We start from the raw sequence: 115,343 nt of genomic DNA, 5'->3' as shown, positions 1-115,343 counted from the left end.
GTGGCGAAGACGCCGTCCCCGCCCTCGACGAGCTTGCCGCCGATCAGCAGGCGCGCACCGTCGGCGGGCAGAAGGCTGGTCATGCGATTCTCCGATGCTGTCTGGACAGGTGTACGGAATATAGTCTCTCGCGTCGATTTCGGGCAAGAACAGGTTCTAACTCTGTCATTCTGGATGACGAGCCGACGCGTTGTCGCGGAATCTCCCCGGTTCCCGGGCGGGTCTGGGGGTTCGTGCGCAATGGTGTTGATAAACCACCGGAAACATTGTCGGAGGTGGCGGCCGATGGTACCGTCCAGACACATGTCCAGTTATGTGTCTCCGTCCGGTTCGGTCTGCGTGATCGGACGAGAGAACTTGTTCTCGAATGGCGGGTGGTTCCGGTGACGGCCGCGTTGGAGCCTTTGACGTTCGACCCGTACGACTACCGGTTCCACGAGGACCCGTACCCGACCTATCACCGGCTGCGCACCGAGGCGCCGCTCTACTACAACGCGGAGCTGGATTTCTGGGCGCTGTCCCGGCATGCCGACGTGACCAACGGATTCCGGGACAGCGTCAGGTTGTCGAGCGCGAACGGCGTGTCCCTCGATCCGGCCGCCTGGGGTCCGCACGCGCACCGGGTGATGTCGTTCCTGGCCATGGACGATCCGCGGCACCTGCGCATGCGCAGGCTGGTCTTCAAGGGGTTCACGCCGAAGCGGGTGGCCGAAATGCGGGGCCGGATCGAGGAATTGACGCTGTCCTACCTCGAACCCGCCCTCGCCGGCGGAGCGTTCGACTGGATCGGCGAGATCGCGGGCAAGCTGCCGATGGACGTCATCTCCGAGCTGATGGGCGTGCCCGCGAGCGACCGGGCCGAGATCCGCAGGCTCGCCGACCTGGTCGTGCACCGCGACGACGGCGTGCTCGACATCCCGCCGGCGGCGGTCGAGGCCTCGATCAAACTGCTCACCTATTACACCGAGATGGTGGCCGAGCGGAAGCGCACGCCGAGCGCGGATCTGACCTCCGCGCTGCTGGAGGCCGACGTCGACGGCGACACCCTGTCCGACGAGGAGATCATCGGGTTCCTGTTCCTGATGGTGGTCGCGGGCAACGAGACCACCACCAAACTGCTCGGCAACGCGCTGTACTGGGGTGCGCGCAATCCGGGCGAGTACGCCAAGGTGGCGGCGGAACCCGCCCACGTGCCGGACTGGGTGGAGGAAACGCTGCGCTACGACACCTCCAGCCAGGTGATCGCGCGTTCTGCCACTACGGATCTCGACTATCACGGCGGCACCATCCCGGCCGGTGCGAAGGTGCTGCTGCTGATCGGCTCGGCCAACCGCGATCCCGCCGTGTTCGACGACGGCGACAGCTACCGGATCGATCGGGCCGACAAGAGCGGGCTGGCGAGTTTCGGTGCGGGCGTGCACTACTGCCTCGGCGCGCACCTGGCCCGGCTGGAGGCCACGGTCGCGTTGCGCGAGTTCGCGTCCAGGGTGCGGTCCTACGGCGTCGTCGATTCCGGTGTCGTGCGCGTACATTCGTCGAATGTGCGCGGCTTCGCCCAACTCCCGATCGTGGTGGAGGCGAGCTGATGCCCCGATTCGAACCCCATCCGGAGCGCCGCCCGGTGCTCGTGGCCGGAGCGTCGTCCGGCATCGGCGCCGGCACCGCCGTCGCGCTCGCCGAGCTCGGGTATCCGGTCGCGCTCGGCGCGCGCCGGGTCGAGCAGTGCGCGGACCTGGCGGAGAAGATCCGCGCCGACGGTGGCGAGGCCTTCGCGCACCGCCTGGACGTCACCGACGCCGCGTCGATCGACGAATTCGTGGTCGCGGCCGAGAATGCCCTGGGCCCGCTGGAGATTCTGGTCTCCAGCGCCGGGGACATCGAGTTCTCGCCGGTGCACGAGATGGACCCGGAACGGTTCCTCGCGCAGGTCGACGTGCATCTGATCGGTGCGCATCGGCTGGTGCACCGGGTGCTGCCCGGCATGCTCGAGCGGCGGCGCGGCGACATCGTGCTGATCAGTTCGGACTGCGCGCCCGAGCCGCGCCCGCGGACCGGCGCCTACAGCGCCGCCAAGGCAGGTCTGGAGGCGATGGCGCAGCAGATGCGAATGGAACTGGAGGGCACCGGAATTCGTGCCTCGCTGGTGCGCCCGGGGCCGACGCTCACCGGTATGGGCATGAATTCCACGCCGGAGGTCGTCGGGCCGCTGCTGGAGGCGTGGAAGGACTGGGGTTTCGCCCGGCATCCGAACATGTTGCGGCCGAGCGATCTGGCCGCCGCGGTGGTGGCCGTGGTGTCCACCCAGCGCGGTGCGCATCTGGTACTCGTCGAGGTTCAGCCGGAAGCAAAGGTGCGACAGTGAGAGTCATCGCCGATCTGGACCTGTGCCAGGGCCACGCCGTCTGTCAGGACGAGGCGCCGGACGCGTTCCGCGTGCCCAAGCATGGCCAGGTCGAAATCCTGTTGGACACAACGGAATCCGCCCACCGCGCCGACATCGAGCGCGCCATCAAGTATTGCCCGACGCAGGCGCTCTCGCTTGCTCCGACGGAAGGTGGCCGGTGATGGTCGCGCGGGACGAACTGGACGAGATGGTCCGGCGCTGGCGGATCGAGAACCAGCGCTGCGAGGAGAAGGGCGATTGGAAGCCGCTGGCGGAGATGTACACCGAGGACGCCACCTATGGCTGGAACTACGGTCCGGCCCAGGAATTCATGGCCGTCGGCCGGGACGAGATCCGCGACCTGGCCCTCGGTCAGGAGATGCAGGGGCTCGAAGGCTGGACCTATCCGTATCAGGAGTTCGTGATCGACGAACGCAGCGGCACCGTCATCGGCTTCTGGAAACAGGTCTCGGAGGTGAAACGCCCGGACGGGCGGCCGTTTTCGCCCGAGGGCATCGGCGGCAGCTGGTTCCGGTACGGCGGTGACTATCAATGGTCTTGGCAGCGTGACTTCTTCGATTTCGGCAACGTCTCGCACATGTTCCTGGAGATGATCACCGGCAAGGTGTTGCCTGCGGGCATGCAGAAGCGGATCGAACGGGCCAGCGCCGGACCCCTGCCCGGGTGGTACCCGGTCGGCGAAGGCCCGGCCTCGCTGTGGTGAATGCTTTGCCGCAGAGCAACTTCGAGCAGCTGTCCCGGGCACAGCTCGCTACTCTGCTGCCCGAGCTGCTGCTGTGCGGCCATCTGATCGACCGCTCCGGCATGGCGCACACCATCGCGGCGTTGGGCCCGGACGGGATGACCGCCGTCGCCATCGAGGAGTGGCAGCTGGCCAGTCCGATCTACACCCGCCGCATGCAGCGCGCGTTCGGGTTCACCGGCGACGACGTGGTGACCATCTTCAAAGGTTTGCAGCTGGATATCGGCGCGCCACCGCAATTCATGGACTTCCGGTTCCGGGTCGACGACCGCGACCACGGCGAATTCTGGCTCGATCACTGCGGTGCCCTGCTGGACGTGGAGCCGATGGGGGACGACTTCGTGCTCGCGATGTGCCACGACATCGAGGATCCGACCTTCGACGCCACTGCGCTGGCCACCAACCCGCACGCACAGGTCCGGCCGATCCACCGGCCGCCGCGCCGGCCTGCCGATCGAAAGCCGATGTGCGCGTGGACGGTAACCATCGACGCCGCGCACGTACCGCCGCAGGTCCCGCCGAACACCCCCTTGATCGCGGAATCCGCCGCCGCCCGGCTGGTGCTCGCCGACATCGATCCCGCCGACGAGGGGCGATCCGACTACGCGGGCCCGCTACTGAGCGAGCTTCGGTTCGCGGACTTCTCGAAGTCGGCGCTGGTGCGCATGGCCGACGAGGTGTGCCTGCAACACCATCTGCTGACCCTCGGTTTCCTGATCGCACTGGGCGCCCGGCTCGAGCCGGCGGCGGCGCTCGAGCTGTGCCGCAAGCAGTTCGCGGGCATCGCCGGGCTCACCGCCGAACGGCTGCGAAAGGCGCTGAACCTCGGCGACGACGCGGCCGCGCTGGCGACCGTGCTGCGTCTGCATCCGGCCTGGAATCCGCTGCCCTACACCGATGTTCGCGTCACCGATGGCGACCACGTCCGGCTGACCATCGCGCGCGAGTGCGCCGCCCGGTCCGACGGCGCCTGGCCCGCGCTGATCGAGGCAGACCGGCTCGCGCCCATCGATGCGATGGCCCGCGCGGTGAACCCCCGATTCGCCGCGCACACAGTCGATTCCACCGATCGGGCGCTGACCGTGGAGATCGCGCTCGGGGCGACACCGGCGCGCGAGTCGACCGAGGTCGCGCTGACCCGGTTCAGCACCGGCGCCGCCTTCGCCTTCGCCGACCGCGGCATCCCGCTGCCGCTGACGGTGCTGTGAGATCCGTATCGAGAGAGTGAATCGCCGTGGCACGTAACTTCGCCGACCTGTTCGAGCATTCCGTCGACGCGATGCCCGATCGGGTGGCGCTGCTGGCCGGCGACCGCCGCCTGACCTTCGCCGAGGTCGACGCGCGAGCGAATCGGCTGGCCGCGCATCTGACGGCCGCCGGGATCGATGCGGGCGCCCACGTCGGCTTCCAGATGCACAACGGCATCGAGACCATGGAGACGCTGCTCGCCTGCTTCAAAGTCCGCGCCGTGCCGATCAACATCAACTATCGGTACGGGGTCGAGGAACTGCGTTACGTCTACGACAACGCAGACCTGCGGGCGCTGGTCTACCACTCCACTTATGCCACCGCAGTGCACGCGGCCGCGGCGCGGGTCCGCTCGCTGCACCACCGGATCGTGGTGCCCGACGACACCCTCGACAGCGACCCGCCGGTCGACGCCGTGCATTACGAAGACGCGCTCGCGGGCGGCTCCGCCGAGCGCGACTTCCCCGAGCGCAGCGCCGACGATCTGTTCATGATGTACACCGGCGGCACCACCGGCCTGCCCAAAGGCGTGATGTGGCGGCAGGAAGACATGTGGCGGGTGCTCGGCGGCGGCATCGACTTCCACACCGGAGTCCCGGTCGCCGACGAATACGAACAGTCCCGGGCCGGCGCGGAGGGAGCACAGAGCACCTGGTTCGTACTGCCGCCGTTGATCCACGCGGCCGCCATGATGCCGACCTTCGCGGCGCTCTGGTCCGGCAACGCCGTGTTCCTGCAACCGCGGTTCGACCCGAATCTGGTGTGGCAGACGGTTGTCCGGCACCGGCCGCAGGTCATGGTCATCACCGGCGACGCCATGGCGCGGCCGCTGCTCGACGCCTATCGCGCCGCCCCCGTCGACGCGTCCGGACTGCTGGCCATCGGTTCCGGCGCCGCGCTGCTGTCCCAGCCGGTGAAGAACGAACTCCTGGAACTGTTTCCGGCGCTGGTCGTCACCGACTCCATCGGGTCGTCGGAAACCGGTTTCGGCGGAATGGGTTTCGTGCAGAAGGACGACGATCCCGGGCGCGGGCCGCGGGTGCGGATCGGCCGCGGGTCGATCGTGGTCGACGACGACGGACGTCCCGTGCACCCCGGCGAGGAGGGGTGGCTGGCGAAAAGCGGGTCGGTCCCGCTGGGCTACTACAAGGACCCGGTCAAGACCGACAAGCTGTTCAAGACGGTCGACGGCACCCGGATCGTGGTCACCGACGACCGCGCGCGGATCGAGGCGGACGGGTCGGTCACGCTGCTCGGCCGGGGCAACATGGTGGTGAACACCGGCGGCGAGAAGGTGTTCGTCGAAGAGGTCGAGGGCGTGGTCAAGGCGCACGACGGCATCTACGACGCGGTGGTCGTGGGCGTCCCGCACGAACGGTGGGGCTGGCAGGTCGCGGCGGTGGTCTCGGCGGCCGGACCCGTCGATTTCGCGGAGCTGACCGCGCACGTCCGCAAGCACCTGGCCGGCTACAAGGTGCCCAGGCGGATCTGGCAGGCCGAGGTCATCGCGCGCGCCCCCAGCGGCAAGCCGGACTACCGCTGGGCCAAGGACCACACCGCGCGGTACGCGCCGGACTATCAGGCGGACTGAGCGGTGAGACTGCGCGAACGCCCACGGCGGACAATAGGAACATGTTCTAATTCGGTGAGAGTACCGGCCCGATACCTGCGGCGATTCCGCACGTCATGGAGAAGTCCCGATGACCACTGAGACCACCAAGAGCCCGACGGCGACCTTGCCCGCCCGGATCACCGGGGCGCTGATCGACCGGTTGACCGGCCTGGTCGTCGCCGACGGCACCGTCGCACCGTACTCGATGACGGAGGTCTACACCGGCGCCGCGGTCGGTGAACTCCCGCAGTCCAGTCCGGACGACGTCCGCGCCGCGGCCGCGATCGCCCGTGCGGCACAACCGGAATGGGCCGCGCTGCCGGTGCGCCGCCGGCTCGAGGTGTTCGAGCGGATGCACGAGCTGATCCTCACCGAGGTCGAGACCATCGCCGATCTCATCCAGATCGGGTGCGGCAAGACCCGCCGGATGGCCGTCGAGGAGTCGTGCGACGTGCCGATGGTGATCAGTCACTACCTGAAAACCGCACGCCGCGTGCTGCGTTCGCGGCGGCGCGGCGGTGCGATGCCGATCATCAGCAGCTCGACCGAGGAACACCGGCCCAAGGGCCTGGTGGCGGTGATCGCCCCGTGGAACTTCCCGTTCGCCATCGCGCTGTCGGACGCGATGCCCGCGCTGATGGCGGGCAACGGGGTGATTCTCAAGCCGGACAACAAAACCGCGCTGTGCGTCCTGTTCGGCGTCGAACTGCTGCACCGGGCCGGACTGCCGCGCGGACTGGTCCAGGTGGTGTGCGGCGAGGGGCCCGATATCGGCCCGAGCCTGATCGATACCGTCGATTTCGTCATGTTCACCGGCTCGACCGCGACCGGACGGGTGGTCGGCGAGCGGGCCGGGCGCAACCTCATCGGTTGCAGCCTGGAGTTGGGCGGCAAGAATCCGATGCTGGTCCTCGCGGACGCGAACCTGGACGAGGCGGTCGCCGGTGCCGCCTTCGCGGTGTTCGCCAACTCGGGGCAGGCGTGCATGCACATCGAGCGGATCTACGTGCACCGCAGCCGGTTCGACGAGTTCGTGCGCGGCTTGGTGGCCGCCGCCGACGAATTGAACAACAGGATCGGGGCGGCCTACGACTACACCCCGGAGTTCGGTTCGCTGGTCTCGGTGCAGCACCGAGACCGGGTGGCCGAGCATGTCGAGGATGCCCGCGCCAAAGGGGCAACCGTGCTGACCGGCGGCAAGATTCGGCCTGACGTCGGTCCCGCGTTCTACGAGGCCACCGTGCTCACCGGCGTCACCCCGGAGATGACGCACGCGACGCTGGAGACCTTCGGTCCGGTGGTGAGCGTCTACCCGTTCGACGACGAGCCGGAGGCCATCCGGCTCGCCAACGACACCGACTATGGATTGAACGCGAGCGTGTGGAGCCGAGATCTGGCCCGCGCCAACCGCATCGCGGCGCAACTCCAGGCGGGCAATATCAACATCAACGACGGATTCGTGGCGACCTACGCGGCCAAGGCCACCCCGTCCGGCGGGGTGAAGCAGTCCGGCGTCGGCACCCGGCACGGCGATCAGGGGCTGCTCAAGTACACCGACACGGTGAACGTCGGCGTGCTCAAACGGCAAGTGCTGGCGGCGCGTTCGGGCCAGCCGTACGCGAAGCAGGTGAAGACGACGCTGATGTCGCTGCGGCTGATGCGCCGGACGAGGTTGCGCTGAGTTTATTCGCTGCGCCGAGGGGCGCGGTTCGCAGTACCACCTGAGGAGGTAGCCGTGGCGACACCGTCGTTGCCGGCCGGATTCGACTTCACCGATCCGGCGCTGTGGGAGACGCGAAGGCCCGTCGAGGAATTCGCCATGCTGCGCCGGACCGCCCCGGTCTGGTGGCAGCCCCAGGAGGACGATCACTCCGGTGGCTTCCGCGACGGCGGCTACTGGGTGGTGAGCACGCTCGACGACGTCAAGGAGATCTCGCGCAACCCGGAGCTGTTCTCCTCCGAACGCAAGGGCTCGATCATCCGGCCGTCCGACGCCACCACGCCGGAGCAATCGGCCGCGGCGAGCGTGCTGCTGGTGAACATGGACCCGCCGAAGCACTCCAAGTTCCGCAAGATCATCACGAAGGGTTTCACCCCGCGCGCGGTGGAGGGATTACGCGCGGCGTTGACCGAGCGAGCGCATGCCATTGTGCACGAGGCGAAAAAATCGGGCGGCGGCAATTTCGTCGAACAGGTCGCCTGCGAGTTGCCGTTGCAGGCGATCGCCGAGTTGATCGGTGTCCCACAGGAAGACCGGCGCAAGCTGTTCGACTGGTCGAACCAGATGCTGAGCTACGACGACCCGGATTACGGTGATCCCGCGCTCGCCTCGGCCGAAATCCTCGGCTATGCCTGGAACCTGGCCGAGCAGCGGCGCGGCGCCCCGGCGGGGGATATCGTGTCCGAACTCGTGCACGCCGACGTCGACGGCGAGTCGCTCGGCTCCGACGAATTCGGCTTCTTCGTGATCCTGCTTTCGGTGGCGGGCAACGAAACGACACGCAATGCCATCACGCACGGCATGAAAGCATTCGTGGACCACCCCGAACAATGGGAGCTGTACAAAGAACGGCGGCCGCGCACCGCCCCGGACGAGATCGTCCGGTGGGCCACGCCGGTGACCGCGTTCCAGCGCACCGCCACCGCCGACACCGAGATCGGCGGCACGCGGATCCAGCAGGGGGAACGGGTCGGACTGTTCTACGGTTCGGCCAACTTCGACGAGGACGCGTTCGGCGATCCGTTCACCTTCGATATCCTGCGCGATCCGAATCCGCATGTCGGATTCGGCGGCACCGGCGCGCACTACTGCGTCGGCGCGAACCTGGCCCGGCTGGAAATCGACCTCATGTTCAACGCCATCGCCGACGCCATGCCCAAGATCACCGAGGTCGCCGATCCGGTACGGTTGCGGTCGGGGTGGATCAACGGAATCAAGAATTGGCAGGTCCGATACGAATGACTCTTCGAAACGTACCGCTGCGGACGCTGAGCGGTGAACCGGCGACGCTGTCCGAGCTGGTCGGCGACAACGTGGTGCTGCTGGTCAACGTGGCCTCCAAATGTGGGCTGACCCCGCAGTACACCGGGCTGGTCGAATTGCAGAAGTCCTACGGCCCGCGCGGTTTCAGCGTGGTCGGCGTGCCCAGCAATCAGTTCATGGGGCAGGAACCGGGTACGGCCGAGGAAATCCAGGAGTTCTGCTCGACCACCTATGGCGTCGACTTCCCGCTGCTGGAGAAGACCGATGTCAACGGCGAAAACCAGCACCCGCTGTACGAAACCCTGGTCGAGACCGCCGACGCCGACGGCACGGCCGGCGACGTCCAGTGGAACTTCGAGAAGTTCCTGATCGACCGGGACGGAAAGGTGGCCGGGCGTTTCCGCCCCACGGTCACCCCCGACGCGCCCGCGCTCGTGGCAGCCATCGAATCCCTGCTCTGAGTGCACAATTCGAGGCCCGTCCGATCGGACGGGCCTCGAATCATGTCCGGGGCCGCCCATAATCCGTTGCGAGGGTGCACGATCGGCGTATGGGGCAAACGATATTGGAGACCGAGAGACTGACGCTCGTGCCGCTACGCGCCGAGCACACCGACGCCGTCGTCGCGGTGTTCGCGCACCAGAGCATGAGCACCTACATCGATATCGACTTCAGCGTGGCCGACAACGCGCGAAAGATGGTGCAGCGGAGGCTCGCCTACGACGGACCACCGCGGATGGGGCACTGGGCGATCCTGCACGAAGGCGTGGTCGTAGGTCTCGGCCATCTCCGCCCGTCCTGGGAACTTCCAGGCGACCTACCGGAGATCGGCTGGTACCTCAGTCCTGCCTACGGCGGTCGCGGGCTCGCCACCGAGGCCGCCACCGCCATTCTCCGGCACGGCCTCGACGACCTCCGCTTGAACTCCATCTGGGCCCTCGTCCACACCCACAACGAACCCAGCCTCAAACTCGCCGCACGCCTGGGCTTCCTGGCGGTCGGCACCGGCGTCCACTACGGCGCCGAGCACCGCGTCCACGTTGCCCTCCCACAGCCGCACCGCGGGTGAGGGCTCGCGGAGTCCGAGGTGGTCCCGGTTCTACTGGTCCACCGTGAAGATCACGGGGCGAGCGATCCGGGCGGCGCGGGTGAAGAAGGTTCTGATGTCGACGAGATTGGACCAGGTGTAATCGAAATCATCGGCATTGCGTGGGCCGTTGTAGTCATCGGTATCCAGGTCGAAAAAGCGTTCCCGCAAGAATTGTTCGTCGAGCAAGGACAGTGCGCGCGCTACATCGTCGACCTGTCCGGCGGTGAGGTAGCTGACGAAGTAATCGTCTCCCGCGTCGAGGCGGGCACCGCCGAGAACAGCGTGGGACAGGGGATAGGTGCCGCCCGCGGGATCGAGGGTGCCGTCGGACAGGCATCGGTGAATGGCATCCCACGCTTTGTCACAGCTCACCTGGTCGGCCTCGTCGTCCAGCCCTTCCTCGATCTCTTCGATGAGCGCCAGGACCGTGTCGGGACTGTCCGCGTCGAGAAGCGCGTCCGCCTGTTCCGATGTCAAAGCGAAGTGAACGCCTAGCTGTCCCATGCATCTGCCCCTCGAGTCGATTCTCGCAAAAGCATCTCCCGCACTGGGACGTTGCGCCACACATCAGTTCTGGGGGATGCGGCGCCGAGCACCGCGCCCATGTCGCCCTCTCACGGCCGCACGCCGCTGCCGGGGACTCAGCCGCGGTGGGTGAGGGGGTCGCGGAGGCCGAGGTGGTGGCGGAGGGTCGTGCCGGTGTATTCGGTGCGGTAGACGCCTCGCTCCTGGAGTTCGGGCACCAGCCAGTCGACGATCTCGTCCAAGCCGGTGGGGACCAGGTAGGGGGAGATGTTGAAGCCGTCGACCGCGCCTTGACGGACCCAGCGGGCGAGTTCGTCGGCCACCTGAGCGGGCGTGCCGGCGAAACCGGAGCGTTCGGTGGTGGCGATGACTGTCTCACGCAGGGAGAGGTTTCCGGCCTCCGCGCGGGCACGCCATTCGCGGGCGATGGCGTGCGGGTCCTGCCCGTGGCGCGGGGAGCCGCGGGTCTCGGAGATGGGCCGGTGTTCGGGGTCTTCCTTCGGCAGTGGACCGTCGGGGTCGAGGTGGGACAGGTCGCGACCCCACACCTGACCGGCCAGCGATAGCGCGGTCTGGCCGGTGTATTGGCCGTTCTTGACCCAGCGGACCTTCTCCTCGACCTCGGATTCCTTCTCCGCCAGCACGATCTGGGTGCCGGGAAGAATCTTGATGTCGTCCTCCGGGCGGCCCGCCGCGCGCAGGCGGGCGCGGATGTCGTCGGCGAAGGCGAGGGCGTCGTCGAAATGCGTTCCGTGCCTGGAGAAGATCACGTCGGCGTTGGCCGCGGCGAAATCGCGGCCGGTGGGCGAGTCGCCGGCCTGGAAGATGACGGGATGTCCCTGAGCGCTGCGGGGGAGCGTCGGGGTGATCGACACCTGGAAGTGGTCGGTGGATCGTTCGACCGGCGTGACCGCGTCCGTGCTCGCCCACGACGGACTCTGCTGCGAGGTGGCGATGGCGCCGTCGCGCCAGGCATCCCAGATCGCACGGGCGGTGGCGAGGAACTCCCCGGCCCGCTCGTAGCGCAGTGCGTGGTCCAGATACCCGCCGCGACGGAAGTTTTCCCCGGTCCACGCGTTGTCGGTGGTAACGGCGTTCCAGCCCGCCCGGCCGCCGGAGATGAGATCGAGACCGCTCAATCGGCGGGCCAGGTCGGCGGGCTCGTTGTAGGTGGTGTTCTGGGTGGCGACCAGGCCGATGTGCCGGGTGACGCCCGCCAGCGCGGCGAGCTGGGCGATCGCGTCCGGACGGCCCGCGATATCGAGTTCGAGGATCTTGCCGTCCTGCTCGCGCAGCCGCAGCCCCTCGCCGAGGAAGAACGCGTCGAACAGCCCGCGCTCGGCGGTCTGCGCGACCCGGCGGAAGGTTTCGAAGTCGATCTGCGAGCCGCTGGCCGAATCGGACCAGATGGTGGTGTGGTTGACGCCCTGGAAGAAGACGCCGAAATGGACCTGGGCGTCCGGACGGGGATGAGCGGTCATGTGGTTGGCTCCTGTCAGTTCGACGCGGCGTAGCGATTGGCGGGGCGGGCCAGACCGAGGTTGGCGCGCAGCGTGGAACCCGGCACCGGGCGGTGCGCGATGCCGGTGCGCAGCAGGGCGGGCAGGACCTCGCGGGCCAGCACCGGAAGGTCCTCGTCGATGACCGCCGGGTGCAGGCGCACGCCGTCGAGATGGGCGCTGAGGTGGGTCAGCAGGTCGACCAGCGCGGCGGCGGATCCGGAGAACGCCAGCCGGGCAGGGGAATTGGAGGGTGCGGCGCCGAGCCGTTCGACGGCGGACGCGCCGGGGGTGTCCAAAGTGACGTCGATCTCGGCGAACGCCAGACCGGGGCGGGCCTGCTCGGCCGATTCGATGGCGGCGGCGACCGAGTCTGCCGCGACGAGCCGGACGTCGACATCGCCGGCGGCGCCGAACACCACCGGTTGTCCCTGGGGCGGGCGGGGCACGATGGCCGGTCCCTTCACCGAGTAGCTCTCGCCGCGAAAGTCGATGTAGTGCAGCCTGTTCCGGTCCAGGAACCGTCCGTTGGGGTAGTCGCGGATCACCGCGTCGTCGTCCCACGAGTCCCACAGGCGCCGGGCGACCTCGATGGCATCGTCCTGCTCCTTGGCGAGTTCGTCGGCGGGGACCTGCGTGCGTCCCCAGGTGGCGGCGGCCCGCGGGTCGTCGATCGGTTCGGCGATCCACCCGGCCCGGCCGCGTGCGGCGTAGTCGAGCGTCGCGATCTGCGAGGACGTGTGGAACGGTTCGGCGTAGCTGGTGGCGACCGTGGGCACCAGGCCGATGGTGCTGGTGGTCGCGGCGACGAACGACGCGCGGGTCACCGCGTCGACGCGGCCGGCGACGGATTCCGGCGGCAGGATGGAGTCGGCGAAGGTGACCAGGGTGAAGCCCGCGTTCTCCGCCGTGGCGACCCGGGTGCGCAGGGTGTCGCCGGTGAGCAGGCGGTCCGGCGCGTGCGCGGCGCGCCGCCACGCCTCGGGGTGGAAGCCTTCGCCGTCGAGTTCTATGCCGAGCGCGAAAACGCCCATGCGACACCTTCTTCCGTGCGATCGAGGATTGCGGTGAGGACGCCGTTGTCGGCGAGCAGGACCGGCCGGGTGTCGCCGGCCAGTCGTTCGGCGGCGGCCCTGCGGGATTCGCGGACGCCGACGACGAGCAGTGGGGGATCGAGGTGTGCGGTGACCGGATCGCCGTGCGGTGCGGCGGTCAGCGTGGAATGCGCCGCGGAGCCGAGGATCTCGGCCACCACGACCTCGGCCGATCCGGGCCGATCCAGCACGACCGGCAGCGCCGTTGCCGCGCCGAGTATTTCGAGCGCCTCGGCGACCGACGCCGTCGACGGAACGAATTCGACCGGGCCGGACAAGCTCTGGCCCGCTCCGACGGGGTCCGCGGCGCCGACCTCGAACCCGAGCCGGCCGACCCATTCCTCGTCGAAATACTTACTCAGATAAGCCCGCCCGGAATCGGGCACGATCACCACTACTAGGTCCGTCGGTGACAGCCCGGCGGCCACCCGCAGGGCCGCCGCCACGGAGACACCGGCCGACCCGCCGACGAGCAGCCCTTCCTCGCGCGCCAACCGCGCGATCACCGCGAAAGCCTCTGCGTCACTTACCCGTTCGACCCGGGACACGACGTCCCGGTGATATGACCGCGGCCATTCGTCCACGACGGTCTCCGGATGCCGGAAGTGCCCGACCGCCTCGACGTAGTAGGCACGCCCGTCTCCGCCGCCGTACACCGAATGCTCCGGGTCCGCCCCGATGACCTGAACGCGGCCGTCCGACACCTCGCCGAGATAGCGTCCCGCGCCGCTGACTGTCCCGCCGGTCCCGATCCCCGCCACGAAATGCGTGACGCGCCCACCGGTCTGCGCCCAGACCTCCGGTCCGGTCGTGCGGTAGTGCGCCTCGGGATTCGCCGGATTGTCGTACTGACCGGCCAGCCACCCACCGGGTATCTCGGCGGCGAGCCGGGTCGCGAGATTGCGCACATGCTCGGGGTGATGCGTGGGCCGGCCGCCGGGTGTCACCCGGACATCCGCGCCGAGCGCGCGCAGAATCGCGATCTTCTCCCGGCTTGTCTTGTCCGGCACCACAACCACGGTCCGATAGCCGAGCGCGGCGCCGACCAGCGCCAGCCCGATCCCGGTATTGCCCGATGTCCCTTCGACAATCGTGCCGCCGGGCCGCAGCTCCCCGCCGGCCTCGGCCGCGCGCACCATCGCCAACGCGATCCGATCCTTCACGCTGCCACCGGGATTGGTGAATTCGAGCTTCGCGTACACCGCCGCGCCCCCGGCCGCGGGCACCCGATTCAACCGAACCAGCGGCGTCTGCCCGATCGCGTCGGCGACGGACTCGAAGATCTGCGGCGCACCGACGAGACCGGCTCGCCCCACTGGCATTTCGACACCTCTCTGTCCGGCGGGCGAAGCAGCCCTGCTCGAGCATGCGGTCCGCCGCGAGCGAGCGCGACGGTTTGCGTCGTGCTGATTCGAAGCCGGTTCGCACAGCACGAATCCCGGGCCCACCGCGGACCCGGGATTCGTGTGGTGCTACCGCGCGGCGCGAGCCGAGAGACCGGCCGCGACCAGCACCGTCACCCCCTCGGCAATGGCCGTGCCGCCGAGCGCGTGCGCCGCGGACAGTGCCGTGCTGCCGGCCAGACCGAGGAACAGCGTGCCGAACGACGCGATGCCGACCACGATGCCGAGCTGCACGTTGGTCACCAGGATCCCGCTGGCGTCCGCCGCCAGGCTCATCGGCACCTTGGCCAGCGTCCGCGTCATCAGGGGGCTGAACGCGAACCCGTTGCCCGCACCGCACAGCCCGAGCAGTACCAGGACCAGCGGGCCGACCTCGGCGCCGTTGCGCAGCAACAGGCCCACGGTCACCATGCTCGCCGCGGCCAGCACGAGGCCGAGCGGAATCATCGTGGCGTGGAAGCGATGTGGGACGCGCTCCCAGTTCAGGCCGGTGACGGCGAAGGCCAAACCCATCGGGATGAACAGCAGGCCCGCGTGCAGCGCGCTGTAACCGAGCGTGCTCTGCAGGTGGATGGCCATCACGAACATCCAGCCGCCGAAGGTCGCCATCACCACGAACAGGGTCGCCGCGGCGAGCAGCAGTCCCGGCGCGGCCAGCACCCGGTGCGAGAACAACGGCTCGCCGTCGCGGGCCGCGACGGCCCGCTCGATCCCGACGAACGCCGCGAACGCGATCACGCACGCGCCGAGCGAGATCCACGACCACAGCGGCCAATCCAGCTCGCGGCCGAGCACCAGCGGCAGTACCAGTGCCAGCACCGCCGCGGTGAGCACGGTCAGACCGGCCAGGTCGAGCTTGCGATCGAACCGCTGGGTCACCGTCGGCAGCACCCGCGGCGCGACCACCAGCAGCACCAGGCCGATCGGCACGTTGACCAGGAACACGCCGCGCCAGCCGCTGCCCCACACGTCGGCGCTGACGATGAGCCCGCCGAGCACCTGCCCGGCGACCATGCCGCCGGAGATGATCGCGGAATACACGCTCAGCGCCTTGGCCCGGGCATTGCCGGTGAAATTGCGCTGAATGAGGGTCATGATCTGCGGCACCATCGCCGCCGCGCCCACGCCCTGGGCGAAGCGGAACACGATGAGCGACGTTTCGTTCCACGCCAGCCCGCACACCAGCGAGGCGAGCGTGAACAGCGCCAGGCCGGCGATGAACATCCGCCGCTGACTGAATCGGTCGCCGAGCCGGGCCCCGGTGACCAGCAGGACGGCGTAGGCGATCACATATCCGGCCACGATCAGCTGCAAAGCGGCGCCGGAGGTGTGCAGGGAACTGCGAATCGAGGGAATCGCGACATTGACGATGGAGGCGTCGAGCACGGCCATGAATTGACCGGTGAGAATCACGGCGAGAATGGCCAGGGTGCGCCGCGCACCGTACGCGGCGGGTGGTGCGGCCGGGGGCGCGGCAACCGGCTCTGCGGCTGCCGAATCCGGCGACAAGATCTGCGTCATGCACTGATCTTGCGGGCTGCGCGACACCAGTAACAGGAGCCCAATAAAACGGGTATCGGCAACACCTGGATAAGCGCGCGCTTCGCGAGGAATGTCCGCTCTGCGGCATATTATTCCGGTGAGATGTGGCGGAGACCACCTGATTCGCCGCCGGGACGCCGCCTATCCCGAAATACTTAGTCAGGCTAACCTGTTTCGAAGAGATAAGGCGTTTCCAACTTTCTCAGCGAGGGAGATCTGCCATGGCGGTTGGTTCACGCGACGAGCGACTACAGCGCCGAATCGCGCAATTGTTCGCCGACGACGAGCAGGTGAAGGCCGCGCGGCCGATCGAGGCGGTGGCCGCGGCCATGCGGGAACCCGGCAGGCGGATGAGCGAGGTCGTCGCCACGGCGATGGCCGGCTACGCCGATCGTCCCGCGGTCGGTCAGCGGGCGTTCGAGGTGGTCGCCGACGATACGACCGGCGCCACGTCGGTGCGGTTACTGCCCAGGTTCGAGACCATCACCTACGGCGAGCTGTGGCGGCGGGCCGGCGCGGTCGCGACGGCCTGGCAGGGAGATCCCGAAAAGCCTTTGCGTTCGGGCGATTTCATCGCGCTGCTCGGCTTCACCAGCACCGACTATCTGACGCTCGACCTCGCCATCCTGCACATGGGCGCGGTCACCGTGCCGTTGCAGGCGAGCGCGGCGGTCTCCCAGCTGACCTCGATCCTCACCGAGACCGAGCCGCGGCTGCTCGCCTCGACGCCGGAACATCTCGACGCGGCCGTCGACTGCCTGCTCGCGGGCACCTCGCCGGAGTGGCTGGTGGTGTTCGACTACCACCCCGCGGACGATGCGCAGCGTGCGGCGGTCGAAGGGGCCCGTCGTCGCCTGGCCGACGCGGGCAGCTCGGTGACCGTCGAAACGCTCGACGACGTGCTCGAACGGGGCAGCGCGCTGCCGCAGGCGCCGCTGTTCGTCCCCGATCCCGACGACGACCCGATCGCCCTGCTCATCTACACCTCGGGCAGCACGGGCACGCCGAAGGGCGCGATCTACACCGAGCGGTTGGCGCGGGCGGGCTGGCAGGGGCTGGCCACCGGCGTGGGCATCAACCTGAACTACATGCCGATGAGCCACATCGCCGGCCGCCTGTCCTTGATCGGCGTGCTGGCCCGCGGCGGCACCGCGTACTTCGCGGCCAAGAGCGATATGTCGACGCTGTTCGAGGACTTCGCGCTGGTGCGGCCCACCGAGGCCTTCTTCGTTCCGCGGGTGTGCGACATGATCTTTCAGCGCTACCGCAGCGAGATGGACCGGCGCTCCGGGGCCGGCGTCGACCCGGACGTGCTCGACGAAGAGGTGAAAACCGAACTGCGGCAAGACTATCTGGGCGGACGGCTGCTCGGCGCGATCGTCGGCAGCGCGCCGCTGTCGGCGCAGATGCGGGCGTTCATGGAGTCCGTGCTCGACGTGCAACTGCACGACGGATACGGCTCCACCGAGGCGGGTGCGGGCATCCTGATGGACAACCGGATCCAGCGCGCGCTGGTCACCGATTACAAGCTGGTCGACGTGCCGGAACTCGGCTATTTCCGCACCGATCAGCCGTATCCGCGCGGTGAGTTCCTGGTGAAGGCCAAGACTCAGATCCCCGGGTATTACAAGCGCCCCGACATCACCGCCGAGATCTTCGACGAGGACGGCTTCTACCGGACCGGCGACATCGTGGCCGAACTCGGGCCGGACGAGCTGGTGTACGTCGATCGCCGCAACAATGTGCTCAAGCTGTCCCAGGGTGAGTTCGTGACCGTCGCCAATCTGGAGGCGGTCTACGCGACCAGCCCGCTCATCCGGCAGATCTACATCTACGGCAGCAGCGAACGGTCCTACCTGGTCGCGGTGATCGTGCCCACCGAGGCCGCGCTGCGCGACAACGACATCGACGCCTTGAAATCCGCACTGGCCGAATCGATTCAGCAGCTGGCCAAGGCCGCCGACCTCCAGTCCTACGAGATTCCGCGCGAATTCCTGATCGAGACCGAGCCGTTCACCATAGAGAACGGGCTGCTTTCCGGCATCTCGAAGTTGTTGCGCCCCAAGCTGAAGGAACGCTACGGGGAGCGTCTCGAGCAGATCTACGCCGATCACGCGGCGCGGCAGAGCGACGAAATGCTGGAGCTGCGACGCGAAGCCGCGTCCCGTCCGGTGCTCGACACGGTCGCCCACGCGGCGCGCGTCCTGCTCGGCATCGCGTCCGCCGATCAGGACGCGCACTTCACCGATCTCGGGGGCGATTCCCTGTCGGCCCTGTCGTTTTCGAACCTGCTCAACGAGACGTTCGGAGTGGAGGTGCCGGTCGGGGTCATCATCAGCCGGGCGAACAACCTCCGGGAGATCGCGAAATACATCGAGGACGAACGGGATTCGGGCGCGAAGCGGCCCACGGTCACCTCGGTGCACGGCAGCGGAACGGAGATCCGCGCCGCCGACCTCACCCTGGACAAGTTCATCGATGCGCGAACCCTGGCCGCCGCCACCACGATTCCGTCCGCGCCGGTGCCCGCGCGGACGGTTCTGCTGACCGGCGCGAACGGCTACCTCGGGCGTTTCCTCGGCCTGGAATGGCTGGAGCGGCTGGACCGGACCGGCGGCAAGCTGATCTGCCTCGTGCGGGGCAGCGACGTTGCCGCGGCCCGCGCACGCTTGGACGCGGCGTTCGACAGCGGTGACCCGGAACTCGTTGCGCACTACCAGGATTTGGCCGCCCGGAGGCTCGAGGTGCTGGCCGGCGACATCGGTGACCCGGATCTCGGCCTGGACGACGCGACCTGGCAGCGGCTCGCCGAGACGGTCGACCTGATCGTCCACCCGGCCGCGCTGGTCAATCACGTGCTCCCGTACGGCCAGCTGTTCGGCCCGAACGTGGTCGGGACCGCCGAGATCATTCGCCTGGCCATCACCGCGCGGCGCAAGCCGGTCACCTACCTGTCGACCGTCGGAGTGGCGGATCAGATCGATCCGGCGGTGTTCGAGGAGGACAGCGACATTCGCGAGATGAGCGCGGTCCGCGCCGCGCGGGACGGGTACGCCAACGGCTACGGCAACAGCAAGTGGGCCGGTGAGGTACTGCTGCGCGAGGCGCACGACCTGTGCGGGCTACCGGTCGCGGTCTTCCGTTCGGACATGATCCTGGCCGATCGGCGCTACGCCGGGCAACTCAACGTTCCCGACGTCTTCACCCGGCTGATCCTGAGCATCGCCGCCACCGGCATCGCGCCGTACTCGTTCTACACCACCGACGCCGACGGCAAACGTCAGCGGGCCCACTACGACGGGCTGCCCGCCGATTTCACCGCGGAGGCGATCACCACGCTCGGCGTCCAGGCCACCGCGGGTTTCCAGACCTACGACGCCTGGAATCCGCACGACGACGGCATCTCGCTGGACGAATTCGTCGACTGGATGATCGAGTCCGGCCGCCCCATCCAGCGGATCACCGACTACGCCGACTGGTTCGCGCGGTTCGAAACGGCCATCCGTGCCCTGCCGGAGAAGCAACGTCAGGCGTCGGTGCTGCCGCTGCTCGACGCGTACCGGCGCCAGCGCACGCCGATCCGCGGCTCGCTCCTGCCCGCCAAGAAGTTCCAGGCGGCGGTGCAGGCCGCGGGGATCGGGCCGGACAAGGACATTCCGCACCTGACGGAGGCACTGATCGACAAGTACCTCACCGATCTGCAATTGCTCCAACTGCTCTGAGCGGTTACGCCGTCGCGTGGACCTCGTCGGCGACTTCGAGGCCCGCGCGGCGGCGGAACAGGACGACGGTCGCGCCGATCAGGACGATGGCGTAGACGATGACGAAGCTGTTGATCAGCAGTTGCGCGCCCGGCCACCACGGCGGGAACAGGAACAGGCCGACGACTACATAGTTGGGGTCGTATTCCCAGGTCCATGCGCCGATCGAGACGAAAAGCGTTGCGGCGACCAGCCACCAGGCCCATCGGGATTGCGCTCGGTGCACCAGGTAGACGAACAGCGGGACGAACCAGACCCAGTGGTGGTCCCAGGAGAACGGGGATACCGCGCAGGCGGTGAGGCCGGCCAGGGTTACCGCGAGCAATCGTTCGCCGTGGCGGAAGAGGCCGACGGTGATCGCGAGGCTCACCAGGGTGACGGTGCCAGCGATGAGCAGCCACAGCCAGACCGGTGCCGGGTGGCGGGTGAGGTGGGCGATGACGCCGCGGATGGATTGGTTGGACGGGTGCATGTCGTCGGCGATCCGGTTGGACTGGAAGAAGGTCGAGGTCCAGTACTGCCGGGAGTCGGCAGGAAGCACGATCCAGGCCAAGACGATCGAGGCGACGAACGCGCCCACCGCGGTGAGGGCCGAGCGCCATTGGCGCAGAGCGAGGAATTGCACGACGAAGTAGGCCGGGACGAGTTTGATGCCCGCGGCGATGCCGACGCCGATGCCGCGCAGCGTGCTCCGATCGGTGCGGGAGAAGTCCCACAGCACCAGCAGCATCAGCATCAGGTTGATCTGACCGTAGAACAGCGTGGTGCGGACCGGTTCGATGAACGCGAGGGTGATCGCCAGCAGGGCACTGATGGCGGCGAGTTGGCGGTTGATCCGGTATCCGAGGATGCGCCAGCTCAGCAGCACACAGCCGAACAGCACCAGCAGGTTCAGGATCAGCCAGGTGTCGGCGACCCACCGCCACGGAATTGCGACGATGGGGATGAAGGCGATGGTCGAGAACGGCGTGTAGGTGTACAGGAGCCCAGCAATGGTCGGCTCGGTGTAGAGCGGCAGTCCGTGCAGGATGCGCCAGGCGCCGTCCCGATATACATGCACGTCCAGCCCGCCGTCCAGGATGCCTGCCCGGTCCAGCCACGGGTCGACCGTGGTGAACAGCAGGATCACCGCCAGAGCGGCACTCGCGGCCAGTATGAAAAGTGTTGGGCCCGTGCGTGGAAATTCCAGCATCCGGGACTTGGGCACAAGTGATCAACTTACCGAATAACTCGAGCAGGAGCACGCCCCGAACTCCCTGGGGGCGGGGCGGTGCTCGAATTGTTATCGCTACCAGGGGATTTGTCGGGTGTGCGACATGCCACGCCGACCTATACGCGGGCCGGCCCGGGGAAGAACCGGTTGGTGCGCACCCGGTAGTCGCGGTAGTCCGGGCGCTTCTGCACGCTGTAGTACTCGGCGGGGACGGCGCCGGTGTAGAAGACCAGGCACCAGTACATGGTGAGCGAGCATCCGAGCAATCCGATGACCAGCCAGGTCGCCGTGTACGCGTTCGTCCGGCCGAGATGGTCGACGAGTTCGGGTAGGCACATGATCGCCACCGCGTTCCACTGCATCCATTGGAAGAAGTAGTTCGGGTGCCGGCTGTACTTCCACAGCCCGGCATCGCAGCTGCGTTTGACGCCTTCGCGTTTCGCGGCCGCGCCGAATCGCAGCTTCTGCATGTCCGCGGTCGATTCCAGAATCCAGGAGCAGGCCCAGATCACCAGTCCGACGATGGTGAGCACGCCGAAGGCCGGGTTGTCGGTGGAGACGGCCAGCGCGGCGGGCACCGCGAGCACCGTGCAGTTCGCCCAGCCCTGCACCAGTACTTCGGCGACCAGGTCGACGCGTTCGCTGCCGAGCGAGGTACGCCGCCAGCGCAATCGCTGGAACCGATACCGGGGCAGTTCCTTGTCGAATTCGCCGGTGCGCCAGAGGGCTACCGCGGCGAGCCCCATCCGAGCCCCGACGACCAGGTAGAAGCAGGCGATCGCGCCGGTGAACAGCGAGAAGTCGCCGAAAGCCAGTACTTCCACGCCCAGTACGACCAGACCCCACGGCCAAGCGAGGTCGACGTAGCTCATACGGCGGGTGCGCCACGCCGGAACACACGCGACGGCGATGAACAACACCAGCTGCGCCACCGCGTTGACGATCGCGAAGACGCGGATGTTCTCGTCGACCAGCAGCGCGATGAACAACGGGATGCAGACCAGCGAGGAAAGGAACCGCCGGATGGTTTGTCGGGTCGGGATGTCGGCCACTGAGCCTCCTGGTTCGGGTGCAACAGAGGCTATTCCAAGTCGATCGACTTAACAAGTCGATCGACAGGTTTTGCTATGCTGGGCCGGTGAGCAGCGCAAAGCGGACCCAGGCCGAGCGGCGGACCGGAACGGTCGCCGCACTGCTCGACGCCACCGTCGCCAGCCTGATCGAGGTCGGCTACGCCGGCACCTCCACCCGCACCGTCGCCGAGCGGGCCGGCGTGAGCCAGGGCGCGCAGCAGTACTACTTTCCGTCGAAGGCGGCGCTGGTCGACGCGGCCATGGCCAGGCTCGGGGAACAGCTGTTCGGCGAGTTCGTCACGACGCCCGCGCCGGAGTCCAGCGAACGCGAGGTCGCCGCGGTGATGCTGGATCGCCTGTGGCGGTTGCACTGTCTGCCCATCGCCCCCGCGGTGCTCGAGCTGTTCAACGTCGCGCGCACGGACAGCGAGATCGCCCGCAGCGCAGTCGAACTGACCACCATCGGGATGGACAGCTTCCGCAGGCAGGCCAGGGCAGCGCTGCCCACCTACGCGGAATCCGCGGGCTTCGAGAGCCTGCTGGACATGGCCGTGGCCACCGTCCGCGGCGTCGCGCTGGTGGCCGCGATCCCCGGCGCGGCACCGGAATGGTCGGACTGGGCCGCGATTCGCGAGCACATCCTGAGCGGCCTCGACGCGCTCCTCGACCCGCGGAAGGGAGAGGCCGCGCACTAAAACGGGTACTAGCAGCACCTGGATACCGCTACCGATTTACGGCACGATCAGGGGATGACCGATGTGCTCGATGTGCGGGCGGTGCGCAAAGCGCGCCGCGCGGAACTGGGAACCTTCCTGAAGTCGCGACGAGCCAAGATCTCCCCGGACGACGTCGGGCTGCCACCCGGACCGCGCCGCCGCACACCGGGATTGCGCCGCGAAGAGGTCGCTCAGCTGTCCGGCATCGGCGTCACCTGGTACACCTGGCTCGAGCAGGGCCGCCAGATCAACGTCAGCGTCCAGGTTCTGGACGCGGTCGCCCGGACGCTGGCCTTGGACGACGCCGAACGCGGCCACCTCTACCGCCTCGCCGAGGTGCCGACCGTGCCGAGCCCGCACGCGAACAGCGCACTGCCCGAAGAGATGCAGACCATCCTCGACCACCTGGCGCCGCTGCCCGCCGCCGTGCTCAGCGCGCGATACGACGTGCTGGCCTTCAACGAGCCGTACGCCGCACTGTGCCCGGGGTTCCTGATGGGGGAGCGCAACGTCGCCCGCCGTGTCTTCCTCACCCCGCAGTGCTGCAACACCTACAAGCACTGCTGGGATGACCTGCGCCGCATGGTCGCCTACCTGCGCGGCGCCTACGCGAAGAACCTCGACGACCCGACCTGGCAGGAGTTCATCGAGGAATTGTGCGCCGCCAGCACCGATTTCGCCGCACTGTGGGCGCGCAACGACGTCGCGATCCCGGCCAACCGGATCAAGCAGATCCGCAATCTCGCCGTCGGCCAACTGGAAATGGTCGTCACCAGCATGTCGATCCCCGCAGTAGCCGGCGCCTGGGTCCAGATCTACACCCCGACCGACGAAACCCAATGGGCGCGACTGCGTTCGCTACTCGCGATGACCCCCGAGGAACAGCACGAACCCTGGGCCGAACACCGCAGGCAATACCACTCGGTGCCGACCGCGGTGTGAGCTCCGTACGCGGGACCCGCCCAGAGCGTGCCCGCACGCTACCGATCGGAATCTATTGCGGTGCCTGGAAGCCGCCGATCGCCTGCTCCAGCAATTCGGCCAAGCGCAGCGGGGTGCGGTCTTCGAACATCGGGCCGATGAGTTGCACACCCACCGGCAAGCCCGCGGGGGACAGGCCGGTGGGTATGGCGGTGGCGGGCAGGCCGGGCATGGTGGCCAGGCCGGCCCAGGCGAACTGGTTGAGGAACGGATGGTCGACGCCGTCGATGTCGATCTTCCGTTCACCGACCCCCTTCTCGTGGTCGTGCGGGAACGCCGGGGTCGCGGTGATCGGGCAGACCACGGCGTCGAACTCGGCGAAGACCTGCCGCCAGCCGTGGCGGTGCTGTTCGCGGCGGTTGTTCGCCTGGGCCCAGTCCCGATGGCTGGAAACCATGCCGCGCAACCACATCGTCGCAAGACCCTGATCGTCGGCACTGAGTTCGGCGGCCCGGGCTCGCAGCAGCTCGTAGCGGTCCGCGGGAAAATTCGAGGCGAGGTTCGCGCCCAGTAGCTGCACATACAGCTGCGCGGCCTCGGTCGGATCGGGCAGTAGCGAGGTGTGCCGTTCAACCTTCGCACCCGCGTCGGCGAGCGCGCCTGCCACCCGGTGCACGCCTGCCCGGACTGCGGACGAGGTCGGAATGAGGGGATGCTCGTCGAGGACCAACACCCGGAAATCGCCGAGTTTTTCGTGCCGCGCGGGTGGCAGCGCCAAGTCGTAGGCGACACCGCGGGTCAGCGGATCGGGTCCGGCCATCACGTCCAGCAGGAGCGTGAGGTCGCGGGCGGTGCGGGCCATCGGGCCGAGGACGGCGAGATCGTGTTCGGTCGGCAAGGCGGGCGCGGGCGGCGGAACCATGCCGCGAATCGCCACCAGCCCGAGGGTCGGCTTGTGCGCGTAGACGCCGCAGAAATGGGCAGGGGTGCGCAGCGATCCGGCGATGTCGGAGGCGATGGACAGCGCGCCGAACCCGGATGCCAACGCGGCCGCCGAGCCGCCGGAGGATCCGCCGGGCGTGCGGCTGTGATCCCACGGATTGTTGGTGGTGCCGTAGATCTCGTTGTAGCTCTGCAGGTCTTGCAGCATCAACGGCACGTTGGTCTTGCCGAGAATCACCGCGCCGGCGGCCTTGATCCGCGCGACCTGGACCGCGTCTTCGGCCGGCACGTAGTCCTTGAACTGCGGCATGCCCCAGGTCGTGGGTAAGCCGGCCATGTTGTAGGACTCCTTGACCGTTACCGGGATACCCAGCAACGGCCGATCCTCGCCGCGCGCACGAGCCTCGTCCGCTGCCCGTGCGGCGACCCGCGCATCGGCGAAGTCCGGCACGCAGATCGCGTTGATCACCTTGTCATCGCGCTCGATCCGCGCGATCGCCTCCTCGGTCAGCTCGACCGAGGTCACCTCACCGGCGCGCAAGGCGGCCGAAAGCTCTTCGGCCGCACGAAAACTCCACTCCATTGAATCGACCATACCGGCGAATTCCGGATGTCCGATTCCATGTCGCACGGAATTGCGCCGGTGCCGCGCGTCGTCGCGGAACACGTAGCCGAGCGAGTATTCCACCAGCGCACACGGCCGACAGCGGCACGCGCTCGTCCGGTCGTCGAAGGTGGCTCATCGTAGGTCAACGGCTGCGGTGGGCCGACCCCACCAACGGTGAGCGCGAATGGCCGCTACTCACCGGATGGAAGTCGTCCCGGCGATCAGCCCGCGGCGGGGGTCTCCGTGATCCGCACGATCGGAAGCACCAGCGCGGCAGGCGCGTTCGCGGGCACCACCGGCTTGGCCGGCGCGACCGGAGCGATCTGCTGGTAGCCACTGCCGAGCGCGGGCCGGGTATCCACCTCGCCCTTGTTCGGCCAGTACGCGGCGGCGCGCTCCGCCTGAGCGGTGATGGTGAGCGACGGGTTCACACCGAGATTGGCCGAGACCGCCGCGCCATCGACGACGCTGAGCGTCGGATAGCCGTACACCCGGTGGTAGCCATCGATCACGCCGTGTTCCGCGTCGGCGCCGATCACCGCGCCGCCGAGGAAGTGGGCGGTGAGCGGAATGTTGAAGATCTCGCCCCAACTGCCGCCCGCGATGCCGCCGATCTTGGCGGCCACCCGGCGGGTGACATCGTTGCCCACCGGAATCCAGGTCGGATTCGGTTCGCCGTGCCCCTGTTTGCTGGTCAGCTTGCGGCCGAACAGCCCGCGCTTGGTGTAGGTGGTGATCGAGTTGTCCAGGTGCTGCATGACCAGCGAGATGATGGTCCGCTCGCTCCAGTCCTTGGTGCTCAGGAAGCTCAGCAGGTCCATCGGACGGCGCAGCAGGATACCGAGGAAGCGCAACCAGCGCGGAATGCGGCCGCCGCCGTCCACCATCAGCGTCTGCAACAGGCCCATCGCGTTGGAACCCTTGCCGTACCGGACCGGCTCGATGTGCGTGTCCGGCGTCGGGTGGATCGACGAGGTGATCGCGACGCCCTTGGTGAAATCAACACCCGGCGTGACCTTTTTGGTCGCCGCGCCGACGATCGATTCGGAGTTGGTACGGGTCAGCTGGCCGAGCCGGTCGGAAAGCTCCGGCAGCGCGCCCTTGTCCCGCATGGCGAACAGCAGCTGCTGAGTGCCGCGGGTGCCCGCCGCGAGGACCACGTTCGCGGCGCTGAACGTCTTGGGCTGCTTGCGCACCCACGCGCCGGTGCGGGCGGTGGACACGTCCCAGGTGCCGTCCGGATGCGGGCGCAGGTCGGTCACGGTGGTCATCGGAATGACTTCCGCCCCGGCCTTTTCCGCCAGGTAGAGGTAGTTCTTCACGAGCGTGTTCTTGGCGCCGAACTTGCAGCCGACCATGCAGTCACCGCATTCGACGCAGCCGGTCCGTTCCGGCCCGACGCCGCCGAAGTAGGGGTCCGCCACCGTCTTTCCGGGTTCGCCGAAGAACACGCCGACCGGGGTCTGCACGAACGTGTCGCCGACGCCGAGGTCGTCGGCGACCTGTTTGAACACCTCGTCGGCCGGGGTCATGTGCGGGTTGCGCACCACGCCGAGCATCTTCTGCGCGCGCTCGTAGTACGGCGCGAGTTCGGTCTGCCAGTCGGTGATGTCGCGCCACTGCGCGTCTCGGAAGAACGGCTCCGGCGGCACGTACAGGGTGTTGGCGTAGTTCAGCGACCCGCCGCCGACCCCGGCGCCGCCGAGGATGAGCACATCGCGCAGCAGGTGGATGCGCTGGATGCCGTAGCAGCCGAGCTTCGGCGCCCAGAGGAACTTCTTCAGCTCCCAGCTGTTCTTCGGTAGTTCGTCGTCGGCGAACCGCTGGCCTGCCTCGAGCACGCCGACTTTGTAGCCCTTCTCGACCAGCCGGAGTGCGGTGACGCTGCCACCGAAGCCAGATCCGACGATGAGGACGTCGAAGTCCGTTGCTCGCTGGTCCATAGGAAGCTCCTCGATCGGGTCGCCAGTGACTCGGCTAACACTACTACTCAGTAGGTTGTGCGCCGAACCAGGGCGTGTGCCCCGGTTTTGGTCCGCCGACGCTCGCCTTCGCCGAGTTGCAAGAGCAGTGCTCACTGTTGTTGACAACGCTCTCCGGGTATTGCACCGTGAACGGATGCCGACGACTCCGCGCGCCCGAGCGAGGGCCCAGACCATGAACGACATAGTCCGGATCGGCCGGGAACATCTGGCCACCGAGGGGGCGGCGGCCCTCTCGCTCCGCGCGGTCGCCCGCGACCTCGGCGTCGTCTCGTCGGCCGTCTACCGCTACGTCAGCAGCCGCGACGAACTACTCACCCTGCTCGTCATCGACGGCTACAACGCGCTCGGCGACGCGGTCGACGCCGCGCTGGCCGACGCGCCCGACGACCCGATCGAGCGGATGCGCGTCCTCGCCCGCGCCGTGCGCCGCTGGGCGCACGCCGAACCCGCCCATTACGGACTGCTTTTCGGCACCCCGGTCCCCGGCTACGACGCCCCCGCCGACCAAACCATGGCACCCGGCACGCGGGTCATCATCACCCTGCAATCCCTCTTCGACCGCGCCTACCGCGCGGGCCAACTCCGGCCCCCCGCTCCCGAGGTCCGGGTAACCGCGCCGCTCGCAACGAGTTTCGCCCAGATCCGCGCCGAACTGAACGTCGACATCCCCGACTGGCTGATAGTCCGCGGCGTAACCTTCTGGGCCGCCCTCTTCGGCACCGTCAGCGCCGACCTCTTCGACATGTACGGCGCCGAAACCTTCGCCGACCGCGACGAACTCTTCGAACTCCAACTGGACGGCCTGTTGGACATGCTCGGCTACCGTCCAATCCCCTGACCGCGCATCGGCTCGCGCGGCACACGTACGCCTTCTGATCTCCCGCACCAGGACTTGCCGCGCAAACACGCGTGCGTATGTCAAAAGTGGTGCGGCTGTGTGGTTTTGCCGCGCGGAAGGTGGTCAGTCTTCGCTACTGCGCCGGTTGCCAACGAAGCGCAAAAGGGCGGGGTCGGCGGAGGTGAATCGGTCGACTTCTTGGCCGCCGGTGCAGTCGTAGAGGCCGATGGTCAGTCCGTCCGGGCGGCGGGAGAGGACGCGCCAGAGGGCTCCGGAATCCTGCCAGCGCTGGAGAACGGCGGTGGGGTCTGCGCTCATCGGGGGACGGTGACCGGGTCGAGGCAGCTGGCGGCGGCGTCGACGAAGGAGCAGGGTTGGGGGGCTCGGGTGGGGCGATAGCCCGGGGGTACGCCGCCGGCCTGGGTGATCGCGGTGTAGGCGGCGACGGCGTCGGTGGGCCTGCGGGTGAGGGCGGGGTCGGTGCGCACGTCGACCGTGTACAGGCCGAAACGTGGGGTGTAGGAACCCCATTCGTAGTTGTCGGTGAGGCTCCAATAGTTGTAGCCGATGACGTTCATGCCGTCGGCCACGGCGCGTTGCAGCCAGTAGATCGTGTCGCGGAGGTTGTCGGCGCGGGTGTAACCGTCGGCTCGAGGTGCGCCGTTCTCGGTCGGCATGCCGTTTTCGACGATGTAGAGCGGCTTTCCGGGGAACTGGCGGGCGTAGTGCTGGAGGGCGTAGTAGATGCCCTCGGGCTGAAGCGGCTGGGTCCAGAGCCGTTCGAAGTCGGGTGGGCCGGCCAGCAGGGATTCGGGGGAGAGGCCGTAGTAGTAGTCGATGCCGACGTAGTCGAGCCGGCCGCCGATCTTGTCGAGCAGCGGTTTGTTGATCAGGTCCTCTCCGGTGGGGATGTAGGCGACGTTGCTGGTGACCTGCGCGCCGGGCTGCACCGCGTGGATGTAGTCGTAGATTCCGTTGTGCGCCTGCGCGATTCGATCGTGCATCGCCGGGATGTCGAGCGGCGAGACGCCGCCCTTCTGGAGCTCGTTGACGATGTAGAAGGTCGGCTCGTTGAAGGTGACCCACAGCGGGTCGGCCGAGGCGTAGCGGTCGACGAGGGTGCGGGCGTTGGCGAGCCAGTCCTCGACGATGCCCGCGTTGCGCCAGCCGCCGCGGTCGACCTCCCAGCCTGGATAGACCCAGTGATCGATGGTAAGCATCGGCCGCATGCCCGCCGCGGTGATCGCGGCGATCACGTTGTCGTAGAAGCGGAGTCCGTTCTCGTCCCACTCGCCGGGCCGCGGTTGCACGCGGGCCCACTCGAGGCCGATCCGGTAGACCCGCACGCCCAGCTGCGCGGCCAGGGCGATGTCGGAGCGGTAGCGGGTGAAGAAGTCGATCGAATCACCGTAGGGGTCATGGGTTTTCCCGGCGGCGACGTAGCGCGACCAGTTGCTGTCGGGTGCGTGCCCTTCGGACTGGTATCCGGATGCGGCTACACCCCAGCGGAAGTCGGCGCCGAGCGGCGCGACCTGCGCGGGCGGTTCCGGTCGCGCGGCGCCGACGGCGGTGCTGCCGACGACGAGGGCCATCGTGGCGGCCGCGAGGGTGGCCAAGACGTGGCGACGACGTGGTGATCGCATCTGACTCCTGTTCAACGGGGTGACCGGGGCCATGGACCTGGGGGACAGCGTAACTGGTCGTATGTCCGTTTCGGGGGGAAGTGGGTTGTCGGGAGAGTAGGGGAGACGGCTGGTAGGGGAGATCTTTCGAAGAGGGAGGGGAGTAGCGGCAGTTCGCCATGACTTCGGCTGGGGGACGGTGGGTTCCGGAAACCTCCTCTCTGAGGGCTCAACTGGTAAGCGGTCCGTATAGATCAGAATAATACATCTGGTTACGTAGATATGCGCATCTACGCATGCTGTTTCCTCAATCAACAACAATCACCACTCACCACACATTCGAACACAAGACCCAGCCCTCTCACCGGCACAGACAAGAGGGGGCGGGCCAGGCGTAGCTACTCAGCTACGAGCGAGTGCTTCGAGCAGCTGGGCACCGGCCGTCCGGGCAGCGGCACGCATGACGAATCGATCGAACCCCCAACGCTTCTGATGCCCACGCAACTCGCTGACCAGCTCATCGATTGTCCCGATCAACACATACGGCGAGTCGAGCAACTCGGCCGCACTGGTCGTCGGAATGTCTTCGGCGAACCGCGCACAGGCACCCTCCGCGTCATCGGTGATCTCCACGTGCTGCACCAGCGCCTCGAACGCCGGCGCCCGCCCGGCCTGATCCGCGGCGTTCCGCGCGATCTCGACCTGCGCGTCGATCTGATCGCGACTCCACCGGGTCTCATGACTACGACCGTCGGGCAACGTCCGCCCGAGCCCGGAGAACCCGACGATGTCCGCGGTGGCCGCCGCGTATCGAAGCACGCGGGTTCCGTTGCCGCCGACCAGAACGGGCACCGGCTGCTGCACCGGCCGGGGCAGCGCCAGCACAGCGTCGTGCAGCTGAACATGCGCACCCGCGAACGTCACCGTCTCGCCGGCGAGCAACCGCCGCGTGGTGCCGGTGACCTCGATCATCCGCGCCACCCGGTCCGCCGCGGACGGATGCGCCCGCCCCTGCATGGTCCATTCCGCCGGATTGTGGCCGGCCCCGATGCCGAACAGCGCCCGTCCGCCGGACATCGCATCGAGCGTGCCGACCTCGCCGGCGAGCAGCAGTGGTTCCCACATCCCGGCATTGACCACGTTGGTCCCGAGCCGGATCGTCTCGGTGGCCGTCGCGGCCGCGGCGAGCGCGACGAACGGTGCGACGAACACCCCGGGATGGTCGGGCACCATCAGCGCGTCGAAGCCTTCCGCCTCGCACCCGCGGGCGAAGTCCGGCCAGGACCCGACCTCCATCACATTGGCGGTCATCGAGAATTTGATCGGAGCGTTCATGCTCGCCTCCCTTCGAGCCGCTCACGCTAATTCGGTTACTCCGATGCCGGAACCGATTCCGCTACGGGCGAATTCAGTGGTTGCCGTGCTCCGCGCCGACGATCGGGAGTTGCACGGTGACGGGGTCGGTGACGGGTGTGGTCTCGACGAGGTCGGTCATGCCGCGGGTGCCGGGGTGTTCGTCGTCGAGCACGGGTTCGCCGAGGCCGACGCGCTGCTGGAGTCGTTTCATCCAGGCCGGCGCCCACCAGCAGTCGTCGCCGAGCAGTTTCATGATGGCGGGGACCAGCAGCATGCGCAGGATGGTGGCGTCGATGAACAGCGCGGCGATCATGCCGTAGGCGATGTACTGCATCATCACCAGATCGGAGAAGGCGAACGCGCCGGTGACGACGAGCAGGATCAGCGCGGCGGCGGTGATGATGCCGCCGGTGTGCGCGGTGCCGATGCGGACGGCCTCGGTGGTGGTCGCGCCCTTGGCACGGGCTTCGACCATGCGCGACAGCAGGAATACCTCGTAGTCGGTGGAGAGCCCGTAGATGATGGCGATGATCAGGATGAGCACGTTGGCTTGGATCGGCTGGGGGGTGAAGTTGAGCAGTCCCGAGCCGTGGCCGTCGACGAAGATGAGGGTGAGGATGCCCAGGGTGGATCCGAGGCCGAGCACGCTCATGAGGGCGGCCTTGATCGGGAGTACGAGGGAGCCGAAGGTCAGGAACATGAGGATGGTGGTGAGCAGCAGGACCACGACGACCATGAACGGTACGCGGCCCAGCATGCCGTCGATGGAGTCCTTCTTGAACGCGGGTTGGCCGCCGACGAGCATGGTGACGTCGTCGGGCAGGTCCATGGCGCGCAGGTAGTCGATGGTCTCGTCGGCCGCGGCCGTGTCGGTGGAGTCGGCCAGTTGTGCTTCGGTGCGGTAGACGCCCGGTCGCAGGGTGGAGGCGGTCGGTGTGGCGAATTCGCCTGGTACGCCGGGTCTGAGGTCGGCGAGTCCGGGTGCTCGATTCGCCAGTTTGACCGCCGCGCCGATGGCGTTGCGGTGGGCTTGGCGGTTCTCGTCGGTGTCTTCGGTGACGAAGACCAGCTGCACGGGGTCGGACTTGCGCTTGGGGAAGGTGGCGTCGAATTCCTGCTGGGCGGTCCGGGTCGGATTGTCCGGTGGCAGATAGGTTTCGCTGAAGGTGCCGAAGGCGATGTTCTTGACCGGGATGATCAGCAGCAGCAGGCCGAGGATCAGCGGGATGGCGATCTTCTTCGGGTGCTGCATCACCCAGCGGGTGCTGCGTCCCCAGAGTCCGTTCTCGACTTCCTCGGCGGTTTTGGTGCGGCTGAAGCGTTTGATGCCGAGCAGGTCGACGCGCGGTCCGAGGATGCTGAGGATGGCGGGCAGGATGGTGATGGCCGAGAGCGCGGCGAGCGAGACGGTCGCGATGGAACCGTAGGCGAGCGAGCGCAGGAAGCCCTGCGGGAAGAACAGCATGCCGCCGAGGCTGATGACGATCATGGTGGCGGAGAAGACGACGGTGCGGCCTGCGGTCATCACGGTGCGGCGCACGGCGATCGGGGTTTCGTAGCCTTCGGCGATTTCTTCGCGGAAGCGGCTGACGATGAACAGGCCGTAGTCGATCGCGAGGCCGAGGCCGATCATCGTGACGACGCTGGAGACGAACGAGTTGACCTGGGTGAACTCGGTGATGATGCGGACGATGCCGTTGGCGCTGATGATGGTGAGGCCGCCGAGGATCAGCGGCAGGGCCGCGGCGACGAGGCCGCCGAAGACGAAGAAGAGCAGGATCGCGACGGCGGGCAGGGCGAGCAGTTCCATGCGGTGCAGGTCGTCGGCGAGGGTGTCGGTGAGGGCGCCGGCGATCGGTTGCAGTCCGGCGACCTGGACGTCGACGCCGGGGATGGCGAAGACGTCCTTGACCACCCGGAAGTTGTTGACGAGGTCGGTGTCGTTGTCGCCTTTGATGGCGACGGAGGCGAATGCGCGGTTCTCGTCGGGTTTGCCGAAGAAGGTGGGGTTGCCGAGGGCTGCTTCGGTCTGCCAGTAGGCGCCGTTGATCTTGTCGATCTGGGGGTATTTCTTGGGCAGGTTGTTCAGGCTGTCCACGATCGGGGCGCTGAATGCGGGATCGTCGAGTTTCACCCCGGGTGGGGCGGTGTAGACCAGGAGTACGTCGGCGCCGTGGTCGCGCAGGAACGCGTCGTCGGCGATTCGGGCGGCGTGCGCGGATTCGGAGGTCGGGTCGTCGAATCCGCTGGCGCCGAGGTGGTTTCCGAGGTCGTAGCCGTATCCGCCGAGTGCGAGCATGCTCGCGCCGACGATGCCGATGACGAGAAATCGGAACCGGTGGACGAAGTCTCCCCAGCGGGTGAACATCAGGCGGCTCTTCGGGGGTGCGGGCAGGTCGGTCGGGCGGGGAGCGGCCTGGGGGCACCGATCATCAAGAGATTGCATCCTTCCGGTGGTCGCGCCCGATGTGCGCGCTATCCAACGTACCGGTGTGGCAGAGCGCTCTTCCTGAGAGTTTTGCCAGGAAATGCCGGGGGCGGCTCGTCGATCGGGGAGCGTTGTCGGTCAACGGCTTTGCGTGATGTGGTGTGACATGCCCCTCGGTCGTGGCCTGCCGCTGCCGGTTCGTCAGGAGGACGTGTCAGGATTCTGGCATGGTGTCGAATCCGCTGCCTCGGGTTGCTCGCAGGTTGGCTCAACAGCGCTGGGTCATGCGCACGGCGCCCGTCGTCATCCCGGCCGAGCGTGCGGTTCGGCGCTGGACCGACGGCCGGAGGGGTGTGCTGGATCTGGTCGGACTGCCGTCGATCGAGGTGACCGTCGCGGGGCGTAAGACCGGTATCGCGCGGACCACGTCGCTGCTGTATGTCCCGCGCGGGGACGATTTCCTGGTCATGGGTTCGAACTGGGGTAGCCCGAAACATCCGGTGTGGTCGTCGAATCTGCGGGCCGCGAGTACCGCCACGGTCCGGCACAAGGGGGAGCAGTTCGCGGTGTCGGTCACCGAGCTGACCGGTGCCGAGCGCAAACTCGCCTGGGATCTGGCCGTCGAATTCTGGCCGGGGTACGAGATGGAGTACGAGCTCTCCGGTGGTCGTCAGTTCCGGATCTTCGAGCTGCGTCGCGTCTGAGGTCGAGCCGAAAGGTGTTCGCGGCGTCGATGTCTCGGGGTTGAGCCGAACGCCGCCGAGGTGGCCGCCCGATTGTCGGTGGGCCGGGTTACGGTGGGTCGGTGACCACGCATCTGACGCACTGGGGCGCCTTCGAGGCCGACAGCGATGGGGAGCGGCTGACCGCGGTCCGGCCGTGGCACGGTGATCCGGAGCCGATGCGGCTGATCGAGAATGTGGCCTCCGCGCAGCATCATCCGACCAGGGTCGATCAGCCCTATGTGCGGCAGGGCTGGTTGGCGCACGGGCCGGTAGCGCCTGGGCGCGGGGAAGATCCGTTCGTGCCGGTGTCGTGGGACGAGGCACTGGATCTGCTGGCCGGCGAGCTGGGGCGGGTGTATCGCGAGCACGGGGCCGAGGCCGTGTACGGCGGGTCCTACGGGTGGGCGAGCGCGGGGCGGTTCCATCACGCGCAGAGTCAGTTGCATCGGTTCCTGAACTGCCTCGGCGGGTATGTGCGCCATGTCAACAGTTACAGCCTCGGGGTGTCGCAGGTGCTGATGCCGCATGTGCTCGGGCATCTCGGATTGGTGCTCGAACAGGCGACGGCGAAGACGGTGCTGGCCGAGCACACGGAGCTGGTGGTGGCGTTCGGCGGGTTGTCGCCGAAGAACGCGGGGGTGGCGCCGGGCGGGGTGTCGCGGCACAACATGCGGGGGTGGATCGGCGACGCGCGGGCGCGTGGCTGCCGGTTCGTGTCGGTCGCGCCGTTGCGTGACGACATCGCGGCCGAGGCGGAAGCGGAGTGGCTCGCGCCGCGGCCGGGTAGCGATACCGCGCTGATGTTGGCGTTGGCGCAGGTGCTGGACGCGGAGGGGTTGGCGGACAAGGCGTTTCTGGACAAGTACACGGTGGGCTATGAGCGGTTCATCGGCTATGTGCGTGGTGCGGACGGGACGGTCAAGTCTCCGGAGTGGGCCGCGGCGCTCACCGGGTTGCCTGCCGAGCGCATCCGGGCGCTCGCGCGGGAGATGGCCGGTGCGCGGACGTTCGTGACGGTCAGCTGGTCGTTGCAGCGCGCGCAGTACGGTGAGCAGCCGCTGTGGCTGGGGGTGGTGCTCGCGGCGATGCTCGGCCAGATCGGGTTGCCCGGCGGCGGGTTCGGGCACGGCTACGGGTCGGCGGCCAGCGTCGGTGAGCCCGCGCGGGAGTTCTCGCCGCCGCGGCTGCCGCAGGGACTCAACCGCGTCGACAGTTTCATTCCGGTCGCGCGTATCGCCGATATGCTGCTCGAACCCGGACGGCCCTTCGACTACGACGGGCAGCACCTGACCTACCCCGATATCCGGCTGGTCTACTGGGCCGGCGGGAATCCCTTTCACCACCACCAGGATCTGGCCCGGCTGCGCACCGCGTTCGCCCGGCCCGAGACGGTGATCGTGCACGATCCGTTCTGGACCTCGACCGCCCGGCATGCCGATTTCGTCATCCCCTCGACCATGTCGATCGAACGTGACGACTACGGCGCCGGGGAGAACGACCGCGTCCTGTTTCCGATGAAGGCGATCACCCGCCCGCACGGCGATGCGCGCGACGACTACGCGACCTTCGGTGAGCTGGCCGAACGTCTCGGCGTGGGTAAGGAATTCACCGAGGGCCGCACCGCGGGCGAATGGCTGCGCCATCTCTACGAGGAATGGCGGCTCCGCCACACCGGACACGACCTGCCCGACTTCGACACGTTCTGGGCCAGCGAGCACATCGAACTTCCGGTGCCCGATCCGCGGCAGGTCCTGTGCGCAGACTTCCGCGCCGATCCCGAACGGTTTCCGCTCGGCACGCCGAGCGGGCGGATCGAGATCTTCTCCGAGACCATCGACAGCTTCGGCTACGCCGACTGCCCTGGTCACCCGACCTGGCTCGAACCGGAAGAATGGTTGGGCGGTCCGGCCGCCGCGGAGTTCCCGCTGCAGCTGGTCGCCAATCAGCCACGCACCAAGCTGCACAGCCAGCTCGATGTGGGCGAGTTCAGCCGATCCGCGAAAATCGCGGGCCGCGAACCGGTTCGGCTGCACCCCGACGACGCCGCGGCCCGCGGCCTGCGCGAGGGCGAGGTCGTCCGTATCCGCAGCCCGCGCGGCGCCTGTCTGGCCGGTCTGGTCATCGATGACGCCGTCGGTCAGGGTGTAGCTCAACTCTCCACCGGCGCCTGGTACGACCCCGATCCCGCCGACCCCACCTTCTGCCGCCACGGCAACCCCAACGTTCTCACCCCGGACCGCCCCTCCTCGACCCTGAGTCAGGGCTGCGCCGGCCAACTCTCACTGGTCGAAATCGAACGATACGAAGCCTCCGCTCCCGCCCTGGCCGTGGACCGACCTCCCACCACCGTCGCCGAACCTCCGCTGGTCGGCTGATCAGGAGGAACTGGCGCAGGCATCGGTCGGGAGGGCGGCAACCTCAGTTCCCTGTGATCGGGTGTCCAGTCAGGGAGCGCGGGACCGGATCAATTGGGCTGCATCGGGACTGGGGGCGCGGATAGGCTCGCCGGCATGATTCTTCGCCACGTCACGATCGACTGTGCCGATCCCTATAAGCTGGCGTCGTTCTGGAGTTCCGTCACCGGGTGGTCGATGTCGGACGAGGACGAAGTGGATGACGACGAGGTGCTGCTGGTCGCGCCGTCGCCGGTGCCGGGGCTTTTGTTCATCCGGGTGCCGGAGGGGAAGACGGTGAAGAACCGGATCCACTTCGATTGGATGCCGACCGAACGGACCCGCGACGAGGAAGTCGAGCGGCTGACCGGGATGGGCGCGACACTGTATGCGGATCACCGTACCGCCGACGGTCGCGGGTGGGTCACCCTCCTCGACCCCGAAGGGAACGAATTCTGTGTCGAGCGAAGCACATCCGAGCGGAAAGCCGAGGGCTGAACCGGGCCGTGCGCATGGGCACGACGGGGAATTCGGCTGCTGTCCGACCTGCGGGCACGACCTCGACCGCCACGACCGGCACATCCGGTTCCGGCTACCCGACCCGGTGCTCGAGCTGCCCGACCGGGAGTCGACCGCCGGCCTGTGGATGACCGGACCGACGCCGGACGCTTCGGTGATGATGCAGGTGCCGCGGCTGGGTGCGTTCGTCCGGGTGCTGCTGCCCATCGAGCTGACCGCGGGCTACACCCTGACCTACGGCCTCTGGCTGGCCATCGATCCGCGCGAGCTCACCCACATCTTCGAGATCTGGTACGCACCCGAATACCCCGGGCTGGTGGTCAACGGGTGGCTGGCGAACGCGATCGAGCCGTGGGGCCTGCTCGCGTCGCCGGTTGTCGCGACCGTCCGCGACGCCGACCAGACACCCTACTGCGCACGCTCCAGCGATCCACTGCTCGACCGTGTCCTGCACGAGCGGTGGCCGCACGAGCTGTTCCTCGACGAGCTCGGCAGAGCCTGAACCGGACGCGCGACACTCCGTAATGACCTGTGCGACCGGGTAATCGGCGCCGGCCTCTACGATGCCCCGGTGACCTACGACGACCTCGAGCATCTCGACACCTCCCGTCTGCCGGAGCGCCAGCAGCGCATCCTGGCCACCATCCGCGACTGGGTGGTGCGCGAGGGCTACGCGCCGAACTCCCGGCAGATCGGGGACGCGGTGGGGTTGCGGTCCTCGTCGTCGGTGTCCAAGCATCTGAACAGCCTCGAGGAGAAGGGTTTCCTGCGGCGCAGCGAGACGATGTCGCGGCCGATCGATGTACGGATGTTCCTGCAAGGGTCGGCGCCGCGGGAGACCGACGAGGATTCGGTGGCGGTGCCGGTGGTCGGTGACATCGCGGCGGGCACGCCGATCCTGGCCGAGGAGCACACCGACGACATGGTGACGATGTCGCGTCAGCTGGTCGGGCGCGGCACGGTGTTCGGTCTGCGGGTGCGCGGGGATTCGATGATCGACGCGGCGATCTGCGACGGCGACATCGTGGTGGTGCGCCAGCAGAACGAGGCGCATTCGGGGGAGATCGTGGCCGCGATGATCGACGGCGAGGCGACGGTGAAGGTGTACCGGCGGCGCAACGGCCACGTGTATCTCGAGCCGCGCAACCCCGCGTACGAGGTCATCGACGGGGACGAGGCCGCGGTGCTGGGCAAGGTCGTCTCGGTGATGCGGCGAGTCTGATCGGCGGCGTCGTACGCTGAGATGATGTCGGACATCACGGAACCGGACCTGCGGCGTGCGGTCGAGTTGCTGGCCGGTCGGCGGGTGGTCGTGCTGACCGGTGCCGGGGTGTCGACCGACAGCGGCATCCCGGACTATCGCGGTCCGTCCTCGCCGCCGCGCAACCCGATGACCTATCAGCAGTTCGTCGGCGACGCGGTGTTCCGGCAGCGGTACTGGGCGCGTAACCACATCGGGTGGCGGCGGATGGATGCGTCGCGGCCGAACCCGGGGCATCGCGCGCTGGCCCGGCTCGAGCGCAGCGGTGTGGTCAGCGGGTTGATCACCCAGAATGTCGATCTGCTGCACACGAAAGCCGGGCATCGCCGGGTGATCGATCTGCACGGCACCTATGCGCGGGTTCGCTGCCTGGGCTGTGCGGCTTTGATGTCGCGGATGGCGTTGGCCGAGTTGCTGGAGGCGGCGAATCCGGGGTTCGCCGAGGGGGCGACGACGAACGGGGTGGAGGTCGCGCCCGACGCCGACGCGGTTGTCGCGGACACCGGCAGTTTCCGGATGGTCGATTGCGCGCAGTGCGGGGGAATGCTGAAGCCCGACATCGTGTATTTCGGGGAGAACGTACCGAAGGATCGGGTCGCGGCGGCGTTCGAACTGGTCGACGAGGCGGATGCGTTGCTCGTCGCGGGCTCGTCGCTGACCGTCATGTCCGGATTGCGATTCGTGCGGCACGCGGCCAAACGCGGCCTGCCGGTGGTGATCGTCAACAGAGGGAACACTCGCGGAGACGAGTTGGCCTCGCTCACCGTCGACGCCGGATGTTCGACGGTACTTGTCGCGCTTGCCGACAGTCTCGGTGATGCGCGCGTACTCGCTGGATCAGCGTCGGCGTAGTCGGGTCTTGTTGCGGCACAGATGCTTCGTTGCAGTGACTGTGTGTTGGCAACTCGAGCCGTTATAGTCGCTGCTCGCTATCTGCCCCGGACCGAACACACGCCGGCTGGTTCGCCGAATCAGGCTGCGGCGAGGGCTTCGCGGTCGACCAGATCGCCGTCCTGGCGGGAGGCGGCATCGTTGGCTCCGATGATGTACCCGGGTTCGGGGATTGCGGAGGATTGCCCGGCGAATGATTGTGCGACGCCGGCGCGCTGGTCGTTGAACTGCAGCAACAGCACACTGTTCCGAGCGGCCGGCGAACCCCGCGATTCCTGTTGCCGCAGTGCGCAAACACCCGCGGGTGGATTGGTGCCGTGCGAGCGTGGGCCGCCGACTGTGCGCGATCACCGACAACGGCGTTTGCGGTCGATGCAAATAAGCAACCTGTGCCGACTGCCGCGAGCCGGAATTCTTTCCACCTCAACTTATATCGCGCGGGTGGGCTTGCGGCAAGGCCCCGTCGGTGCTGCATACTCGCAGGCCCGGGTCCGCGCAGTCGTCGGATAACGGTTGCCGGCCCCCGCTTTCACGCTGACGGCTGGGCGGTACCGCGGCGGAACGGGTTACGCGGAATGGAGGAGCAATGACCGAGGAAACGGCGCGGGATGTGGGTCCGTCACGGATCGAGATCGCCTTTGAGCGCTTAGGCGACGCCGCCTTGCCGCCGGTGCTGCTGATCATGGGCGGCGGTGCGCAGATGATCAATTGGCCGGACGGATTCTGCGCCGAGCTGGTCGACCGCGGACTGCACGTCGTGCGCTTCGACAGCCGGGACACCGGCCACTCCACGCACATGTCCGACGCGCCGGTCGTCGATATGCCCGCAGCAATGGCTGGCGATCTCGCCACGGCGTCCTACGACCTGTCGGACATGGCGGCAGACACTGTCGGGTTGCTCGACACACTCGGTTTCGGCAGCGCACACCTGGTCGGACTGTCGATGGGCGGAATGATCGCGCAGACCATGGCGATTCACTACCCCGAACGGGTTCGATCGCTGACCTCCATCAGTTCCCGGACCGGTGCACCCGGGGTAGGCGACGCCGATTTCGCCGCCATCGGACCGCTGGGCCCGCAACCGCACGATCGGCAGAGTTATATCGATTGGCAGGTCCGCGCGTCCCGGGCGATCTGGTCGCCCGGATTCGCGTTCGACGAGGCCGCCGTTGCCGAGACCGCCGCTCGCGTCTACGACCGAGGACGCGATCACGAGGCGATGATGCGCCACTTCGTGGCGGTCCTCGCCTCCGGCGATCGCACGGCACAACTGAAATCGCTGCACGTACCGACCTTGGTGCTGCACGGCGCGAACGACCTCATGTGCGATGTCAGCGGCGCCCGCGCCACCGCCGAAGCCGTCCCCGGCGCGAAACTGGTCATCTTCGACGGAATGGGCCACCACCTGCCGCGCGAACTATGGCCGGCCTGTGCCGATCACATCGCCGATGTCGTGCGGGTCGCGGAGTCAGAGCGAAGTCGTTCATAGGGCGGCGGATTCGAGCGCCTCGACCGGTTCCGGTGCGGGTTCGGCCGGGTTCTGGGTCGGCCGCAAGGCGATCACCAGCACGGCGGCTCCGGCGAGGGCGATGAACATCGTCCACACCGCACCGACGTGCATCGCGTGGATGAACGCCGCATCGGCGGCCCGCACCAGATCCTGCCGGTCGATCACCGACGCGATATGCCTGGCCTGTTCGGCCGAGACCCGCACCGGCTCCCGCACCTCATCGGGCAAGCCCTGCACCGAACCCTCGATCGCGCGCCGGTACACGATCGACATGATCGTGCCGCCCACTGCGATCCCGAGCACGCTGCCGGTCTGGCGCACGGTATTGGTGACCGCCGACCCGGCGCCGGCCCGCGCCAGCGGCAGCGTGCTCAGCAAAGCCGCGGTCACGCTGCCCATGACGATGCCGATCGACAGACCCTGCACCAGCAACACGATCTCGATCCAGACCAGCGAGGTGTGCAGGCCGAAGACGGCCGAGCAACCCATCGCCAACGCGGCGGCCGTCAGCGCCGTCGCGGTCACCGGACGTAGCGACCAGCGCCGCACCAGCCGAATGCCCAGCGGCCCACCGACAATCGCTCCCAGCGCGGCCGGCGAACTCGCGAACCCCGCCTGCAACGGTGAGAAACCACGCGCGCCTTGCAGATAGAAGGCGCTGTAGAAACCCGCGGCGGTCATCGCGAACAGCAACAGCCCGATCGCCACATTGCCGCCCCCGAACGTCCGCTCCGCGAGCAGTCGAGGATCGAAACTGGGCTCCCGCAGGCGTAGTTCGACGACCACGAACGCGCCCAGCAGGATCACCCCGGCGATGATCGGCGCCCAGACGTCCACCGGCGTCCAGGAAGCCACCTGCCCCGCGCGAATCAGCCCGTACGCCAACGCCGCGAGCCCGCTGATCGACAGCAGTAGCCCGGCCGGATCGAGCGGACGCGGGGTGGGACTGCGGAAGTCGGGGATCAGCGTCACGATCCCGACCAGCCCGACCAGCACGGCCGGGACATTGATGAGAAAGACCGAACCCCACCAGAAATGATCGAGCAACACACCGGCGAGCAACGGCCCCGCGGCGATTCCGACACCTGCCGAGGCCGACGAGATCCCGACCGCGGTCGCCCGCGCGGGCCCGGTGAACGTCCAGGTCAGGATCGCCATCGTGGCAGGCATGATCAGCGCGCTGCCCACACCCATCACGGCGCGGGCGGCGATCAGCTGGTCCGCGTCGCCGACGTAGGCGGCCCAGATCGACGCGGCCGCGAACGTCGCCATGCCGGTGGCGAGCACGGTCCGGTGACCGAACCGATCGCCGAGCGCGCCCGCGGTGAACATCAGCGCGGCGAAGACCAGCGTGTACGAGCCGGTGGCCCACTGCAATTGGGCCGGGGTGGCGCCGAGTCCGCGCACGGGATCGGCCAGGGTCTGGAACGCGAGGCCGAGGATGGTGTTGTCCATCCAGATCAGGAACGACGACAACAGCAGGACGGCGAGGATCAACCGCTGCCTGGACCGAGGCAACGTAGGAGACACGAGCATGGAAACCTTCGCTAAGATTGGCAAGAACCTGACGATCTAAACTCTGCATAATCGTCAGGAACCTGTCAATACCGAGGAGGTTTTTTCGTTGGGTTCCTACCGGGACGAGGCCGGCTCGCTGACCTTCATGGTCCGCAAGGTCTGGCTGAACATGCGGTCGGCAATCGGCGAGGAGCTCAAGGCTTTCGGCCTGTCCACCTCGCAGTACGCCACCCTGATGATGACCGCGAGCCATCCCGGAATGTCGGTCGCCGACATCGCCCGCGAGGTCGCCAGCTCCCGGCAGGCCGCCAACGAAATGCTCAACGGCCTCGAACACGAAGGTCTCATCGAACGCCACCCGCACCCCACCGACCGCCGCACCCACCGGATCGCCGTCACCGACGCCGGCCGCACCCGGCTGGCCGAGGCACGCGTCGCCGTCGCGCGCCGGGAAAAAGAACTGGAGGCGTCGTTCACCCCCGCCCAGCGCGCCGCCATCCGCGACTGGCTCGAAGGCATATCCGACGCCTGCCATCCAACGCCGTAATATGCTGCGCGGCAAATAGATTGGTCAACGCTGAGCCCGCCCCGCCTGCGGCCGGACACGTGCCGGAGCCCGGGGCCCGTGCCTCGGCCCTCCGCCGATAGCTCGCGGCGCGCCCCGGCAGCGGGCAGGCGAAGCGCCTTTGCCTACGCACGGCCCGCTTTCCGACTGGGCTACCCCTACTGGACGGTCGCTGCCTGTACGGATGTGTCAATTTCGGTGAGTCCGCTCAGCGCCGCCGGCAGCGGGCCCTCGTGCAGCACACCGAGGCGCTGAGTCGCGCGGGTGAGCGCGACATAGAGTTCGGCCGCACCGCGCGGACCGTCGGCGAGGATCCGCTCCGGCTCCACGACCAGGACGGAGTCGAACTCCAAGCCCTTGGTCTGCGCGGCCGTCACCGTGCCCGGCCTGCCCGGCGGGCCGATCACCACGCTGGTACCTTCGCGCCTCTCCTCGTCCCGAACGAATTCGTCTATGGCAGAGGCGAATTCGCTCGCCGACAGCTGCCTCGACCACGGCTGCACACCGCACGACCGGACCGACTCCGGCGGCTCCGCGTCGGGGGCGAACTCGGCGAGCACCGCCGCGGCGACGGCCATGATCTCGGCCGGGGTGCGGTAGTTCACGGTCAGCGAGCGATACACCCACCGGCCGGGCACGTACGGCGCCATCACCGTGTCCCACGAGGTCGCGCCCGCCACCGACCGGCGTTGGGCCAGATCGCCGACGACGGTGAAGGATTTGCCCGGGCAGCGACGCATCAGGACCCGCCAGTCCATCTCCGACAGCTCCTGGGCCTCGTCCACCACCACATGCCGGTAGGTCCAATCACGGTCCGCCGCCGCGCGTTCGGCGAGGTCCCTGGTGTCGCGTTCGAGGAAGCGATCGGCCAGGTCCTCGGCGTAGAGCAGGTCCTGAGCGAACAGGTGGTCCTCGTCGTCCATCATGTCCTCGCGGCCGACCATCACCTCCAGCACACCCGCGGCGTATTCGGCCTCGGCCTTGCGTTCACGCTCGGCGGTTCGATCGACCGGTTTGTCGCGGCCGAGCAGGTCGATCAGTTCATCGAGCAGCGGGACGTCCGATACCGTCCAGGCCTCGGCGTCCGCGCGCAGCAACGCCTCGTCCGCGCCCGCCGCGCGCAGCCGCTCCGGGGACGAATACAGATGGGCCAGAAGTGTTTCCGGGGTCAGGATCGGCCACAGGTCGTCGAGTGCCGCGGTGAAGGCGTCGTGCTCGGCGAGTTCCTCGACCAGGTCCGCGCGGAGTTCTTCCCAGGCTTCGCGGTCGTCGCGGGTCAGCCAGTCCTTGCCGATCCGGGCGATCGCGCGTTCGGTGAGCACGTAGGTGATGATCTCGCGGAACACCTCGCGGGCCTCGTTGTGCGGACGCCCGCTCCCGCGCGCCTCCTCCCGGGCCCACTCCGCGGTCGCGGCGTCGATCCGCACCGTGATGTCGGTCAATTCGATCGTCACCGGCTCCTCGGGCAGGCGCTGACGATCGGCGACGGCCGCGGCGAGCACGTCGAGGATCTGCAGCGAACCCTTGAGCCGGGCGGCCTGCGGAGTGTCCTCGGCGGTGGTGCGCAGCCCGGGCACCAGCTCGCCGGCGGTCGTGAACACCACATTGGTCTCGCCCAGCGACGGCAGCACGTGCGCGATGTGGTTCAGGAACGCCGGATTCGGTCCGACGACCAGCACACCCTGCCGTTCCATCCGCTCCCGCTGCGTGTACAGCAGGTAGGCGACGCGGTGCAGGGCCACCACGGTCTTGCCGGTGCCGGGCCCGCCCTCGATCACCAGCACCCCCGGATGATCGAGGCGAATGATCTCGTCCTGCTCGGCCTGGATCGTCGCGACGATATCGCGCATACCCTCGCCCCGTGGCGCGTTGACCGCCGCGAGCAGCGCCGCGTCGCCGCGCTCGCCGTCGTCGGGGCGGCCGAGCACCTCGTCGGTGAAATCGACGACCTGACGTCCACGCGTGTGGAACTGGCGGCGCCTGCGCATGTTCTCCGGCGTCGCCGCGGTGGCGACGTAGAACGCGCGCGCCGCCGGCGCCCGCCAATCGAGCAGCAGCGGCTCGAACTCGTTCGCCTCGTCGTACAGACCGATCCGGCCGATGTAGGAACGCTCGCCCGACACGGTGTCCAGGCGGCCGAAGCACAGGCCGTTGTCGGCGACGTCGAGGCGCTGCACCGCTTTGCTCAGCGCGCGCACCTGGTCCTCGCGTTCCATGGCGGACACGTCATGGCCGCGCAGGGCCTCGCGATAGCGGCCCTTCGCCTGCGCGCGTTCGGCGTCGAGACGGGTGTAGAGCCCGGCCACGTAGCCGCGCTCGGACTGGAGTTCCGCGTCGTACCCCTGAGTTGGCATGTGCCCCAATTCGTGACTCCCACTTTCCGCCGGTTCCGGCCTCGGCCAGCGAGTATGCGCCTCGACCCGGGCCTTGCCGCAAGCCCGGGGGTGCGGTATATATTTAATTACGGAAAGGGATTCGTCGCCCTTTCCTTTCTTTTTGCCCGCGATCGACGGGCAAACCTCCAGCGAAGTCACCCGGTCCCGGCGCGTCGTAGTGCGCGAACACCGATTTCTCTTGGCCCGGCATGCGAGACAACAGGATTCGCCTCCTACCGAAGCCGTGTGAGGTGGATCATGCGGAGGCCACGTTGACTATGCCGTGACGGCGAACGATGTCCTGGGTTCTGCCACGCCCCGACAACCAGGAGGATCGACATGGCATTGCCCGAATTCATCTCGGTGGAGGACTTTTTCGCCGCCCCGCTGAATGCGTCGCCGGAGATTTCACCCGACGGCACCAAGGTCGCCTACCTCGCGCCACGCAAGGACCGGCTCAACGTATGGATCCACGACCTCGACTCGGGCGCGGCCCGCTGCGTGACCGCGGACGAACACCGCAACGTCTACCACTTCCGCTGGACCGACGATCCGCGCTGGCTGCTCTACACCCAGGACAACGACGGCGACGAGCGATGGCACCTCTACCGCGTCGACCTCGACCACCCGGACACACCGGCGGTCGACCTGACACCGTTTCCCGCCGCGACGGTCATCCAGTTCGAACTGTCCCCGGGACGGCCGGGTAAGGCGCTGCTGCACCTGAACAACCGCAAGGTCGAACTGTTCGACCTGTGCGAACTCGACATCGCCACCGGCGAGCTCACCGTGCTCGCCGAGAATCCCGGTCACGTCGCCGCCTGGATGTGCGGTCCCGGCGGTGCGGTGTTCGCCCGCGGACTCACCGCGACCGGCGATATCGAGTTCTCGCGATGGGAGGCCGGGACCTTGCGTCCCGTCGCGCTGTTCAACGGCGCGGACTACCCGATGGGCGTGTGGCCGCTCCAGCCCACCCCGGACGGCACCGGCGCGTGGGTCGGTTCGAACCGCGGCACCGACCGAACCAGGCTGGTCCGGCTAGACCTGAGTACCGGGGCCGAAACCGAGGTCGACAGTCACCCCACCTTCGATCTCGACCCGCGCGGCGCCGGCGCCCCGGTACTCCCGCCGCCGCTGATCCTCGACCGGCGAACCGGCGACCTGATCGGCGCCCGCTACCTCGGCGAACGGCAGGTGATCCACGCACTCGACCCACGGTTCGCCGCCGTACTGGACAACCTCAGGAAACTCTCCGACGGAGATCCGGCCGCGCTGTCCGCCGATGACAGCGGGCAACGCTGGGTCGTCACCTTCACCCACGATCGCGATCCCGATGTCACGTACTTCTACGACCACGCCACGGGACAGAGCCGTCAATTGTTCCGGCCCTACCCGCATTTGGACCCCGCGTCGATGGCGCCGATGCGCCCGGTATCGATCCGCGCGCGCGACGGACTCACCCTGCCCGCCTATCTGACGGTGCCAGTCGGCATCGATCCGGTCGGCTTGCCCATGGTGCTCCTGGTGCACGGCGGTCCGTGGCACCGTGACAGCTGGGGATTCGATCCCGCCGTTCAGTTGCTGGCCAACCGCGGCTACGCGGTGCTGCAGGTCAACTTCCGCGGATCGACCGGCTACGGCAAGGCGCACACCAAAGCCGCGATCGGCGAATTCGCCGGCACGATGCACGACGACCTCATCGACGCCGTCCGCTGGGCCGTCGGCCAGGGCTACGCCGATCCACACCGCGTCGCCATCTTCGGCGGCTCCTACGGCGGCTACGCCGCCCTCGTCGGCGTCACCTTCACCCCCGACATCTTCGCCGCCGCCATCGACTACGTCGGCATCTCCAACCTGGCCAACTTCCTGCGCACCATCCCATCGTTCGCCAAACCGCACACCGCCAACAACTGGCACCTGTTCGTCGGCGACCCCGACGACCCGCGCCAGGAGGCCGACATGCTCGCGCGCTCACCGATCACCCTGGTCGACCGGATCCGCACACCGCTGCTGGTCGTGCAGGGCGCCAACGATGTCCGGGTGGTGCGCGCCGAATCCGACAATCTCGTCGAAGCGCTCCGGCAGCGTGGGGTCGAGGTCGAATACCTGCTGAAGGAGGATGAGGGGCACGGATTCGTGAACCCGGAGAACCAGATCGAACTGTTCCACACCGTCGAACGCTTTCTGGCGCGGCACCTGGGCGGACGAGAGTCCTTGCGGCAGAGCCCGATTCGCTAGCCCAGGGTGGGCACCTTCGCTTCATGAGGTGATTTGTCCTGGCGCAGGCCGCGCCAACTCGGGTGCCGCAACCCGTCGGCGCCGGCCTCGCGGAACTCGATATCGGCGACCAGGATCGGTTCGACCCAGCGGGCGACGGTAGCGACGGCGCGCGGGGGTGGGACGTCGAAAGGGCTTTCCGGGCTGGCGATCTCGTCCAAGCGAGCCTGGAGGGTCTTGCGGTCGCGCATGGACCAGCCGGTGCCGACATTGCCGATGTGTACCAGGCGGCCGCCCTCGTCGTAAGCGCCCATCACCACGGAGCCGAAACTGCCGGTGTAACGACCATTGCCGGGGAGCCAGCCCGCGACCACGACCTCGGTGGTTCGGCGCAGTGGGGTTTTGATCCAGGCGGGGGAGCGGCGCCCCGGCTGATAGGTGGAGTCGAGGCGTTTCGAGACGATGCCTTCCAAACCGTGATCGCGGGCGACCTCGAGCATGGTGCCGGGGTTGACGTTGGCGTAATACGGTGGGGTCCGGGCGAACGGAAGATCGATTGCCAGTTCATCCAGCCGGGCGCGTCGTTCGGTATACGGGAGGGTCATCAGCGACTCCCCGCTGTCATCGAGCAAATCGAAGACCAGGTACTGCACCGGCACCTCCCGGATGAGTTCGGCGGCGGGTTTCACCACATGCATCCGGCGCTGAAGCCGCCGGAACGAGGGCACACCCGTCCCCGGTTCCGGTGCCACGATCTCCCCGTCGACCAGCACCTCCCTACCCGCGAGCAGGTCGGCCAAAGCAGAGGTCAACTCAGGAAAAGACCCACTCAGATCCCGATTGTTCCGACTGTAGAACCGGCACTGCCCACCCGTCACCCGCCCGATCGCCCGAATCCCGTCCCACTTCATCTCCACCGCCCACAGCCCCGCATCCACCGGCGGCCGCCCGGAGACGGCCAGCATCGGCGCCGGCACTGACTGCACAAGATCAGCATATCCCCAGCAATCTGGGCCGCGGACAGAGGAATGGATGACACCCGGGCGTTGCGCACCCCATTGTGGTGAGCTTTCCCGCACGCCCCTGGCCTCGACTGAAATTGCGTCCCGCAAAGCGCATGCGGACAAACCCAGGTTCCAAAATGACCAGTTATATTCCTTCCTAGAGACTTTCGGCAAAAATGAGAAGGACCTGCTTCACAATTGTTTGTCGAAATCCACGCGAAAATGCCGGTCACGCAATGTAATCTCCCTCGCCGTGCCCCCTAAATACATCCATGAGGGTTTGGTGGAGCTGTTCCGCTGTCGGCCTGACCTGGCAGCGAGTTTTCTGCGCGAGGTGTTCGGGCTACTCATGCCCAACTCCGCGCTAACCCGTACTGAGCCATGCGATTTCACCGACATGGGCCCGAAGGAATTTCGGGGCGACGTCGCCTTCTCGATGACCGATGCGGACGGAAAGAACCTCGCTGGGATAGCCGTCGAGGTGCAGCTGGCTCGGGACGAGACACGCAAGTGGAGCTGGCCCGTATATCTGTCCACCCTCCGGGCGCGGCTGAAATGTCCAGCTTATCTGCTCGTGGTGACACCGGATTCCGGTGTCGCGGATTGGGCGCGGCGACCGATCGAACTCGGACACCCCGGCATGGTCCTGTGCCCGCTGGTTCTCGGTCCGGAGCTCATGCCCGCCGTGACCGACAAGGACGAAGCCATGGCATGGCCCGAACGTGCCGTGCTGTCGGCCATCGCCCACGCAGACGGTCCACTGGCCGACGAAGTGCTATCGGCCCTGCTTGCCGCCCTGGACAAGACCGATGACGAGCGGTCGAAAATGTACTATGACATCGTGCTCGCGACTATGTCGGAGTCCGCGAAACGCCACCTGGAGGAGCTGATGACGACGGGATACGAGTACCAGAGCGACTTCGCCCGGAAGTATATGGCGGAGGGCGAGTTGGCGGGAGTGGCACGAATGGTCCTCGACGTCCTCGATATCCGTGGCATCGCTGTCAGCAACGAGATTCGTGAGCGGATCACGGACTGCAATGATGTGGACCAGCTCGCGACCTGGCATCGTCGCGCAATGCTCGCTGACACTGCCGACGATCTGTTCGCCTGACGCCAATCGATGCACGGATGCGGCAGGTCGCCGGTAACGTGGCGGCTTTCCGGTCAGCTGACTATGTCTCCGTCTGCCGTAACCCACACCAGAAGGCAGATACGCCGTCAACGAACGCCTGATGTCTGTGCCACTGGTCGAGCGTTGAGCAATCGCTCAGATGGGTTGGCCGACAGCGGTTCCCAATGCTGGTGGGATCTGCGCGATGGGCACTCTGGTCACGCACACCTACCGAAGAGCGTGTGCATGGCGCCCGCCGGGACAGCCTGTCGGTACCGCCAGACACAATGGCGGACATGGAAAACGGCGATGCCAACGACGCTGTCCCGCCCTTCCCGGGTGTGAGCCGATGGAAGGTGGGTTTGACCTGCGTCGCGATCGTCGCGGCCGGCTACCTCGTCGCCTGGCTGGTGCACGAGCGGGAGACTTCGGAGCCCACGGCTCGGGCCGAGAATTCCTATGTCACTCCGCCGGTCGCGTTTCCGGTACAGATCCCGGGCTGCGATGTCGTAAAACCCCCGCGGGAAAGACAAACGTTCGGGATGGTCCACTCCGTCACCTACGAATACGACAATCCGTCTTATCCGTGGTTCTCCGGCCCCAAGGCGGATGCGATGACCCAGGCGCTGCAGGACAGGCTGCCCGGTGATGTCGAGATCGCCTTCGCCCCGGTCACGCGCTCGCTGGTGTTCCAGCCGATCCTCGGCGACGCCGCGCAGAACAAGGAGTTCGGCGGGTGGACCAGGGCGGACGCCACGCTGCTGCGCGGCGACCGGGAAGGCGCGCTGTCGGTCACCACGCGCCAGGCCACCAAGCCGATTCCGTCGTGCGTCGCCGGCGAACTCGACGAACGCCGCCACCTTCCCGACGGCACGATCGTCGACACCGATGACACCTGGTACGAGATGAAAGGAGTCCGCACCCTTACCCGCGAGGCCACCGCCTATCTGCCCGACGGCTCCGTCGTGCACGCGAACGCCACTGATCAACCCGCTGACGGCAGCGGCCGCCCGCGAGCCGTCCCCTTGACCATCGATGAACTCGTCGCACTCGTCACCGACCCCGAACTACGCATCAGCGCGCCGGTTCCGCCCGGAACGCCGAGCCCGCCCGAGGTCTGTCTGCCCTACTCGAAGCCCGGCGCCGTAATCGATCAGGCCCAGGCGCGTAGATGGAATGCGGTGCTGGCGCGGACTCCGCTCGACAGTGTGCCCCTGGACCGGCCCTTGGGAGCGCTGCGGCAAGGAGAGCGGGGCGGCGGCGTGTGCCAGACGGTTCGAGTAAACACGCTCGGCCGGCAATCGCGGTTGTCCATCGTGATCAGCACCGAGCAACCCCTGCCGACCGAAGGCGATACCTCCGCCTACGGCAGCGCGAGGCGGCGGCTGCCGGACGGGACCGTGGTCGAGACCCACGATGAGCGCAGTGCGGCGCTCGCGTCCCCGCCGCGCACCGACCGCACGGTCACCGTCACCCACCCCTCCGGAACCCAGATCGCACTCTCCTTCGCCGACGCCCCCGCCGACCTGCTGCCGTCAGCGCAGCTAGAGGAGATCGCCCTGAACCCAGGACTCGATGTGTCGTGAAGACGCCGAAGAACCATCAAGATCTTGCCGATCGAGTGCTCCTCGCAATCAACCCGTACGACCTGACCCAGGGCAGCATCCTGTTCCGGTATCGGAGGTAGTGCCGCTCGGCGGGGGCGACCGGCGTGCGATCCGTCCCTCGCTGACCGGTGAAGCGTTGCGGGCGTGCGTTATTCGCGCCCGCGGGTCACCGGGGTCCGCCCTCCTCCGGCACCCGGAACCCGCCGATCTTCTCCTCGAGCAGTTCCGCCAACCGCAGCGGCGTGCGGTCCTCGAACATCGGACCGATGAGCTGCACACCCACCGGCAAGCCCGCGTCGGACAGGCCCGTGGGAATGGCGGTGGCGGGCAGGCCGGGCATGGTCGCCACACCGGCCCAGACGAGTTGGTCGAAGTACGGGTACTCGACGCCGTCGATATCGATGGTCCGATCCTGGAGCTCTCCGTCGTGGTTGTGCGGGAACGCGGGGGTCGGCGTGATGGGACAGACCACGGCATCGAACTCGGCGAAGAGCTGCCGCCAGCCGCTCCGGTGGAGTTCGCGACGGTTGTTCGCGTCGACCCAGTCGCGCTGGCTGAGCACGATGGCGCGCAGCCGCGTCGCGTCGAGGCTCCGGTCGTCCGCGCGCAGTGCGGCGGCCTCGGTGCGCACCTGCTCGTACACTTCGACGGGCAGACTCGCCGCGGCGTTCGAGAGCATCAGCAGCATGTAGACCTCGGCGGCCTCGGCCAGATCCGGCAGCAACGCACTGTCCCGTTCGACGCGCACGCCCGCATCGACCAGCGCGTCGGCGACACGGTGCACGCCAGCCCGGACAGCGGACGAGGTCGCAACGAGCGGATGATCCTCGATGACCAGAACACGGAAGTCCGACAGCCGGTCGTGCCGCGCGGGTGGCAGCGTCAGATCGTAGGCGACACCGTGCGTCAACGGGTCCGGTCCGGCCATCACATCCAGCAGCAGCGTGAGGTCGCGGGCGGTGCGGGCCATCGGGCCGACGACGGCCAGATCGAGGTCCATCGGCAAGGCCGGCGCGGTCGGCGGGACCATGCCGCGGGTCGGTGCCAGACCGAGAGACGGCTTGTGTGCGTAGACACCGCAGAAATGTGCCGGGGTGCGCAGCGACCCGGCAATGTCGGAGGCGATGGACAGCGCGCCGAACCCGGATGCCAACGCGGCCGCCGAGCCGCCGGAGGATCCGCCCGGCGTGCGCTCGTGATCCCACGGATTGTTGGTGGTGCCGTAGATCTCGTTGAAACTCTGGATATCTCGCAGCGTCGCCGGCACGTTGGTTTTGCCGAGGATCACCGCGCCGGCCGCCTTCAGCCGCGACACCTGTATCGCGTCCTCGGCCGGCACATAGTTCGCGTGCTGCGGGAAGCCCCAGGTCGTGGGCAGACCGGCCATGTCGTAGGACTCCTTGACCGTCACCGGGAGGCCGAGCAACGGACCGTCCTCGCCGCGGGCGCGCGCCTGATCCGCGGCGTGTGCGGCGGCTCGCGCAGTGTCGAAGTCCCGCACGCAGATCGCGTTGATCGCCTTGTCTTCCCGTTCGATCCGCGCGATCGCCTCCTCGGTCAGTTCCACCGAGGTCACTTCACCTGCACGCAATGCGGCCATAAGCGTTTCGGCCGAAAGAAAGCTCCATTCCATGGATTCGAAGCTATCCACCTGCGGTAAAAGCCATAAAATGCGGATGCGCACAACCGTAAAGTCGAACACGGCGCTGCGATCGGTGCAGTCACGTACTCGTCGAACCATCACACCAGGTCACGGCGTATAAAGCAGGTCGGATCCGTTGGTGCGAGCCATGAAATGGCGGTTCCCGCAATGGGATGGATGTCTCATTACCGATCGGCTCTGTGTCGCATTTTCAGAGACTGCTCACGTCGCGGAGACCTTGAACCCGTCAGAGTCCGAGTTTGGTGACGGCATTGTCTTCCAACGGATTCGCGGTGCGGATATATCCGTGCACAGTGCGCGGATTGGACCAACGGCCTTGGCGCATGATCTCGCGGTCACTGGCCCCGCCGAGGGCGGCCTGGGTCGCGAACCCCGCGCGCAGCGAGTGCCCGGAGAACAGGTCCGGGTCGAGTCCGGCGCGAGCGGCGTAGCGCTTGACGAGTTCGGCGACCGCGCGACCGGACATCGGGGTGCCGCCGACCGTACCGTGACGATTTATGGTGGGGCACAGGGGAAGGTCCGGTTGCGCGGCCAGAGCCGTTCCGGTGAATCCGTGACACCGGTGGATATCCGGGTCCGCGGCATCCTCGGTCAGCCACTGTCGCAGGCCCGATGTTCCTGCGGCAGTGTGTATTTCGAGCAGCCGGACCCAGTTGGCGAACGCGCACACCGGGCAGGTGCGTGGACGTTGACCGCGCGGCAACGCGACCCGCTGCTCGGCGACACCCGTCGGGTCGGTCTTCGTCGACGGCAACCGCACCAGCAGCACCGGTTCACCCGTCGCGTGATCGAGTTGAACGTCCACATCCGCGATCCGCAACCCGGCGAGTTCACTGCGCCGCAGCGCACCCGCGAACCCGATCAACAACACGAGCGCATCGCGGCGCCGAGCAGGTTCGGTCGGCCAGCCGGGCTCGGGCAGCCCCGCCAGCAACTGATCGAGAGTGTGTAACAGCACCGGCCGCTTACGTTTCGGCTGTGTCCGCCGAGTGCGCCGGATGCCGCGCAGCGTCAGCCGGACAACGTCGGAACGCGTCGGCGACGGCAGCCCGTTCGCCGCATGCACCGCGGCGATCGCCGCCGACTTCCGCTCGAGCGTCGCCGCGCTGAACGCCCACTCGCCGGTCTCGCGTCGCGCATCGGCGGCAGCTGCCAGATAGACCGCGACATCCAGCGGATCAGCCGGCATCGCCTGCCGGCTCTCCGCCACACACCACGCCGACCACGCGATCCAATCGGTCCGATACGCCCGCAACGTATTCGCCGACTGCGAAGCCTCGAGATACCGGCGCAACGACCCCGCCTGATCATCGTCGAACCGCTCCCGCACCAACCGCAGCGCCGCCGCATCCACCAGCACGCTCCGCACCCCACGCCGCAACTCGGTCCGCACCGACTCCGGCACCGCGACCACAGCGGCGCGCTCGTCCATCGATCAACTCCCTCTCCCTAGACCACCCCCATTGTCCCGCCGCCCCAGCCCAATTCACCGCACCGCCCCTTCCCCCGCGCGTCGGATAACCTCCCCTGCGAGGGACCGTGCCGTGCTCAGCGGGTGGGGGTTCGGTTGGGGCGGAAGCGCATTGGGGGTTCGGTGTATTCCTCGAGGGTGTGGGCTGTCCAGCCGATGGTGCGGGCGAGGGCGAAGATGGCCTCGCCCGCGTCGGGACGCATCCGGTAGGCGTGCATGAGCACGGCCAGGGCCAGGTCGATGTTGGGGACGGCGGTGTGGGGTGCGCCCAGGTGGGTGGTGATGGTGTCGATGGCGGTGAGGGCGGGCCGGGCGGCGGGGATGGTGCGGAGTTCGGCGAGCAGGAGTTCGGCTCGGGGGTCGGTGGTGCGGTAGACGAGGTGGCCGAAGCCGGGGAGGCCGCCGCCGAGGCGCAGTCGGTCGGAGGCGGCGGCGAGGGGGTCGGTGATGGCTTCGGCGAGGAAGCGGTAGGCGACTGTGCTTGCGGCGCCGTGGTATTGGCTGTCGAGGGCGCCGAGGCCGGCGGAGATGATGCCGTAGGGGTGGACGCGGGCGCTGGCCGCGACTCGGGCGGCGACGGTGGAGATGGCGAGTCCGTGGTCGGCGAGCAGGGTCAGTGTCGAGTCGAGCAGGCCGGCGGGGATGGGGTGGTCGGTCAGGCTGGGGCCCAGCCGGTGGGCGAGGGTTCCGGAATCGCGAGGCGTACTGCCGAGGGAGTCGACCTCGACGGCGAGCAGGATTCGGGCGGTCCGCAGGACACCCTGCGGGGACAGGTCGAAGCGCAGTGGATCACCGGCGCTGGCGACGGTGACCGCGACGCGCAGGCGATCGGTCAGCCGAACGCCCTCGGGCAGGGCCGCGACCGCGGCGCGGCAGGTGCTCAGGATTTCCGCGGGAGCGGTGAATTGTTCTGTCGGCGAAGCCAGTTCGCCGGTCCACAGCAGGTTGGCCACCGCTTCGACCGGCTGTGCCGTCACCAGGTCCGCGACGTCGTGGCCGCGGTAGTACAGCCGGTCGTCCTCGATGCGGGAGATCGTGCTGGCGATGTCCTCCATCGTGGCCCGGCGATCACCGCCGTGCCGTCGGCCGTGCGCGAGCCGCGCGACCTCGTCCTCCCGGAACAGGCTGCCGCGCCGGCCCGGCGCCGGGATCTTGGTGAGCAGTCCGCGGCTGACATAGGCGTAGACGGTTTCGGGCTTGATCTCCAGCCGGCTCGCCACCTCGGCGGTGGTCAGGTGGCGTGCGTCACCTTTCGCGTCCATGACCTGCCCCTCCGGTTTCACATTGACGTGATCAATATTGACTCTAGTTGATGGTGCTCGCACAGTTCAGTCAAGGAGGTTGAACGATGACTATCAACGGTGCCGAACTCGACGAGCTGATCGACGTGCCCACCGGCCTGCGCAATGTGGTCGCGGCCGAGACCCGGCTGAGCGACGTGCGCGGGCAGGAAGGCTTCTATCACTACCGCCAGTACTCGGCGATCGAGCTGGCGACGGCGCGCACGTTCGAGGAGGTGTGGTTTCTGCTGTTCGAGGGGCATCTGCCCGACCGGACCGAGCTGAACGCGTTCACCGCCGAGGTGGCGCGTGCGCGAACGCTGCCCGCGGAACTACTTCCGGTGCTGCCCGCGCTGGCGAACGCAGGTCCCTTCCGGCCGATGGTCGGCCTGCGGACCGCCCTGTCGATGGTGGCCGGAGCGCGCGATCTGCGGCCGGTGTGGGATGAAGATCCCGCGGCGCGTAAAGCCGACGCGCTGCTGATCTGCGCGGTGACGCCGACGATTCTGGCCGCGCTGCACCGGCTCGATCGCGGTCTCGAGCCGATCGCACCGCGGGCAGAACTGTCGACGGCCGCGAACTGGCTGTACATGCTGACCGGGGAAACGCCGCGGCCACAGGCGGTCCGGGCGATCGAACAGTATTTGATCGCGACGATCGATCACGGTTTCAACGCGTCCACCTTCACCGCGCGAGTCGTGGCTTCGACCGGTGCCGACGTCGCCTCGGCGGTCATCGCGGCGATCGGCGCGTTCACCGGTCCGCTGCACGGCGGCGCCCCGGACCGTGCGCTGGACGGGCTGGACGAGATCGGCAGCGCCGACCGCATCGACGCCTGGGTCCGCCACAAGATCACCACCGGCGACCGGGTCATGGGTTTCGGCCACGCCGTGTACCGCACCGCGGATCCACGCTCGGTCCTGTTGCGCGCCATCGGTATCGAACTCGGCGGTGACCTGGTGGAGTTCGCGACGACCGTCGAACACCGAGTCACCGAGCTACTCGCCGAACTCAAACCCGGCCGGCATCTCTACGCCAACGTCGAGTTCTACGCCGGAGTCGTGATGCAACTCTGCGGGATCCCACGCTCAATGTTCACCCCCACCTTCTCCACCAGCCGAGTCGTCGGATGGACAGCCAACATCCTCGAACAAGCCGAAACCTCGAAGGTGATACGCCCGGCCGCCCGATACATCGGTCCGCGCGCTCCAGAACCCGTGCCGCCGCGCGTCTAGCGCAGGTCGAGGACGCCGAACCGATGGGTGGACCAGATCTGGCGCGAGCGTTCCTCGGGGTAGGGCCGGGTGGTCGGCTCGGCAGTGTAGACGCGGGTAAATCGGGTGCCCGGATCATAGGGCGGCCAGTCAGTATTCACTCGGACGCTCGCTTTCCGTCGATGGGGTGGCGCGAAGATCCGATCATGCTCGGACGGGTGAACGGCTCGCCACTCGTGCGGGCATTCCGGCCGCGCACAGCGGAATCAAGCTGTGCTCCTTCAGGAATCGAGGAAGTCGGCGAGCAATGGCAGCAGTGTGGCGGGGCGGTCGAGGGGGATGATGTGGCCGCAGTCTTCGATCAGGTGGGCGGTCAGGGTGTCGGTGATCGGGCGGAGCTGGTTTTCCAGGGCGGGCCCGACCGGGTGTGATCCGATGGTCATGGTCGGCACGGTGAGCCGGGTGGTCTCGGCCGCTTGCCGGATTTGCTCGGCGTTGGTGGGCATTGCTCGGTAGTAGGCGAGCGCGCACCGCAAGGAATCCGTGCCGGTGTAGGCGGCGACGAAGGTGTCGCGGATTTCCTCGGGTATGCCGCGGCCCTGGGTGCCGGTCGTGAGGAACCAGTCGAGGTAGTCGGATTCGTTTCCGGTAAGGACCTTTTCGGCGAGACCCGGCACGGCGTGAAAGCCGAACCACCAGGGTGGGCCCGCGGCGAGGAAGGTCTCGGCACCGGGCAGTGGGCCGATGAGCGATTCCATGAGCACCAGCCGGTCGACTCGCTCGGGTCGCCGCATGGCCAACAGGAACGCCGGGGGAGCACCGGCATCGATCGCGACGACGGAGGCGCTGGTTTCACCCAGGGCGTCGAGCAGGCCTTCCGCATCCGCGGAAAGAGTGGTCGCGTCGTAGCCGTCCGGTGCTCGTGTGCTGGCGCCGAGGCCGCGCAGGTCCGGCGCGATCACCCGGTGTTGTTGCGCGAGTGGGCCCATCACGTCGCGCCACAACTGCCAGGTGTGCGGAAACCCGTGCAGCAGCAGGACCGCCGGTCCGGTGCCGGCGGTCGCGACGTTCAGTTCGATGCCGTTGGTGGCCACCGTCCGCACGGTGAAGTCGGGCAGTTCGTTTTGCATGGATTCCTCTCGGAGGTTACCGATGGTTACTAGATGACCGTAGGTAATGTCCGGTAGCCTGCGAAGACAGCACTTTCGAGACAGGTGGTGAGCTGCAGGTGACTACCCAGCCCAGCACGGGTCGGCGCGGGGATCTCTTCGCTCCGGCCTGCCCGACCCGTCAGCTACTGGATCGGCTCGGCACCAAATGGGTGTCCATGGTGGTGAAACTGCTCGCCGAGGCCGCGCCCGGCGAGGTCCGCTTCGCCGAACTCCAGCGCCGAATGCCCGGCGTCTCGCAGAAGATGCTGTCGGTCACTCTGCAAAACCTGACCCGCGACGGACTGGTCGCCCGCCGCGTCGAACCCACCGTGCCACCGCGCGTGCACTATCGCCTCACCGATCTCGGTCTCTCCCTGGAGAACCCGCTGGCGGCACTGCGCGCGTGGGCAGAGGACCACATGGCCGAGATCGACGCCGCAAACCTCGCGGACCGTGCGTGAGTTCAGGTCGAACTAGCCGACACCCGGGTCAAGCCTGGCTGCGGGCATGAGAATCGAGACTCCGCGGAAAGTTCTGCACGCCACGTCCGTTGCTGATCGGGTGTGGAGCCCCTAGCTTTCGAGGTTCGCGTGCCGCCGGGAGGCATTTTGGCTCCCGGCACACAGGTCGCAAGATCTCTCCCCGGATCGAACAACCAGGAATCTGCTGCCATGAGTTGCTGTGCCGGGTCGCTGGAGTCCGTTCGACGGTCGCGGACCTCACGGGACCCGCTCGCGTGATGCTGCTCGGCGGGTGCACGGCATTTCCCGCGTGTCGGTGCGACGACTGGCGGGTATGGCCGGTTCGGGTCGTTGTCGCGGGTCGAGCTGGACCCGCTCGGGATCGTCGTTCCTTGTGACAGTTGTTCGGCTGCGCAGCCGGCGAATCAACTGTGCGAGCCGCCTTCGATCATCGCCGATCGGCTGCCGCATTCAGTCGGATCTGACACTTTCACCAAATTGGTACGGGCGTACAGGGGTGCACAGTTTTCGAGGGATTGCGTAGCGGTTTCGTTTCGTTTGATGAAACCAAACGTAAACGTAATAGATCCAACGGTTTCGGGGGAGTATGCGGAAGTCTGCTCTGACCTGACCGCCGATAATGTTCACTTATCGGTGGTCAGAGTCCGACCTCAGAAAACGAGTCCGTTTGCGACACGGAACATTTCGTTTCGTCTCAATACGTCACTATTGACGAAACCAACGCTACGATTTTCCGGTGTCCAACGTCTGCAACTACCCGGGCTGCTCCCGGCCGATCACGCGCGGCGGGGGACCCGGCCGCCCGTCCGAATACTGTGATCACCCGGATCACACGAGATGGCGCGCGTGGCGGGAACGTCAACGCCAACAACAGGAGTCGGAGGTACCACCCGCATCCGTCACTGTGACGCAGCAAGGACCGGTTACGGTGGCGCGACTCCGGGCCGATGAGCTGCTCACCCAATTTCGTGGACTCGCAGACCAACTGGGTAACACCCTCAACGCCGCCGTCGCCGAACTGTCCACCCTGGGCGATCCCTCCGTCGCCGAAGCGCAGGTCCAGGCCGTTCAAGCCGACGCGGCACGCCGGATCGCCGAAGCCGAAATGGCCACGGTCGCCGCCGAACAGGCACGCCGCGAGGCTGAAGAAGCCCGCGTGCTCGCGGAGGAAGCCGCGGACGACGCGGCCGGTGCGGCCGAACGAGCGGAGGTCGCCGTCGCCGACGCCCACCGCACCCGCGACGACGCACTGCGCGAAATGGAACGCGCCACCCGGCAAGCGGCCGACGACGTGTTCGCCGCCCGCAGCGAGGCCGAGGCCGATGTCCGTACCGCCCGCCGCGAGGCCGCCGAGGAAGTCGAGCGAATCCGCGCGGAAGCCGCCGAACAGGTGGAGCGCGCCGAACGTCGGGTCGCCACCGAAATCGCGCACGCCCAACGAGAATCCGCCGCCCAGGTCGCGGCCGCTCAGTCCGAACGCGACCTCGCCGTCCAACGCGCCGCCGACGCCGAACGCGCCACCGAACGGGCCGAGCAAGCCGCCATGGAACGCATCGAAGCCGCGAACGAAGCACGCGAGGAATGGCGCAGAGTCCGCGCCGAACTCGACACCACCCGCACCGAACTCGCCGACATCCGCCGTACCGCCGCAGCCGAAATCGCCGCCGTCCGAGCCGAATCCGCCGCCACCATCGACAAGGCCCGCACCGAAGCCGCCCACCGCATCGAGGCCCTCGACCAAGCCCGCGCCCAAACCCTCGCCCGAGCCGAACGAGCCGAAGCCCAACTCGACGAACTCCTCGCCGACGCCCGCCGCAAACCCGCCACGGGCACAGAAGCGAGCAATCGCGCAGGAGCATGAGCCGGTCGACAACTTGGTCGCCCGCTACTACTCAGCCAAATAGTCTCGGGCGCGCCGCCACAGCGGTTTCTTCGGCGGCGGCGCGATTCGAGCGGGCAGCGTAAGGACGACACGTCCGCCGCTGTATCGCGACATCGCCGCCGCCACTTTCACCCAGGTCGAACGATCCGATTCGGTGAAGCCGGCCAGCTTGTGCCCGCCTACCCGAGCCGACCAGAAATCTGTCGACGCATCCGCAGGCAGGCCCCACACGTACAGTGCGAGTTCGGTATCTTCGGCGGTCGAGGTGAACCTCACCTCGGTGACCTGGGACCATCGGCAATCGATCTTGCTGAGCCGGCCGGGCAGGGCGGTCATGTTGCCGAACCGCAAGGTGGTGCCACCACCCGAGTACATCTGAAAGATAAAGCCCATCGGATCGAACGAGAAGTCACCACCGGCTACTGAGATGGTGTGCGCGCCACTTCCGGTTGAGGTACCCATGCTCGCTCCAAGCGTCGCTGTAGGGGGACACGCTCCGTCACGAAACACTGGACCCAGAGTATCCCGGCAGAGCATCCGGGCGCCGGAGATCGCCGAGCCGGCGGCTTTCGAAATCGAGACGGCGGCAACGGAATCGGCACGGTGGACGCGTCCAGTTCCCATAAACTCGGGGGCACAGCGCCGCCGCGGCGCGGAAGCAGGAGGAGTTCGAGCATGGCCGTCATCCACGAGACGACGATGGTACCCACGAAAGTGGAGTTGCTGACTTCGTGGTTGCCGACCAGGTCGTGGTATCGCGGTGACGCCGTGCCGGTTCTGGATCGGGTCGGGGGGTTTCGGCTCGATGATCCGGACGGGGAGGTCGGGATCGAGTTCATGGCGGTGACCGACAGTTCCGGCGACGAGCCCGTCACCTATCAGGTGCCGTTCGCTTATCGCGGGGCGCCGCTCGACGGAGCCGAGCACGCGCTCATCGGCACCTCCATGCACGGTGTGCTCGGGCAGCGGTGGCTCTATGACGGGACGCGCGATCCGGTGGTGGTCGCGCAGATCCTGGCGTTGCTCGAGGGAACGGCGCAGCCGCAGGCGCAGCACGACAGCGGGAAGATCGACGAGTCGGTCGCGGTGGTGACGCCGGAGATCGCGGTTCCCGCACTCGGTTCGGAGCCGGTGTCGGCGGAGGACGGATCGGCGCGCACCGACATCATGGTCGGTGCGCGGGTGCCGGGCAGCACGGCGATCGTCCGCATCAATCGCATTCTGCGACCAGGTGACGCCCAGTCCGAACGGGCCGGCGCGGGTCACGTCAGCGCGCCGTGGCGGCTGCCGGACGGTTCGTCGGCGCGCGGGGTTTTCCTGACTTTCGCCGGGCACGCGGAGGATTAGCGGTCGGTCGAAATCTGCACGGCCGCAATAACGTTCGAGTGAGTTGGCGAGACACACGCCCGCTCTCCTGCGACCATGTCCTTATCGGAGTGAACGGATAGCACAGCGGGGACCGCCAGCTCCGACGGCGAAAGGATCTGAATCCTATGTCGAAACGGACCGATCGGTACGCACGGATCGCCCTCTGCGCGGCGGTGCTCGGCGCCGGCGGATGCGCGAGCAACCCGGCAGCAGACGACGCGCCGCCGAGCGTCGGCAGCAAGCAGATTTCCCCCTGCGCCCCCGGCCAACTCGTGCTCAGCGCCACCGAGGTCTCACCCGGCGCGACCCATCGCGGCGTGCAGATCACCATCGGCCTGATCAACGGCACCCCGGCGTGCGAGATCTCGGGCTACCCCGAGGTCGAGGCCGACGAGGGCGGGCCGGCCATCCGCGCCGATCACACACCCCGCGGCTACCTCGGCGGACTCCCACCCGACCGCGACGCACCCCCACCGGTCACCGTGACCGACAGCAACGTCCCCGCCTCCGGTGCCGCCTCGGCCATCGTCGAGGGACTGGCCGTCGACGCCGCCGGCAACCCGTGCCCCACCTACACCCGATTACTCGTCACCCCGCCGAATGTCCCCGCGCCCCACCCGATCGCAACCACCATCACCGCGTGCACCCTGGAAGTCCACCCGCTACTGGGCGCAGACATGCATCCTTGAGCCAGCGCGCCAAGAGGTCCAAGTGGTGACCGCCGCACAGCGAGTCCGGCCGGCCGCGCCACCGCCAGTAGTGGGGCGGCCTGCCGACCGAGCTCGGACTCGTGCACGGAGTGGCAGGCACCGCCCAGAATCTCGTCGGCTAAGTGACCGTCCGTCCCCGATCCTCCCGCTCGGCGCAGCCTGACCACACCACGATCAGTCGCCGCACCGAGTGAAAGCAAACACGCGGCTACCGGAACGATCCGGCCATATCATGTAGCTATGCCCGAAGGCGAGCTGGAAGGGCGTACGGAACCACTGTCCGGGAGTGCCCGGCAGGCGATAGTGGTGGCCGGTGCCTGCTCGATGATCGTGGGTGTGGTCTTAGCGGTGTGGCCACACAAGTCGATGCCGACCGCGGAGCTGCTGTTCGGTCTGTATCTGCTGCTCAACGGCGCGTTGCAGATGGTGATCGCGTTCGGTGCGAAGTTCGCGCCCGCTTTGCGGGTCCTCGTTTTCGCCAGTGGTCTGGTGTCGATGCTGCTGGCCGTGCTGTGTTTCGCGGGCGGGAATTCGGCGCTGCTGCTGTCGTTCTGGATCGGGCTGGCGTGGGCGGTGCGCGGGATCTGTCACGCCACGGTCGCGGTCTGGTCGAACGATCTGGCGGGTGCCGGTCGGCAGGAAGTGTTCGGGCTGGCGACGATGGTGCTCGGCGTCGTGGTCGGCGTGCTGCCCTTCGATTCGGTGGACGTGCTCGGGCTGGTGGTCGGTCTGTTCCTCATCGTGATCGGGACGATGGAGGTGCTGAGCGTCGCGGCGGTGCGGCACGGCGTGGTGGCTCTGCCCGGTGTGTCGCGCATGCGTGCGGTTCGCTGAGGCAGGTGATGCGGAGATGCGGCCGTCGCGTAACCCATTACGGCAGCTCCCGGTCCGTGCACGCGGTTGACTTGAACGATGGCACCGCAGCAATCCGCGCCCCGCTCGCCGGCGGAACTGATCGTGGTCACCCACGGCCCGGACTCCTCGCTCACGACGAGCGCGCTCAGCGACAGTCGCGGCGCCGAGGCGCGGCTGACCGAGTTGCTGCCGGCCGGTGGCCGGCTCGCGCGTATCTTCGGACCGCCGAATCGGCTGCATCAGCGCGTCGCGGGAACTCCACACGAGCCCGTCGCCGCGGAGTACCTGAAGTTCTTCTCCGTCCGTGGTGCCACCGATGGACTCGCGGAGCTCGCCGCCCGGCTGCGCGACGACGACCTGGTCGACGGCGCGTACCTCAAACCACCTTCCGAACCACCGATCGCCCCGGACAGCAAGGGCGACACCGCGGCCGCCGACGCGCCGCCGGTCACCCCCAATTTCGAAGCGCGCCAGGGCTACCTGGAAGCCGCGCCGCAAGGGGTCGACGCGCACTGGGCGTGGACCGTGCCCGGCGGACGCGGACAAGGCGTGCGGGTGATCGACATCGAGGGCGCGTGGCGATTCACCCATGAAGACCTGCTCGTCAACCAGGGCGGAGTGATCGGCGGCGATCCCTCCCCGGATCAAGGGTGGCGCGATCACGGCACCGCGGTCGCCGGCGAGATCAGCGGCGACGTGAACGCCTTCGGCATCACCGGCATCGCACCCGAGGCGCTGATCCGGGCGGTCTCGATCTTCGGACCGGGATCGGCCACCGCGATCCGAACCGCCGCCGACGCGCTTGGTGCAGGCGATGTCATCCTGCTCGAACTGCACCGTCCCGGACCACGATTCAACTACGCGGGCCGCCCGGACCAGGCGGGCTACATCGCGATCGAATGGTGGCCGGACGATCTCGCCGCGATCCGGTACGCGGTCGGGCGCGGAGTCATCGTGGTGGAGGCCGGCGGAAACGGTGCCGAAGATCTCGACGCCGCGCTCTACGACACGCGCCCCGCGGGCTTTCCCGCCGCGTGGCGCAATCCGTTCCGCGGTGGCGCGGCCGATTCCGGCGCGATCATCGTCGGCGCGGGTGCACCACCGGCCGGTTTCCACGGTCGCGACCACGGGCCCGGCCGGTCGCGACTGGCCTTCTCCAACTTCGGTTCCCGCGTCGACGCTCAGGCGTGGGGGCGCGAGGTCACCACCACCGGTTATGGCGATCTGCAAGGCGGCTCCGACGAAGACCTCTGGTACACCGACGTGTTCAGCGGAACGTCGAGTGCGTCTCCGATCGTCACCGGGGCCGTCGCCAGTTATCAGGGAATCAGCACGGCGGCCGGTCACCGCAGAACACCCGCCGAGGTGCGTGCTCGCTTGCGTGCCACAGGATCGCCGCAGACGAGCGCACCGGGCCGCCCGGCGAGCCAGCGCATCGGCAACCTTCCCGATCTGAAGGCGATGGCCGCGCCCCACTGAGTCTCGGGGGGAGATGAACCGTCGATGCCGCAGTTCCGTGTAGCAGACAGCGGCTGAATCTGCGTCACTACTCACCGGGCCCTGTCGGTGTTCGCGACAGCAACCACCGGTGTCGAGTAGCTGGTCACGGGGTATTCGAGTAGCCGGGCACTCGTGGCACAGCAGCCGGAAGTTGGCACTGTGAGGGTGGCAAGGAAGGAGCTCACAATGAGTGCAATCCATATTCGCGCCCCCGGACACCATCATCCCGGACTGGCAGGCGGTGCAGGTCTGCACAACATGATCGTTTTCGGCACCGGCGTCGACTGCTACGTCTCGTACCAGCCGACGTTCCAGGCGCCGCACAACTTCCAGATCCTGCTCGCCATCGAGTTGGACGAGCGCGGCAGCCGGGCCCTCGGCGCGGATCGGCGGATCGGCTACACCGACATCCACACCTTCGACCCCGAGGCTTTCCCCGTCGCCGACCTGGATCCGAATCGCCCGCGCCCGCGCCGGTCGTTCCACGGCACCCTGATCCGCGGCCGGCGCGAACGCGGCAGCATCGCGATCGCCACCGGGGTGCGGGCGACGGTGCGCGAGGTCGTCCACTTCGCCGAACTCGAACCGGAACGCGAACGCGGCCGCGGCCTGCTCACCCACATCTGCTTCGGCCGGCCCGACCGGATGTATCTGGCGCACCACATCACCCGCCAACCCAGTTTCGATCAGATCGTCACCGCGCGGCTCATCCCCGGCACCGTGACCGACCTGCTCGGCGAGCCACTCGCCGACGAGATCGCCGCCGCGGGCTTCGCGCAGGCACAACCGATCATCCTCGGGCAACGCGAGTTCACCGGTTCCCGGTTGCGCGCGGGGGAGTTGGCGGTCGCGGCGTTCCCGGCCACGGCCGGTGGGGCGCAAGGGTTTCTGGCCGAGATCGTGGTCGATCGGCAGATCTATCTGGAGGTCGCCGACCTCGCGTGAGCGATGTCAATACGCCGTAGGTCGCGGTCGCTACCGTCATACGTCGGTGCGCGGGTCAGCCCGCCGGCCGACGCGCGGGCCGGGCCCACGGCGTTAATTTCGACCCATGCCCGAATCGATTCTCCCCGTCACCGCGGCGGGTCGACGGATCGCGGAAGTCGATATTCTGCGCGGATTCGCGCTGTTCGGCATCCTCATCACCAATGTCATGGTCGCGACCACGCTGTGGTCGTTCGGCGGGACCGCCGACGATCCGAAGCCGCGTTTCGACGGGCCCGTCGACCACTTCGTCAGCGCCGCGGTCAACGGGCTGTTCGAGGGCCGGTTCTATCTGCTGTTCGCGTTCCTGTTCGGTTACTCGTTCACGTTGCAGATCGCGGCGGCGCAGCGTGCGGGCGCGTCGGCGAACGCGCGGTTGCTGCGGCGCTGCCTGGCATTGCTGGCGATCGGGCTCGCCCACGTTTTCCTGCTGTGGATCGGTGACATCCTCACCCTCTACGCGGTCCTGTGCCTGATCCTCATCCCGCTGAAGAAGCTGAAGCCGCGTACCGCCGTGATCACCGGTGCGATCCTGTACGTGGTGTGGTGCGGCTGGGCGTTCCTGCCCAGCGACACCCCCGACGACGGAACGAAGGCGCTGGCCAGTCTGTTCGACCTGCAACGGATCCACGACGGATACAACGGGACCTTCGGCGACACCTTCGCCGACCAGATGTGGCTGGCACCCCTGTTCATCGCGCTGATCTGGTTCACCCAGGGCGTGACCAGCTTCGCCATGTTCCTGCTCGGCATGGCGGCGGGCAAACGCGAGCTGCTGACCGATCGGGAGACGTTGCGGCGCTGGGCGCCTCGCATCTTCGCCGGCGGCCTGGCGATCGGCCTGCCGGTCTCGGCGGTGACCTTCGCCGCGACGATGCAATGGATCACCCCGCCCGGCATCTGGGCCGGCGTGCAACAACTCGTCAACCCGCTGATGACCTTCGCCTACATGGCGGGCATCATCTGCCTCACCCAGTCACCCCGCACCGCACCGTTCGTCAGCCGGCTCGCGCCCGCCGGTCGGATGGCGGCCTCCAACTACATCGGCCAATCGGTCGTCCTCATGGTGATCTACACCGGCTACGGATTCGCCCTCGCCGACCGGATCCCACCCGCCGGCGTTATCGCCATCGCCCTGCTCACCTACGCCGCCCAGCTCACCCTCAGCACCTGGTGGTTGCGCAACCACCGCTACGGTCCGGTCGAGTGGGCCCTGCGCTCGGCGACCTACCTTTCTATCCCGGAGTGGAAGCGTCGCCCGGAACAGGTTCCGGCGCAAGCGGATTGAGTCGTCGATCAGGCGCGCCGACGGAACAATCCTGTCGAGGATGGTTCCGCGCCTTCGCGGACTATCGTCCGCGTCGAGGTGACAGAAACACCGCGTAGACGGCCCCCTCTTCGGTAGTGCACTATGCCCGGGGCGACCAACGGTCAGAGAGTCGATAGATTCGAGTGGAACCATCGGTGTCCCGTACGCGTCCAATTCTGCAAGACTGCACCCGAGCCCGAGGAGCAACGAGTGACCGACAATGCCGCGAGTGCGGCACCAACCTTCAACGTTGTGCCGGAGCAGGTCAGCGAGACCGGTCGCTATGTGCAGGCCGCAGCGCAGAGTCTCATCGACGGTCTGCGTTCGGCCTCGGCTGACGTCAACGCGCTCGAGTCGAGCTGGCATGGCACCGCGGCGACGGCGTACGCCGCTGCGTGGGACGAGGTGCACCGCGGTGCCCTGGGTGTCTTCGAAGCCCTCGCCGACATGGCCGACCTGCTCGGCGTGGTCGTCGACCGCACCGCAGCCACCGACGCGGCCAATGCGGCAGCGGTCAGCTCCCTCGACCTGCCCTGACCTGTAGGACACTCGAGCCGCACCGAGACCCGTTGGGGGACAACACACCATGACCGAGCAATACCGCGTCGACCTCGCTCACTTGGACACCGTCACAGCCAAGGTGACCACGCTCAACGCACTCGTCGCCGACACACTGACCGAGCTGGACAAGCGCATCGCCACAGTCCAATCGAGCTGGACCGGTGCCGCCGCCGACGCGCACGCCAACGCGCACGCCGAATGGATCGCCTCCGCCACCGTGATGAGTGAGGGGATCGAGAAGATGCGCGCCGCCGCGGCCGCGGCACACGCGTCCTACGAGAACGGAACCGCGGCCAGTCTCGCAATGCTGGGCCGTGGTGGCGCCTGATGACCAGCACCGTTCTCGATGTAGACACCACCGTCTATTACGACACCGCAAACAAGATTGCAGCAGGTGCGGCGGCCTGGTGGGAAGCGATCGACGCGCGCTGGCCGGAGTTGGAAAAAGCCAACCACATGGCGGGCTCCTACGAGGACGCCGTGAACTGGGCCGCCTCCTACGACAAACGCGCGGCCGAAATCCTGAAAATGGTGGAAAAGGTGGCGACGGCCGCGCACACCTACGCCGTCGTGCTCAACGAACTGGGCTACACCCGCGCCCTGTCCGAGCACAACGCGACCATCGATGCCGGTCAACCTCCGACCAAGCCCGCGGCTCCGCGCTACCCGGTGCTGGCGTGCCGGGTGCCGCTGCCCAGTGCGGGCGGCCCCGGCCAAGGACTGGTAGACGGCGGGCTCGGCCTGGTCGCGAAGATCGGGCTCACTGTGCCCGACGGCAACGCCACGACGATCAGCAACGCGGCACTGACCTGGGATGCAGCGCGTAATTCCGAGGGAGCCGCCGGATTCCCCGCGGTGCTCGAGGCTGCCGCGGTCGCGTTCCAAGACGTCGTCGCCCCGGAAGCGGCATTCATCGATGAGGACCTGCGCGCGCTGAAAGCGTCGGCCGAATCGACGCTGACCGCCATGGGTGACCTGGCCCAGTCGTGCCGCGATCACCGCATCGCGCTCGATGAGCTGCGTGAACTGCTGAAGCAGCAGCTCGAAATGGTGCGCGATGCGCTGATCCAGGAATTGGCGATCACCGCGACCATGTCGGTCGCCTCGAGCTTCATCACCTTCGGCGCCGGTGCCGCGATCGGACTGGCCGCGACCGCGGCAATCTGCGCGCGCTACGCCCGGCCCATGCGCGTCATCATCGAAACCTGGCGCTCCAATCGCAAGATCAGCGCCGGAGTGAAACTCGACCAGGACCTACTACGGGCCAGACGTGAATGCGAACGACTCGAAGACCTGGCACCGGGCGGACGGCTCAAACCCAAACGCGACCCGACGCCCGCCGAATTGCTGGACGATGTCGATCGGGCCGCGCTCTGGGAATACACCGGTCCGGAGGCTGAGGTATTGAATTACATGCTCCGCCATGAACCCGGCAACCTGAACAGGGCACAGCAACTCCGGGTGGAAGAGATCACCAAGGCCCTCGACAAACTGCCCGACTATCAAGGGACTGTCACGCGTCGAGTGAATCTCGACGCTGATGACCTGGCCCGATACACCGACGGCAAATCGATCACGGAACCGGCGTTTACGTCGAGTTCCCGCCACCCGGACGCGGCATTCAACAGGCCGGTCGAATTCCAGATATATTCCGAGCACGGCAAATCCGTTGAGCAATTCGCACGGAAACCCGAAGAACTAGAAGTGCTATTTCGACCGGGCACGACATTCGATGTCCTGAAACAGCATCCACCCGACGCGAACGGCCGCATCATCATAGAAATGATCGAACGACCCTAAGGACATGTAATGGCCGAATACTACAAAGGGCGACGGGTTTCCTCCCGCGAAGAAGACGGATTACCACCGATCAGCGAAGAGAAGATCGCCCAAGCCCGCGCATCTTTCGCCGCGTTCAACGCACACCGCGACGCCGTTCCCGAAGACCAGCGCATCCACCTGTCCAGCCGATTCGGCGACGATGATTTCGGCGACGACGAAGTACCCCGCAACCCGGACGGCACCCGTAAGGACAGAAGCGAAGGCCACGGGTAGGGGGCGTCGCTGGCAGCTCGAGGCGGATGCTGCGTGCCCCGGCCAACCGTGCCGGGCACAAAGCAGTCGATCTTCGGCGGTTTCGGACGAGAGCTAGCCGGATCGACGTCACATTTTGTTAGTAGTTAGTAACTGGTAACTTAACGTTCATGGCGGAACGGATGAGCGGGGTCGAGCGGCGTGGTCAGGTGCTGGCCATTGCGGCGAAGGAGTTCGCGGAGCACGGATTGCACGGGGCGTCTACCGAGGCGATCGCGCGCGCGGCGGGGATCACACAGGCGTACATCTTTCGGATGTTCGGGACGAAGAAGGCGCTGTTCCTGGAGTTGGTTCAGGGGGCGTTTGCGCGGGTCAGCGACGGGATGCGGGCGGCGGGCGAAGGAAAGACCGGTCTGGACGCGCTGTCGATGATGGGTGCGCAGTACTTCGATCTGCTGGCCGACCGGACCGGATTGTTGTTGCAGCTGCAGGGTTTTGCCGCGTGCGGGGATCCGGAAGTGCGGGATGCGGTGCGGGCGTGTTTCGCCGCGATGTGGGAGACAGCCGAGGACGGCACCGGGCTCGAGCCGGTGACGGTGAAGACCTTTCTCGCCTTCGGAATGCTGTTGAATGCCGGTGCCGCGATGGATATCGACCAGGTTGGCGAGGTGTGGGCCGAGGGGGTTCGCACCCGGATCCAGCCAGGTCTGTTCGCGCACATCACCACCGAGGCGAACCGATGACCACCAGCAGCGATGTCCGGCAGACCGGACGGCTCGGCGTCGCACTGGTCTCCACGGCGTTGGCGGGAGCGGTGGTCGGCAGCGTCGGCGCACCCCTCATCACGCCGGTCGCCAGCGGAATGCAGGTGTCGCTGAATGCCGCGCAGTGGACCTTGACCATCACGCTGTTCAGCGGAGCGATCGCCGGCCCGGTGCTCGGCCGGCTCGGCAGCGGGCGGTATCGCCGGGTCACGATCCTGGTCACGCTCGCTCTGGTCTCGGTGGGCGGGCTGCTGACCGTGCTGCCACTTCCGTTCGCGGCGTTGCTGATCGGACGCGGACTTCAAGGGCTCGCGGTCGCGGTCGGGGCGCTGTTGATGAGCGTGGCCCGCACCCACCTGCCGCCGGAGCGGTCGGCGTCGACGATCGCCGCGATATCGGTGGCGTCGACGGTCGGCATCGGGGTCGGTTACCCGGCGATCAGTCTGCTCGACCAACTCGCCGGATTGCGTGCCGCGTATGGGCTCGGGCTCCTGCTGTCGGTGGCGGCGCTGGTCATCGCTTGGCGGACACTGCCTTTCGAGGTGCCCGGCGAGCTGCCTCGAATCGACGTCACCGGTGCACTGCTGCTGGCGGCGGGCACCCTCGCGATCCTGCTCGTCGTCGCCGAACCTTCGATATGGTCGACCGCGTGGCTGGCCGGCGGGATCCTCGCCGGTGCGGTGGCGGTCCTGGCCGTGTGGGCATTCGTCGAATTGCGCAGCACGGCACCGTTGGTGAACCTGCGGCTGCTCGCGCGTGCGCCCGTTCTGCGTGCGAACCTGGCGATACTCGTCGCCGGGATCGGTTTATATCTGCTGTTCAGCCTGTTCACCCGCTATGTGCAGACACCGGCCGGCGCGAACTACGGATTCGCGCTTCCCGGTGTCGCGGCGGGCGCGGCGCTGATCCCGTTCTCGTTGCTCGGATTCGTTGCCGGAAAGGCGGTGCCGCGGCTCGTCGCGCGCATCGCCGAACGCCGGACGTACGCGCTCGCGGTAGTCATCGCCGGCGCGAGCGTGATTCTGTTCACCGCCGCCAGCGGGTCACTGCTCGCTGTCCTCGCCGCGATCGCCCTGCTCGGCTTCGGCGTCGGCGGCGTCTTCGCGGTGATGCCGAAGCTCGTCCTCGTCGGCGTGCCGCCCGAAGAGACGGCCAGCGTGCTCTCGATCAATCAGATCGCCCGCAGCATCGGCATGAGCATCGGCAGCGCGGTCACCGGCTTCCTGCTCGCCGCCGGCACACCGATCGGCGCGGTCTTCCCCGACCGGAACGGATACCTCACCGCAGCACTCTGGGCCCTACCCCCACTCGCCGCCAGCACCCTGATCATCGCCGCCAACCGCCCAGCACGAGCATCCTGACCAGCGCTCGCAATAGCCCCCCAGCCCGCCTCCCGCCGAGCGGGACCTCATGGTGCGCCCACTCGCACTTTGCCTCCATAAAGTCCCACTCGGCGACAGGCAGGCCGGGGGCGGCCAGCCCGTCGGCATGTCCGAACTTTAGCGCCAGTTGATGCACTCGCGCCGCGACGCTACTGGACCCGAGTCGCCAGCAGCAGATTCAGGAGTTGGGTGGCGAATTCGGTGGGCGCATCGGTGAAACCGCTGTGGCCGCCGGGGAATTCGGTGAGGGGGAGATTCAGGTGTTCGGCGAGGGTGGCGGCGGGGCGGTGGGGGAGGTGGCCGCGGGTTTCCTTGCCGGCGGCGAGGATCAGGCGATCGGTGTGGGTGGCGAGGGTGGGTTCGTCGGGGAGGTAGGAGGTGATGGGGCGGAGTTCGTGGGCCATCATGAGGTCGGCGTTGTCGTGCAGGCGCTGGATCATTTCGGCGGCGCGGGGTGGTAGGTCGGCGGGGTTCGGCATGGGCTTCATGGTTCCGCCGATGCCTTGCAGGAAACGGGCGCCCGCTGCGGCGATTCCCTCGGTGCGGAACAGGAGGTAGACCTCGTCGATGAAAGCCTTCTGCTCGGCGGCGTCGGGAAGCACTGCGAAGCAAGGTGGTTCGTGGGCGACGACCAGGCGCAGACGCTCAGGGTGGTAGGTGAGTAGGTCGAGAGCGACGACGGCGCCACCGCTTCCACCGAATACGTAGGCATCTTCGCCTGCGGGAGTGAGGGTTTCGAGCAACCGGTAGGCGTCCTCCCGTTGCGCCGCTATCAGCCCATCGTCCTGCTGGGCTGACCCGGCGGTGGCGTCTCGCCGTCCCACGTTCAACTCATCGGCCGGCCGGTCGGTGGATTGGCCGGTGTCGTCTCGCCGCGGCGCGATCACCAGGTTGACCTGCTCGGCGGATCGGAAGCCGTTGTCTCGCCGCGTCGCTATCAGCCGACCGCCCCGCCCGGTGGATCGGTCGGTGTCGTCTCGCTGGGCCGTGATCAGCTCATCGTCCGGCTCGGTGGATCGGACTGTGTCGTGTCGCTGCGTCGCTATCAGCCCATCGACCTGCTCGTCGAACCGGACAGCGTTGTCTCGCTGCGCCGCCATCAGCCGATGTCCAGGCTCCTCGGAGTCGATGATGCTGCGCGAATACCCGCGGGGGTCGAGCGTGACGACGGTGAAATGCGCGGCGAGGGTGTCGGCGATCGGGTCGAAGACCGCCGCGTCACCGCCGCTGCCCGGCAGGAGCAGCAGGACGGGTCCGTTGCCGCGCACTTCGTAGTAGAGCGTCGCGCCGGGAACCTTCAGGGTGTCGGATCTCATTGTTGTTCCTTGTCGTTGACCGGCCACTGCTCGAGGGTGACGTGCAGGGCGTCGATGATGCGCGCCCACGAGGCGGCGGTGTCGCGCGAATGCCCGAAGCCGCCGGTCGCCTCGAGCGCGGCGTAGCCGTGAAAGGTGCTGCGCAGCAACCGGACCGCGTCGGTGAGGTCGGGTTCGGCCAGACCGTAGGCGCGCAGCATGCGGTAGGTGAGTTCGATGCCGCGCAGCGCAGCCGGGTCGACGTCGACGATGCCGGGTGCCGTCGGCGTCTGCGTCGCGGCGTAGCGGCCCGGGTACCGCAACGCATACTCACGCCAGGCGTCGGCGTACGCGGCGAGCGCGTCGCGGCCGGCCCGTCCGGCGACGGCACTCGCGATCAGGTCGGTCTTCTCGACCGCGGCGAGCATCGTGACGCGCGCGCGGAGTTCCTGAAGGTTCTTGACGTGGGAGTAGAGACTGGCGTCTTTGACCCCGAACTTCTTGGCCAAGGCCGACATCGTCACGTTGTCGAACCCGATCTCATCGGCGAGATCTGCTGCGGCGCGGGTGATCCGCTCGGCGGTCAGCCCGGCTCGTGCCATCATGTGCGCCTCCATAACCTAGTGCCCCTAGTTTATAAACTAGGGGCACTAGGTTTGGCAACTCAGGTGGCCGAGCCGAACCACTTCGCCAGCGCGGCGTCGAGCTCCTGCTGATCCGCACCGGCCCACGCCACGTACCCGTCCGGCCGCAACAGCACCGCGGGCGCGTCGACCTCCTCGCTCACGTCGACCACGTAATCGACCCGATCCGCCCAGCCCGCCGCCGAAAGCCGGCCCGTCTGATCGAGCAACAACCCCCGCCCGTCCCGCATCAGCTCATACAGCCGTCCCCGCTTCAACCCCACATCGCGCAGCCGCCGCCCGAGCAGCGCATGCCCCGCACCGAAGTCGTACCGGACTCCGACCGCGATGATCATCTCGGTCAGAAACCGGCTCACCTCCTCGAAGTCCATCAGCCGCGCCACCAGCCGCCGCACCGCCTGCGCGCCCGGCTCGAGGGACAGCAACTCCATCTGCGCCCGCGTGTTGTCGAGGACCTCGGCCGCCACCGGATGACGCTCGTTCTGATAGCTGTCGAGCAACCCGTCCGGCGCCCACCCGCCGATCTCCGCGGCCAGCTTCCAGCCGAGGTTGAACGCGTCCTGGATACCGAGATTGAGCCCCTGCCCACCCATCGGCGGATGCACATGCGCCGCGTCACCGGCCAGCAGCACCCGGCCGACCCGATAACGCTCGGCCTGCCGGGTGGCATCGCCGAACCGCGACAACCATCGCGGTGAATGCGCACCGAAATCGGTGCCCGCGGTCGCCACCAGCTGCTGCTTCATCTCCGCCAGCGTCGGCGGCACCCGGCGGTCCTCGGCCACCTCCGCGGCCGGCGCGACGACCCGGAACACCCCGTCGCCCAACGGCATCGCGCCGAACCGCAGCTGCGTCTTGCGGACTTCGGCGTTCACCTCGTTGATCGTGTCCAACGACGCGGTCAGCTCCATCTCGCCCAGCAGCGTGTCGACCCGGCTCGGCTCACCGGGAAACTCGACGCCGAGCAACTTGCGCACCGTGCTGCGCCCACCGTCGCACCCGACGAGATAGCGCGACCGCCACCGCGTGCCGTCGGCCACCTCGACACCCACTCCGTCCGCGTCCTGGCTCAGCCCGACCACTTCACTGCCGCGCCGGATCTCGACGCCGAGTTCGACGGCGTGCTCGGTCAGCAGTCGCTCGGTGATCGGTTGCGCGATGCTCAGCACATACGGATGCGCGGTGTCCAGCGGCCCGGTCGGCTTGCGAATGCCGGCGAAGAACCCGTTCAGCGGATGCTTGGTGCCGAGCTCGAGAAACCGCTCCAGCAGGCCGCGCTGATCCATGATCTCGATGCTGCGCGCATGCAGGCCCAGCGCGCGGACCACCGCGCTCGGCGCCGCCTCCTTCTCCAGCACGAGCACGTCCACCCCGCGCAGCCGCAACTCGGCGGCCAGCATCATCCCGGTCGGTCCGCCACCGGCAATGATCACGTCAAGCATGAAATCTCCCATTCGAGGTTGCGTCCGACCTACTCCGCACAGTTCGACGGCATCCGCGTTCGCGTCGAAGTGCGCGCCCCCCCCCCGCATTTACGCAGGTTGGGGCGTCGGCCGACCATTGTGCGGCACCACCCGGGTCTTGCCGCAAGCCCCCGTGTGCGATATATATTGAAAGGGACAGGGAGACATCTCCCTGTCTTTGTCGTTTTCCGGCGGCCGATGAATTCCGAACGCGCCCACCGTCGAAAGTCATGAGCACACAGCTCCAACGCAGAGGAGAACTCATGACCCAGACCTCGTCCGTCGCCACCCACACGCTCGATGTCCCCGGCGCCCGCCTGCACTACGAGCTGCGCGGCAGCGGACCGCTGATCGCCATGGTCGGCTCCCCGATGCGCGCCGCATCCTTCGCCCCGGCCGCCGAACTGCTCGCCACTGACCACACCGTGCTCACCATGGACCCGCGCGGGCACCACGGCAGCGTCCTCGACGACCCCGAGCAGGACTCGACCCCGGAACTGCGCGCCGACGACCTCGCCCGCATCCTGACCCACCTCGACGCGGGCCCGGCGGTGGTCCTGGGTTCCAGCGGCGGCGCGGTCACCACGCTGGCGCTGGTCCAGGCGCACCCGGAACTGCTCAGCACCGCCATCGCCCACGAGCCCCCGCTCCACCTCGTACTCGACAACCACGCCGAATTGCGCTCCGGGACAGATGATCTCGTCGCCACCTACGCCAGCGGTGACGTGCTCGGCGCGTGGCGCAAGTTCTTCGCGAACGCGAATATCGCGATGCCCGAGCCGATGCTCGAGCAGATGTTCGGCGGCGACCGCGCGCCGGCGGATGTCGCCAGCGAACGCTTCTGGTACCTGCACGAGATCGAGGGAACCAGTTGGTGGGCACCGGATCTCGCCGCGTTGCGCGCGACCCCGGTCCGGGTGATCGCCGGAATCGGCGAGGCTTCGGCGAACCAGTTCTGCGACCGCACGACCCGGGCGCTGGCCGCGCAGATCGGCATCGAGCCGACGCTGTTCCCGGGCGGGCACGCCGGATTCGTCGACGATCCCGCTGCTTTCGTGACCCGGCTGCGGGCCGTACTCGATTGATCCATCGGGACGTCCTGGACAGCGGCGCTGCCCTCACCGCCGTCCAGGACGCGGACCGGGCGACCTGATGAGGGCGAGGCCGTCCGGTGTCACCACCCGGGCTTAAGTGAGACCCCGGATGAATTCGGCCAGGTACTGCCCGCTGTAGTCCGGTTTGCCGTTGTTCTGCACCGCGGCCGCGCCGATCGTATCGATGTGGGTGTAGCCCGGCAGGGTCTCCACCTGCGCCGTCGGCGGGGTCGGCACCCAGGTGCCCACGCCGTACTGCACCACGCTGTCACCGGCGAAGGCGACGAAGTTCGGCTTGGTGCGACTCATGTTGTGGTAGCGCAGATTCACCATGTCCCCGCTGCGCGCGCCGGTGAGGCCGGCACCGAGATCGATGATCATGCGCAGCGGAAAGTAGGTCTCCCAGTAGGCCGTTGGCGCGCCGGTGCCCAATTGCCTTGCCACCTCGTGGATGTCGGCGGTCTCTCGGTTCGGCGCGGTCCACGGGACGCCGACCACGTCGTTGTAGTTGCGCCAGGTGTAGAGCGCGTTCCGGTCGGTCGGCGCGACGCGCGTCTGCGGGCCCGCGCTGATCCGCAAGTAGTTGCCCAGCGCCGGAATCTGCGTCGCCCCACCGCCGTTCGGGAAGGTCTTCTCCTGCACCGGCCCGCCGGACAGCGCGCCGACGCCTTGTTGCAGCAGCGCGAAATTGCCGGAGTTGTTGTCGATGAACGTGCCGAGCAACGCCGCGTTGGTGAACCGGTAGTCGCGGATGGTGCCCGAACCGTCCGCGCCGCCGGTCGCCACCGCAGCCCAGGTCTGGCCGAACATGGTGGTCAGCGTCGCCTCGATTTCGGGATCGTGCAGGTGCGCGAGCAGCTGGCTCTCCTCGTCGGGCGCGAGATGCGCCGCGAGACCGGCCAACCGGTAGAGCACCATCGCCTTCGTGCCGATCACCGGCACCGGGCCGAGGGTGCGCATCGGCAGCACGCCGCTGTCGAAACCGGCCTTCAGCACGTTGTTCGTCGGGCTCATGAGCGCGTCGGTGAGGTCGTGGAAGAACGGCGTGTTCTGGATCGCGGCCGGATCCGAGGACACCATCGTGTCCTGGGCGGCGAACGCGGCGCACTGGTTGTAGCCCGCGTCGGCCTGCGTGGCCGGGTTGCCGTCGAAGTCCCAGTCCGAGAAGAGCCCGGTGACCATCCCGCCCATCGAGATGCCGGTGCAGACGTATTTGCGCTGCCGCTCGGCCTGATCCGGCAGCTCGTGCAGCATGATCTCGTACTGGTCCCGGATCACCCGCTCCACGCCGATCGAATCGAGAATCGGCAGGTCCTGCGAGGCCTTGAAACCGGGGAAGATACGGCCGTCGATCGGCTTGCCGTTGAAGTAGTAGTCGACCGCGTCCAGGTAGTTCCCGGTCTGCAAGGCGAAGTCGAAGCCCGCTGTCTCATCCAAGCAGGACCCGCGCCGGGCCAGCGACCAGAACTCGATGTTTCGACCGAGAGATTTCGCCGAGCGCACCGTGTTGCCCGCCACGCCCTCGGAATTGACTGCGCCACCGGCCAATCCCTGCTGCTGCACGACCACCGCGTCCGCGTCCCGCGCATTCTCCGGCCCGCCGACCGGCCGATACCGCAGATACCCGGTGCGGTCGCAGGCCTCCGGATGCGCGGGCGCGTTGGCCGGTAACGGCAGCCGGAAACTCACGTAGGACACCGCGATTCCGTCGCGGGTCGCGATCGGCTGTTCCTGCCGATCCGTGGCCGCCGAGGCGGGCGGCGCATCCGCCGCCGCCGATCCCGGCGCGACCAGCCCGGCGGCCACCACCGACATCACCACCGTTGCCGCCCAACCATTTCGGCGCTCCCCACGCCCCTGTTGTACCGACCGTCCGAGACGCCACGCTGCAATTCTCACGCTGAGTGACGTTGCCATGCGCTGAGAGCCACGTCACTGGGAGATTTGTCAGGAGATACGCATGGAGTTCATGCAGTTCGCCAAGTTGGACGCGGGTGGTCGCCGGGGAAAGCCCCTCCGGCCCAGACGGCTTGCGCGGCAAGGCTTACCCGATGAGAGCCGGTATGTCGTCGAACTTTTCGGCGGGTAGCGCAGCGGCGGCGGCTCGCCGACGCCCTACCGAGCCCGCAACCCGTGGGGCGACCGTCCCGCGTAAGCCCGAGCGGTCAACCGAAGGGATCCCCGTGCCTACCAACCGGCGGCCACGTCCTGCCCGCCGGCACCGTAGTCGATCACGACGACCCCGCTCGCAACCTGACCAACCGCTGAGCCCGTCGGATCATCAAGGCGAATCGACTCCACTACGTCCCACGGCGGCCAACCCAATCCGCGAGCGGGACCTGGTCGCGGCAAAGTACGAGTAGACCCACCACTATGTCCCGCCCGGCGAAAGGCGGCCTGCCGAGCGGGACAGGCGGGCGTCGACAGCGCGCTTACGGAGCCCGCTCGGCGAGCTTCCACCAGCCAGCGCCCCAACCTCGTCCGCCGATCCACAGAACGGGACATAGTTGCGGCGAAAGGTGATCGGACCCGTCCTCATGTCCCGCCCGGTGCATAGATGGACCTCGAACGGGACGTGAGATTGCAGTTGCCGGCGTGTCAGCACAACCAGATCCCGCTCGACGGCAACCCGACCGATGACCGGGAGATAGTGGAGCGGTCAGATCGGCCATGACAGCAGCGAAACGCGAGTTGCATTGTGGCCATGTCCCGCTCGGCGAACATCTGCCGCCGGACTCGACAAAACGGCGGTGAAGAGCGGGGGTTTGTCGTCATGTCCCGCCCGGCGAGGCGGCGGAATCCGGACGGGACACTGCTGCGGCGAACAGCGAGTGGGGTTGCCGTCATGTCCCGTTCGGCGGATAGGTGGCTGCCGAGTGGGGCATGGCGGCGGCGAAGAGAGAGTGGGACTGTCCTCATGTCCCGCCGGGCGGATAGGTGTCGAGGGTGGGGCATGGCGGCGCAAGCGAGTCGGGTTGCTGTCATGGCCCAATCGGCGCGAGCGTGGTCGGTGGTGCCTCGTGTGTGGAAGGCGAGTGAGTGGCTCGGCGCTGGGTTGCCGGTTCGGCGCGTCGGGCTGGAGGGGAGGTCGGGGGAATCGGGTGCTCGGATACAGTCGGCGCATGTTCCGGGTATGCGTGTTCGCGCTGGTCACTGCGGTGACGACGACGTGGGTTCCGGGCGAGGTCGCCGCTGAGGAGGTGGCTGAGCAGGGAGTGATCGCGCAGATGTTCGGGTGGAACTGGCGGTCTATCGGGCGGGAGTGTCAGGCGACGCTGGGACCGCTGGGGTACAGCGCGGTGCAGACTTCGCCGCCGGAGGAGCATTCGGTGTGGCCGGAAAAGGGGTTTCCGTGGTGGCAGGGGTACTCCGCGGTGTCCTACAAGCTGGACAGTAGGTTCGGTACGCGGGATGAGCTGGCGTCGATGGTGCGCAGTTGCCATGCGGCGGGGGTGCAGGTCTACATCGACGCGGTGATCAACAACATGTCCGCGTTGGAAGGCTGTGGGGTCGGCAGCGGACTCACGCCGTACTGCCACGAGCTGTACCCGGCGGTGCCCTACACCGAGCGCGACTTTCATCATTGCGGCACACCGGGGAACACTGTCGCGAACCTCGCGGACCGCTACCAGGTCTTCAACTGCCAGTCGTTCAACGGGGCGGATCTCGCGACCGGCGACGACTCCGTCCGCGACCGCATCGCCGGCTACCTCAACGATCTGCTGTCCCTCGGCGTCGACGGCTTCCGTATCGACTCGGCCAAATATATTGCGCCAGAGGATCTTGCGGCGATCGAACAGCGTCTGACCCGACCGGCCTACGTCTACCAGGAGGTCATCTACGGCTGGCAGGAAGCCGTGCAACCCGAGGAGTACCTCGCCACCGGCGCCGTCATGGATCTCCGCTACGCAGGCACCCTGAGCGCCATCTTCCGACACGGCCGCCTCGCCGGCCTTCGGACCTTCGACTCCGCTCTGCCCTCCGACAAATCCGTGGTCTTCGTCGCCAACCACGACACCGAACACCAAGGCACCACCCTCACCTACGCCGACGGCGACCGCTACACCCTCGCCAACGCGTTCATGCTCGCCTGGCCCTACGGTCGTCCAAAAGTGTTGAGCGGCTACGCATTCAACTCCTATGACGAAGCACCCCCGTCCGACCCACTCGGCCGCGCCACCGACGCCCAGTGCGGCGACGGCCACTGGCAATGCGAACACGCCTGGCCCGGCATCGGCCCCATGGTCGCCTTCCGCCACCAGGTCCAAGGTCAACCGGTAACCCACTGGTCCGACAACGGCGCCAACCGCATCGCCTTCGGCCGAGGCGCCGAGGGCTACCTCATCCTCAACGGCGAAGACACCTCAGCCACCGACACCTACCGAACCTCCCTCCCCGCAGGCCGGTACTGCGACGTCATGCACGGCACCCTCCGAGCCGGAACCTGCACCGGCCCGACCTACCAGATCGACAACGCCGGCCTCCTCCACGCCGAAGTCGCCCCCCAGTCCGGACTGGCTCTTCACACCGGGGCAGCCGTCTCCGAATAGCGCGTCCCGCGAGGTAAGAGGTCTACATCGCCTCGCAGAACCCACGTTGTGGGTACGCCCAGATCGGCCGGCCGCAACCATCCCAGTCGATCGAACAGCGGATACCCGTCCGACATCATCGGTGTGAGGGTAGTTCTCTGCGCCGACCTGCCGTGACCGCGGCGATGTCGGCCGGAGACGAGGGAGACTCGATGAGAAACGCCGATCACGGCCGCAGTATTCGCCGAATGGCCGCCGGCGCAGCGGTCGTGCTCGCCGCGGGTATCGCGCCGTTCGTAGTGGCGGGGCCGGCCTCCGCCTCGGCGAGCGGCTCGGTCGATTGCGGTAACGGAAAGCGTGTCGAAGGCGTGTGGATGAACGCCGGCGACCGCAGCGGGTGGGCCTACATCTGGGAGATCGAGGGGCCCTACCGGGTCGGCTGGTACCGCGAGGAAGTCAACCAGAACTCCTGGTACTCCATTGACGTCGGCTGCGGCTCCTGGCAGCCGACCTACCACAGCGACTACACCAACGTGCACTCCGGAGACTTCGTGTGCGTCCCGAAGGTCTCGAAAACCAGCAGTTACACCAATAAATGCTGGGACTCCTGATCTGTTCGCTGTCAACGGATTACCGGCGCAGACGTGGAATGATCGAGAACATGGTGGTGCCTCGGCGGGTCGCGTTGGTGACGGGGAGTTCGCGAGGGTTGGGGAGTGCGATCGCGCGGCGGCTTGCCGCTGACGGGATGGCTGTCGTCGTCAATGGTTTGCACGACGACGAGAAGGCGGCCGCCGTCGTTCGCGCGATCCGGGACGACGGCGGTGCCGCCGAGGCGATTTCGGCGGACGTCACCGATGCGGACCAGGTTCGCGAGCTCGTCACCACGATCACCGACCGCCTCGGTCCGGTCGACGTGCTGGTGCTCAACGCGACCGGACCGCAGCCCGAAGCGCCGCTCACCGACGTCACCTGGCCGGATCACCTTGCGCAACTGGACTTCTTCGTCAAGAGCCCGATCCTGCTCGGCCATCGGATAATCCCCGGCATGCGGGAACGCCGCTACGGCCGGATCGTGCATATCGACTCCGAAGTAGCCGACCGCCCGCCGCCGGGCCGCTCCGCGTATGCCACCGCCAAGCAGGCGCAGATCGGCCTGACCCGCAGCTGGGCCCGCGAACTCGCTCCCTTCGGCATCACCGTCAACACGGTCGCCCCCGGCTTCATCCCGGTCGAACGCCACGCCGATGTCCCCGACACCGTCCGCGACGCCTACCTCGCCACGGTCCCCGCCGCCCGCATGGGCACCCCCGAAGACATCGCCGCCGCCGTGAGCTTCTTCGCCGCCCCCGCGACCTCGTTCATCACCGGCCAACGACTCGTCGTGGACGGCGGCCGCGCGCTAGGCCCCTGACCTGATGCGCTGAGCTGTCGGCGGACCCCGAAACAAATCTGCCGCACACCCGATTTCGGGTGTGCGGCAGATGTAGGGCGATGACTACCTCACCGGACGAACGTCGCCGCCCGATCCGCCAGGTCCAGCAGCAGCTGCGGGAAGATGCCGAGGATGAGGGTGGCGCCTGCGCCGAAGGCGACGACGGTGGTGGTCAGGAAGGGGGAGACCACGATCGGGGCGTCGGCGGGCGGGTCGGTGAAGAACATCAGGACGATGACCCGGATGTAGAAGAACGCGGCGATCGCACTGCAGATCACGCCGACGATCACCAGGAAGGTCGCGTCGCCCGAGGCCGCTGCCTCGAACACCGCGAACTTGCTGACGAATCCACTCGTCAGCGGAAGCCCGGCGAACGACAGCAGGAACAGGGCGAAAACGCTGGCGAGCCAGGGAGACCGGCGACCGAGCCCGGCCCACTGGGACAACGCCCCGGCCTCTTCACCGGAGGCGTCGCGCACGAGGCTGACGACGGCGAACGCACCCACCGTCCCCAGCCCGTAAGCCACCAGGTAGAACAGGATCGCCGAAACACCCTTGTCGTTCGCCGCGACCAAGCCGGTCAGAATGAAACCGGCATGCGCCACAGACGAATACGCGAGCATCCGCTTCACGTCGGTCTGCGTGATGGCCATGACCGCGCCCACCGCCATCGTGGCGATGGCGATCGCGGCGAGCACCGGCCGCCAGTCGTCCTTCAACCCCGGCACCGCGACTTGCAGCACGCGCAACAGCGCACCGACTGCCGCGATCTTCGTCGCCGCCGCCATGAACGCCGTAACCGGCGTCGGCGCACCCTGATACACGTCCGGCACCCAGGACTGGAACGGCACCGTACCGATCTTGAACAGCAACCCCACCGCCAGCAACGCCACCCCCAGCAACGCGAGCATCGCGTTGTCCGGATGCAGCGCGATGGCGTCGGCGATCCCGGTCAACCGGACCGTCCCGGCCTGCCCGTACAGCAGCGCCACACCGTAGAGGAAGAACGCCGACGAGAACGCCCCGAGCAGGAAGTACTTCAGCGCCGCTTCCTGCGACAGCAACCGCTTGCGCCGGGCCAGCCCGCACAGCAGATACAGCGGCAGCGACAACACCTCGAGCGCGACGAACATGGTGAGCAGATCATTCGACGCCGGGAACAGCAGCAACCCGCCGACCGCGATCAACGTCAACGGGAACACCTCGGTCGTGGCGATCCCCGCTTTCACCGCCGCCCGCTCCATCGCACTGCCCGGCACCGAGGAAGCCTGCGGCGTAAACGCATCCACCCCGCGCCCGAGCGTCGCCGCGGCCGCACTCCAGGTGCCCGGCCCGCTGCGCGCCTCGACCCGGGGCTCGGCCCCGCGCTCGCCCATGAACAGCACGCCGAGGATCGCGACCACCAGAATGGTGCCCTGCAGGAACAGCGTCACCCCGTCGACGGCGACCGCACCGCTCATCGCGGTGGCCTCGGTCCCCGCCAGCAGAATCACCGCGACCAGCGCGGCGATCAACCCGGCCAGGCTCAGCAGCAGCTGCGCGCCGAACCGGAACCGCCGCCCCATGAACGCCTCGACCAGCACGCTGACCACGCCGGCGCCGAGCACGATGAGCATCGGTGAAAGCTGCCCGTATTCGACGCCCGGCGCCGGAATCGCCGCGGCGAGAGTGTTTCCGTAGTCCAAGGAAGTCACTTAGCTCCTCCGGAATGTTCGGCTTTACCGGCCTCGGGCAGCGCGGGCGCCGCCGGTGCCGGGTCGTGCTTGCCGATGGTCGTCAACGTCTGGCTCACCGCGGGATTGATGAAGTCCAGGATCGGTTTCGGGTAGACGCCGAGGAACAGCAGCGCCGCGATCAACGGCACCACCACCGCGAGCTCGCGGGGCACCAGGTCGTAGATGCGTTCGTTGCCCTCCTTGACCGGCCCGGTCATCATCCGCTGATACATCCACAGCACGTACAGTGCCGCGAGCACCAGTGCCCCGGTCGCGATCACCGCGGCCACCTGGTAGCGGGCGAATGTGCCGACCAGCACCAGGAATTCGCTGATGAACGGCGCGAGGCCGGGCAGCGAGAGGGTGGCCAGACCGGAGATGAAGAACGTGCCGGCCAGGATCGGCGCCACCTTCTGCACGCCGCCGAAGTCGGCGATGAGCCGGGTCCCGCGCCGTGACACCAGGAATCCGGCGACCAGGAACAGCGCGGCGGTGGAGATGCCGTGGTTGACCATGTACAGCGTGGCGCCGGTCTGTCCCTGGCTGGTCATCGCGAAGATGCCCAGGATGATGAACCCGAAGTGCGAGATCGAGGTGTAGGCGATCAGCCGCATCACATCGGTCTGCCCGATGGCCAGCAGCGCACCGTAGATGATGCCGATCACGGCCAGCGTGATCACCAGCGGCGCATAGGTACTCGACGCGTCCGGGAACAGCATCAGGCAGTAGCGCAGCATGCCGAACGTGCCGACCTTGTCGACCACCGCCATCATCAGCACCGCGCTCGACGGCGTCGCGGCCACCGCAGCGTCGGGCAACCAGGTGTGCAACGGCCACAGCGGCGCCTTCACCGCGAACGCGAACATGAACCCGAGGAACAGCGCGTTGAGCACCGCGGGCGCCGCCGTCAGCTGTCCGGAGTTGGCCGCGGCGACCACCGCGCGGAAATCGAAGGTGCCCGCCGAGTCCGCGCCGAGTCCGTCGCGCGCGGTGACCACGTACAACCCGATCACCGCGGCCAGCATGATCAGCCCGCCGAACAGGTTGTACAGCAGGAACTTCACCGCGGCCCTGGACCGCTGCTGACGCATCTCCGGATTCGCCGACCGCGGCCCGAATCCGCCGATGAGGAAGTACATCGGGATCAGCATGGCTTCGAAGAACACGTAGAACAGCAGGATGTCGAGCGAGACGAAGGAGATCAGCACCATCGCCTCGACCAGCAGGGTCAGCGCGACGTAGGTGTGCGACACTCGCCGCCCGCTGCCGACCTCCCGCTCGTCGTGCCAGCCGGCCAGGATCAGCAACGGCACCAGCACCGTGGTGAGCAGCACCAGCACCAGCGCGATCCCGTCGACCCCGACGGTGTACCCGGCGCCGAACGCCGGGATCCACTCGTGGTCCTCGACGAATTGATATTGCGCCCCATCGGGTTCGAACTGCACCGCGAGCACGATGGCGACCGCGAGCACCGCCACCGACACCACCAGCGCGAGTATCCGCGCCAGGAGTCGCTGCCCCGCGGGCAGCAGCAGCACCACGATCGCGCCGATCACTGGTGCCAACCACACTGTGGTCAACCAGGGAAAGTCGGTCACCTGAACCTCACCGCCAGCAGGGCAGCGGCCACCAGGGTCGCGCCGGTGAACATGGACATGCGGGGCGCGCGCTGGAACGGCAAGGGGCGCGACCACGCGGGCAACCAGGGATACACGCTCACCACAGCCGCACCGCCAGCAGCGCGGCGGCGACCAGAGCGGCGCCGGTGAACATGGACAGGGCATAAGACCGCACGAATCCGGTTTGGACGCGCCGGATTCGGCCGGACAGGCCACCGATCAGCGCGGCCGTCCCGTTGACGATTCCGTCGATGCCGCGGTTGTCGAGGAATACCAGCGCGCGGGTCAGATAGCTGCCCGGCCGCATGAACGCCGCCTCGTTGAGCGCGTCACCGTAGAGGTCCCTGCGGGCCGCGAGGGTCAGCGCGGACGCCGATTCCGGTGCGGTCTCCGGGATTTCGCGCTGTGCGTACTGGTAGTAGGCGAAGCCGACGCCGATCGCGACGACCACCAGCGCGAGCGCGGTGACCACACCCGCCGGGACGGTTTCCTCGCCGTGATGCGCGCCGACCACCGGTTCCAGCCAGTTCTGCAACGAGGAACCGAAAGCGAACAGCGCACCCGCCGCGACCGATCCGATGGCCAGCAGGATCATCGGCCCGGTCATCACCGCGGGGGATTCGTGCGGATGGGTATCAGGCTTCCAGCGCTTCTCGCCGAAGAACGTCATCATCATGACCCGGGTCATGTAGAAGCCGGTGAGTCCGGCACCGAGCAGCGTCACCGTGCCGAGCGTCAAACCGCTTGCGCCGCCCTGGTTGAACGCCACCTCGATGATCTTGTCCTTGGAGAAGAACCCGGCGAACGGCGGCACCCCGATGATCGCCAGGTAACCGAGCCCGAAGGTGACGTAGGTGATGGGCAGCAGCTTGCGCAGTCCGCCGTAGCGGCGCATGTCGGTCTCGTCGTCCATCGCGTGCATCACCGAACCCGCGCCGAGGAACAGTCCGGCCTTGAAGAACCCGTGGGTGAGCAGATGCATGATGGCGAAGGCGTAGCCGGCCGGGCCGAGGCCCGCGGCCAGCACCATGTAACCGATCTGGCTCATGGTGGACGCCGCGAGGGCCTTCTTGATGTCGTCCTTCGCGCAACCGACGATCGCACCGAACAGCAGCGTCACCGCGCCGACCAGCACCACACCCAGTCGCGCGTCGGGCGCCAGGTCGAAGATCGGACCCGAGCGGGCGATCAGGTACACACCCGCGGTGACCATGGTGGCCGCGTGGATGAGCGCCGACACCGGTGTGGGGCCCTCCATCGCGTCCCCGAGCCAGGATTGCAGCGGCACCTGCGCGGACTTACCGCACGCGGCGAGCAACAGCAGCAACCCGATCGCGGTGAGCGTTCCCTCCCCGGCCTGCGGCGCGCCCGCGAACACATCGGTGAAGTTGATCGACCCGAAGGTGGAGAACATGACGAACATGGCGATCGCCAGTCCCATGTCGCCGACCCGGTTGACCACGAACGCCTTCTTGGCGGCGGTGGCCGCGGTCGGCTTGTGGTACCAAAACCCGATCAGCAGGTAGGACGCGAGGCCGACGCCCTCCCAGCCGAGATAGAGCACCAGGTAGTTGTTCGCCAGCACCAGCAGCAGCATGGCCGCGAGGAACAGGTTGAGGTAGGCGAAGAATCGACGACGACCCGGGTCGTGACTCATGTAGCCGATGGAGTAGATGTGAATCAGCGAGCCGACGCCGGTGATCAGCAGCGCGAAACACATGGACAGCTGGTCCAATTGGAGGCTGAAGTCGGCTTGCAGCCCGGCCACCGGAACCCAGCTGAACAGGTCGGTGTGGATGCCGCGCTGGGCGTCGGCGCGGCCGACCATGTCGAAGAAGCCGACGCCCGCGACGACGAAGGCGGCCAGCGCCATCACGGTGCCGAGCAGGTGTCCCCACTTGTCGCTGAACCGACCGGAGAGCAGCAGGATTATCGCGCCTGCGAGGGGCAGGGCGGGCAGCAGCCAGAGCGTTGCCGTCTCCATGTCAGAACTTCAGCAGGTTGGCGTCGTCGACCGAGGTCGAGCGGCGGGCGCGGAAGATGGTCATGATGATGGCCAGGCCGACCACGACCTCGGCCGCGGCGACCACCATGGTGAAGAACGCGAACACCTGGCCGTCCAGGTTCGAGTGCAGCCGGGCGAAGGTGACGAACGCGAGGTTCACCGCGTTGAGCATCAGCTCGATGCACATGAACACCACGATGGCGTTGCGCCGCAGCAGCACCCCGGCCGCGCCGATGGTGAACAGCAGGGCGGACAGGAACAGATAGTTCTGGGGATTCACCGCGTGCCTTCCTCGTCGCTCTGGTTCTGGTTCGCGGCCGCGCCGACGGGCTCCGGATCCGGTGCCGCTACCGAGATGACGGCCGCCTCCGTGAGCGCCCGGGTGCGGCGGTGCCGCAGGATGGTGCTGACCGAGAGTTCCTCGAAGGAGCCGTCGGGCAGCCTGGCCGGAATGTCGACCGCGTTGTGCCTGGCGTAGACGCCGGGGGTGGGCAGCGGGGTGGCCCGGTGGCCCGCCTCGCGGAACCGCCGCACCGACATCTCCCGCTGGCCCATCCGCGGACCGAACTGCTCGCGGTGCGCGAGCACCATCGCGCCGATGGTCGCGGTGATGAGCAGCGCGCCGGTGAGCTCGAACGCCCACACGTAGCGGACGAAGATCAGCTCGGCGAGCTCGCCGATCACGTCGCGCCCGGCGAAACCCTTGGCCGGGAATGTGATTCCGGATTCCCGGATGCCGCGGGCGATGCCGCTGATCAGCAGCAGGCCGAAGCCGAGACCGACCGCCGCCGCGGCGAGCCGTTGCCCGCGCAGGTTCTCCTTCAGCGATTCGGCCGAATCGACGCCGACCAGCATGAGTACGAACAGGAACAGCATCATGACCGCGCCGGTGTAGACGACGATCTGCACGACGCCGAGGAACAGCGCGTCCTGGGCCATGTAGAACACCGCGAGGATGATCATGGTGGCGGCCAGGCAGATCGCGGAATGCACCGCCTTGCGGGCGAATACCATGCCGAGCGCGCCCGCCGTGGCTACCGGCGCGAGCACCCAGAAGTTCACCGCTTCGCCGGTGCCGGTCCGGGTGAGCGGTTCGGCGGCGAGGATAAGTTCGTTCACCGCACGCCTCCTTCCACGCCCGCGACCGCGGGTTCTTTCGGACTGTCCGGCGCGCCGTTTCCGGTGCCGCCGTCGGGTTCCCGGATGCTGCCGAGCACGTTGCCGAGGTAGTAGTCGCTCTCGTCGGTGCCGGGCTGCATGGCGTGCGGCGGTGCGACCATGCCGGGCTGCAGCGGGGCGAGCAGCCGGTCCTTCTCGTAGATGAGACCGGCGCGGTTGTCGTCGGTCATCTCGTAGTCATTGGTCATGGTCAGCGCCCGGGTCGGGCACGCCTCGATGCACAGGCCGCAGCCGATGCAGCGCAGGTAGTTGATCTGATAGACCTGCCCGTACCGTTCACCCGGCGAAAAGCGTTGGGTCTCGGTGTTGTCCGCGCCTTCGACATAGATGGCGTCGGCGGGGCAGGCCCAGGCGCACAGCTCGCAGCCGATGCACTTCTCCAGGCCGTCGGGGTAGCGGTTGAGCTGATGCCGCCCGTGGTAGCGCGGGGCGGTCGGCACCTTCTGCTCCGGATAGAACTCGGTGTTCGGCTTCTTGAACATGGTCGCCGCGGTGACCGCGAAACCGGCCAGCGGATCGAACAGACCCGACTTGGCTACCGGGCGAGCGTGTTCGGGCAGTGGCGGGGTCGGGAAGCCCAGGAAGACCGCTCCGTCCGTACTCGGTGCCGCGGGTTCCGGCTCGGCCGGCGGTGCGGCGCCACCTCGGCGGCCCGCCCGCAGGAACACCCCGATCATCAGCGCGGAGATCACCAGCCCGCCGATGACCAGCAGCGGGGTCTGCACGTGATAGCCCTCGGCCTGCAGCACCCTGGCGCCGCCGACCAGCATGACCCACAGCAGCGAGGTCGGGATCAGCAGCTTCCAGCCCAGGTTCATGAACTGGTCGTAGCGCAGGCGCGGCAGCGTGCCGCGCAGCCAGATGAACACGAACAGGAACGTGCACACCTTGGCGGTGAACCACAGCACCGGCCACCAGTTCTGGTTGGCGCCCGCCCACAGGCTCAACGGCCACGGCGCGTGCCAGCCACCCAGGAACAGGGTGGTGGCCAGCGCGGAAACCGTTGCCATGTTGATGTATTCGGCCATCATGAACATGGCGAACTTGAGCGAGGAGTACTCGGTGTGGAAGCCGCCGACCAGCTCGCCCTCGGCCTCGGGGAGGTCGAACGGCGCGCGGTTGGTCTCCCCGACCATGGACACGCAGTAGATGAGGAACGAGGGCAGCAGCAGGAAGACGTACCAGGTGTCGTGCTGGGCGGACACGATGCCCGAGGTGGACATGGTGCCGCCGAGCAGGAACACGGTGGCGAAGCACAGCGCCATCGCGATCTCGTAGGAGATCACCTGCGCGGTCGAGCGCAGCCCGCCGAGCAGCGGGTAGGTCGAGCCGGACGACCAACCGGCCAGCACGATGCCGTACACGCCGATCGAGGTGATGGCGAGGATGTAGAGCACCGCGACCGGCATGTCGGTCAGTTGCAGCGCGGTGTGGTGGCCGAAGACCGAGACCTCGGGGCCGAACGGGATCACCGCGAACGCCATCACGGCCGGGATCAGCGAGATGATCGGCGCCATGATGAAGATCGGCTTGTCCACGATGGCCGGGACGATGTCTTCCTTGAGCGCCATCTTGACGCCGTCGGCGATGCTCTGCAGCATGCCGAACGGGCCGATCCGGTTCGGGCCGATCCGCATCTGCATGCGGGCCACGATCTTTCGTTCCGCGACCACCGCGATCATCGGGATGAGCAGCAGGAAGACGAAGATGGCGAGGGATTTCCCGATCACCAGCCACAGGGGATCGTGGCCGAACAAACTGAGGTCACTCATGCCTGTGCTCCTTCATCCGCTCGTCGGCGCGCCGCAGTTGCACGATGCCGCCGGGGTGGGTGGCCAACTGTTCGGCGATCGAGCTGCCCGGCGAGTGCTGCGGCAGCCAGACCACCCGGTCGGGCAGGTCGGTGATCATCAGCGGCAACGTGACGGTGCCGTGTTCGCTGGCGACGGTCACCAGATCGTCGGTGGCAGCGCCGATTTCGGCGGCGGTCGCGGGGGAGAGCCGGACGACCGGCGGGCGGGCGATGCCGGCCAGGTTGGGCTCGCCGTCCTGCAGGCGGCCCAGGTCGAGCAGCATCCGCCAGCTGGCCAGCACCGCGGTGCCGGGTCCGGGCTGGGTCGGCGGGTGCGGCCGGTGCGCGGGCGGGGCGACGGGCGCACCGTCCCAGGCGCCGAGCTCGGCCAGTTCGGCGCGCGCCGCGTCGGTGTCCGGCAGGCCGAGCCGGACCTTCATCTCGTCCGCGATCGCTTGCAGCACACGCTGATCCGACAGCGGGGCGGACTGCCGGCGCACCATGTCGTCGCCCAGCGCGGCCGCGAACTGGCGCGCCCGGCCCTCCCAGTTGCGGAAGGTGCCGGACTTCTCCATCGCGGTGGCGACCGGGAAGACGACGTCGGCGCGTTCGGTGACCGCGCTGTGCCGCTGTTCCAGGCTGACCACGAACCGGGCGGCGTCGATGGCGGCGAGCGCGCCCTTCGGGTCCGGCAGGTCGGCGACGTCGACGCCGCCGATCACCAGCGCACCGAGACCGGGCGCGGCATCCAGGATGGCCGCGGTGTCGCGGCCCGCGGTGACCGGCAGGTCCGGCACATTCCAGGCCTCCCGAACCTGCTGGCGCGCAGCGGGATCCGCGACCGGACGACCGCCGGGCAGCAGGCCCGGCAGCGCGCCGGCCTCGACCGCGCCCCGCTCACCGGCCCGCCGCGGCACCCACGCGAGCGCGGCCCCGGTCTCGTCGGCCAGCCGCACCGCGGCCGAGAGCGCGCCGGGAATTCCGGCCATCCGCTCGCCGACCATGATCACCGCGCCGGGTTCGCGCAGCAGCCGGCTCACATCGGAGATCTGCGTGGGATCGGCTCCCGGCGTTGCGGTTTCGCCGTTGCGCACCGCGTCGAGCAGGTGTGGTTCGGTGCCGGGCATCGTCTGCATCAGCTTGCCCGACATCCGGTCCAGTCCGCGCGAGGAGTACGGCGCGAGCGAGTAGATCGGCAGGCGGCGCTTGCGGGCGGCCTTGCGCAGCCGCAGGTAGACGATCGGCGACTCTTCCTCCGGCTCGAAGCCGACGAGCAGGACGATCGGCGCGGCCTCCAGGTTGTCGTAGCTGACCGCCATGCCCTGCCCGGCGACCCGCGCGGCGAGGAAGTCCGCCTCCTCCGCCGAGTGCACCCGCGCGCGGAAGTCGACGTCGTTGGTGCCCAACGCGATCCGGGCGAACTTGGCGTAGGTGTAGGCGTCCTCCTCGGTGACTCGGCCGCCGACGAGAACCCCCGCGCTGCCGAACGCGGCGGCCAGCCCTTCCGCGGCCGCGGCGAGTGCCTCCGACCAGGAGGCGGGCGCGAGGTTGCCGTCCCAGCCGCGCACCAGCGGCGTGCTGAGCCGGTCGCGTTCGGTGGCGTAGGCGAACGCCCAGCGCCCCTTGTCGCAGTTCCATTCCTCGTTGACCTGCGGGTCGTCACCGGCCAACCGGCGCAGCACCTTGCCGCGGCGGTGATCGGTGCGCTGCGCACAGCCGGACGCGCAGTGCTCACACACATTCGGGCTCGACACCAGGTCGAACGGCCGCGCGCGGAACCGGTAGCTGGTGCCGGTCAGCGCGCCCACCGGGCAGACCTGCACGGTGTTACCGGAGAAGTAGGAATCCAGCGGTTCGGCCTGCGCCGTACCGACCTGTTGCAGCGCACCGCGTTCCAGCAGCTCGATGAACGGGTCGCCGGCGACCTGCTGGGAGAACCGGGTGCAGCGCGCGCACAGCACGCAGCGTTCCCGGTCCAGCAGCACCGCGGTGGACAGCGGAATCGGCTTGGGATACGTGCGCTTCTCGCCCTCGAACCGGGACTCGGCGCGTCCGGTGGACATCGCCTGGTTCTGCAACGGGCATTCCCCGCCCTTGTCACAGACGGGGCAGTCGAGCGGGTGATTGATGAGCAGCAGCTCCATCACGCCCTCCTGCGCCTTGTCCGCCACCGGGGAGGTGAGCTGGGTGCGCACGACCATGCCGTCGGTGACGGTGATGGTGCAGGAGGCGACCGGCTTGCGCTGTCCCTCGACCTCGACGATGCACTGACGGCACGCGCCGACCGGGTCGAGCAGCGGGTGATCGCAGAAGCGCGGGATCTGGATGCCGATGAGCTCGGCGGCCCGGATGACCAGGGTGCCCGCGGGCACGCTGACCGTGGTGTCGTCGATCGTGACGGTCACCAGATCCGCGGGCACGACCCCGCTGGTGTCGGCGTTCACGGTGGCGGTCATCGCACTCCTTCCGTATCGCGCGAATGCGGCTCTGCCCCAACGCCGTTCGCCCACGCGGTGGACCGCGCCGGATCGAACGGGCACCGGCCGCCGGTGATGTGTTCGACGTACTCGTCGCGGAAGTACTTCAGCGAGGAGATGATCGGGCTGGCCGCGCCGTCGCCGAGCGCGCAGAACGACTTGCCGTTGATCGTGTCGCTGATATCGAGCAGCTTGTCCAGGTCGGACTCGGTGCCCCGGCCGGACTCGAGCCGTTGCAGCAACTGGACGAGCCAGTACGTGCCCTCGCGACACGGGGTGCATTTGCCGCAGGACTCGTGCATGTAGAACTCGGTCCAGCGCAGCACCGCGCGCACCACACACGTGGTGTCGTCGAAGATCTGCAAGGCCTTGGTGCCCAGCATGGATCCGGCCGTCGCGACGCCCTCGTAGTCCAGCGGCACGTCCAGGTGCTTGTCGGTGAACAGCGGGGTGGACGAACCACCGGGCGTCCAGAACTTCACCGTGTGCCCGGTGCGCACGCCGCCGGCGTAGCCGAGCAGTTCGCGCAGGGTGACCCCGAGCGGCGCCTCGTACTGGCCGGGCCGGTTCACGTGACCCGACAGCGAGTACAGGGTGAAGCCGGGGGACTTCTCGCTGCCCATCGAGCGGAACCAGGCGGTGCCGTTGAGGATGATCGGCGGCACGCTGGCAATGGATTCCACGTTGTTCACCACGGTCGGGCACGCGTAGAGACCCGCGACCGCCGGGAACGGCGGGCGCAACCGCGGCTGCCCGCGCCGGCCCTCAAGCGAATCGAGCAGTGCGGTTTCCTCGCCGCAGATGTAGGCGCCCGCACCGGCGTGCACGATGAGTTCGAGGTCGTATCCGGAGCCGAGGATGTCGCGGCCCAGGAACCGCGCCGCGTAGGCCTGCGCGACCGCCGCTTGCAGCCGGCGCAGCACCGGCACCACTTCGCCGCGCACGTAGATGAACGCGTGCGCGGCGCGGATGGCGTAGGAGCCGATGATGATGCCCTCGATCAACGCGTGCGGGCTCGACAGCATCAACGGAATGTCTTTGCAGGTACCGGGTTCGGACTCGTCGGCGTTGACCACCAGGTAATGCGGCTTGCTCACGCCGTCTGGTCCGGCGCCCTGCGGGATGAAGCTCCATTTCATGCCGGTCGGGAAGCCCGCGCCGCCGCGGCCGCGCAGGCCCGCGTCCTTGACGGCCTGGATGACCTGGTCCGGCTCCATCGCCAGCGCCTTGCGCAGCGCCTGGTAGCCGTCGTGGCGGCGGTAGGTGTCCATCGTCCACGACTGCGGGTCGTCCCAGTAGGTACTGAGCACGGGGGTCAGCGTCATTCGGCGGCCTCCGAATCCTGTTGCGGCCCGGGCGCGTTCATGTTCTGTTCGCGCGCGGCGTGCAGTCCGGCCAGGGTGGCCGGGCCCGCCGGGTGGTCGAGTACGCCGGGGCGCTCGTCGGGGAAACCGGCCAGGATGCGCGCGGTCTGCTTGAACGTGCACAGCGGCGCGCCCCGGGTCGGCGTCACCTGCTGACCTGCGCGCAGCGAATCCACCAGGGCCTGAGCCGATTCCGGGGTCTGGTTGTCGAAGAACTCCCAGTTGACCATCACCACCGGCGCGAAATCGCAGGCCGCGTTGCACTCGACGTGTTCCAGGGTGATCTTGCCGTCGGCGGTGGTGTCGCCGTGGCCGATGCCGAGGTGGCGTTCCAGCGTGGCGAGGATGGCGTCGCCGCCCATCACCGCGCACAGCGTGTTGGTGCACACGCCGACGTGGTAGTCGCCGGTCGGGGTGCGCCGGTACATGGAGTAGAACGTGGCCACCGCGGTGACCTCGGCACCGGTCAAACCCAGCTGATCGGCGCAGAAGTCGATGCCGGTGCCGGTGACGCAGCCCTCTTCGGCCTGCACCAGATGCAGTAGCGGCAGCAACGCCGACCGCGGTTCCGGGTAACGGCCGATGATCTCCTTGGCGTCCAGTTCGAGGCGCTCGCGCACGAACGGCTGGAACGGTTCGGGCCGGGTGCTGAGTTTCAGCATGATCTCGGTCATCGGCGCGCCTCCCAATCGGTATCCGTGCTCACCTGTCCACTCCGCCCATGACCGGGTCGATGCTGGCGACCGCGGCGATGACGTCGGCGACCATGCCGCCCTCGCAGGTCGCCGCCACCGCTTGCAGATTGGTGAACGAGGGGTCGCGGTAGTGCACCCGGTACGGGCGGGTGCCGCCGTCGCTGACCATGTGCACGCCCAGCTCGCCGCGCGGCGACTCGACCGCGGAGTACACCTGGCCCGCGGGCACCCGAATGCCCTCGGTGACCAGCTTGAAGTGGTGGATGAGGCCCTCCATGGACGTGCCCATGATCTTGCCGATGTGCTTGGGGGAGTTGCCGAGTCCGTCCGGGCCGATCTGCAGGTCGGCGGGCCAGGCGATCTTCTTGTCGTCGACCATCACCGGGCCGGGGCGCAGTTTGTCCAGGCACTGCTCGACGATCTTGAGCGATTCCTTCATCTCGTCCACCCGGATCACGTAGCGGCCGTAGCAGTCACAGCCCGTGGTGGTGGGGATGTCGAATTCGTAGGTCTCGTAACCGCAGTACGGCTGGGCCTTGCGCAGGTCGTGCGGCAGGCCGGTGGCGCGCAGCACCGGACCGGTGACCCCGAGGGCCATGCAGCCCTGCAGGTTCAGGTAGCCGATGTCCTGGGTGCGGGCCTTCCAGATCGGGTTCGAGGTGAGCAGCTGCTCCATGTCCCGCAGCCGCTTGGGCATCAGGGCAAGCAGCTCACGGACTTTCGCGACGCCGTCGTCGGGCAGGTCCTGGGCCAGGCCGCCCGGGCGGATGTAGGCGTGGTTCATCCGCAGGCCGGTGATCGTCTCGAACACGTCCAGGATCAGTTCGCGTTCGCGGAAACCGAACAGCATCGGGGTGAGCGCGCCGAGTTCCATGCCGCCGGTGGCCAGCGCCACCAGGTGCGAGGAGATCCGGTTCAGCTCCATGAGCATGACCCGGATGATGCTGGCCCGCTCCGGGATCGCCTCGGTGATGTCGAGCAGCTTCTCCACGCCGAGGCAGTACGCCGTCTCGTTGAAGAACGGCGACAGGTAGTCCATCCGGGTGACGAAGGTGACGCCCTGGGTCCAGTTGCGGAACTCCAGGTTCTTCTCGATGCCGGTGTGCAGGTAGCCGATTCCGCAGCGCGCCTCGGTGACCGTCTCGCCCTCGATCTCCAGGATCAGCCGCAGCACGCCGTGCGTGGACGGGTGCTGGGGACCCATGTTGACGACGATGCGTTCCTCGCCGGCGCCGCGCAGCGAATCGGAGACTTCTTCCCAGTCCTGGCCTGCGACGGTGACAACAGTGGGTTCCGGCCCAGCGTCGCCTTCGACGTCGGGCCGGGTATCGGTCTCGTTCAGCCCACCCGTCGCCCGACCGCCACCCCTCACGGAATCGCTTCGCGATGTAGTCATTAGTTGTAAGCCCTCCGCTCGTCAGGCGGCGGTATCCGCGCGCCCTTGTACTCGACCGGGATCCCGCCGAGCGGGTAGTCCTTGCGCTGGGGGTGGCCGCGCCAGTCGTCGGGCATCAGGATTCGAGTGAGCGAGGGGTGCCCGTCGAAGATGATGCCGAAGAAGTCGTAGGTTTCCCGCTCGTGCCAGTCGGTGGTCGGGTACACCTCGTACAGTGACGGAATGTGCGGGTCGGCGTCGGGCGCGGACACCTCGACACGCAGCCTGCGATTGTGCGTGATCGACATGAGCGGGTACACCGCGTGCAGTTCGCGACCCGCGTCCTCGGGGTAGTGCACGCCGCTCACGCCCAGGCACAGCTCGAAACGCAGTGCGGGATGGTCACGCAACACCTGCGCGAGCGCGACCAGGTGCTCGCGGTGCGCGTGCAGGGTGAGTTCGCCGCGGAACACGACGATCTTCTCCAGCACGGTCTCGAGCCGGCTGCCCGTCTCGGCGAGCGCGGTGCGCAGCGCGTCGACGAGCTCGTCGAAGTAGCCGCCGTAGGGTGCCGGCGTGCTGCCGGGCAGGCTGACCGGGCGGACCAGTCCGCCGTAGCCGGAGGTGTCGCCGGAGCCGGTGACGCCGAACATGCCGTGCCGCACGCCGATCACCTCGGCGCCGGCGGTCTGCGGCTCGTCCGCGCCGGGCAGGGTGCCTTCCGGTCCGGCCGTCGCGGCGGCGTCGATTTCGTCGTGCGCGGTGGCGGTGCTGTTGTCGGAGGAATCGAACGTCATCGCAGCAGACCCTCCATCCGGATGGTCGGGGTCGAGGCCAGCGCCGCCGCTTCCGCGGCCCGGATGGCCTCTTCCCGGTTGACGCCGAGTGGCATCTCCTGAATCTTGGCGTGCAGTGCCAGAATCGCGTTCAACAGCATCTCCGGCCGCGGCGGGCAGCCGGGCAGGTAGATGTCGACCGGCACGACGTGGTCGACGCCCTGCACGATGGCGTAGTTGTTGAACATGCCGCCCGAGGACGCGCACACGCCCATGGCGAGCACCCATTTCGGCTCGGTCATCTGGTCGTAGACCTGACGCAGCACCGGGGCCATCTTCTGGCTGACCCGGCCCGCGACGATCATCAGATCGGCCTGTCGCGGCGAGGCGCGGAACGCCTCCATGCCGAACCGGGCGATGTCGAAACGTCCACCGCCCGTTGCCATCATCTCGATGGCGCAGCAGGCGAGGCCGAAGGTGGCGGGCCACAACGAACCCTTGCGCATGAACCCGGCGAAGTCCTCGACGGTGCTCAGCAGGAAACCGCTGGGCAGTTTTTCCTCTAACCCCATATCCGACTAACCTTCACTTCCACTCGTCGCCCGAACACGTTGCGCGGCAATCAGTCCCAACTGAGCCCACCGCGTCGCCATTCGTAGGCGTAGGCCACGGAGACGTTGAAGATGAACAGCGCCATCGCGGCGAGACCGAAGAGACCGAGCGCATCGAAGTGGACTGCCCACGGGTAGAGGAACACGATCTCGATGTCGAAGATGATGAACAGCATCGCGGTGAGGTAGTACTTCACCGGAAAGCGTTGGCCGGTCACGTTTCCCGGGCCGCCGGCGATGGCGTGCGGTGTCGGTTCGATACCGCATTCGTATGCCTCGAGCTTGGCTCGGTTGTTGCGTTTCGGCCCGACCAGGGCCGCCATGATGACGGAGAACACCGCGAACGCCGCGGCGATCGCGCCTAAGACCAGAGTGGGCATCTCGATATTCACGACTGCGCTCTCCCTTTGATCTGCGCAAGCCCCTCCTTGCGAGCTGGAGCCTGCGGGTGGGTCGTCCGTTGCCGGACAGCAGCTTCCGAGGCGGGCTGACGTCGTTGTCCGCCTCGGCCAGACACGCCCCATGGCCTGCTCGACGCGAGTAGGGCTGCTACCCGCGCTGGTGTGAGCTAGGGCACAGCCTACAACTGATCGCTCTGAGTGCTACACGTTTGGCTGCTGCGTTTGATCGAATTCGCGACGCCGATTCATGACTGAAACGGGGGTAATCCGGGGTCTTGTCACGTGACGTTGGCTGACCGGTCAGTCTGTGCTGCGGAAATACCGGCCTTGCTGTGCTTTTCGGGTCGTCATCGTGGCGTTCGCCGGGCTCGGGTCGGGACTTCGAACGGCTAACTCACGGCTTCCGCCCGGATCGACCCCGGGTCGGTGCGGTGGGTTTGTCCGGATTCGCGGCAGTGCCGCACGTGCAGGTCAGGCGTACCAGATTGATGCGCACTCGGCATAACCGAGTGAGTGAAACCGGACTTTTCAGGCTGCCGAACGGTTGCGCAGCAGCCCGACGACTGCCTCGGTGAGCCGGATCGGATCGATCGGATGCGACACCGCCGCCTCCGCGCGCGACCAGTTGGCCAGCCAGGCGTCGTCGGGACGTCCGGTGAGCACGAGCACCGGTGGGCAGTGCGCGATTTCGTCCTTGAGTTGCTTGGCGATGCCGAGCCCGCCGGTCGGCGCCGACTCCCCGTCGAGGATGACCAGGTCGATGCCGCCCGCGTCCATCCGCTCGATCACCACGGGGCCGGTGGCCACCTCGAGGTAGTCGAGTTCGGGTAGTTCGGGGTGCGGGTGTTTGCCCAGGGCCAGGATCACCTGGCGCCGGGTATCGGCGTCGTTGCTGTACACGAGGACCCGCAGAGGGGTGGAACGAATCGAGTCGGCCACCAGCGCATGCTACTTCCGCGAGGGGCCGGCGCGTGGCAGGTTGGGCCAGATCGATCTCCGCGCGTCGCGCACCGCGCGTCACCGGGAGTGCTTGGCGCCGAAGGAAGATCGCAAGTTATCCGTAAGAATGGGCCGGTAGAGTCCCGGAAATGCGGGGCGATCTAACCCAGGCGCTCGTCGATACCGACGTGTGGACCGATGACATGCTGAACAGCACCGGGATTCCGGTGATCGATGTGCCGTTCGTGACGATCGGCAGCGGGATCGGGTCGTTCGTCACCTATGACACGCTACGGATCTTCGGGGTGCCCGCCCAGTCGATGGCGGTGCTCGGGCCCCAGGAACACCCGTGGTCGTCCTACGAGTACCTGACCCGAGTGTCGCAGATTCCGCGCGGCGAGCGGTTGCGCAGCGACTCGGCGTCCGAGCCGGACAACATGTGGGGCTTTCCCTCCTACGCGGTGCGCGAAGCGTTCGCGGACAAGTCGATCAAACCGCTGTGGAATGTGTTCGTGGAGCCGATCTTCGCCAACTACTACACGCCGCGGGCCGGGCAGGCGTTCGTCGGGATGGAACGCGAGTTCAAGCGGATCGACTACGCGAGTTCGTTGCATCGCGGGCAGGTACGCATGGTGCGCAAACGCCAAGGCGGCGGGTACTTCACCATCCTCACGCCGGCCGCCGGGTCGACGCCGACCAAGCGGGTCGCGTTCCGCAGCACGTATGTGCATGTGGCCGTGGGATATCCGGGGTTGAAGCTGCTGCCCGATCTGCAGGAGTATCGGGAGACCCATCGCGATCCGACGCGGGTGGTGAACGCGTACGAGCCGCACGAGCACGTCTATCAGGCGTTGCAGCGGCGGCCGGGGACGGTGCTGATCCGCGGGAGCGGGATCGTGGCGAGCCGGGTGTTGCAGCGGCTCATCGACGATCGGGACCGGTTGCGGTTGAACACGCAGATCCTGCATCTGTTCCGCACCTATGTCGCCAAGGCGCACGGCAAGAATGTGTTCAACCGGCGCAAGGGGGCCGACGGCTGGGCGTATCAAGGCTTCAACTATCCGAAGTCGGTGTGGGGCGGGCAGCTCAAGCAGAAGATGCGTTCGCTGCAAGGTGCGCAGCGGGCCGAGGCGTACAAGGAGATCTCCGGGACCAACACGCCGATCCGGTACTCCTGGCAGGAGCAGCTGCGGCGCGGGCGCAAGCAGGGGTGGTATCAAGTGATGGCCGGGACGATGCGGGCGCCGCGGCCCGCCGCGGGGCGACAAGGCGTGGTGGCCACCATCATTCCGGACACCAGTGCGGAACTGCCGACTCCGCCGCCCACCCAGCCGTTCGACACGACCGTGGATTACATCATCGACTGCACCGGTCTCGAGGCCGACATCCGGGAGCACCGGCTGCTCGCGGATCTGCTGGATCACGCTGGGGCCGGGCGTAATCCGGTCGGCCGGCTCGATGTCGACACCACCTTCGAACTGATCGGCACCCGGAGTGGCACCGGACGCATCTACGCATCCGGTAGCGCTACGCTCGGCGGGCCGTTCGTCGGCGTCGACACCTTCCTCGGGTTGCAGATCGCCGCGCAGGAGATCGCCGACGACCTTGCCGCGCTGGGTTTCTGCCGCCGGATGGGCCCGCTGCGCTCGACGAGCCAGTGGTGGTCCTGGATGACGAACAAGAAGATCTGAGCTGATGCTGCCAACATTGAACGGGCGAATCCAGACCCGTGTGCTCGCGCTGGGCGTGATCGGGTGCTTCGTCGCGCTGATCATCACCCCGCTGCTGCCCACCGGATCGCTGAGTCTCGGGCAGGCCTACCGGGTGACGCTGTCGGTCCTGCTCGGCACAGTTCTGGTCGGGGTGCTGTGGGAGTTGCTTTACCATTTCTTACAACAGTTCCGCTGGGAAAAGGATTGGCCGACTCTGTTCGGCTTCCTGACCATGGTCAACGAGGGGGCGCTCATGTGGGTGCTCGTCCGGTACACGACCGTCGTGTTGCCCGAGTCGTTGCATCCCTCGCTGACCGCGTTCCTGATCCAGTTCATCGTCACCTGGATCGTGTTCTGGCTCATCGTCAACGGTCCCATGCGGGTTGTGTTCCATAGGTGGCGTTTCCAAGGTGGCAGGTTCGTGTGAGTAGGCAGATCGAGGTTCTTCCCGGTGCGCACCTGGTGGCGAGCGCCGGCGGGGTGGTTGTGGTCGTCGCGCATCGGAGCGGCGGGGTGGTGACCGCGGATTCGGTGGCGGCGCGGGCGATGACGGCGTTGCTGGGGATCGTGCGGCAGGCCACGTCCAATGAGCCGCGGCGCAGCGGGCGGACGGTGGCGCGGCTGGCGACCAACTGGTTGATGGGGTTGGCCAACGGGGATGCGGACGAGGTCGAGTTCGGGGTGATCACGCCGGGGGACGGTGGGATCGCGGTGTTCTTGCATGGTGGGGTGACGGCTGTGCTGAGCGGGGAGCGGTCGGAGGTGCTGCGGGGGCGTGAGGCGGGGTTCACGGTTGATCGGGTGGTGACGCCCGCGCCGGCGGCGGGGGCCGGGTTGTTCGTGGACGAGGCGGGGGAATGGGGCGAGACGCTTCCTGCGCGTGGGGTTTTCGCGTTGGGTGAGGGGACCGCGCCGGGGGCCGGGGCGGTGTTGTGGTTCGGGGGTGGAGAGGGGCTTCGCGGGGTTGCGCCGCGAGCACCGGAGTCACCCTCGGTGTTCGAGTCGCGGCAGGCGTCCGAGTCGCAGCAGGTGCACGGATCGCAAGCGCCGCGAGCGTACGGAACACAACACTCATCCGAATCCCAGCCTGCGCTCGAGTCGCCGGGCAACGAGCCGCGGAACCCGTTCGCCGTGCCCCGTTCATCGGAGTCTTGGGCATTCGAAGCGCACCATGCGGAGCAGCCGCAGGCGTACGAATCGCAGCTAGCCGCAGAACTACAGCAGGGATACGGAACGGAACACCCGTCGGAATCCCAGTACGCGGAGCCGCACAGTCCGAGCGCAGCGCCGCGCTCCCCGGAGTCGCACCGGGCGGATGAAGCGAAACAGGCATCGGGCTCCCCGCAAATGTTCGAGTCGCCGGATACCGCGGAGCCGCACAAGCCGCTCGAATCACGGCGTACCGCTGAGCCGGCTGAGGCATACGAGTCGCCGTACGCACCGGAACCGCACCGGGGATACGACGCACGGCATGCGCCGGACCCACATCGGCCGCACGAGGTGCAACGCGCGCCGGAATCGCAGGAGCCCTACGAATCCCCTTACGCGTCAGGACCACAACGGGCATACGAGCCGCACGCTGCCGAGGAACCCCAGTGGGGCCCGGACCTGTGGAAGCGCGACGAGTCGATGGATCAGGCGACCGAGAACTACCGCACCTCCCCACTGTCCCGGGACGCCGAAGCATTCGACCCATTCGGGCCTGAGCCCTCGCGCTACCCGAGCGTCTCGACCCACCTCCCCGGCGGCCCCGCGAACGCGCCGCGCTTCCCGGACGCGGCCATACCTCCGACCGGCGAGCCACCGAACGAGGGGCCGGGACCGACGAGCGGCACCCCGCCGCGTCCCCACCACCCGGCGAAAGCCGAACAGTCTAACGAGGATTCACCACAGCGCCCCGGTGTGGTGGGCTCAATGCATTCCGCGTCGCCACGCTCGGCGGCCCTGCCGCACACCGAGGACCCGGCCGCGCAAGCGAATTCCGTGTTGTCGCAAGACGATTCGTCGCACATCAGCGGCCTGCCGCAGCGTTCACCCGGCTCAGGTACCAAGTCGTCGAGCGAGGAACCGTCATTCGGCGTGGCGTCGCATTCGTCCAGCGCGAGCGCCGGCTGGTCCGAGGACGCTTCGGGGCCAATGCGTGTCGCGCCATCACAGTCGCCGGACTCCGACGATCCCGCGAATGCCGACTGGCCGACCGAAGCTTCGACACCATTCCACCGGGACTCCGGTTTACCGGCGGACTCAGCGGCCGTCAGCGGGACGCCCCGGCGCTCCTACGGCGCGAGCGCCGAATTGTCCGACGAGGACTCGTCAGCCATCAGCGGGACGCCGCACCATTCCTATGGCCCTGCCGAGCAGTCGCACGATGATTCGTCCGCCATCGATGGGACGCCGCGGCGTCCCTACGGCGCAGATGCCTGGCAGAGCGGGGACTCGCAGCGCGCGGGCAGCGCACCGCATTCGTCCGGCGTCGATGGCGAGTGGCCGGAGGAAGCTTCGGGGCCGATGCGTGTGACGCCACCGCACGTGGCCTTGCCATCTAGGTCGCACGACTCGGCGACGCCGGCGAATGATGAACGGCTCGATGAGGATTCGGCGCTCGGCGGGTCGCAGCCGCGTTCTCATGGAGCGGGGTCCGGGCAGTCGAGTGCGGGGTCGGCATCGATCGGCGGCACGCCGCGTTCGCACGGCGCGAGCATGGGGTGGCAGAGCGCTGAGTCGCCTGCGGTGAGCTCACCGCAGGGCGTGAGCTCGCCGAACCTGCGTAAGGGGGGCGGTGCGGGGGAGTCGGAAGGCGTCGCGCACAGCGGCGAACAGCCGGGGGTCGCGCGACCTGATCAGGTGCCGGTCGAGGCTCCTGTCCGCAACGTCGATCTCGAAGAGACCCTGGTTCCCGATGAGACGATGGTGTCGCGCGTCCTCGAGCACATCGGTGTGCCCGAGTCGCCGGGGGTGGTGGTCAAGGGATTCAAGTGCGCCCGTGACCATCTCAACGACCCGCGGGTGTCCTTCTGCGCAGTCTGTGGCATCCGGATGGATCAGCTCACCTGCGTGCTGACCGACGGTGTGCGCCCGCCCCTGGGTCTGCTGCTCCTCGACGACGGCACCTCCTTCGTCCTCGACAACGACTGCGTCCTCGGCCGCGAACCCGAACACGCGGACGCCGTCTCCCGCGGCGCCCGCCCCGTCCGCCTGGAAGACGCGTCCGGCGGAATGTCGCGCGCCCACGCCGAGATTCGCCTCATCGACTGGGATGTCACCGTGGTCGACGGCGGCTCCACCAACGGCACCCACGTCCGCCAACCCGCCCACCAGGACTGGACCCGCGCCATCCCCGGCCACCCCGTCAAACTCACCCCCGGCGCCCAAGTCCAACTCGGCGGCCGAGTAGTCACCTTCGACTCCCAACACGGCCAGCTGTGAACGCGACTCCATCGTCAACGGACATCCCGGCATCGCCCACTTGGTGTCCAGAAACGCACTGACACAACGACGTACGGGGTTGGAGAACGAGATCTACGCACCGGTAACCGAGCGCGGGCCATTATCGCCGGTCGAGACCCTGGCTCGGGGCCCCATTGCCGCACCGGGGCACGACCGCAGGCGGTTGGACGCGGCGAGCACCACGACCTCGAACTCTGCCTCCAGGATCCGCGTCTGGAATCAGGCCGAGATCGGTCGTGGAACCCGCGAGTGGGTGCGGATTTCGACGCTTACTGGGCATCGCGTCGGAACAGTCGGCGTCTGGGCACGGCAATACACTCCGTGCGCTGCCGAATGGAACCGGGGCCTGCTCCGATACCATGATCAGGGGGAACTGGTGCAGGCATCGCCCGAGAGGACACCTGCACCAGTTCCCCCTGATCATGAAATTCCTCGAATCGGAGGCGGGCGTACCCATTTCGGGGGAGCTGCTCTTAATCGGCAAGCGCGGCGAATTCTCCCTTTGCGGGTATCTGAGTAGGTATTCAGCGCGCATTCGAGTTTCGGGGGAATTCCGCGGGGCGGTGGCTCCCCAGTTGTCGCCATTGGAGTTGATCATTCCGGGTGTGTTTCTACTTGGGTTATGAATTCCAGAAATGGCTCGCGTGGGGTCGGCCGCCGCTCGGCACTACTCCGATTCGCAATGGTTTTATCAGCGGCGATCGGCACGGCGGTGGTCGCGGTCGCTCCGGGCGTTTCCGCGGCACCGGCGGACGTCACCTGCCCCACCAAGCCGAAGCCGACCGGCAAAGTGCTGCAAGGGTATTGGGAGAACTGGAACGGCGCGTCCAACGGGGTACACCCGGGCATGGGCTGGATCCCGATCACCGACGCCCGCATCGCCGCGCACGGTCACAACGTGATCAACGCGGCGTTCCCGGTGATCGAGTCCAACGGAACCGCGCGCTGGGAAGACGGCATGGACGCCACAGTGAAGGTGGCGACGCCGGAGGAGATGTGCCAAGCCAAGGCCGCCGGGGCCACCATCCTGATGTCCATCGGCGGCGCCGCGGCGGGTATCGACCTCAATTCGAGCGCGGTCGCCGACCGGTTCATCGCGACGATCGTGCCGATTCTGAAGCGGTACAACTTCGACGGCATCGATATCGACCTGGAAACCGGCCTCACCGGTAGCGGCAACATCAAGACCTTGTCGGCCTCCCAGGCCAACCTGGTGCGCATCATCGACGGCGTGCTCGCCCAGATGCCCGCCGGCTTCGGCCTGACCATGGCGCCCGAAACCGCCTACGTCACCGGCGGCAGCGTCACCTACGGTTCGATCTGGGGCGCTTACCTGCCGATCATCAAGAAGTACGCCGACAACGGCCGCCTCTGGTGGCTGAACATGCAGTACTACAACGGCAGCATGTACGGCTGCGCCGGCGACTCGTACCAGGCCGGAACCGTTCAAGGTTTCATCGCCCAAACCGATTGCCTGGCAAAGGGACTCACCGTCCAGGGCACCACGATCACCGTTCCGTACGACAAGCAGGCTCCCGGCCTTCCCGCCCAGCCGGGCGCGGGCGGCGGCTACATGGCCCCGAACCTGGTCGCCCAGGCCTGGAACCATTACGGCACCGGCTCCGCCAACTCGCTCAAGGGCTTGATGACGTGGTCGATCAACTGGGACGGTTCGCGTAACTGGACCTTCGGCAACAACGTCAAGTCGCTCCAGGGGCGTTAGCCGGAATGGATACGGTCGGGAGCCGGAGTGTCGACGACCAGATCGAGGGCACACCGGTCTCCCTCGATGTCGCCACTCCGGCTTCCGAGCAGCTTCGTCGAATTGGTCAGCCTTCGAGGGGCACTCCGGTTCCCCTCGAAGTCGACCCGCCGGCTCGCAGACCGGCTCCCGAGCATCTTTGTCGAATTCGTCAGACCGCGAACGTCACCGGAACTACTACAATGCGTAGTGTGGCAACGGATATCGAGCCAATGCGCATGGGTTTGGGACGTCGTGGCGCGTGGGCCGCACTTCTCGCCGGAGTCGGCGCGCTGGGCGTGGTGGAATTCTCCGTCCTGCACCTGCTCGCCAACGGGCTCCTACCGTCCACCGTCGCCCTCGTCATCGACCTCGTTGTCGGAATCCCCACCGCCGCACTGATAGTCGCGGTCGCCTCCCCGCTGTGGAGCACCCACCGCCTCGACCGCACCGGCCTCCACCTCCGCTTCGGCTGGCTCGCAGCCATCGATATCCCGCTGAACCGAGTCGGCACGGCCGCCGCCTACCGCCCGCCCGTCCAGCACCCCGCTCAAACCGGCCTCGACTTCGACGAGAAGTCATCCACGTGGACCGCGATCCGCTCCCCATCCTCCGCCCTGGTCCGCATCGACCTCACCGACCCGATCCCCGCCCGCACCCAGGGCTGGCGCCGAGTGACCGCGCGATCAGTCGTGATCAGCGTCGACAAAGCCGAGGATTTCCGCACCGCCGTCGATTCCGCCCGCGCCGACTAGCGCGACACTCGCTGCCCTAGGCAGAAAACGGTGTAAGTCGACATCGAACGGGCCGCAGCGGGGGCGGTGGGGTCTGTCCAGATAACGGTGTAACTCGGGTTGATTGGGTTAACTCCGTTCGGCGGGCGTGAGGCTCCGACCGGGACATGGCGGTGGCGAAGTGCGAGTGGGCCTGCCTTCATGTCCCGTTCGGTGGATGAACGGGTGCCGACCGGGACTTGGCGGTGGCGAAGTGCGAGTGGGTCTGCCTTCATGTCCCGCTCGGTGGATGGATGTGTGCCGTACGGGACACGGCAGTGGCGAAGTGCGATTGGGCTGTCCGGATGTCCGTTCGGGGGATAGGTGGATGCCTAGCGGTGGCGAAGTACAGGTGGCGAGACTTCGTCTTCTATGCGATGCGATGCGAGGGCGGGCGGACAGTGTCGATGTTGGTGTGGGTGGAGTGGAGGCGAAAAGGAGCAACTGGCACGCGAGAGAAAAGCGTCCGCAGGATCTCCGCCACACGCAGCGGGTCGGCCAGCGGCCGATCGGCTTGCCACGCGACTATGGGCGACGTCCGAGACTTCGGAGGCCAAAACTCGTGATGCCTATATTCCCCTAAGATGGTGGGAGTCCGGTATATGACTCGGCTGCCAGGCTCGTGCCGATCGATGTATGCGATGGGTGGCGGCCGCCGCCCGGTGGTGCCCGCCTACTTCTGCTGGAAGCGGACCACTCCGGACCACGGCCGCCGCATGGGCTTGCGGAGATCTGGGGCGGGGAGGAGGCCGAGGGGGCGGAGGAACCACGGGGCGCGGCGGAGGGTGCGGGCGGCTTGGAGGAGTTCGTCGATTTCGGCGGGATGCCAGTCGAGGGATTCGAAGTAGGCGAGGCCGCCGGGCGGTTGGAATTTGAGCGGCGCGTTGTCGAGTAACGAATCGGAGCGCATCTTCAGCGGGCTCAGCAGAATGTCGGACACCCACCAGGCGACTTCCGGCCGGGCGAGGGCGTTCAGCAAGGCGGTGACGGTCTCCAGTTCCAGGTAGATCAGCAGCCCTTCGGTGAGGACCAGCGCTTTGGCGGCACGGGTGGTGACGGGCCCGATGGCGCCGAGGGCTTCGTCGAGGAACTTTTCCCGGGACTCGTGGTCGGAGAGGTCTACCGCGCGCCGGATGAGGGTGCAGTTCGGGGTTTCGCCGGCGAGCAAGGTTTCCTTCTCCGCCAAGAGTTCGGGGAGGTCGGCCTCGACCCAGACGAGATCGTCGGGGAGCGTCAGGCGGTAGGGGCGGGTGTCCAATCCGGCCGCCAGGTTGAGGATTCGGTCGCAGCCCGCGGCGATGGACCTGGTGATGAGGTCGTCGATGAGCGCGGTTCGGGCGATGACCGGCCAGCCGTTGCGGATGAGGCGGGGTGCGGCGTCGGCGATGGCGTAGCCCTGGGAACCGGCCAGGCGATCGGCGAGCGGGTCACGGAACAACGCGTCGGGGCGAGCGGTTTCGCGGGCACGGTAGGCGGCGACCCACCGTGCGGTATCGGACACGTTCGAGATGGGTGCTTGCCCGCCAGTCATGCGGCTCAGTGTGGCACAGCACCGACCGGTTGGGACTGTGGCCCACATCACGCCGTATTCGCTCAAATGTGTTGTACGGGTGCTGTTTCCGCTCGGGTCAGGCGGGATGGAATGCGTTGGGGCCGACCTCGCCGGGGTCCATGAGGTGGGCGAGGAACAGGCGGGTGGTGGGGGTGGGGGTGCGGGTGGTGATGGCGTGCCAGGGGCGGTCGAGCGGGGTGCCGGCGACCGGGAGTATCTGGAGGGCACCGGATTCCAGGTCGTTGGAGACGGCGTCGCTGTGGATCAGGGTGACACCCAGGCCTTCCCGGGCGGCGGCGAGGACCGCGCCGTGACTGCCGAGGGTGAGGGTGGGTGGGGCGATGTCGAGCTGGTCGAGCAGGGCGAGGGTGGCGTCGCGGGTGCCGGAGCCGCGCCCGCGCAGCAGCCAGGTGGTGTGCAGCGGGTCGGCGCGGTGGGCGGCGGCGCCGACGACGATGAGCCGGCTGGGGCGGCGGGCGCGGATGACCAGGCCGGTGTTGCGGGGCGGGCGGCCGGCGATGACGAGATCCGTTTCGTGGTGCTGCAATTCGAGGAACAGGACGTCGCGCGGGTGCACGGAGAGGCTGAGTTCGATGTCGGGGTAGCGGTTGCGGAACGAGGCGAGCGGGCGCAGCAGGACGAATTCGCCGGCGGTGGCGACCACGCCGATGCGTAGTCGCCCGGTTTCGGCCTGCTGGACGGCGGCGTGCGCCTCGTTCATCAGGCCGAGGATGCTGCGGCAGTATTCGGCGTAGACGCGGCCCGCCTCGGTGACCGCGATGCCGCGCCCGGATTTGGCGATGAGCTTGGCGCCGAGCTGTTTTTCGATGTGTGCGACGGCGGCGGAGACGGCGGCCTCGGTGATGTGCAGCTGGGTGGCGGCGCGGCGGATGCTGCCGAGGCGAGCGACCACCAGGAATGTTTCCATTCTGGCCGCACTGACCGCTCCCATGCGGTGACGGTAGCAAACCGTCGACGGTGACTCTGGTGCCAACGGAATTGACGGCTCCGCGGTTGCGGCGCACGGGCGGTGGGCTGTGGAAACATCGATGGTGTCGAGGTCAACCCGACAGCGGCGCGTGATCCCCCTTCCGCGCCGCGCACGAACACCCCGGGCCGGTGCGCGACCCGGGGTGTTCGCTGCGCTTCCGGAAGTTTTCCGTTGCCCGCGCAGTCTTTACCCTATTCGGGTCGACCGAAACCTGACTGTTTCGTTGAGTTTTCGCAGGAACAATCAAATTGTTTGTTGTCCGCGCTGCCGTCATCCTGGAATTCGTCAGGCGCACAACCGGTAACGGGTGTCCCCGCGGTACGACTGCCAGGAGGAACGATGGCCGAACAATCCGAGCGGGACCGGTGGGATCCGGGCGTTCAATCGTATGCGTCGATGGGATATTACGCGCCGGACTATCAGCCGTCGGACACCGACGTGCTCGCCGTTTTCCGGGTGACCCCGCAGCCGGGGGTGGATCCGATCGAGGCCGCCGCGGCGGTCGCGGGTGAATCATCAACGGCCACTTGGACAGTGGTGTGGACCGACCGGCTGACCGCGCACTCGAAGTATCAGGCCAAGTGTTATCGCGTCGACGAGGTGCCCGGCCGGCCGGGGGAGTACTTCGCCTATGTCGCTTACGATCTCGATCTTTTCGAGGAGGGTTCGATCACCAACCTGACCTCGTCGGTGATCGGCAATGTGTTCGGCTTCAAACCGCTGCTGGCGCTGCGCCTGGAGGACATGCGCATCCCGGTGGCGTATGTGAAGACCTTCCAGGGCCCGCCGCACGGCACGGTGATGGAACGCGAATATCTGAACAAATACGGCCGCCCGCTGCTCGGCGCGACGGTGAAGCCGAAACTCGGCCTGTCGGCGCGCAATTACGGCCGGGTGATCTACGAGGCCTGCAAGGGCGGTCTGGATTTCACCAAGGACGACGAGAACATCAACTCCCAGCCGTTCATGCGCTGGCGCGACCGGTATCTGTTCGCGATGGAGGGCGTGAACCGCGCCATGGCCGAAACCGGTGAGATCAAGGGCCACTATCTGAACGTCACCGCGGCCTCGATGGAGGACATGTACGAGCGGGCCGAGTTCGCCAAGGAACTGGGCAGCGTCGTGATCATGATCGACCTGACCGTCGGTTACACGGCGATGCAGTCGATGTCGCACTGGGCGCGCCGTAACGGACTGCTGCTGCACCTGCACCGCGCCGGGCATTCGACCTTCACCCGGCAGAAGACCCACGGGGTGAGCTTCCGGGTGCTGGCGAAGTGGTGCCGGTTGATCGGGGTCGATCATCTGCACGCGGGCACGGTGGTCGGCAAACTGGAGGGCGACCCGGCGACCACGCGCGGCTTCTATGACACGTTGCGGGAGAACCACATTCCGGCCAACGCGGGCAACGGGATCTTCTTCGATCAGGACTGGGCGAGCCTGCCCGGGGTGATGCCGGTGGCCTCCGGCGGCATCCACGCGGGCCAGATGCACCAGCTGCTCGACCTTTTCGCCGATGACGTGATCCTGCAGTTCGGCGGCGGCACCATCGGGCATCCGCTGGGCATCGCGGCCGGCGCCGAGGCGAACCGGGTGGCCCTGGAGGCGGTGGTCAAGGCGCGCAACGAGGGTCGCGATCTGATCAAGGAGGGCCCGGATGTGTTGCGCAAGGCGGCCGAGATCTGCCGTCCGCTCGAGGTCGCGCTGGCGACCTGGGGGGACGTCACCTTCGACTACACCTCCACCGACGCACCGGACGCGGTGCCGACGGCCACTCGCTGAAATATCGTGAAGGACAAGCCATGTACCTGCGTCACGGAACATTCTCGTATCTGCCGGAATTCACCGACGCGGAGATCGCCGCTCAGGTGCGCTACGCCCTGCTGAACAGCTGGCCGGTGTCGATCGAATACACCGACGACCCGCATCCGCGCAACGCCTACTGGGAGATGTGGGGCCTGCCGCTGTTCGATCTGGACGAGCCCGACGGCGTGCTCGCCGAGATCAACGCCTGCCGTGCGACTTTCCCGCGGCACTACGTGCGGGTGCTGGCCTATGACGCCCGCTTCGGCAGGCAGACCACGGCGCTGAGCTTTCTCGTGCAGCGTCCGGCCGACGAACCCGGTTTCGTGCTGACCCGTTCGGAAGGCCCGGATCGGCAGCAGAAGTACGGCCTGCACTCCTACGCCACCGACAACCGCAGAGGGCAGCGGTATGACGGCTGAGGCCAACGGCTTTCGGCTGCACCGGCCCGGGACCGGCGACGGCAGGCCGATCCAGGCCGGTGCCGCCGAGCCCGAGATCCTGGACGACGCTGCGGTGCTAGATCTTTCGACCGACATCGCGGGCAACGACGTCGAGGACACGTTGCGCAGGCTCGACGCCGAACTGGTCGGGCTGGCCAACGTCAAACGGCGGGTGCGGGAGATCGCGGCGCTGCTGCTGATCGACCGCGCCCGGCAGCGTTTCGGCCTCAGTTCTTCCCGGCCCACCATGCACATGAGCTTCACCGGCGGGCCGGGCACCGGAAAGACGACCGTCGCGCTGCGGATGGCGGAGATGCTGCACGCGCTGGGCTACATCCGGAAACCCAAGGTGCACACCGTCACCCGCGACGACCTGGTGGGCCAGTTCATCGGTCACACCGCGCCGAAGACCAAGGAGGCGCTGGCCAAGGCGGCCGGCGGGGTGCTGTTCATCGACGAGGCCTACTACCTGTTCCGTCCGGAGAACGAGCGCGACTACGGGCAGGAGGTCATCGAGATCCTGTTGCAGGAGATGGAAAGCGAACGCGCGAGCCTGGTGGTGATCTTCGCCGGCTATCCGGATCGGATGGAGCGGTTCTTCTCCGCGAACCCCGGTTTGTCCTCGCGGGTGGCCCATCATCTGGAGTTCGAGGACTACACCCGGGCCGAGCTGATGGGTATCGCCGAGCTCATGGTGGCGCGGGAGAACTTCCGCTTCGACGATCCCGCACACGCCGCGTTCGACGAGTACCTGGCCTTGCGGATGACAAAGCCCCGGTTCTCCAACGCGCGCAGTGTCCGTAATGCGCTGGACCGCTGCCGGTTACGGCAGGCCAAGCGGCTGGTCGAGCTGCACGAACCACTGACGAAGACCGATCTGATCACGCTGACCGACCGGGATGTCTACGGCAGCAGCGTGTTCACCGACAGCACCGAACCGCAGGACGGGCCGACCGCGCGGGCCCCAGCGTGACGAGATCGAGGCGCCCATGCCAGAGGGACTGAAGACGCTCACCCGGTACACGATCGAGCAGGAGCACCGCCATCCCGGCTCGTCCGGGGAGTTCTCCGCGCTGGTGAATGTCGTTGCCACCGCGACGAAGATCATTGCCAATCAGGTCACCAGGGGTGTGATCGCCGGGTCGCACCGGGGGATGGCCGAGGAAGTGGGCGGACACCGGGGGTTGGCCGGAGACGATGGGGTGGGTGGGCACGGCGCAGCCGAGCCAGACAATCTGCCGTCGACCGTGCATCGCAGGCTCGACGCCATCGCCAACGACGTCATGGTGTCGGAGACCCAGTGGACCGGGCATCTGGCCGCGCTATTGTCCGAGCAGATGCCGTCCATTCATCCGGTGCCCGATGCGCATCGGCGCGGCAAGTATCTGCTCGCCTTCGATCCGCTCGACGGTTCCTCCAATATCGACGTGAATCTGCCCGTCGGAACGATTTTCAGCGTGCTGCGGGCTGCGGAGCGGGAGAACGGCGCGCCCACTGCCGACGACTTCCTGCAACCTGGCGTGCGTCAGGTCTGCGCCGGGTTCACCCTGTACGGTCCGGCGACCATGCTGGTGATCACCACCGGCAGCGGCGTCGACGGGTTCACCCTCGACCGCGAGATCGGCGCGTTCGTGCTGACCCATCCGCGGATGCGGATCCCCGAGGACACCTCCGGGTTCGCCATCAACGCCGCCAACGAGCGGTTCTGGGAGCGGCCGGTGCGCCGCTACGTGCACGAGTGCCTCGACGGTGTGGAGGGGCCGCGCGGGCGCGATTTCAATATGCGCTGGGTGGCGTCGCTGGTCGCGGACACCTTCCACATTCTGACCAGGGGCGGGGTCTATCTGTATCCGCACGACAACCGGCCGCCGGTGCGCCCGGGGCGGGTGTCGCTGCTCTACGGGGCCAATCCGATCGCGTTCATCGTCGAGCAGGCCGGCGGGTGGGCCACCACCGGTGGCGAGCGGGTGCTGGAGGTGCCGCCGGAGCAGGTGCACCATCAGGTGCCGTTGATCTTCGGGTCGCGCAACGAGGTCGAGCGGATCGAGCGCTATCACAGCGAACCCGACGACGGGCATGTCTTCGACAGCTCGCTGTTCGGGTCGCGGTCGCTGTTCCGACCGGCGCCGCACTGAAATCTGTTGTCCGGCAATCGAGGAGGTGTCATGTCGGTCAAACATCCGGTCGTCGCGATCACCGGATCATCCGGTGCGGGAACGACCAGCGTCACCCGCACATTCCAGGAGATCTTCCGCCGGGAGGGTATCAATGCCGTTGTGGTGGAGGGCGATTCGTTTCATCGCTACGACCGCAACGAGATGAAGCTGGCGATGGCCGAGGCGGAGCAGAATCGCAACACGACCTTCTCGCATTTCGGCGAGGAGGCGAATCTGCTCAAGGAACTGGAGACGTTGTTCCGCGACTACGGCGAGACCGGGGTCGGTTCGGTGCGCAAGTATCTGCACGACGAGTTCGAGGCGAAGCCGCACGGGCAGCCCGCGGGGACGTTCACGCCGTGGGCGGATCTCGCGCCCGGCAGCGATCTGCTGTTCTACGAGGGATTGCACGGTGCCGCGATCACCGACAGCGTGAATGTCGCGCAATACGCCGATCTGCTGGTCGGTGTGGTGCCGATCGTGAATCTGGAATGGATTCAGAAGGTGATCCGGGACAAGACCGAGCGCGGGTATTCCAGCGAGGCGGTGATCGACACGATCCTGCGCCGGATGCCCGACTACGTGAAATACATCTGCCCGCAGTTCTCCCACACCTACGTCAACTTTCAGCGGGTGCCGACGGTGGACACGTCGAATCCGTTCATCGCGCGCAGCATCCCTACCGCCGACGAAAGCTTCGTCGTCATCCGCTTCGCCGATCCGAAGGTGATCGACTTTCCCTACCTGCTGTCCATGCTGCACGACTCGTTCATGTCGCGCCCGAACTGCATCGTGGTGCCCGGCGGCAAGATGGAGCTGGCCATGCAGCTGATCTTCACGCCGTTGATCCTGCGGCTCATGGACAAGCGCCCGAAACGTTCTCGCTGATCGCCGGTTCCTGGGTTACCCTCGAACCGACCCTATTCAACGAGTTGCATATGCGAGGTGCCCTCCATGACCACGTTCCGCCAGGCCGTCGAAGCCCGAGACACCGATGCGGTCGAGGCGCTGCTCGCCGACAATGTCGTGTTCACCAGCCCGGTCGCGTTCAAGCCCTACCCGGGCAAGGCGCTGACCGCCGCGATCCTGCGCGGTGTGCTGCGGGTGTTCGAGGACTTCCACTATGTGCGCGAGATCGCCAACCCGGACGGGCGCGATCACGCGCTGATCTTCGAGGCGACGGTGAACGGGAAGACGGTCAACGGGTGCGACTTCCTGCATTACGACGACGAGGGGAAGATCGACACCTTCACCGTGATGATCCGGCCGCTCTCGGCCGCGCAGGCGCTGGCCGAGGCGATGGCCGCGCAGTTCCCGCGGATTCAGGAGGAGGCGCTGGCCGCCGCGCAGGCGCAGTCCGCCTCTACGTAATCGCCGCTTCATCGAGATGCCTTGGCGGCCGGA

General features: G+C 67.6%; 98 protein-coding genes and 2 pseudogenes (1 of these 100 only partly in view). 55 read left to right on the top strand and 45 right to left on the bottom strand.

Annotated features, from left to right (window positions below; translation table 11 throughout):
- A protein-coding gene (locus ACFYO1_RS16120; RefSeq protein WP_387231155.1) for an aldehyde dehydrogenase crosses the window boundary here: on the bottom strand, nt 1-83 show its start. The gene continues 1,387 nt to the left of window position 1, outside the view; 83 of the gene's 1,470 nt are visible here — the first part of the coding sequence; its start codon is at nt 81-83; its stop codon lies beyond the left edge, outside the window.
- Nucleotides 84-383: 300 nt separating this feature from the next.
- On the opposite strand from ACFYO1_RS16120, the gene ACFYO1_RS16115 reads away from it, so the two are divergent.
- The 10 genes from ACFYO1_RS16115 to ACFYO1_RS16070 all read left to right on the top strand — a co-directional run bounded on the left by ACFYO1_RS16115 (nt 384) and on the right by ACFYO1_RS16070 (nt 10,058).
- Complete coding sequence (locus ACFYO1_RS16115; protein ID WP_387231153.1) at nt 384-1,586, top strand: cytochrome P450; 1,203 nt, start codon at nt 384-386, stop codon at nt 1,584-1,586.
- Complete coding sequence (locus ACFYO1_RS16110) at nt 1,586-2,362, top strand: SDR family oxidoreductase (protein WP_387231151.1); 777 nt, start codon at nt 1,586-1,588, stop codon at nt 2,360-2,362. The genes ACFYO1_RS16115 and ACFYO1_RS16110 overlap by 1 nt, the downstream gene beginning before the upstream one ends.
- Nucleotides 2,359-2,565, top strand: a complete 207-nt coding sequence (locus ACFYO1_RS16105) for a ferredoxin (RefSeq protein ID WP_387231149.1) — start codon at nt 2,359-2,361, stop codon at nt 2,563-2,565. Before ACFYO1_RS16110 ends, ACFYO1_RS16105 begins: the two co-directional genes overlap by 4 nt.
- Complete coding sequence (locus ACFYO1_RS16100; RefSeq protein ID WP_387231147.1) at nt 2,565-3,107, top strand: nuclear transport factor 2 family protein; 543 nt, start codon at nt 2,565-2,567, stop codon at nt 3,105-3,107. Before ACFYO1_RS16105 ends, ACFYO1_RS16100 begins: the two co-directional genes overlap by 1 nt.
- The gene (locus tag ACFYO1_RS16095) at nt 3,101-4,354 is read left to right on the top strand and encodes a hypothetical protein (RefSeq protein WP_387231145.1); all 1,254 of its coding nucleotides are present in this window, start codon (nt 3,101-3,103) and stop codon (nt 4,352-4,354) included. Before ACFYO1_RS16100 ends, ACFYO1_RS16095 begins: the two co-directional genes overlap by 7 nt.
- Nucleotides 4,355-4,380: 26 nt before the next feature.
- On the top strand, nt 4,381-5,985 hold the full coding sequence (locus ACFYO1_RS16090) for an acyl-CoA synthetase (RefSeq protein WP_387231143.1): 1,605 nt from the start codon (nt 4,381-4,383) through the stop codon (nt 5,983-5,985).
- 109 nt (nt 5,986-6,094) lie between these two features.
- Nucleotides 6,095-7,687 carry a succinic semialdehyde dehydrogenase gene (locus ACFYO1_RS16085; protein ID WP_387231142.1) on the top strand — a complete coding sequence of 531 codons (1,593 nt, stop codon included), beginning with the start codon at nt 6,095-6,097 and terminating at the stop codon, nt 7,685-7,687.
- 54 nt (nt 7,688-7,741) lie between these two features.
- Nucleotides 7,742-8,968, top strand: a complete 1,227-nt coding sequence (locus tag ACFYO1_RS16080; RefSeq protein WP_387231140.1) for a cytochrome P450 — start codon at nt 7,742-7,744, stop codon at nt 8,966-8,968.
- Nucleotides 8,965-9,450, top strand: a complete 486-nt coding sequence (locus ACFYO1_RS16075; RefSeq protein WP_387231138.1) for a glutathione peroxidase — start codon at nt 8,965-8,967, stop codon at nt 9,448-9,450. The genes ACFYO1_RS16080 and ACFYO1_RS16075 overlap by 4 nt, the downstream gene beginning before the upstream one ends.
- 89 nt (nt 9,451-9,539) lie before the next feature.
- A complete protein-coding gene (locus tag ACFYO1_RS16070; protein ID WP_387231136.1) occupies nt 9,540-10,058 on the top strand; it encodes a GNAT family N-acetyltransferase in 519 nt (172 codons plus the stop codon).
- Between the two features lie 30 nt (nt 10,059-10,088).
- Here ACFYO1_RS16070 and ACFYO1_RS16065 read toward each other — a convergent pair whose 3' ends face one another.
- The 5 genes from ACFYO1_RS16065 to ACFYO1_RS16045 all read right to left on the bottom strand — a co-directional run bounded on the left by ACFYO1_RS16065 (nt 10,089) and on the right by ACFYO1_RS16045 (nt 16,121).
- Nucleotides 10,089-10,583, bottom strand: coding sequence for a YfbM family protein (locus ACFYO1_RS16065; protein WP_387231134.1), 495 nt, complete (start codon nt 10,581-10,583; stop codon nt 10,089-10,091).
- Nucleotides 10,584-10,720: 137 nt separating this feature from the next.
- Nucleotides 10,721-12,085 (bottom strand): NtaA/DmoA family FMN-dependent monooxygenase, encoded by a 1,365-nt coding sequence (locus tag ACFYO1_RS16060; RefSeq protein ID WP_387231132.1) that lies wholly within the window; start codon nt 12,083-12,085, stop codon nt 10,721-10,723.
- A gap of 14 nt (nt 12,086-12,099) precedes the next feature.
- Nucleotides 12,100-13,137, bottom strand: coding sequence for an LLM class flavin-dependent oxidoreductase (locus ACFYO1_RS16055; RefSeq protein WP_387231130.1), 1,038 nt, complete (start codon nt 13,135-13,137; stop codon nt 12,100-12,102).
- Nucleotides 13,113-14,519: a PLP-dependent cysteine synthase family protein gene (locus tag ACFYO1_RS16050; RefSeq protein ID WP_387231129.1), complete on the bottom strand. Its 1,407-nt coding sequence runs from the start codon at nt 14,517-14,519 to the stop codon at nt 13,113-13,115. The genes ACFYO1_RS16055 and ACFYO1_RS16050 overlap by 25 nt, the downstream gene beginning before the upstream one ends.
- Nucleotides 14,520-14,669: 150 nt before the next feature.
- Nucleotides 14,670-16,121 (bottom strand): MFS transporter, encoded by a 1,452-nt coding sequence (locus ACFYO1_RS16045; RefSeq protein WP_387231127.1) that lies wholly within the window; start codon nt 16,119-16,121, stop codon nt 14,670-14,672.
- A gap of 242 nt (nt 16,122-16,363) precedes the next feature.
- Here ACFYO1_RS16045 and car point away from each other — a divergent pair, with 242 nt between their 5' ends.
- Nucleotides 16,364-19,864, top strand: coding sequence for a carboxylic acid reductase (gene car, locus ACFYO1_RS16040; RefSeq protein WP_387231125.1), 3,501 nt, complete (start codon nt 16,364-16,366; stop codon nt 19,862-19,864).
- Nucleotides 19,865-19,868: 4 nt separating this feature from the next.
- Here the strand turns inward: car and ACFYO1_RS16035 are convergent, their stop codons facing one another.
- Together ACFYO1_RS16035 and ACFYO1_RS16030 are read right to left on the bottom strand one after the other, a co-directional pair.
- On the bottom strand, nt 19,869-21,032 hold the full coding sequence (locus ACFYO1_RS16035; protein ID WP_387231123.1) for a glycosyltransferase 87 family protein: 1,164 nt from the start codon (nt 21,030-21,032) through the stop codon (nt 19,869-19,871).
- A gap of 200 nt (nt 21,033-21,232) precedes the next feature.
- Nucleotides 21,233-22,168, bottom strand: a complete 936-nt coding sequence (locus ACFYO1_RS16030) for a DUF1295 domain-containing protein (RefSeq protein WP_387231121.1) — start codon at nt 22,166-22,168, stop codon at nt 21,233-21,235.
- A gap of 86 nt (nt 22,169-22,254) precedes the next feature.
- Between ACFYO1_RS16030 and ACFYO1_RS16025 the strand changes: the two genes are divergently transcribed.
- A complete protein-coding gene (locus ACFYO1_RS16025) occupies nt 22,255-22,884 on the top strand; it encodes a TetR/AcrR family transcriptional regulator (RefSeq protein ID WP_387231119.1) in 630 nt (209 codons plus the stop codon).
- A 54-nt stretch (nt 22,885-22,938) separates the two neighbouring features.
- Nucleotides 22,939-23,847 (top strand): helix-turn-helix transcriptional regulator, encoded by a 909-nt coding sequence (locus ACFYO1_RS16020; RefSeq protein ID WP_387231117.1) that lies wholly within the window; start codon nt 22,939-22,941, stop codon nt 23,845-23,847.
- 52 nt (nt 23,848-23,899) lie between these two features.
- Here the strand turns inward: ACFYO1_RS16020 and ACFYO1_RS16015 are convergent, their stop codons facing one another.
- Together ACFYO1_RS16015 and ACFYO1_RS16010 are read right to left on the bottom strand one after the other, a co-directional pair.
- Complete coding sequence (locus ACFYO1_RS16015; RefSeq protein ID WP_387231115.1) at nt 23,900-25,351, bottom strand: amidase; 1,452 nt, start codon at nt 25,349-25,351, stop codon at nt 23,900-23,902.
- Between the two features lie 245 nt (nt 25,352-25,596).
- Entirely contained in the window at nt 25,597-27,318 is a 1,722-nt protein-coding gene (locus ACFYO1_RS16010; protein ID WP_387231113.1) for a GMC oxidoreductase, read from the bottom strand.
- 175 nt (nt 27,319-27,493) lie between these two features.
- On the opposite strand from ACFYO1_RS16010, the gene ACFYO1_RS16005 reads away from it, so the two are divergent.
- On the top strand, nt 27,494-28,198 hold the full coding sequence (locus ACFYO1_RS16005) for a TetR/AcrR family transcriptional regulator (RefSeq protein WP_387231111.1): 705 nt from the start codon (nt 27,494-27,496) through the stop codon (nt 28,196-28,198).
- Between the two features lie 123 nt (nt 28,199-28,321).
- On the opposite strand, the gene ACFYO1_RS16000 is transcribed toward ACFYO1_RS16005, so the two are convergent.
- The 4 genes and pseudogenes from ACFYO1_RS16000 to ACFYO1_RS15985 form a co-directional block, all read right to left on the bottom strand.
- Nucleotides 28,322-28,516 (bottom strand): hypothetical protein, encoded by a 195-nt coding sequence (locus ACFYO1_RS16000; protein ID WP_387231109.1) that lies wholly within the window; start codon nt 28,514-28,516, stop codon nt 28,322-28,324.
- Nucleotides 28,513-29,841, bottom strand: a complete 1,329-nt coding sequence (locus ACFYO1_RS15995; protein WP_387231107.1) for a family 1 glycosylhydrolase — start codon at nt 29,839-29,841, stop codon at nt 28,513-28,515. Before ACFYO1_RS15995 ends, ACFYO1_RS16000 begins: the two co-directional genes overlap by 4 nt.
- 381 nt (nt 29,842-30,222) lie before the next feature.
- Complete coding sequence (locus ACFYO1_RS15990; RefSeq protein ID WP_387231105.1) at nt 30,223-31,155, bottom strand: TIGR03621 family F420-dependent LLM class oxidoreductase; 933 nt, start codon at nt 31,153-31,155, stop codon at nt 30,223-30,225.
- Nucleotides 31,156-31,252: 97 nt separating this feature from the next.
- A pseudogene (locus tag ACFYO1_RS15985) lies at nt 31,253-33,544 on the bottom strand (MMPL family transporter); the annotation flags it as partial.
- 344 nt (nt 33,545-33,888) lie between these two features.
- On the opposite strand from ACFYO1_RS15985, the gene ACFYO1_RS15980 reads away from it, so the two are divergent.
- From ACFYO1_RS15980 to ACFYO1_RS15955, 6 genes are all read left to right on the top strand, one after another.
- Nucleotides 33,889-34,308, top strand: a complete 420-nt coding sequence (locus tag ACFYO1_RS15980) for a nitroreductase family deazaflavin-dependent oxidoreductase (RefSeq protein WP_387231103.1) — start codon at nt 33,889-33,891, stop codon at nt 34,306-34,308.
- A 101-nt stretch (nt 34,309-34,409) separates the two neighbouring features.
- Complete coding sequence (locus tag ACFYO1_RS15975; RefSeq protein ID WP_387231101.1) at nt 34,410-36,704, top strand: molybdopterin-dependent oxidoreductase; 2,295 nt, start codon at nt 34,410-34,412, stop codon at nt 36,702-36,704.
- A 93-nt stretch (nt 36,705-36,797) separates the two neighbouring features.
- Nucleotides 36,798-37,220: a VOC family protein gene (locus ACFYO1_RS15970; protein WP_387231099.1), complete on the top strand. Its 423-nt coding sequence runs from the start codon at nt 36,798-36,800 to the stop codon at nt 37,218-37,220.
- Nucleotides 37,180-37,743: a DUF2199 domain-containing protein gene (locus tag ACFYO1_RS15965; protein ID WP_387231097.1), complete on the top strand. Its 564-nt coding sequence runs from the start codon at nt 37,180-37,182 to the stop codon at nt 37,741-37,743. The genes ACFYO1_RS15970 and ACFYO1_RS15965 overlap by 41 nt, the downstream gene beginning before the upstream one ends.
- A 69-nt stretch (nt 37,744-37,812) precedes the next feature.
- Nucleotides 37,813-38,463, top strand: a complete 651-nt coding sequence (gene lexA / locus ACFYO1_RS15960; RefSeq protein ID WP_387231095.1) for a transcriptional repressor LexA — start codon at nt 37,813-37,815, stop codon at nt 38,461-38,463.
- Nucleotides 38,464-38,487: 24 nt separating this feature from the next.
- On the top strand, nt 38,488-39,354 hold the full coding sequence (locus ACFYO1_RS15955; protein ID WP_387231094.1) for an NAD-dependent protein deacetylase: 867 nt from the start codon (nt 38,488-38,490) through the stop codon (nt 39,352-39,354).
- A gap of 119 nt (nt 39,355-39,473) precedes the next feature.
- Here the strand turns inward: ACFYO1_RS15955 and ACFYO1_RS15950 are convergent, their stop codons facing one another.
- Nucleotides 39,474-39,629 (bottom strand): hypothetical protein, encoded by a 156-nt coding sequence (locus tag ACFYO1_RS15950; protein ID WP_387231092.1) that lies wholly within the window; start codon nt 39,627-39,629, stop codon nt 39,474-39,476.
- A gap of 350 nt (nt 39,630-39,979) precedes the next feature.
- On the opposite strand from ACFYO1_RS15950, the gene ACFYO1_RS15945 reads away from it, so the two are divergent.
- Entirely contained in the window at nt 39,980-40,882 is a 903-nt protein-coding gene (locus ACFYO1_RS15945; RefSeq protein ID WP_387231090.1) for an alpha/beta fold hydrolase, read from the top strand.
- On the opposite strand, the gene ACFYO1_RS15940 is transcribed toward ACFYO1_RS15945, so the two are convergent.
- The gene (locus ACFYO1_RS15940) at nt 40,877-42,433 is read right to left on the bottom strand and encodes an MFS transporter (RefSeq protein WP_387231088.1); all 1,557 of its coding nucleotides are present in this window, start codon (nt 42,431-42,433) and stop codon (nt 40,877-40,879) included. The genes ACFYO1_RS15945 and ACFYO1_RS15940 overlap by 6 nt on opposite strands.
- Nucleotides 42,434-42,527: 94 nt before the next feature.
- On the opposite strand from ACFYO1_RS15940, the gene ACFYO1_RS15935 reads away from it, so the two are divergent.
- Nucleotides 42,528-42,968: a MarR family winged helix-turn-helix transcriptional regulator gene (locus ACFYO1_RS15935; RefSeq protein ID WP_387231086.1), complete on the top strand. Its 441-nt coding sequence runs from the start codon at nt 42,528-42,530 to the stop codon at nt 42,966-42,968.
- 165 nt (nt 42,969-43,133) lie between these two features.
- Here the strand turns inward: ACFYO1_RS15935 and helR are convergent.
- A pseudogene (helR, locus tag ACFYO1_RS15930) lies at nt 43,134-45,349 on the bottom strand (RNA polymerase recycling motor ATPase HelR); the annotation flags it as partial.
- Nucleotides 45,350-45,700: 351 nt separating this feature from the next.
- On the opposite strand from helR, the gene ACFYO1_RS15925 reads away from it, so the two are divergent.
- Nucleotides 45,701-47,599, top strand: coding sequence for a S9 family peptidase (locus ACFYO1_RS15925; protein ID WP_387231084.1), 1,899 nt, complete (start codon nt 45,701-45,703; stop codon nt 47,597-47,599).
- Here ACFYO1_RS15925 and ligD read toward each other — a convergent pair.
- Entirely contained in the window at nt 47,596-48,543 is a 948-nt protein-coding gene (gene ligD, locus ACFYO1_RS15920) for a non-homologous end-joining DNA ligase (protein ID WP_387231889.1), read from the bottom strand. The genes ACFYO1_RS15925 and ligD overlap by 4 nt on opposite strands.
- A 322-nt stretch (nt 48,544-48,865) precedes the next feature.
- Here ligD and ACFYO1_RS15915 point away from each other — a divergent pair, with 322 nt between their 5' ends.
- Together ACFYO1_RS15915 and ACFYO1_RS15910 are read left to right on the top strand one after the other, a co-directional pair.
- Nucleotides 48,866-49,696 (top strand): hypothetical protein, encoded by an 831-nt coding sequence (locus ACFYO1_RS15915; protein WP_387231083.1) that lies wholly within the window; start codon nt 48,866-48,868, stop codon nt 49,694-49,696.
- Between the two features lie 296 nt (nt 49,697-49,992).
- On the top strand, nt 49,993-51,282 hold the full coding sequence (locus ACFYO1_RS15910) for a hypothetical protein (RefSeq protein ID WP_387231082.1): 1,290 nt from the start codon (nt 49,993-49,995) through the stop codon (nt 51,280-51,282).
- Nucleotides 51,283-51,469: 187 nt separating this feature from the next.
- Here ACFYO1_RS15910 and ACFYO1_RS15905 read toward each other — a convergent pair whose 3' ends face one another.
- From ACFYO1_RS15905 to ACFYO1_RS15895, 3 genes are all read right to left on the bottom strand, one after another.
- Entirely contained in the window at nt 51,470-52,936 is a 1,467-nt protein-coding gene (locus tag ACFYO1_RS15905) for an amidase (RefSeq protein ID WP_387231081.1), read from the bottom strand.
- A gap of 256 nt (nt 52,937-53,192) precedes the next feature.
- Entirely contained in the window at nt 53,193-54,398 is a 1,206-nt protein-coding gene (locus ACFYO1_RS15900) for a site-specific integrase (RefSeq protein ID WP_387231080.1), read from the bottom strand.
- A 116-nt stretch (nt 54,399-54,514) separates the two neighbouring features.
- Nucleotides 54,515-55,699 carry a citrate/2-methylcitrate synthase gene (locus ACFYO1_RS15895; protein WP_387231079.1) on the bottom strand — a complete coding sequence of 395 codons (1,185 nt, stop codon included), beginning with the start codon at nt 55,697-55,699 and terminating at the stop codon, nt 54,515-54,517.
- An 86-nt stretch (nt 55,700-55,785) separates the two neighbouring features.
- Between ACFYO1_RS15895 and ACFYO1_RS15890 the strand changes: the two genes are divergently transcribed.
- Nucleotides 55,786-56,952 (top strand): citrate/2-methylcitrate synthase, encoded by a 1,167-nt coding sequence (locus ACFYO1_RS15890; RefSeq protein WP_387231078.1) that lies wholly within the window; start codon nt 55,786-55,788, stop codon nt 56,950-56,952.
- Here ACFYO1_RS15890 and ACFYO1_RS15885 read toward each other — a convergent pair.
- Both ACFYO1_RS15885 and ACFYO1_RS15880 read right to left on the bottom strand, forming a co-directional pair.
- Nucleotides 56,949-57,092, bottom strand: a complete 144-nt coding sequence (locus tag ACFYO1_RS15885) for a hypothetical protein (RefSeq protein ID WP_387231077.1) — start codon at nt 57,090-57,092, stop codon at nt 56,949-56,951. The genes ACFYO1_RS15890 and ACFYO1_RS15885 overlap by 4 nt on opposite strands.
- Nucleotides 57,093-57,212: 120 nt before the next feature.
- Nucleotides 57,213-58,061 carry an alpha/beta fold hydrolase gene (locus ACFYO1_RS15880; protein ID WP_387231076.1) on the bottom strand — a complete coding sequence of 283 codons (849 nt, stop codon included), beginning with the start codon at nt 58,059-58,061 and terminating at the stop codon, nt 57,213-57,215.
- A gap of 98 nt (nt 58,062-58,159) precedes the next feature.
- Between ACFYO1_RS15880 and ACFYO1_RS15875 the strand changes: the two genes are divergently transcribed.
- A complete protein-coding gene (locus ACFYO1_RS15875) occupies nt 58,160-58,543 on the top strand; it encodes a winged helix-turn-helix transcriptional regulator (protein WP_387231075.1) in 384 nt (127 codons plus the stop codon).
- A gap of 949 nt (nt 58,544-59,492) precedes the next feature.
- On the top strand, nt 59,493-60,425 hold the full coding sequence (locus ACFYO1_RS15870) for a hypothetical protein (protein ID WP_387231074.1): 933 nt from the start codon (nt 59,493-59,495) through the stop codon (nt 60,423-60,425).
- A 27-nt stretch (nt 60,426-60,452) separates the two neighbouring features.
- Here ACFYO1_RS15870 and ACFYO1_RS15865 read toward each other — a convergent pair whose 3' ends face one another.
- Nucleotides 60,453-60,908 carry a hypothetical protein gene (locus ACFYO1_RS15865; protein ID WP_387231073.1) on the bottom strand — a complete coding sequence of 152 codons (456 nt, stop codon included), beginning with the start codon at nt 60,906-60,908 and terminating at the stop codon, nt 60,453-60,455.
- Between the two features lie 213 nt (nt 60,909-61,121).
- Between ACFYO1_RS15865 and ACFYO1_RS15860 the strand changes: the two genes are divergently transcribed.
- The 12 genes from ACFYO1_RS15860 (at nt 61,122) to ACFYO1_RS15805 (ending at nt 71,892) form a co-directional block, all read left to right on the top strand.
- Nucleotides 61,122-61,793 (top strand): 1,4-alpha-glucan branching protein, encoded by a 672-nt coding sequence (locus tag ACFYO1_RS15860; protein ID WP_387231072.1) that lies wholly within the window; start codon nt 61,122-61,124, stop codon nt 61,791-61,793.
- Between the two features lie 146 nt (nt 61,794-61,939).
- Entirely contained in the window at nt 61,940-62,503 is a 564-nt protein-coding gene (locus tag ACFYO1_RS15855) for a DUF4232 domain-containing protein (protein ID WP_387231071.1), read from the top strand.
- A gap of 261 nt (nt 62,504-62,764) precedes the next feature.
- Nucleotides 62,765-63,358, top strand: coding sequence for a DUF308 domain-containing protein (locus ACFYO1_RS15850; RefSeq protein WP_387231070.1), 594 nt, complete (start codon nt 62,765-62,767; stop codon nt 63,356-63,358).
- 78 nt (nt 63,359-63,436) lie between these two features.
- Nucleotides 63,437-64,858: a S8 family peptidase gene (locus ACFYO1_RS15845; RefSeq protein ID WP_387231069.1), complete on the top strand. Its 1,422-nt coding sequence runs from the start codon at nt 63,437-63,439 to the stop codon at nt 64,856-64,858.
- A 207-nt stretch (nt 64,859-65,065) separates the two neighbouring features.
- On the top strand, nt 65,066-65,824 hold the full coding sequence (locus tag ACFYO1_RS15840) for a hypothetical protein (RefSeq protein WP_387231068.1): 759 nt from the start codon (nt 65,066-65,068) through the stop codon (nt 65,822-65,824).
- A gap of 106 nt (nt 65,825-65,930) precedes the next feature.
- The gene (locus ACFYO1_RS15835) at nt 65,931-67,151 is read left to right on the top strand and encodes a DUF418 domain-containing protein (protein WP_387231067.1); all 1,221 of its coding nucleotides are present in this window, start codon (nt 65,931-65,933) and stop codon (nt 67,149-67,151) included.
- A gap of 231 nt (nt 67,152-67,382) precedes the next feature.
- Nucleotides 67,383-67,709: a WXG100 family type VII secretion target gene (locus ACFYO1_RS15830; RefSeq protein WP_387231066.1), complete on the top strand. Its 327-nt coding sequence runs from the start codon at nt 67,383-67,385 to the stop codon at nt 67,707-67,709.
- A gap of 49 nt (nt 67,710-67,758) precedes the next feature.
- A complete protein-coding gene (locus tag ACFYO1_RS15825; RefSeq protein WP_387231065.1) occupies nt 67,759-68,061 on the top strand; it encodes a WXG100 family type VII secretion target in 303 nt (100 codons plus the stop codon).
- Complete coding sequence (locus ACFYO1_RS15820; RefSeq protein ID WP_387231064.1) at nt 68,061-69,533, top strand: ADP-ribosyltransferase; 1,473 nt, start codon at nt 68,061-68,063, stop codon at nt 69,531-69,533. Before ACFYO1_RS15825 ends, ACFYO1_RS15820 begins: the two co-directional genes overlap by 1 nt.
- A 9-nt stretch (nt 69,534-69,542) precedes the next feature.
- Nucleotides 69,543-69,788, top strand: a complete 246-nt coding sequence (locus ACFYO1_RS15815; protein WP_387231063.1) for a hypothetical protein — start codon at nt 69,543-69,545, stop codon at nt 69,786-69,788.
- Between the two features lie 149 nt (nt 69,789-69,937).
- Nucleotides 69,938-70,510 carry a TetR/AcrR family transcriptional regulator gene (locus ACFYO1_RS15810; RefSeq protein WP_387231062.1) on the top strand — a complete coding sequence of 191 codons (573 nt, stop codon included), beginning with the start codon at nt 69,938-69,940 and terminating at the stop codon, nt 70,508-70,510.
- Entirely contained in the window at nt 70,507-71,892 is a 1,386-nt protein-coding gene (locus tag ACFYO1_RS15805) for an MFS transporter (protein ID WP_387231061.1), read from the top strand. The genes ACFYO1_RS15810 and ACFYO1_RS15805 overlap by 4 nt, the downstream gene beginning before the upstream one ends.
- Nucleotides 71,893-72,062: 170 nt before the next feature.
- Here the strand turns inward: ACFYO1_RS15805 and ACFYO1_RS15800 are convergent, their stop codons facing one another.
- The 3 genes from ACFYO1_RS15800 to rox are packed head-to-tail and all read right to left on the bottom strand — an operon-like array spanning nt 72,063 to nt 75,294.
- A complete protein-coding gene (locus ACFYO1_RS15800; RefSeq protein ID WP_387231060.1) occupies nt 72,063-73,229 on the bottom strand; it encodes an alpha/beta fold hydrolase in 1,167 nt (388 codons plus the stop codon).
- Nucleotides 73,226-73,813 carry a TetR/AcrR family transcriptional regulator gene (locus ACFYO1_RS15795; RefSeq protein ID WP_387231059.1) on the bottom strand — a complete coding sequence of 196 codons (588 nt, stop codon included), beginning with the start codon at nt 73,811-73,813 and terminating at the stop codon, nt 73,226-73,228. The genes ACFYO1_RS15800 and ACFYO1_RS15795 overlap by 4 nt, the downstream gene beginning before the upstream one ends.
- A gap of 59 nt (nt 73,814-73,872) precedes the next feature.
- Nucleotides 73,873-75,294, bottom strand: coding sequence for a rifampin monooxygenase (rox, locus tag ACFYO1_RS15790; protein WP_387231058.1), 1,422 nt, complete (start codon nt 75,292-75,294; stop codon nt 73,873-73,875).
- Nucleotides 75,295-75,578: 284 nt separating this feature from the next.
- Between rox and ACFYO1_RS15785 the strand changes: the two genes are divergently transcribed.
- Complete coding sequence (locus ACFYO1_RS15785) at nt 75,579-76,400, top strand: alpha/beta fold hydrolase (RefSeq protein WP_387231057.1); 822 nt, start codon at nt 75,579-75,581, stop codon at nt 76,398-76,400.
- 102 nt (nt 76,401-76,502) lie between these two features.
- Here ACFYO1_RS15785 and ACFYO1_RS15780 read toward each other — a convergent pair whose 3' ends face one another.
- On the bottom strand, nt 76,503-78,308 hold the full coding sequence (locus tag ACFYO1_RS15780; RefSeq protein WP_387231056.1) for a hypothetical protein: 1,806 nt from the start codon (nt 78,306-78,308) through the stop codon (nt 76,503-76,505).
- 1,223 nt (nt 78,309-79,531) lie between these two features.
- On the opposite strand from ACFYO1_RS15780, the gene ACFYO1_RS15775 reads away from it, so the two are divergent.
- From ACFYO1_RS15775 to ACFYO1_RS15765, 3 genes are all read left to right on the top strand, one after another.
- Nucleotides 79,532-80,959: an alpha-amylase family protein gene (locus ACFYO1_RS15775; RefSeq protein ID WP_387231055.1), complete on the top strand. Its 1,428-nt coding sequence runs from the start codon at nt 79,532-79,534 to the stop codon at nt 80,957-80,959.
- A gap of 191 nt (nt 80,960-81,150) precedes the next feature.
- Complete coding sequence (locus ACFYO1_RS15770) at nt 81,151-81,549, top strand: hypothetical protein (RefSeq protein ID WP_387231054.1); 399 nt, start codon at nt 81,151-81,153, stop codon at nt 81,547-81,549.
- Nucleotides 81,534-82,352 (top strand): SDR family NAD(P)-dependent oxidoreductase, encoded by an 819-nt coding sequence (locus ACFYO1_RS15765; protein WP_387231053.1) that lies wholly within the window; start codon nt 81,534-81,536, stop codon nt 82,350-82,352. Before ACFYO1_RS15770 ends, ACFYO1_RS15765 begins: the two co-directional genes overlap by 16 nt.
- Before the next feature lie 89 nt (nt 82,353-82,441).
- On the opposite strand, the gene nuoN is transcribed toward ACFYO1_RS15765, so the two are convergent.
- From nuoN to ACFYO1_RS15690, 15 genes are all read right to left on the bottom strand, one after another.
- A complete protein-coding gene (nuoN, locus tag ACFYO1_RS15760; RefSeq protein ID WP_387231052.1) occupies nt 82,442-84,067 on the bottom strand; it encodes an NADH-quinone oxidoreductase subunit NuoN in 1,626 nt (541 codons plus the stop codon).
- Entirely contained in the window at nt 84,064-85,686 is a 1,623-nt protein-coding gene (locus ACFYO1_RS15755; protein ID WP_387231051.1) for an NADH-quinone oxidoreductase subunit M, read from the bottom strand. Before ACFYO1_RS15755 ends, nuoN begins: the two co-directional genes overlap by 4 nt.
- The gene (locus ACFYO1_RS15750; RefSeq protein ID WP_387231050.1) at nt 85,683-85,808 is read right to left on the bottom strand and encodes a hypothetical protein; all 126 of its coding nucleotides are present in this window, start codon (nt 85,806-85,808) and stop codon (nt 85,683-85,685) included. The genes ACFYO1_RS15755 and ACFYO1_RS15750 overlap by 4 nt, the downstream gene beginning before the upstream one ends.
- Nucleotides 85,805-87,691 (bottom strand): NADH-quinone oxidoreductase subunit L, encoded by a 1,887-nt coding sequence (nuoL, locus tag ACFYO1_RS15745; protein WP_387231049.1) that lies wholly within the window; start codon nt 87,689-87,691, stop codon nt 85,805-85,807. Before nuoL ends, ACFYO1_RS15750 begins: the two co-directional genes overlap by 4 nt.
- A 1-nt stretch (nt 87,692) precedes the next feature.
- Nucleotides 87,693-87,992, bottom strand: coding sequence for an NADH-quinone oxidoreductase subunit NuoK (gene nuoK, locus ACFYO1_RS15740; RefSeq protein ID WP_040735043.1), 300 nt, complete (start codon nt 87,990-87,992; stop codon nt 87,693-87,695).
- Complete coding sequence (locus ACFYO1_RS15735; RefSeq protein ID WP_387231048.1) at nt 87,989-88,831, bottom strand: NADH-quinone oxidoreductase subunit J; 843 nt, start codon at nt 88,829-88,831, stop codon at nt 87,989-87,991. Before ACFYO1_RS15735 ends, nuoK begins: the two co-directional genes overlap by 4 nt.
- Nucleotides 88,828-90,663: an NADH-quinone oxidoreductase subunit NuoH gene (gene nuoH, locus ACFYO1_RS15730; RefSeq protein ID WP_387231047.1), complete on the bottom strand. Its 1,836-nt coding sequence runs from the start codon at nt 90,661-90,663 to the stop codon at nt 88,828-88,830. The genes ACFYO1_RS15735 and nuoH overlap by 4 nt, the downstream gene beginning before the upstream one ends.
- Nucleotides 90,656-93,139 carry an NADH-quinone oxidoreductase subunit G gene (locus ACFYO1_RS15725; RefSeq protein WP_387231046.1) on the bottom strand — a complete coding sequence of 828 codons (2,484 nt, stop codon included), beginning with the start codon at nt 93,137-93,139 and terminating at the stop codon, nt 90,656-90,658. Before ACFYO1_RS15725 ends, nuoH begins: the two co-directional genes overlap by 8 nt.
- On the bottom strand, nt 93,136-94,485 hold the full coding sequence (gene nuoF, locus ACFYO1_RS15720) for an NADH-quinone oxidoreductase subunit NuoF (protein ID WP_387231045.1): 1,350 nt from the start codon (nt 94,483-94,485) through the stop codon (nt 93,136-93,138). The genes ACFYO1_RS15725 and nuoF overlap by 4 nt, the downstream gene beginning before the upstream one ends.
- Complete coding sequence (nuoE, locus tag ACFYO1_RS15715) at nt 94,482-95,198, bottom strand: NADH-quinone oxidoreductase subunit NuoE (RefSeq protein ID WP_387231044.1); 717 nt, start codon at nt 95,196-95,198, stop codon at nt 94,482-94,484. The genes nuoF and nuoE overlap by 4 nt, the downstream gene beginning before the upstream one ends.
- 28 nt (nt 95,199-95,226) lie before the next feature.
- The gene (locus tag ACFYO1_RS15710) at nt 95,227-96,561 is read right to left on the bottom strand and encodes an NADH-quinone oxidoreductase subunit D (RefSeq protein ID WP_387231887.1); all 1,335 of its coding nucleotides are present in this window, start codon (nt 96,559-96,561) and stop codon (nt 95,227-95,229) included.
- A gap of 53 nt (nt 96,562-96,614) precedes the next feature.
- Entirely contained in the window at nt 96,615-97,391 is a 777-nt protein-coding gene (locus tag ACFYO1_RS15705) for an NADH-quinone oxidoreductase subunit C (protein ID WP_387231043.1), read from the bottom strand.
- On the bottom strand, nt 97,388-97,942 hold the full coding sequence (locus ACFYO1_RS15700) for an NADH-quinone oxidoreductase subunit B family protein (protein WP_364733399.1): 555 nt from the start codon (nt 97,940-97,942) through the stop codon (nt 97,388-97,390). Before ACFYO1_RS15700 ends, ACFYO1_RS15705 begins: the two co-directional genes overlap by 4 nt.
- A 50-nt stretch (nt 97,943-97,992) precedes the next feature.
- A complete protein-coding gene (locus ACFYO1_RS15695; RefSeq protein ID WP_378726665.1) occupies nt 97,993-98,361 on the bottom strand; it encodes an NADH-quinone oxidoreductase subunit A in 369 nt (122 codons plus the stop codon).
- Nucleotides 98,362-98,910: 549 nt separating this feature from the next.
- On the bottom strand, nt 98,911-99,321 hold the full coding sequence (locus tag ACFYO1_RS15690) for a hypothetical protein (RefSeq protein ID WP_378726659.1): 411 nt from the start codon (nt 99,319-99,321) through the stop codon (nt 98,911-98,913).
- 149 nt (nt 99,322-99,470) lie between these two features.
- On the opposite strand from ACFYO1_RS15690, the gene ACFYO1_RS15685 reads away from it, so the two are divergent.
- The 5 genes from ACFYO1_RS15685 (at nt 99,471) to ACFYO1_RS15665 (ending at nt 106,976) form a co-directional block, all read left to right on the top strand.
- Nucleotides 99,471-101,012, top strand: a complete 1,542-nt coding sequence (locus tag ACFYO1_RS15685) for a hypothetical protein (protein WP_387231042.1) — start codon at nt 99,471-99,473, stop codon at nt 101,010-101,012.
- A gap of 4 nt (nt 101,013-101,016) precedes the next feature.
- Nucleotides 101,017-101,460 carry a hypothetical protein gene (locus ACFYO1_RS15680; protein WP_387231041.1) on the top strand — a complete coding sequence of 148 codons (444 nt, stop codon included), beginning with the start codon at nt 101,017-101,019 and terminating at the stop codon, nt 101,458-101,460.
- Nucleotides 101,457-104,459, top strand: a complete 3,003-nt coding sequence (locus ACFYO1_RS15675; protein ID WP_387231040.1) for an FHA domain-containing protein — start codon at nt 101,457-101,459, stop codon at nt 104,457-104,459. The genes ACFYO1_RS15680 and ACFYO1_RS15675 overlap by 4 nt, the downstream gene beginning before the upstream one ends.
- Before the next feature lie 703 nt (nt 104,460-105,162).
- Nucleotides 105,163-106,203, top strand: coding sequence for a chitinase (locus ACFYO1_RS15670; protein ID WP_387231039.1), 1,041 nt, complete (start codon nt 105,163-105,165; stop codon nt 106,201-106,203).
- Between the two features lie 230 nt (nt 106,204-106,433).
- Nucleotides 106,434-106,976: a hypothetical protein gene (locus ACFYO1_RS15665; RefSeq protein WP_387231038.1), complete on the top strand. Its 543-nt coding sequence runs from the start codon at nt 106,434-106,436 to the stop codon at nt 106,974-106,976.
- A gap of 691 nt (nt 106,977-107,667) precedes the next feature.
- On the opposite strand, the gene ACFYO1_RS15660 is transcribed toward ACFYO1_RS15665, so the two are convergent.
- Together ACFYO1_RS15660 and ACFYO1_RS15655 are read right to left on the bottom strand one after the other, a co-directional pair.
- A complete protein-coding gene (locus ACFYO1_RS15660) occupies nt 107,668-108,525 on the bottom strand; it encodes a class I SAM-dependent methyltransferase (protein WP_387231037.1) in 858 nt (285 codons plus the stop codon).
- 97 nt (nt 108,526-108,622) lie between these two features.
- Nucleotides 108,623-109,498 carry a LysR family transcriptional regulator gene (locus ACFYO1_RS15655; RefSeq protein ID WP_387231036.1) on the bottom strand — a complete coding sequence of 292 codons (876 nt, stop codon included), beginning with the start codon at nt 109,496-109,498 and terminating at the stop codon, nt 108,623-108,625.
- Between the two features lie 378 nt (nt 109,499-109,876).
- Between ACFYO1_RS15655 and ACFYO1_RS15650 the strand changes: the two genes are divergently transcribed.
- The 6 genes from ACFYO1_RS15650 to ACFYO1_RS15625 all read left to right on the top strand — a co-directional run bounded on the left by ACFYO1_RS15650 (nt 109,877) and on the right by ACFYO1_RS15625 (nt 115,310).
- Nucleotides 109,877-111,319, top strand: a complete 1,443-nt coding sequence (locus ACFYO1_RS15650) for a form I ribulose bisphosphate carboxylase large subunit (RefSeq protein WP_387231035.1) — start codon at nt 109,877-109,879, stop codon at nt 111,317-111,319.
- Nucleotides 111,320-111,339: 20 nt separating this feature from the next.
- Nucleotides 111,340-111,762 carry a ribulose bisphosphate carboxylase small subunit gene (locus ACFYO1_RS15645; protein ID WP_387231034.1) on the top strand — a complete coding sequence of 141 codons (423 nt, stop codon included), beginning with the start codon at nt 111,340-111,342 and terminating at the stop codon, nt 111,760-111,762.
- Complete coding sequence (locus ACFYO1_RS15640) at nt 111,752-112,756, top strand: AAA family ATPase (RefSeq protein WP_387231033.1); 1,005 nt, start codon at nt 111,752-111,754, stop codon at nt 112,754-112,756. Before ACFYO1_RS15645 ends, ACFYO1_RS15640 begins: the two co-directional genes overlap by 11 nt.
- A 16-nt stretch (nt 112,757-112,772) precedes the next feature.
- Nucleotides 112,773-113,918 carry a class 1 fructose-bisphosphatase gene (locus ACFYO1_RS15635; protein ID WP_387231032.1) on the top strand — a complete coding sequence of 382 codons (1,146 nt, stop codon included), beginning with the start codon at nt 112,773-112,775 and terminating at the stop codon, nt 113,916-113,918.
- 30 nt (nt 113,919-113,948) lie between these two features.
- Entirely contained in the window at nt 113,949-114,827 is an 879-nt protein-coding gene (locus ACFYO1_RS15630) for a phosphoribulokinase (RefSeq protein WP_387231031.1), read from the top strand.
- A 66-nt stretch (nt 114,828-114,893) separates the two neighbouring features.
- Nucleotides 114,894-115,310, top strand: a complete 417-nt coding sequence (locus ACFYO1_RS15625) for a nuclear transport factor 2 family protein (protein ID WP_387231030.1) — start codon at nt 114,894-114,896, stop codon at nt 115,308-115,310.
- Nucleotides 115,311-115,343 lie beyond the last annotated feature (33 nt).

Origin of the sequence: Nocardia sp. NPDC006044 (assembly GCF_042871115.1) — a bacterium.
In the GTDB taxonomy this organism is placed as follows: Bacteria; Actinomycetota; Actinomycetes; order Mycobacteriales; family Mycobacteriaceae; genus Nocardia.
This window is presented reverse-complemented; position numbering and strand designations above follow the sequence as displayed.

Bases quoted from the DNA above. Each gene is read 5' to 3' on its own strand.
- ACFYO1_RS16110 (WP_387231151.1), top strand. From the start codon at position 1,586: ATGCCCCGATTCGAACCCCATCCGGAGCGCCGCCCGGTGCTCGTGGCC.
- ACFYO1_RS16100 (WP_387231147.1), top strand. From the start codon at position 2,565: ATGGTCGCGCGGGACGAACTGGACGAGATGGTCCGGCGCTGGCGGATC.
- ACFYO1_RS16085 (WP_387231142.1), top strand. From the start codon at position 6,095: ATGACCACTGAGACCACCAAGAGCCCGACGGCGACCTTGCCCGCCCGG.
- ACFYO1_RS16075 (WP_387231138.1), top strand. From the start codon at position 8,965: ATGACTCTTCGAAACGTACCGCTGCGGACGCTGAGCGGTGAACCGGCG.
- ACFYO1_RS16070 (WP_387231136.1), top strand. From the start codon at position 9,540: ATGGGGCAAACGATATTGGAGACCGAGAGACTGACGCTCGTGCCGCTA.
- ACFYO1_RS16065 (WP_387231134.1), bottom strand. From the start codon at position 10,583: ATGGGACAGCTAGGCGTTCACTTCGCTTTGACATCGGAACAGGCGGAC.
- ACFYO1_RS16060 (WP_387231132.1), bottom strand. From the start codon at position 12,085: ATGACCGCTCATCCCCGTCCGGACGCCCAGGTCCATTTCGGCGTCTTC.
- ACFYO1_RS16055 (WP_387231130.1), bottom strand. From the start codon at position 13,137: ATGGGCGTTTTCGCGCTCGGCATAGAACTCGACGGCGAAGGCTTCCAC.
- ACFYO1_RS16050 (WP_387231129.1), bottom strand. From the start codon at position 14,519: ATGCCAGTGGGGCGAGCCGGTCTCGTCGGTGCGCCGCAGATCTTCGAG.
- ACFYO1_RS16045 (WP_387231127.1), bottom strand. From the start codon at position 16,121: ATGACGCAGATCTTGTCGCCGGATTCGGCAGCCGCAGAGCCGGTTGCC.
- car (WP_387231125.1), top strand. From the start codon at position 16,364: ATGGCGGTTGGTTCACGCGACGAGCGACTACAGCGCCGAATCGCGCAA.
- ACFYO1_RS16020 (WP_387231117.1), top strand. From the start codon at position 22,939: ATGACCGATGTGCTCGATGTGCGGGCGGTGCGCAAAGCGCGCCGCGCG.
- ACFYO1_RS16015 (WP_387231115.1), bottom strand. From the start codon at position 25,351: ATGGAGTGGAGTTTTCGTGCGGCCGAAGAGCTTTCGGCCGCCTTGCGC.
- ACFYO1_RS16010 (WP_387231113.1), bottom strand. From the start codon at position 27,318: ATGGACCAGCGAGCAACGGACTTCGACGTCCTCATCGTCGGATCTGGC.
- ACFYO1_RS16005 (WP_387231111.1), top strand. From the start codon at position 27,494: ATGCCGACGACTCCGCGCGCCCGAGCGAGGGCCCAGACCATGAACGAC.
- ACFYO1_RS16000 (WP_387231109.1), bottom strand. From the start codon at position 28,516: ATGAGCGCAGACCCCACCGCCGTTCTCCAGCGCTGGCAGGATTCCGGA.
- ACFYO1_RS15995 (WP_387231107.1), bottom strand. From the start codon at position 29,841: ATGCGATCACCACGTCGTCGCCACGTCTTGGCCACCCTCGCGGCCGCC.
- ACFYO1_RS15990 (WP_387231105.1), bottom strand. From the start codon at position 31,155: ATGAACGCTCCGATCAAATTCTCGATGACCGCCAATGTGATGGAGGTC.
- ACFYO1_RS15980 (WP_387231103.1), top strand. From the start codon at position 33,889: ATGCGCACGGCGCCCGTCGTCATCCCGGCCGAGCGTGCGGTTCGGCGC.
- ACFYO1_RS15955 (WP_387231094.1), top strand. From the start codon at position 38,488: ATGTCGGACATCACGGAACCGGACCTGCGGCGTGCGGTCGAGTTGCTG.
- ACFYO1_RS15945 (WP_387231090.1), top strand. From the start codon at position 39,980: ATGACCGAGGAAACGGCGCGGGATGTGGGTCCGTCACGGATCGAGATC.
- ACFYO1_RS15925 (WP_387231084.1), top strand. From the start codon at position 45,701: ATGGCATTGCCCGAATTCATCTCGGTGGAGGACTTTTTCGCCGCCCCG.
- ligD (WP_387231889.1), bottom strand. From the start codon at position 48,543: ATGCTGGCCGTCTCCGGGCGGCCGCCGGTGGATGCGGGGCTGTGGGCG.
- ACFYO1_RS15910 (WP_387231082.1), top strand. From the start codon at position 49,993: ATGGAAAACGGCGATGCCAACGACGCTGTCCCGCCCTTCCCGGGTGTG.
- ACFYO1_RS15905 (WP_387231081.1), bottom strand. From the start codon at position 52,936: ATGGAATGGAGCTTTCTTTCGGCCGAAACGCTTATGGCCGCATTGCGT.
- ACFYO1_RS15900 (WP_387231080.1), bottom strand. From the start codon at position 54,398: ATGGACGAGCGCGCCGCTGTGGTCGCGGTGCCGGAGTCGGTGCGGACC.
- ACFYO1_RS15895 (WP_387231079.1), bottom strand. From the start codon at position 55,699: ATGGACGCGAAAGGTGACGCACGCCACCTGACCACCGCCGAGGTGGCG.
- ACFYO1_RS15890 (WP_387231078.1), top strand. From the start codon at position 55,786: ATGACTATCAACGGTGCCGAACTCGACGAGCTGATCGACGTGCCCACC.
- ACFYO1_RS15880 (WP_387231076.1), bottom strand. From the start codon at position 58,061: ATGCAAAACGAACTGCCCGACTTCACCGTGCGGACGGTGGCCACCAAC.
- ACFYO1_RS15865 (WP_387231073.1), bottom strand. From the start codon at position 60,908: ATGGGTACCTCAACCGGAAGTGGCGCGCACACCATCTCAGTAGCCGGT.
- ACFYO1_RS15860 (WP_387231072.1), top strand. From the start codon at position 61,122: ATGGCCGTCATCCACGAGACGACGATGGTACCCACGAAAGTGGAGTTG.
- ACFYO1_RS15855 (WP_387231071.1), top strand. From the start codon at position 61,940: ATGTCGAAACGGACCGATCGGTACGCACGGATCGCCCTCTGCGCGGCG.
- ACFYO1_RS15850 (WP_387231070.1), top strand. From the start codon at position 62,765: ATGCCCGAAGGCGAGCTGGAAGGGCGTACGGAACCACTGTCCGGGAGT.
- ACFYO1_RS15845 (WP_387231069.1), top strand. From the start codon at position 63,437: ATGGCACCGCAGCAATCCGCGCCCCGCTCGCCGGCGGAACTGATCGTG.
- ACFYO1_RS15840 (WP_387231068.1), top strand. From the start codon at position 65,066: ATGAGTGCAATCCATATTCGCGCCCCCGGACACCATCATCCCGGACTG.
- ACFYO1_RS15835 (WP_387231067.1), top strand. From the start codon at position 65,931: ATGCCCGAATCGATTCTCCCCGTCACCGCGGCGGGTCGACGGATCGCG.
- ACFYO1_RS15825 (WP_387231065.1), top strand. From the start codon at position 67,759: ATGACCGAGCAATACCGCGTCGACCTCGCTCACTTGGACACCGTCACA.
- ACFYO1_RS15820 (WP_387231064.1), top strand. From the start codon at position 68,061: ATGACCAGCACCGTTCTCGATGTAGACACCACCGTCTATTACGACACC.
- ACFYO1_RS15815 (WP_387231063.1), top strand. From the start codon at position 69,543: ATGGCCGAATACTACAAAGGGCGACGGGTTTCCTCCCGCGAAGAAGAC.
- ACFYO1_RS15810 (WP_387231062.1), top strand. From the start codon at position 69,938: ATGGCGGAACGGATGAGCGGGGTCGAGCGGCGTGGTCAGGTGCTGGCC.
- ACFYO1_RS15805 (WP_387231061.1), top strand. From the start codon at position 70,507: ATGACCACCAGCAGCGATGTCCGGCAGACCGGACGGCTCGGCGTCGCA.
- ACFYO1_RS15800 (WP_387231060.1), bottom strand. From the start codon at position 73,229: ATGAGATCCGACACCCTGAAGGTTCCCGGCGCGACGCTCTACTACGAA.
- ACFYO1_RS15795 (WP_387231059.1), bottom strand. From the start codon at position 73,813: ATGATGGCACGAGCCGGGCTGACCGCCGAGCGGATCACCCGCGCCGCA.
- rox (WP_387231058.1), bottom strand. From the start codon at position 75,294: ATGCTTGACGTGATCATTGCCGGTGGCGGACCGACCGGGATGATGCTG.
- ACFYO1_RS15785 (WP_387231057.1), top strand. From the start codon at position 75,579: ATGACCCAGACCTCGTCCGTCGCCACCCACACGCTCGATGTCCCCGGC.
- ACFYO1_RS15775 (WP_387231055.1), top strand. From the start codon at position 79,532: ATGTTCCGGGTATGCGTGTTCGCGCTGGTCACTGCGGTGACGACGACG.
- ACFYO1_RS15770 (WP_387231054.1), top strand. From the start codon at position 81,151: ATGAGAAACGCCGATCACGGCCGCAGTATTCGCCGAATGGCCGCCGGC.
- ACFYO1_RS15765 (WP_387231053.1), top strand. From the start codon at position 81,534: ATGCTGGGACTCCTGATCTGTTCGCTGTCAACGGATTACCGGCGCAGA.
- nuoL (WP_387231049.1), bottom strand. From the start codon at position 87,691: ATGGAGACGGCAACGCTCTGGCTGCTGCCCGCCCTGCCCCTCGCAGGC.
- nuoH (WP_387231047.1), bottom strand. From the start codon at position 90,663: ATGAGTGACCTCAGTTTGTTCGGCCACGATCCCCTGTGGCTGGTGATC.
- ACFYO1_RS15725 (WP_387231046.1), bottom strand. From the start codon at position 93,139: ATGACCGCCACCGTGAACGCCGACACCAGCGGGGTCGTGCCCGCGGAT.
- nuoF (WP_387231045.1), bottom strand. From the start codon at position 94,485: ATGACGCTGACCCCCGTGCTCAGTACCTACTGGGACGACCCGCAGTCG.
- nuoE (WP_387231044.1), bottom strand. From the start codon at position 95,198: ATGACCGAGATCATGCTGAAACTCAGCACCCGGCCCGAACCGTTCCAG.
- ACFYO1_RS15705 (WP_387231043.1), bottom strand. From the start codon at position 97,391: ATGACGTTCGATTCCTCCGACAACAGCACCGCCACCGCGCACGACGAA.
- ACFYO1_RS15700 (WP_364733399.1), bottom strand. From the start codon at position 97,942: ATGGGGTTAGAGGAAAAACTGCCCAGCGGTTTCCTGCTGAGCACCGTC.
- ACFYO1_RS15695 (WP_378726665.1), bottom strand. From the start codon at position 98,361: ATGCCCACTCTGGTCTTAGGCGCGATCGCCGCGGCGTTCGCGGTGTTC.
- ACFYO1_RS15685 (WP_387231042.1), top strand. From the start codon at position 99,471: ATGCGGGGCGATCTAACCCAGGCGCTCGTCGATACCGACGTGTGGACC.
- ACFYO1_RS15680 (WP_387231041.1), top strand. From the start codon at position 101,017: ATGCTGCCAACATTGAACGGGCGAATCCAGACCCGTGTGCTCGCGCTG.
- ACFYO1_RS15670 (WP_387231039.1), top strand. From the start codon at position 105,163: ATGGTTTTATCAGCGGCGATCGGCACGGCGGTGGTCGCGGTCGCTCCG.
- ACFYO1_RS15660 (WP_387231037.1), bottom strand. From the start codon at position 108,525: ATGACTGGCGGGCAAGCACCCATCTCGAACGTGTCCGATACCGCACGG.
- ACFYO1_RS15655 (WP_387231036.1), bottom strand. From the start codon at position 109,498: ATGGGAGCGGTCAGTGCGGCCAGAATGGAAACATTCCTGGTGGTCGCT.
- ACFYO1_RS15650 (WP_387231035.1), top strand. From the start codon at position 109,877: ATGGCCGAACAATCCGAGCGGGACCGGTGGGATCCGGGCGTTCAATCG.
- ACFYO1_RS15645 (WP_387231034.1), top strand. From the start codon at position 111,340: ATGTACCTGCGTCACGGAACATTCTCGTATCTGCCGGAATTCACCGAC.
- ACFYO1_RS15640 (WP_387231033.1), top strand. From the start codon at position 111,752: ATGACGGCTGAGGCCAACGGCTTTCGGCTGCACCGGCCCGGGACCGGC.
- ACFYO1_RS15635 (WP_387231032.1), top strand. From the start codon at position 112,773: ATGCCAGAGGGACTGAAGACGCTCACCCGGTACACGATCGAGCAGGAG.
- ACFYO1_RS15630 (WP_387231031.1), top strand. From the start codon at position 113,949: ATGTCGGTCAAACATCCGGTCGTCGCGATCACCGGATCATCCGGTGCG.
- ACFYO1_RS15625 (WP_387231030.1), top strand. From the start codon at position 114,894: ATGACCACGTTCCGCCAGGCCGTCGAAGCCCGAGACACCGATGCGGTC.